Here is a 115343-nt window from a genome sequence, read left to right as displayed (position 1 = left end):
CGCACCATCCGCGCCTCGCGCAGGCTGGCCTGCCCCAGGCTTTCGCCCGCCTGCGGATAGCTGCGCGGGCGGAACCAGTATCCCACCGGCTGCCACGCCGCGCCTTGGCGGTCATGCTCCGCGTGCAGGCGCAGCTTGCGCACCGGCCCGGCATGGCCGCGCACCGCGGCTCCGGCAAACACGCCCAGCGTGGTGGGGGTATAGGGCGGGCGAAACGTGGTCAGCCCGGCCTGCGGAATCGCCACCCCCTGCGCCTGCGCCAATCGGCCCAGCGCGGCCATGTTGCCGGTCTTGCCCTGGTCGGTGCCCATGCCCAGCGTGGTATAACGCTTGAGGTGCTCGACCGAGCGATAGCCCTCGCGCCAGGCCAGATCGATATCGCCGAGCGAAACATCGTTCTGGAAATCGACGAAAGCCTTGCCGCGTATGGTGTCGGGCACCGTCGCCGCTTCGGCCGGCGTGCCCATGCCCAGCGGATCGTCCACCGCAAACATGCGCGCCTCGCCGCCACCGGCCTGCCAGCCTTGCGCCAGGATCGCGGCCAGGTCATGCCCGCCCGCCGCCGCGCCAATGCTCGCCTGCGCCTGCCGCGCCGCGCCGGGCACGAAGGCCTGCGTCGCCGCGTCCCAGGCCAGATCGCCGCCTGCCTGCTTGTGCAGATGCGCCACCGGGGTGAACCCGCCCGACATCGCCAGCAGATCGGCGGCAAAGCGCTGCTCGCCCCCGCCCACTTGCGCAATCACCGCGCAAAGCCGCTTCCCACGCACCCGCGTGTCGATCGGCCGGGCATCGGCCAGCACGGCAAACCGCGCGCGCGCCCGCTCCGCCAACGGGCCAGCGGGTGCAGCGCGGCTGTCCAGCACGGCCACCACCTGCGCCCCGGCGTCGGCCAGGGCAAAGGCGGTGCGATAGCCATCGTCGTTGCTCGTCGCCACCACGGCGCGGTGGCCCGGCACCACGCCATGGCGCCGCACATAGTGGCGCACCGCCTGCGCCAGCATCACGCCGGGCCGGTCGTTGCCGCCAAAGGCCAGCGGTCGCTCGATCGCGCCGGTCGCCAGGATCACCCGGCCCGCGCGCACTTTCCACAGGCGCTGGACCGGCGCATCAGCGCGCGAGGGCGCCTGCCCCGGCTCGGCCAGCCGCTCCACCACGCTGACCAGATTGCCGTCCCAATAGCCGGTCGCCGTGGCGCGCAGCAACACGCGCCCGCCGCCAGCCACGATCCGCGCCACCGCGTCCTGCGCCCACTCCGCCCCGGCGGCGCCGTCGATCCGCACGTCCTCGCGCAGCAGCGCGCCACCGGCCAAGCGGTCCAGCTCCACCAGCATCACCCGCTGCCCCGCCTGCACCGCCGCCAGCGCGGCGGCCAGCCCTGCCGGCCCGGCGCCTACCACCAAAAGGTCGCAAAACGCGGCGCGATGGTCGAAGGCATCGGGATCGGCGTGTTGCGGCGCCGGGCCAAGCCCCGCTGCCTTGCGGATGAAGCGTTCGTAAACCATCCACCGCTTGGGCGGCCCGAAGAACGTCTTGTAGTAAAAGCCCGCCGGGATCAGCCGCGAGACGAGACCGTTCACCGCGCCCACGTCGAACGCCAGGCTGGGCCAGGCATTCTGGCTGCGCGCCACAAGGCCCTGATAGACGAACACGTCGGTGGCGCGGGTGTTCGGCTCGACCCGCCCGCCTTCGCCCACAGTCACCAGCGCCGAAGGTTCCTCCACCCCGGCGGCCATGATCCCGCGCGGGCGGTGATACTTGAAACTGCGCGCCACCACGGCCACGCCGTTAGCCAGCAGCGCGGCGGCCAGCGTCTGCCCGGCGCGCGCGGCGTACGTCTTGCCGTCAAAGGTGAACTGCACCGTTTCCCCATTCATGGCAGCACCTGCACGCCCAGCGGACGCACCGCCACGATGGCATGGCTCATCCGGTCGCGCCGCAGTTCCAGCCAGCCCCGGCAGCCCAAGGTGTGGCGCCAGATCTCGTTTTCCTCCCCGCGCGGATTGGTGCGGGTATAGAGCGCGGCCATGGCCACGTCGGGCGCCTGGTCCAGTTGCACCACGCTGTCGCGCGTGCGTTCATAGGTGAATTCTTCCTGCGCGCGCGGCCCGCAATGGGGGCAGTGGATCAGCATCATGGCCTTGCGCTCCCCCTAGCGGTGCTGCGGCATCGGGCCGACGCCCGCTTCGTCGATGGTGCGCCCCTGGGCAAAGCGCGCCAGGTCGAACGGCGCGGCAATCGGGTGCGGCTGCCCGGTGGCGAGGTGATAGGCATAGAGATGCCCCGAACCCGGCGTCGCCTTGAACCCGCCATAGCACCAGCCGCCGTTGAGATGCAGGTTGCGCAAGGGCAAGTCCCCGATGATCGGCGATCCGTCAAAACTCATGTCGGTCACGCCAGACCAGCAGCGCACCATGCGCAAGCGGCTGAGCGCGGGCACCAGCGCAATCGCCTGGGCAATCGCATGTTCCAGCCGCACCGGCTGGCCGCGCTGGGCATAGCTGGGAAAGCCATCAGGATCGCCCCCCGCCACGATCCCGCCCTTGTCGGATTGCGAGATATAGCAGTGCAGCGATTGCGACATGATCACCGTGTCGATCATCGGCTTGACCGGCTCGGTCACATAGGCCTGAAGCGTATGGCTCTCGATCGGCAGGCGCACCCCGGCCAAGCCCGCCACATGGCCGCTGTTGCCCGCCACGCAGATCGCCACTTTGCCCGCCGCAATGGCCCCGCGCGTGGTTTCGATCCCGGTCACCGCGTCGCCCTGGCGGGTAAAGCCGATGACTTCGCAATTCTCGATAATGTCCACGCCCAGATTGTCTGCGGCGCGGGCATAGCCCCAGGCCACCGCATCGTGCCGCGCCGTGCCGCCGCGATGCTGGATCAGCCCGCCCGCAATCGGCCAGCGCGCCGCGCGCGAGAAATCGAGCAGCGGTACCAGCCGGCGCACCGCGTCCACGCTCATCAATTCGGCGTCGATGCCCATGGCCCGCAAACTGTCGCCGCGCTCCGCCAGCCGCGTCATGTCGGCATCCGAATGCCCCAGGAACAGCGCCCCGCGCGGGGAAAACATCACGTTGTAATTCAATTCGTCAGACAGGCCCTCCCACAGCCGCAGCGAATGCTCCAGCAGCCGCTGCAACGGCGCCTGGCGATAGTTCGATCGCACGATCGTGGTGTTGCGCCCGGTGTTGCCGCCGCCGATCCAGCCCTTTTCCACCACGGCCACGTTGCGGATGCCGTGCCGGCTGGCGAGGTAATAGGCGGTGGCCAGCCCATGCGCCCCGCCGCCGATGATCACCACGTCATAGCTGGGCTTGGGCTCTGCCGCGCGCCAGGCGCGGCCCCAGTGGCGATGCCCGCCCAGCGCGCCGCGCAACAGCGCCAGCGCGGAATAGCGGCTCTTGGCCCGGAAGTGGGATGTGGTTCCTGTCACAACACCATGCGTAAGGGGCACGGTGCCACGGCGTCGCGTCTAAAAATGTCATCCGCGCGGCCGAAAATGTGATTTGCCAAAATCGCGCGCGGACCGGTCTTTGCAGCGCCAGAACGCGCGGCAGCATCGGCCGCGCCGGGGGAAACACGCGCATGACCGGAATTGTCGAACCCGCCAGCGGCGCCACGCCGGGGCACGTGCTGCTGCTGCGCTGCGCCGACCAGCGCGGCATCGTGGCCGCCGTGGCCAGCTTCCTGGCCGGGCAAGGCGCCACGATCACCGAATCCAACCACTTCAACGATGGCACCTCCGGCCTCTTCGCCATGCGCACCGCCTTTGCCGGCGATGGCGTGCCGCTGCCCGATGTGGACCTGCTGCGCCAGCGTTTCGCGCCGATTGCCGAACGCTTTGCCATGGACTGGTCGCTGCACGACATGGCGCGCCGCCCGCGCCTGTTGCTTGCGGTGTCGAAATTCGGGCACTGCCTGTTCGATCTGCTCCACCGCTGGCGCGCAGGGCTGCTGCCGGTGGACATCGTCGGCGTCGTCTCCAACCACGATGACATGCGCAGCTTCGTGGAATGGAGCGGCCTTCCCTATCACCACCTGCCGATGAAGCCCGATGGCAAGGCCGCGCAGGAGGCGCGCATGGCCGCGCTGATCGACGAGACGGACCCCGATCTCGTCGTGCTGGCGCGCTACATGCAGATCCTTTCGCCCATGCTGTGCGAAAAAGTGGCGGGGCGCTGCATCAACATTCACCACAGCTTCCTGCCCAGCTTCAAGGGCGCCAAGCCCTATCACCAGGCGCACGAACGCGGCGTGAAGATCATCGGCGCCACCGCGCACTATGTGACGACGGACCTGGACGAAGGCCCGATCATCGAGCAGGACGTGCGCCGCGTCACCCACGTCCACGCGCCGGAAACGCTGGTCGCCCTGGGCCGCGACGTGGAATGCCAGGTGCTCGCCCGCGCGGTATCCTGGCACATCGAACGCCGCGTGATGGTCAACGGCAACAAGACTATCGTGTTCGGCTGAACAGCTCTATTGTGCAGTGCAGCATTTTCCATGGAAAACCCGGAGAAACCGCAAGGTTTCCCCGGGGAAATCCGATATCCTATTGCCGTGTATGCCTTTTTTCAGGCGTTACGTGGCCGCCGTGCCAGCCAGTTGGCAATGCCGCCACCCACGCCCAGCGCCAGGCCCAGCCCGCTCACCCCGGTCCAACCGGCGCCATGCCAGGCCAGTGCCGCCAGGGCAGACCCCGCCGCGCCCAGCAGGAACATGCCGCCCATGAACAGGGTGTTGAGCCGTGCCCGCGCGCCCTGGTCCAGGGCATAGACGATATGCTGGTGCGAGATCAGCGCGCTCTGCACCGCCAGGTCCAGCACGATGCAGGCCAACGCCAAGCCCACCAATCCCGGAAAGGCCATGGCAATGGCCCATGCCACCACCATCAGCGCCACGCCCGCCACGATCGTGGCATGGGGCCCGCGCCGGTCGGCCACATGGCCAGCCAGTGGCGCAGCCAGGATGCCCACCGCGCCGATCACGCCAAACAGCCCAGCCACGCTCGGCCCTTCGCCCACTTCCGCCAGGCGCAGCGCGAGGATGCTCCAGAACGCGCTGAATGCGGCAAACAGCAGGCCCTGCGTGATCGTGGCCAGGCGCAGCGCGCGGTGCGCACGCCACAAGTGCCACAGCGAAGCAAGCAGCTGCGGATAGCGCGGCCCCTGCCCGGCTGCCGATTTGGGCAGCATCGCGCGCAAGATCGCGGCGGCCAGCAGGGCCAGCGGCACGCCCAGCCAGAACATCGCGCGCCAGCCGGCATGCTGGGCCACGAACCCGGCCAGCGTGCGGCTGAGCAGGATGCCACACAGCAGCCCCGCCATGACCTTGCCGATCACCGCCCCGCTGCGTTCGGGCGGGGCAAGGTGCGCGGCAAACGGCACGATCTGCTGCGCCACGGTGGCCAGCGCGCCCAGGAGGAGCGAGGCGCCCAGCAAGAGCGCGGGCGACGGAGCGATCGCGGCCAGGACCAGCGCCACCGACAGCAGCAGGAATTGCGTGACGATCAGCGCCCGCCGCTCCACCCGGTCGCCCAGCGGCACCAACAGGAACAGCCCCAGTGCATAGCCGAGCTGCGTCACCGTGGGCACCAGCGCGGTCAGCGCGCTTGGCATGCTCACCTCGATCAGGCCGAGCATCGGCTGGTTGTAATAGATATTGGCCACGCCAAGGCCGGTCGTGGCGGCCATCGCCAGAGTCAGGCCCGCGCCAAGCGTGGGACGCGAGGCGGGCGGGAGCGACGGGTGTGCCGGGCGCGGGGGCGCGCCGGCCAGGATCGTTTCCGACATGATCAGGGCTCTTTCCTGTTGGGCAGACCGAGGGGGAAACGGTTGCTGCCACGCTTGGTTGCCAGCGCTATGCCCCAAGCCCGACGCAATGATAATCCACCCATTTTGGCAGTCACCATTGCATATAGCGCAACGCTCACCCCGTCAGCCCGCGCTCCCAGTACGGCGGCGTGCCAAACCGCGCCGCCAGGAAATCCACGAACAGGCGGACTTTGGCCATCCCGCGCCGATCGGGCAGCGTCACGGCATGAATGCCCACGTCGCCCAGCGGCAGCGCGCCGGGCCGCGCGATATCGGCTTGCCAGCCGCCCAGCACCGCGACCAGGCGCCCGGCTGCGATCTCTTCCCCCACCAGCCAGGTGGGCAGCAGCGCCAGCCCCACCCCGGCCAGCGCGCCTTCGCGAATGGTGTCGGCATGGTTGGTGCGCAACGGGCCCGTCACCCGCACCCACTGGTGCTGGCCATCGCGGCTCAACCGCCAGCGCCGCTCGCCATCGGCAAAGGCAAAGGTAAGGCAGGCATGGCTTTCCAGGTCGGCAGGGCTGCCGGGCGTGCCATGGGCGGCAAGATAGGCGGGGCTGGCGCAGACCACGCGGCGCTGCGGCGCCAGCCGCCGCGCGATCAGGCTGGAGGAATCGAGCACGCCCAGTCGCAGCGCCACATCGATGCGCTGCGCCGCCAGGTCGAGCACGCTGTCCGTCACGCTCACGTCCAGCGCGATGTCGGGATGGGCGGCCAGGAAGGCTGGCAGCCAAGGCGTCACGTGCAGCCGCGCAAACGTGACCGGCAGGCTCACCCTGAGCAGCCCGCGCGCCGCGCCTGCCCCCTCGCGCGTGGCGCGGTTCGCCTCGGCCAACTGGTCCAGGATGGCGCGCGCCTGGGGGTAATAGGCTTCCCCCGCGCTGGTCAGCCTCACCTGCCGCGTGGTGCGCTGCAAGAGCCGCGTGCCCAGCGCGGCCTCCAGCGCATCGACATGGCGGGTGAACGAGGATGTCGCCTGCCCCGCCCGGCGCGCGGCCGGGGCAAAGCCGCCCTCGTCCACCACCGCCACAAAGGCACCGAGCGCGGCGAACATGTCCATGGCGCCGCGCCCTTTTTGAGGCCTCAGCCCTGGGGTTCGCTGGCCGCGGCCACTTCGGCCGGATCACCCAGGATCACGCCCACCCGCTCGTGCAGGCTGGTGGGCATCAGGTCGAGAATGCGCGCCGTGCCGTTGCTGGCCGCGCCGCCCGCCTGCTCGATCAGGAACGCCATGGGGTTGGCTTCATAGAGCAGGCGCAGGCGCGCCTTGCCCGGATTGCGCGAATCCGCCGGATAGAGGAACACCCCGCCGCGCTTGATGATGCGGTGCACGTCGGCCACCATCGAGGCGGGCCAGCGCATGTTGTAATCCACGCCCAGCGGCCCTTCGGTGCCACAGATGCGTTCTTCAATATACTGCGCGACGTGCGGCGACCACTGTCGGCGGCGCGCCATGTTGACGGCAAACTCGCGGTTGCCGCGCGGCATCTGCATCGGCCCGTCGGTGAGCCGCCACGAACCGATCTCGCGATCGAGCGTGAATTCATAGACCCCCGTGCCCACGGTCAGCACCAGCAGCGTCTGCGGGCCATAGATGGCATAGCCGGCCGCCACCTGCTCCGCACCAGGCTGGAGGAAATCCGCCTCGGTCACGTCGCGCCCGGCGCAGGCATCGGGCGCGCGCAGCACCGAAAAGATCGTGCCGACCGAAAGGTTCACGTCGATATTGCTCGATCCGTCGATCGGATCGAAGGTCAGCAGGTATTCGCCCTTGGGAAAGCGGCCGGGAATGGGATGCAGCGTCTCCATTTCCTCAGAGGCCATGGCGGCCAGCTGCCCGCCCCATTCGTTGGCATCGAGCAGCAGGTCGTTGGCGATCACGTCCAGCTTCTTCTGCACTTCGCCTTGCACGTTCTCGTTGCCGAGCGAACCCAGCACATCGCCCAGGGCGCCCTTGGAAATGGCAAAGTTGATCGCCTTGCACGCGCGCGCCACGGTTTCCAGCAAGAGGCGCAGGCCCGCCGGGCACGGCGAATCCGGCCGCCGCTGCTGCTCGATCAGAAAGCGGGTGAGCGTGACCGGCTGCCCCGATTGCGGATTGGGCGCCGGGGCCGGAGCCGGTGCGGCGGGGGCGCTGTCAAGCACCGGGGTCTGGATGGTCATCGCGCGAATCTCTCCTGCATGGCCGGCCGGGCCGGGCGCCTCGTGCCTCTCTCTAAGCCCATAATTGTGCATTTGCGAAGGCCTTGCGGGTACTTTTTTGCAAACGTCGCACTGTGGTGTGGGAAGATGTGCTGGAGCGTTAGGCCCGGTAAAGCGGAACATTGTATAGCCCGATGTGGTGGCATCGATGCTACGTTTACCTTTGTGAACCAACAGCGGTCCAACTTGCCCAATAATCCTAACGACGTTGCCTATATGCGAATTTGATCAGCGTGACATGAATCGTCGTGACTGATATAAAATTAGGTCTGAAGGTAGCAATCAGTCATCGATGGGGAGAATGCAAATTATACGGAAAATCTCTCGATCCTTGTGGGACGCCCTTAGTGCTGTCAGCCAATGGCAATGGATCGTGGCGACTTTCGGTGCAAGTGCGTTAGCGGGGGTAACTTGGATTGCATCCCAACCGCTATGGCTAACACTGTTCGTGGGACTGGCAACTCTAGCGCTGCTTCTTATAATTTTCCATCGGTTAGAGATTTGGTCTGTACACCGAAAGCTACGAATTTTCCCTAGCCCCCGGCTACAAGCAAATTTGGAATCATACTACTTAAATGGCGACACTTCATTGAAATTTATAATCGAAAATTTGGGACCTGGTGATGTAACAATTCTAGAATATGAACAAACTTCTGAAACAGATTTCATAGGGAGCGACTATATTGAATCCAATCGGTTTTTACCGGAACGAGGAAAAATATCAATTAATTCTCTGCCGCTGCTCGTTCGGGATAACCCGAAATCTGTAGGAATCAGATTCAACTTTAGATCTATGAATAGCTCTAGGATTTTTACTGCGCAGTACGAATTTTCTATACCAGAACGGCGTGAAATTTCGATCACATCCCCGCATGTTTGGGCTCAACACGACGGCGCAAGCGTTTCGCAAAAAAACATAGATGCTGGATTATATAAATCATTTCTTTCAGAGGAAGGAAGCATAGCCTTCACTCTAATAAAAAACGAAAATCGAGAAATATCCAACATACTGGAATTGAAAGGTTCACATGGAGGATTTTTTTGCGATTTAGATCACGGAGTTTTTATTTTTGAACGGAAAGTTTCTAATTGTGTCAAAACTATAAAATTACAATATCACGTCGAAAAAGATTGGTGTTTTGTGGCATTTGTCTGGAACGACGTCAAAAATGAAATGCGACTTCACATAAACGACACGGTTTCTTCCGATCCCGAAATAACCTATCTCATCTCGTAGTAGCGATCTCATGCAACTGCTCGGCGGCGCGCGCCCTGATGTCGGCGCGGCGTTCCGGCGTCAGCTTGGCCATCATCTCTTCATGCGTACGTGCCATGATCCAACCTCCCTTTCCCAGGAAGCTGGACCCCGGATCAAGTCCGGGGTGACGAAGTGGTTGGGCAATCGGGGCAAGCACCCCTATCCCCGCGCCACCAGCTTGCCGGCCAGCACCACCTTGCGCGTGGGCGCTTGCGGATTGTCCAGGCGGTCGAGCAGCATGGTCGTGGCGGTGCGGCCGATTTCTTCCACCGGCTGCTCGATCACACTGATGCCCCCGCCGTTGCCCACGAAATCCATCCAGTCGTTGTTGTCGAATCCGGCCAGCGCGATGTCTGCCGGGACGGACAGGCCCTGGGCGCGCAAGGCGCGCAGGATGTGGAGGAGCATGACGCCGTTGCTGGCCACCAGGGCATCAGGGCGCTGCGGGCCCGAAAGCAGGGCGGCGAGCGCGCGTTCGGCTTCTCCGGTGTTGTGCGGCACGGCCAGGGCCTGGGCTTCCAGGCCGAGTGCGGCGGCGGCGCGTTCGAAGCCCGCGCGGCGTTCGTGGCCGGTCATGCTCATCGCGCCGAAGAGGCCGGCCACGCGGCGATGGCCCTGGGCGTGCAGATGTTCCACCAGCACGGCGGCCATGCGTTCGTTGTCGAGCAGCACGCAATCAAGATCCGCGCCGGGAATCGCGCGGTCGATCAGCACCACCGGACGCTCGCCTTCCGGGCGGTCGGTTCTGGCCACGCGCTGGCGCGAGGGCGCCAGGATCACCCCGGCTGCGCGCTCCTGGTGCATGAGGTCGAGGTACATCGCCTCCTTCGCCGGATCTTCATCGGTGTTGCACAAGATCACCTGCATCCCGCGCGCCGCTGCCACCGTTTCCACGCTGCGCGACACGGCGGTGAAGAACGGGTTGCGGATATCGGCCACGATCAGGCCGATCACGTTGGAATGCTGCGAACGCAGCCGCCGCGCCGCCAGGTTGGGCCGATAGCCCGTCACTTTGACGGCATCGTGCACGCGCTGCTGCATGGCCGCGTCCACGGCCTTGCCCGCCAGCACCCGCGAAACCGTGGCCGCCGAAACGCCGGCCACCCGCGCCACATCCTTGATCCCCACGGCCATCAGAAAACGTTCTCTCCAACTCCCCGGCCGATTGGCCTGTTCTTCGCACAAACATGGCCGCAATCCCCCCATTTGCGCAAGCCTCTTGACAAAATTCATGAGAAAACGTTTTCTGAAGGCACAGCGGCGGCCCAAGCCCGCCGGCAAGCACCCCTGGAGAGAGGCCCGAAATGCTGCCCAACCCCGCGATTTTGCCAGAAGAGGCGGCTCTCGTGCGCATCGGCGCGCAGGCCGGCAGCAAGGAAGACGCGATTCGCCAGGTGGGCCAGATGCTGGTGGCCGCGGGCTGCGTTGCGCCGGGCTATGAAGATTCGATGGTGCGGCGCGAGGGCGTGGCCAACACGTTTCTGGGCGCGGGCGTGGCGATCCCCCATGGCCTGGGCGAAGACAAGGGTCTGGTGCGCCGCGACGGCATCGCCGTGCTGCAACTGCGCGACGGGGTGGAATGGAACCCCGGCCAGACGGCGCATCTGGTCGTGGGCATTGCCGCCAATTCCGACAGCCACATCGCCATCCTGCGCCGGCTCACCCGCCTGATCCAGGACGAGCCACGCCTTTCCGCGCTGGTGGCAAGCGACGACCCCCACGCCATTGCCGCCGCGCTGGGCGAAGATGGCGCCGCGCCTGCCGCGCAGGCTCCGGTGGCCGATCTGGCCCATGCCGCGCAGTGGACCGTGGACTATCCCGCCGGCCTTCACGCGCGCCCCGCATCGGCATGGATGGAGGCCGCGCGCGCCGCGCCGGCCGCCTTGCGCGTGCGCCACGGGGCCGATTGCGCCGATCCCAAGAGCCTGGTGTCGCTGCTGCAACTGGGCCTCAAGTGCGGCGACACCGTCACCATTTCCGCCGATGGGCCGCAGGGCCGCGCGGCGGTGGACCAGTTCCTTGCCGCCGTGCGCCGTCTGACCGCGCGCGAAAAGGAAGATGCCGCGCGTGCCGCCGCCAAGGTGGCCGCCGCCGCGCAGACCACCGGGCGCGGCTGGCAGCCGGAAACGGCGCTCACCATGCTGGCCGGCGTTGCCGCCAGCCCCGGCCTCGCCATCGGCACGGTCCATGTCGTGGCCGCGGCCGAGCTTTCCGTGCCCGACGAGCCGGTGGACCTGGGCCGGGGTGGCGCCATGCTCGACGACGCGCTGCGCCGCACCCGCGCGCAGATGACCGCGCTGATCGACGATACCACCCGCCGCCTGGGCGCCAGCGATGCCGCGATCTTCAAGGCCCAAGCGGACCTGCTCGACGACACCGACCTCATCACCCTCACGTGCCAGTTGATGGTCGAAGGGCATGGCGTGGCCTGGTCGTGGCACCAGGCCGTCAGCCGCATTGCCGGGCAGCTTTCCGCGCTGGGCAATCCGGTGCTCGCCGCCCGCGCGGCAGACTTGCACGATGTGGGCCGCCGCGTGCTGGCCGCGCTCGATCCCACCCTCGCGACCGGTTCGATCGATACGCTGCCCGAGGGTTCGTGCATCCTGGTGGCGGCAGACCTTTCCCCGTCCGATACGGCAACGCTCGATCCCGAAAAGGTTGCCGGCATTGCCACGGCGCTGGGCGGGCCGACGTCGCACAGCGCGATCCTGGCGCGCACGCTGGGGCTGCCCTCGGTGGTGGCGGTGGGCCAGGACCTGTTGGCGCTGAGCGCACAAACCAAAGTCATCGTCGATGGTGATGCGGGGCGCGTGTGGCTCGATCCCACGCCGGCCGACCTGGCCTGCGCGCAAGCCTGGATCGATCGCATCGCCGCCCGCCGCCAGGCGCAGGAGGCCGAACGCAGCCGCCCGGCGGTGACCACCGATGGGCACCAGGTGGCCATTGCCGCCAACGTCAACCGCCCGGATTCGGTGCCCTTTGCCCTGGCCGAAGGTGCCGAAGGCGTGGGCCTGATGCGCACCGAATTCCTGTTCCTGGAACGCGGCGACACGCCCAGCGAGGACGAGCAGGAAGCGATCTATCGCGCGATGATCGCCGCGCTTGGCGACCGCCCGCTGATCGTGCGCGCGCTCGATATCGGCGGCGACAAGCAAGTGCCGCACTTGGACCTGCCAACGGAAGAAAACCCGTTCCTGGGCGTGCGCGGCGCGCGGCTGCTGCTGCGCCGGCCCGACTTGCTCGATCCGCAATTGCGCGCGCTCTACCGCGCAGCAAAGCACGGCGGCGACTTGTCGATCATGTTCCCGATGATCACCTCTGCCTGGGAATTGGAGCGCCTGCGCGCGCGGTGCGAGGAAATCCGTGCCGAGCTGGATGCACCGGCGGTGCCGATCGGCATCATGATCGAAGTGCCCGCCGCTGCGGTCCAGGCCCATGCCCTTGCCCAGCATGCCGATTTCTTTTCGATCGGCACCAATGACCTCACGCAATATACGCTGGCGATCGACCGCCAGAACCCCGAACTGGCGGCCGAGGCCGACAGCCTGCACCCTGCCGTGCTGCGCCTGATCGCGCTGACCGTGGAAGGCGCGGCGGCGCATGGCCGCTGGGTGGGGGTATGCGGCGGATTGGCCGGCGATCCGTTCGGCGCGGCGCTGCTCACCGGGCTTGGCGTAACCGAACTGTCGATGACCCCGCGCGACATTCCCGCCGTGAAGGCGCGGCTGCGCGCCGCCAACCTGCCCGATCTGCAAGACCTCGCCCGCCGCGCGCTGGCCCAGCCCGGCGCCGCGCAAGTGCGCGCGCTGGATGCCCCTGCCCTGGATGAAAGAGCCGCCTGATGCGCGTCCATACGCTTACGCTCAACCCCGCGATCGATGAGACGATCACGCTTGATACGCTCGTGCCCGGCCAGGTCCACCGCGCCCGTGCCGTGCGCCAGAATGCCGGGGGCAAGGGCATCAACGTGGCCAGTTGCCTGGCCGATTGGGGCGTAGCGGTTTCGGCGCATGGCCTGCTGGGCCGCGACAATGCCGCCCCGTTCGAAGCGCTGTTTGCCGCCAAGCCGATCACCGATGCCATGGTGCGGGTGGACGGCGCCACGCGCGTCAACCTCAAGCTGGTGGATAGCGCCGGCACGACCGACATCAACCTCGATGGCCTGGCCGTGACCGACGAAACCCTTGCCGCCGTGCTCGATGGGCTGGCCGATATGGCCGCCGCCGGGGACATGGCGGTGCTGGCGGGCAGTCTCCCCCCCGGCTGCCCGCCAGCCTGCTATGCCAGCCAAGTGGCGCGGCTGCGCGATGCGGGCGTGCATGTGTTGCTCGATGCCAGCGGCGAACCGCTGGCGCGCGCGCTGGCCGCGCCGGTGCTGCCCCACGTGATCAAGCCCAACCGCGATGAACTGGCGGCCTGGGCCGGCGAACCCCTGCCCGATATCGCCGCCGTGCTGGCCGCAGCCCGCGCGCTCCATGCGCGGGGGGTTGACCAGGTGGTCGTGTCGATGGGCAGCGAAGGCGCCCTGTTCGTCAATGGCGATGGTGCGATGCATGCGCGCCTGGCCCTGCCCCCGATCGGGCCACTGGGCATTCCCAGCACGGTGGGCGCGGGCGATGCCATGGTGGCGGGGCTGGCCGCCGCGCATGTCGCCGGGCTGGGCCTGGCGGAGACCGCGCGGCTGGCCACGGCCTTTGCCGTGGCCAAGCTGGGCATGGCCGGGCCCAACCTGCCGGAAAAGGCCAGCGTGCTGGCCCTGGCGCAAGACGTGATCACCGGCCCGCGCCCATGACGCGCGCCAAAAAGAACCTGGGATAGAGCCTGATGAAACACCAAGTGCTGATCGCCGCGCCCGGGCGCGATGTGGAGGCGGTGCTGGCCGCGCAAGCCCTGGCCAAGGCCGCGCGCGAAGCCGGGCTGGAAATCGACGTGCATCTCGAAAGCGCGGGCGATGCACCCGCCGCACCGGCCCTGCTGGTGGGCGCGCCCGATCATCCCCAAGCCGCGCAGGCGGCGCAGGTGGTGGCGCTCGATGCCGTGCTGGCCGATCCCGCCGCCGCCCTGGCCCTGCTTTCCGCCCAGCCGAATGCTGCGCAGCAAGTGCGCGTGGTGGCGATCACCTCGTGCCCCACGGGCATTGCCCACACGTTCATGGCGGCCGAAGGGCTGCAACAGGGCGCGGCCGAACTGGGCCATGCCATCCGCGTGGAAACGCAAGGCTCGGTGGGCGCCGGCACGCCGCTGACCGCCCAGGAAATTGCCGAGGCCGACGTGGTTATCATCGCCGCCGACCGCGAAGTGGACCGCGCCCGCTTTGCCGGCAAGCGCGTGTTTGCCAGCAATACCAAGCCCGCGATCACCGGCGGCGCCGCGCTGATCACCCGCGCCCTGGCCGAAGCCAGCGTGCAGGCCGGCGGCGAAACCGCTGGCGCCGCGCCGGCCAAGGCCGAACGCACCGGCCCCTACAAGCACCTGATGACCGGCGTTTCGTTCATGCTGCCCTTCGTGGTGGCGGGCGGGCTGCTGATTGCGCTGGCCTTTGCGCTGGGCGGCATTCACGCCAATGACGATGCCGCCGCCGGCACGCTGGCGCACACCCTGTTCGAAATCGGCGCCAAGGGCGGCTTTGCCCTGATCGTGCCGGCATTGGCCGGCTATATCGCCTATTCCATTGCCGATCGGCCGGGCATCGCGCCGGGCATGATCGGCGGCATGATCGCCGCCAGCCAGGGCGCCGGGTTCCTGGGCGGCATCGTCGCGGGCTTCATCGCCGGCTATGGCGTGGAAGCGCTCAATCGCGCGATCCGCCTGCCGCGCAACCTGGCGGGCCTCAAGCCCATGCTGATCCTGCCGCTGCTCGGCACGCTGATCACCGGGCTGCTGATGGTCTATGCCGTGGGCACGCCGGTGGCGGCGGTGCTCTCGTTCCTTACCGAATGGCTGCGCGGGATGCAGGGATCGAGCGCGATTGCGCTGGGCCTGATCCTGGGCGCGATGATGGCGTTCGACATGGGCGGGCCGGTAAACAAGGCCAGCTATGCCTTTTCCGTCGGCCTGATCGCCAGCCAAGTCTACACCCCGATGGCCGCGACGATGGCCGCGGGGATGACCCCGCCGCTCGGCATCGCACTCGCCACCGTGCTGTTCCGCAGCCGCTTTTCGGCAGAGGAACGCGATGGCGCCGGAGCCACCGCCGTGCTCGGCCTGGCCTTCATCACCGAAGGCGCGATTCCGTTCGCGGCGCGCGATCCGCTGCGCATGATCCCGGCATTCGTGGCCGGATCAGCGCTGGCCGGCGCCATTTCGATGGCGATGGGCGTGGAACTGCGCGTGCCCCACGGCGGGGTGTTCGTGCTGCCGATCCCCGGCGCGGTCACGCATCTGGGCGCCTATGCCCTGGCGATTGCCGCCGGCACGCTGACCACCGCGCTTTTGGCCGGGCTGCTGCGCCGCCCGCTTCCGACCACCGCCTGACCTCTTTTTCGCGCGGCCGCCCCTGGCCGCAAGGAGTGCCTCGTCCCATGCCCGCCCTGCCTTCTGGTGCCTGCCGCGCAGGCGCCCTCGCTATCGTGCTGCCCGCTCTCCTCGCCTCGGCCGCCCCGGCGCTGGCCGACGAGGCGCCGCCGCCGCCCACACTGCCCGCCACCGCGAAAAGCCAACCCGCGCCCAACCTGGCGCAGCCGCTGGCCGACCAGGGCATTACCCTGGCCTATAGCTATACCGGCGAAGCGGCTGGCAACGTTTCGGGCGGCCTGGCGCGCAAGAGCGCCTATACCGGCCAGGTCTATCTCGGCGCCGATTTCGACATGGATCGCATCGTCGGTATTCCCGGCGCGACGATCCACTTTGCCGTGACCAACCGCCACGGCAAGAGCCTGTCGAACATCGCGCTGGGCAACAACACCTCGGTCCAGGAAGTGTGGGGCACGCAAAACACCCACCTGGCGATCCTCACATGGGAGCAGAAGCTGCTCAATGACCGCCTGGTGATCGAGGCCGGTCGCAGCCAGGCCAACATCCACTTCCTCAATTCGCCGCTCTATTGCCTGTTCCAAAGCAATTCGACCTGCGGCAACCCCACTTTCGTGTTCAAGAACAGCAACTTCACCTATTTCCCCGCGTCAAGCTGGATGGCCCAGGCCAAGCTCGCGCTCGCGCCGCGCTGGTTCGCTCATGCCGGGGTCTATGAAGTGAACCCCGATCGCAAGCGCTGGAACGACGATGGCTTCAACTTCTCTTCGGCCAACCGCACCGGGGTGATCGTGCCGTGGGAAGTGGGCTATGGCGATGACAAGCGCGAAACCCGCCTGCCCGGCCACTATATCCTGGGCGGCTGGTTCGACCGCGCCGATTACAGCGACCCGCTGCGCGACGACAATGGCGGCATCGCCATTCTCACCGGCCGCCCGGCGCGCACCCTGCACGGCCGCAGCGGCATCTATGTGCGGTTCGACCAGCAATTGACCCGGCCGGATCCCACGAGCAAGCGCGGCCTCTCGATCTTCGGCGTGGCGATGACCAATCTTTCGGGCCAGGTGGAAGAAAGCCGCTATTTCGATTTCGGCGTGGTGCAGACCGGCACGTTCAAGGGCCGCGACAGCGATACGCTGGGCTTCATGATCAACGACCAGCGCTTTTCCGACCTGGCCATGGCGCGCATGCGCGCCGCGCGCCTGGCCGCCGGCGGCGAAGACAACGTGCATCGCCACCAGGTGATGATGGAACTCGCCTATGGCGCCGATGTGGTGCCGGGCCTGCGCGTTTCGCCCAACGTGCAGTATATCCTGCACCCGGACAACACCGGCGCGCCGTTCAATCGCACCAACACCGACAATGCGCTGGTCTTCGGCTTCAAGTTCACACTGGACGGCCCCACCTTTTTCGGGCGGTGACCGTCCAGCCGGCGTGGCGGAAAATCAGTTCCCCGCCACGCCCAGCACCGCGAGCACCAGCGTTTCCACCCCGGCGCGGATCGCCGGTTCGGGCTGGGGGGCAAAGAACGGCGAATGGTTGACCGGCACGGGCTTTCCTTCGGCCTTGAGCCGGGCCAGCATCGCCGGGTCGCTGCCGCCCACGCCGAAGAACACCGACTGGCTGACCCCGGCGTTGACGAATTCGGAATAGTCCTCGCTCGCCGTGCCGCCCGGCATTGCCACCGGCACCAGCGCCACGCGGCTGTCGCCCAGCGCGGTTTTCAGCACGCCGGCAAGCTTGGCCGAAAGCGCCGGATCGTTGATCACCGATGCCGTCCCCTCGGTATGCTCCACATCTGGCGCGCTGGCGCGGGCCATGGTCGCCACGGCGCGCGCGGTGGTGCCCACGCCATCGAGCAGCAATTGCCGCACATCGGCATCATAGGATCGCAGCGTCAGCTTGAGCACGGCAGTGTCGGGGATGATGTTGGGCGCATAGCCGGCGTTGAAGGCGCCCACCGTGATCACCCCGAATTTCTGTGGGTCTTTCTGCCGGCTGATCACGGTCTGCACGTCATCCACGAAATGCGCGCCCATCACGATCGGATCGATCCCCTTGTCGGGCATCGAACCATGCGCGCCCAGGCCGTGGAACGTGACGACCACGGCATCGGCGGCCGAACTCACCGCGCCCTGCTTGATCACCACATGCCCCGCCACATCGGGCGTGACATGGGCGGCAAAGGCATAGTCGGGCTTGGGAAAGCGGGCGAACAGGCCATCGGCCAGCATCGCCTTGGCCCCACCCACCTTTTCCTCGGCCGGCTGGCCGATGAACACCAGCGTGCCGTGCCACTTGTCCTTCATCGCCAGCAGGGTCTGCGCGGTGCCAACCCACCAGGCCATGTGGCTGTCGTGCCCGCAGGCGTGATCGGTCGGCGTCAGCTTGCCGTCGATGGTCTGCTGGTAATGGCTGGCATAAGGCAGGCCGGTCTTTTCCTCCAGCGGCAGGCCGTCCAGCTCGGTCCGCACCAGAACCACCGGGCCATCGCCGTTGCGATAGACCGCGACCACGCCGGTCTGGCCGACGTGCTCGGTCACGGTAAAGCCGATCTGGCGCATCCGCGCGGCCAGCAGCGCGGCGGTGCGGGTTTCCTGGAACCCCACCTCGGGATGCTGGTGGATATCCTTGTAGAGCGCATCGAGCGCGGGATAGATCTTGTCGAGCTGGGCATCGATCGCGCCGCGCGCGGCGGCGGGATCGAGCGGCGCGGCATGGGCGGCATGGGCGGCATGGGGCAGCGCTGCTGCCGCCAGGGCCAGGCCCATGGCCGGCTTGGCAAACCAAGGCATGGTCTTTCCTTTCCTTACAGGCTGAAGCGGGCGTTGAGGCCCCAGGTGCGCGGCTGGATCGAATAAGTCAGGTTGGAATAGCCATAGCCACTGCTCACCGCGATCGCGCCGGTGGTGTCGGTCAGATTGTTGCAGAACACGTAGATGCCCATCTGCGGGTTCTCCACCCCCACGCGCAAGTTGGCCGTGGCATAGTTGCCGTAGGAGGTGTGATAGGGATCGGTCGGGCGGAACGTGCCTTCCTGATGCCCGGTATAGGCACCATCGGCGCGCACCAGCCCGTCGAACCGCGAATTGAGCGCCCAGCTATAGCTGGCCGAAGCCGACGCGGTGAGATCGGGGGTATTGGGGATCGGATCGCCCGCCTTGCCGGTAGACGCGGTGATCAGCACGGCCGAGGAAGACTGGTCCTGCGTCAGGTGCGCATCGACATAGCCCAGCGCACCGTTCAGCGTGAGGCCCCGCAACGGGCGCGTGGTCAGGTCGACCTCCAGCCCGCGAATGCGCGCGTGGCCGGCGTTGGTGAGGAAGGCATAGAGCCCGTCGGCGGTGCGAGCCGAGCTTTGCATGTTGCTCCATTCGACATCGAACACCGCGCCGTTGAGCACCAGCTTGTCGCCCAGCCAGCTCGATTTCAGGCCCACTTCATAGTTCCACAGGCTGTCGGGCTTGTAGGATACCAGGTTGGCGGCAAGGCCGGGGATGTTGTTGGCCCCGCCGGGACGGAATCCCTTCGAAGCGCTGGCATAGACCATCACGCGCGGGGTGATGCGATAGTTGACGTTGAACTTTTCCAGCCAGCCGTTGGCCTTGGTCGTGGCGGCGCTATAGGGCGCGGCAGACGTACCGGTGTAATAGTTGGTGATATAGGACTGGCCGCTGGTGGTCTTGCTGTAATCGTAATAGCGCAGGCCACCGGTGATGGTCAGCCCTGGCAGCGGCTTGATCGAAACTTCGCCGAATCCGGCCACCTGGCGCGAGCGCGTCTCGACATAGCGATAGACCAGCGGGGTGATCGGCAGGGTGATCGATCCATCGGCCGCGCTTTCGCTGATCACGTTGCTGTCGATGTGGTCGTTGCGCTTTTCGTAATAGACGCCAACCGTCCATTCCAGCCAGGCCGGCATCTGCGCCGCGTTGGACGCCAGCCGCGCTTCATAGTTCTGCGAATGGACCCAGGCCGGCTGATAGCCCACCGCCGGCAAGAGCGCGAGGCCCGTGGCGCGATAGGCGGCGAACTGGTCGGTGGTGCAGGCCGTGCCGCCCTGCGCGCGGGCGCACTGCGCGGTGGAATTGGCATAGGCAGCCACCGAGGGGGTGAAATCGACCGTGCGGATATAGTTGTAGTTGTAGTAGCTGGCCGTGCCGGTCAGCGTGGCAAAGCCAAGGTCGCGATCGGCCTTGAGATTGTAGAGCTGCATTTCGGTGTGGAACGGCAGCTGCGCGGTGGAATTGGTCTTGTAGCGGCCCACGCTGGGATACCAGCCCTGCTGATCGCGCGCGTCGCTTTTCTGATAGCTTGCCGTGGCCGTGATCGTGGTCAGTTCATCGGGCTTGAAACCGATGATGCCGCGCGCGCCCCAGTTGCTGGAGCGGTTGATGTTCTGCGTGCCGTAGGTGACATTGTCGATCCAGCCGGGCTTGCGCTCGCCATAGCCGACCACACGCACGGCCAGCTTGTCGGTCACCACCGGCAGGTTGACCATGCCGCGCAGGAAATAGCCGGCCGATCCGCCTTCGGTGGTGGTCACCTGGGTTTCGCCGCCCGCTTCCACCTTGTCGTAATCGGGCTTGTGGAAAATCACGCGCAGCGTGCCGGCCATCGAACTGGCGCCATAGAGCGTGCCCTGCGGCCCGCGCAACACTTCCACCCGCTCCACGTCGAACAAGTTGAGATCGGCGGCAACGGCGCCCGAATCCTGCGTCGTGCCCGATGGGCCGGTGACCGGGGTTTCATCGTAATAGAGGCCCACGGTCGCTTCGCCCGCCGCATTGACGCCACGGATCGAGATGCGGTTCGATCCGGCCACGCCGCTCGTCACGTTGAGGTTGGGGATCTGGCGGAAATAGTCGTTGAGCTGGGTGGCGCCGGTCTTGGCCAGGCCATCGCCGGAAATCGCCACGATGCTGAGCGGCGTGGTCTGCACGGTGGACGTGCGATGCAGCGCGGTGACCACGATGTCATTGCCCGTGGAGGGGGTTTCCTCTGCCGGAACGGCTGGCGCGGGTTGCGCGCCATCTGCGGCAAAGGCGGTGCCTGCCAGCAAGACGTGCGCAGTGATCAGGCCGGAAACGGCCAGAATGGCTTTGCTCATGGTAACTCCCTGTCCTTGGTTCAGGGTTTGCCGCGATGCCGCTTCCCGTGGCGCATCGTTGTCCGGCCCCCTGCTTGGCTAGACGCGGGGACGGCGCGGCCCCTCATCGGACGGGCACATTTTTTTCCTGCCAGTGAAATAAGGTCAGTGAAATTCGCTGCGCAGCGTGAGGCCGATGGTGCGCGGGCGCTGATAGGTGACCAGGTCGGTGCCGCCGATCGTGCCGGCCCAGACACGGCCCCGCCCGTCGGCCAGGTTCTGCACGAACAGGCCCGCCCGCCATGGCCCGCGCAGCAAGGCAAAGTCAGCGTCCAGCGTGGCAAAGCCGCCCAGCGCCAGGCGGTTGAACGCCGTGCTGGCGCGAAACGCACTGTAGGCCTGGCCGGCATAGTGCACGAACAGGCCGGCATCGCCCGCCCAGCCGCCGCCCAGCCAGGCATTGCCCAAGGCCCATTGCCGGCGCAGCTCCACGCTGGCGGCCCAGGGCGCCACATAGGGCAGCCGCTCGCCCGCGCGGCCATCGGTGGTCACCGTGCCCGAAACCTGGTCATAGACCAGCCGCGCATCGGTGAACGTGCCCTGCACTTTGGCCCGCCAGCCACCTGCCAGCGCACCGCCGGCGGCCAGTTCCACCCCGTTGATCCGCGCCGCGCCGATATTGGTGATGAAGGCATAGCTGCCGTCGCTTGAGGCGGCGGCATATTGCATGTTGGACCAGCGCTGGCGAAAGCCGGTCAGGTCAAAATGCCAGGCGCGGTGGGCCGGGGCCAGACGCGTGCCGATCTCCAGGCTCTCCAGGCGATCGTCGTGGTAGGTCGCCAGGTTTTCCGGCAGCCCTGGCACCACGTTGATGCCGCCGGGGCGAAAACCGTTGGACACCTGGCCATAGATCAGCAGCCCCGCCATGGGTCGCGCCTCGATCCGCGCGCGGCCCACCAGCCCGTGCGCGCGATAGGCCATGCTCAGCGCCGACGGGCCGAACGGACCGATGAAGGGATTGGCCAGGCTGACCACGCCTTGGGTATCGCGCACATAGTGGAAATAGCGCAGCCCGCTCGACACCGTCAGCCACGGCAGCACGCGCCAACTGCCATCGCCGAACAGGGCATATTCGGAAAGCGCGCTGGCAAAGCTGCGGTGCGATACCGCCACCGTGCCAGGCAGGACCAGCCCGGTGGCCGCGCTCACCGGCAGGCTGCTGCTTTGCCCATCGTCGGTGCGCCGGCTGGCAAACACCCCGGCCGTCCAGGTCAGCCGCCCTTCCCCCGAAAGGCGCAGTTCGGCACTGGTGATATCCACGGCCAGGGGCTGGGCCACCAGGGACGGGCTGCTGGCCAGCAAATAGCGGTTGAAGCCCGCCATCTGCGTGGTGGTGCAGGCCGCCGCATTCACCCACGCGGCACAGGCAACGCCATCGTTCAGGTGGTTGAGCTGGCTTTGCGTGAAATCCCAGAAGCGGTGGGGCCGCCACCACGATCGCGCCACGGTGGCATCCACGCCCACCCCGCCGATGGCCCCATGCAGGTCGAGCGAACCCATGGCAAAGGTATCGTAGAACGGCACGATCACCTGGCCCTGCGACTGGTTGGGCACGGCGCCGGCGGTGGTGCTGTGGGTATTGCCGATGCGGCTGCGCTGCCACACGCCGGCCAGGTCTGCCCGCCAATCGGGGGCGATCTGCCAGCGCAGCGCCAGGCGCCCGCCCTCGCGCAACTGGTCGTCGGTATTGACCAGGCCCAGGCGCGGGAAATCGACCACCCCGCCCTGGTATTCGCGCCAGCCCACCGCGCGCAGCGCCAGCCGCCCCGGCACCAGCGGCAGGTTCACCGTGCCCGTGACGCTGGCGCCGGGCGCGCCGCCGTGGGTCAACGTCGCGCCACTTTCCAGCGCCAGCGTGCGCTGATCAAGCTGCGCGCCGCGAAACAGCACACGCACCGTGCCCGCCAGCGAGCTGGTGCCATAGAGCGTGCCCTGCGGCCCGCGCAGCACTTCCACCCGTTCCACGTCGGCCAGCACCAGATCGGGCGTCATCATCCCCGGATCGCTGGTCGAACCGCCCGGCCCCGCCACCGGCACGTTGCCGTAATAGAGCGCCACGGTCGCTTCGCCCGCGGCATAGGCGCCGCGCAGGCTCAGCCGGTTGAAGCCGGTGCCCGATGACGTGACCACCAGGCTGGGCGCCAGCCGCGCCAATCCCGCCAGCGACGTGGCCTGGTCATGCCCCAGGTCTTCGCCGCGCAGGGCCACCATGCTGATCGGGGTATCGGCCAGCAACGTGGGCCGGCGCAGCGCGGTGACCATGATGTCCCCCATGGCCAGGGCCGGCAGCGGCGCGGGCGCCCCATCGCTTGGGCCCGATGGCGCGGGCGCGGGCAGCACCAGCAGGCTGCGTGGGCCATTGCGCCGCAGCATGAGCCCGCTGCCCGCCAGCAAACGCCGCACGATCGTGGCCGCGTCACCCGAAAGCGTCACTGCGCCGGCGCGGCGCCCGGCCACGGTCTGCGGAGCAAAGACGATGGTGGTGCCGGTGGCCAGGCCCACGGCGCGCAAGGCATCGGCCAACGGCGCGGGTGGCAGGCGCTGCGGCGGGGGCAGCGCCGGCCGGCCTTGGGCAAGCGCAGGCGTGCCGGCCAGGGCCATCACGGCCACGGCCAGCAACAGGCCGGCCCGCCCCTGTGTGCCACAGGCCGGCCGGCACCGATCAGCGCCCGAATTTTCCCTCATTGCCCGGTAGCTTGCCAAAGAGGGCGCGTGTTGGCTAGCGTTCACACCCATGTCATCCAAACGGATCAGCCCCCCGGCCGGCGACGGACCCGTTTCCGGGTTCGAACGCCATCGCCGCGCCCTGCGCGCCTGGCTGGGGCGGCGGCTGCGCAATCCGGCCGATGTGGACGATGCCGTGCAGGACGTCTGGCTGCGCGCGCACGAACGGCTCGACAGCGGAGAGGTGGCCAATCCGCGGGCCTACTTGTTCACCGCGGCCAGCAGCGTGGTGCACGATCGCGCGCGCCGCGCCGGCGTGCGCCACGAGGATGCGCACCATCGCCTGGAAGAAAATGATCATCCCGTTGAGTGGATCACGCCGGAACGCGTCTTGGAAGGTAAGGAGGCGCTTACCGTCATCATGCACCGGCTTTCGACCATGCCCGAACGCACGCGCGATGTTTTCGTGCTGCACCGTTTCGAAGGCCTGGCTTATGCCGACATCGCCCGCCGCATGGGCATTTCGGTGAGTTCGGTGGAAAAGCATATCATGAAGGCCCTGCGCCTGTTGCTGGAGATCGAGGAATGAGCGCGGACCAGAGCGGCGCGGAGGAAGGCGCAGAGCGCAGCGCACGCGAAGCGGCGATCGCCCATTTCGCCGCGCGGCAAAGTGGCCGGCCGGTGCCCGTGCCAGCCGATGCAAAAACCCAGGCCGCGCTGGCCGAAGTGGAAGCGCTGTGGGCCCGGCTTGAACACGCCGCCGACAGCGAGGAGATCGCCGCGATGCGCGCGGCCGCCCTCGCCCGCAGCGCGCCGGGCACGCACCAGGGGCAAGGGCAGCGTCGGCCCTGGCTGGCCGCCGCAGCCGCGCTGGGCGCCCTGGCCGTGGGCGTGGGCACGGTGCTGGCGGTGCGATCGGGCAGTGCTCCCACCGCCACGCCCGGCGCGCCGCAACTGGCCATGCGCCCCCTGGAAAACGGCACCGCCGGCCCGCGCACCGTGGCCCTGGCCGATGGCAGCCAGATCACGCTCGATGCGCACACCCGCGTGCTGCTGGGCGAGGATGCCACGCGGCGCAGCGCCGTGCTGGCGCAGGGGCGCGCGTTCTTTCGCGTGGCCCACGATGGCGCGCGGCCGTTCCGCGTTACGGCCGGCACCATGGCCGTGACCGATATCGGCACGGTGTTCGACGTGGGCCGCGATGGCGATACGGCCACTGTCACTCTGCTGGAAGGCGCGGTGGACGTGTCTGCACCGGGCCTTGCCCCGCGCCGCCTGGCCCCGGGCCAGCGGCTGACCCTGCGTGGCAACGTGGCCCGGCTGGGCCGGGCCGATCCCGCCGGCACGCCCGCCTGGCAGGACGGCATGATCGCCGCCGATGCCGAGCCGCTGGCCAGCCTGGTGGCGCGGTTCAACCGCTATCTCGCCCGGCCGCTGGTGCTCAAGGATGCGCGCGCCGGCGCGGTGCCGGTCAGCGGCGCCTTCCGTGTCGACGATCCCCAGGCGCTGGTCGATGCCGTGGCCGCCATGGGCCATCCCGGCGCGCTTACCCGCGGAAACGCGCAACCGTAATTTGAAGTCTGTCTTTCAGGGAGCTTAGCCAATGAAGAAGACCTTGCTGGCCGGCGTTGCGCTGGCCGTGACGATGGCCTGTACCCCGATCATGGGCGCCACCGCCCTGGCGCGCGACTATGTGATCCATGCCGGGCACCTGATAGACGGGGTCAACGCCGGGGAACGCAGCAATGTGTCGATCCTGGTGCACGATGACCAGATCACCGCGGTGCAGGATGGCTTCATCACCCCCGCCGGGGCCGAAGTGGTCGATCTTTCGCAAGGCACGGTGATGCCCGGCCTGATCGATGCGCACGTGCACCTCACGCTCGATCTCACCAAGGGCAATGCCCTGCTCCAAAGCGTGACGCACAGCGCCTTTGACGAAACGCTCGACGGGGTGGGCAATGCCCGCCTCACCCTGCTCGCCGGGTTCACCTCGGTGCGCGACGTGGGCGGCGATACCGCCGTGGTCGTGGCGCTCAAGCGGGCGCAGAAGGCCGGCACGATTTCCGGCCCGCGCATGTGGGTTTCGGGCAGCATCCTGAGCCCGACCGGCGGCCATGGCGATCCGGCCAACGGCTTTGATCCGGCGCTGGCCAAGCCGGAATGGCAGGACGGCATCGTCGATGGGCCGGACGAGGCGGTGAAGAAAGTGCGCGAGCATTTCCGCGAAGGCGTCGACCTGATCAAGATCGTGCCCTCGGGCGGGGTGGCCAGCGTGGGTGACGATCCCCAGGCGCAGTTGATGACCGACGCAGAAATCCGCGCCGTGGTGGAAACCGCGCACACCCTGCACCTGCCCGTGGCTGCCCATGCCCATGGCGCCCAGGCGATCGACCACGCCAGCGCGATCGGCGTCGATTCGATCGAGCACGGCAGCTTTGCCACCCCGGCCAGCTATGCGATCATGAAGCAGCACGGCACGTATCTGGTGCCCACGCTGATTGCCGGGGCGACCGTGGTGGAATTCGCGCAGAAGCATCCCGAACTGCTTGGCCCCTCCATGGCGGAAAAGGCGCTGGCAGTGGGCCCGATCATGGCCAAGAACCTGTACGGCGCATGGAAGGCCGGCGTCAGAATCGCGTTCGGCACCGATGCCGGCGTCTATCACCACGGGCAGAACGCGCGCGAATTCGAACTGATGGTCAAGGCCGGGATGCCGGCGGCCGATGCGCTGCGCAGTTCGTTTACCGGCGCTGCCACGCTGATCGGCGAAAGCCGCATCGGCGCGATCCGCCCGGGCGCCTTTGCCGATATCGTCGCCACCGACAAGGACCCGCTGGCCGACATCACCGAATTGCAGCGCGTGCGCTTCGTCATGCAGGGCGGCCGCATCGTCAAGGACCACGGCGAGCCCAGAATCTGAATAGGCCAGGAAGGGGGCGCCGGGCCAGTCGCCCGCACGCCCCCTTTTTTCAGGTCAGCCCGCTCAGAAATTGAGCGTGGCGGTGGCAAAGACCTGGCGCGGGTTGCCCCAATAGGTGGTCAGCACGCCTTCCTTGCCCAGCGTGGGGATGAGATTGCCGGACGGCGTATAGGTCAGCGCGCCGGTCGTCGCGTTGCCCGCCACATACGTATAGCCCGAAGTCTTGTAGCGCTTGTCGGCCAGGTTCTTGCCATAGACGCCAAAGGTCCAGCGGCCGCCCGGCGCGCGATAAAACACGCTGGCATCGAACAGTGCATAGCCGGGTTGGTCGAGATAGGGATTGGGCACTTCGAACTGGTAGGTCTTGCTTTTCCACGAAACCCCGCCGGTCACGTCCACCGCGCCGCCGCCCACGGGAATGGAATAGCCGGCCGAGGCATTGCCCGTCCACGCCGGGGTGTTCTGCACTTTGCGATAGGCGGCCACATCGGTGGGCTGCCCGGCGATCAGGGTGATGTATTTCAGGTACTTGGCATCGATATAGCCCAGTGAGCCATTGAGCGTGAACCCGCCCAGCTTGAGGCGCCCTTCGGCTTCCACCCCCTGCATCCGCGCCTTGCCCGCGTTGGACACCACCCCGCAGAAGCTGGGCAGGCCCTGCACCGTGCAGGCCACCGATCCGGGGATCTGCACGTCGGTGTAATCCATGCGGAACGCCGCGAGGTTGAGCGACAGGCGGCGGTCGAACAGCCGGGTCTTGACCCCGAGTTCATAGCTGTTGACCTTTTCGGGCCGGAAACTGAGGTATTCGGCCTGGGTCGTGCCGGCCGGCGCGTTTACCCCCACCCCGCGCGGATCGAACCCGCCGCCCTTGAAGCCCTGGCTGAAGCTGGCGTAGACGGTGTTGTCCGAATTCGGCTTCCAGTTGAGCGACACGCGCGGCGTGAACTTGTTGTAGTCCGCGCTGCCGAGGAAATTGGTGCCCGGCGCGCCAAAGGCCACCCCTGCCCCGCCGAACACCGGAGAGCCGCCGCCCAGGTAGTTCTGCCGCAGGATCTGGGCATAGCGCTTGTCCCAGGTATAGCGCCCGCCCACTTCGAGGCTGATCTGGTCGGTAAAGTCATAGCTCAGGTTGGCGAACGCCGCCGAGGTATCGGTGCGGATATTGGCGCCGGTAAAGGCGGTCAGCCCCGGCACGGTGGTGAACAGGCGCACATCGAACTGGGTCAGCGCCGTGGCATAGAGATAGTAGTAGCCCAGCAGCGCGTTGAACCGGCCCTTGTTGTAGAGCAGCTGGATTTCCTGGCTCCACTGCTTGTTGCGGTAATAGGCCGGCACGTCGACGTCTTGCGAGGCGGTGGCATCGAAATCGATCGGCGAGGCGCTGTCATCCTTGCGGAACGCGGTGATCGAACGCAGCGTGAGGCTGTCGGTCGGCTTGGCCTCCATGAACAGCGACCAGCCCCAGGCTTTCACGTCCTGCTTGGGGCTGTTGAGCCCGGCCTGCGTGTCGAACACGTTGGCCAGCACCGGCGCCCCGGTCAGCTGCCCGGGAATTTCGCGGTGCCCGCCGCGCGGGTTGGACATGTCGTGGGTATAGTCGCCGGTCAGCCGCGCAAAGAAGCTGGACCCGTGTACTTCCACCGTGCCGCGCCCGGCCCAGATATCCTTGTTGTAGTTCGACAGGCCGGTCGTCAGGTTGCGGCCAAAGCCGCCCCGCGTCAGCCGCGCCACCGTGCCGCTGGCGCGCAGCACGCCGTCCGACGTGAGCGGCGAACTGATCGTGGCCACGCCATCGGCCTGGTCATAGCTGCCATAGGTGCCGCGCAGCCGCACGTGAAACGCATCGTCGATCTTGCGCGTCACATACTTGATCGCGCCGCCGATGGTGTTGCGGCCATAGAGCGTGCCCTGCGGCCCGCGCAGCACTTCCACCCGCTCCACGTCATAAATGTCGAGCACGGCGGCCTGCGGACGGTTGAGATAGACGTCATCCAGGTAGATGCCCACGCCCTGCTCGAACCCGGAAACCGGGTCTTGCTGGCCCACGCCGCGAATGAAGGCGGACAGCGTGGAATTGGTCCCGCGCGAAGGTTCCAGCGTCACGTTGGGCACTTCATCGGCGAGCGAGGTGATGTCGCCCGCGCCCCTGGCAAGCAAGGCATCGCCCGAAAACGCGGTGATGGCGATCGGCACCGAAGTAAGCGATTCGCTGCGGCGGCGGGCCGTGACGATGATGTCGCCCTCGGCCGGCGCTTCGGCGGCGCTTCCGGCGGGCGGGGTTTGCGCCGCAGGGGCGCCACTCGCCTCCTGGGCAAACGATGGCGCGGGCAGCGCGCCCAGGGCCACGCCGGCCAGGAGGATGGCGGGAATCGAGCGAATGCGGGTGCTGGCGGTCACAGCCATGGTCCTCTCCTTGGCGCGACGGTCTTGCGTGCCGTCGCTTGGGAAGACCACGATACTGAAAGGTGAACCGACTTTCAACTTTGAATCGGCAGTTTGCGCAAGCCTTCGTGATTTTCCGTTACGCAGCAATGCAAAGAGCGCGCCGGGCAGGGCCCGTGCGCGCTCTTCGTGCAAGCATTTCCGGCGCGCTCAGGCCGTCAGATGGGGGCCATCACGTCTGCCGCGTCAAAGGGCCGGGTCATCGTCGACCGGCGAATTGAACTCGTGCCACAGCCCGTTGATGATGCCAAAGCCCACCGCCAGGCCCAGCCCGAGCACCCAGGTGAAATACCACATGGCCTGTTCCTTTCAGTAGAAATCGGGGTTGGTGCGCACATCGCGCAGGGTGATCCGGCCGCGCAGCACGCGCATCACCCAGGCGGTGTAGGCCAGCACGATCGGCAGGAGCACGATCGTGCACACCAGCATGATGAACAGCGTGAGATGGCTGGACGAGGCGTTCCACACCGTCAGGCTGGATCGCGGATCGATCGAGGATGGCAGGATGAACGGAAACATCGAGCAGCCCACCGTGGCGATGATGCCCGTGGTGGCAAGGGCACTGCCCGCCAGGTTCACCCCGCCCCGCCGCGTCGCAATGGCCCATAGCGCCAGCAGCGGCCCGGCCAGGCCCAGCAGCGGCGCCGCCAGCATCCAGGGATGCGCGCCATAGTTGGCCAGCCACGCGCCCGGCGCGGCCACGCTGCCCGACAGCAGCGGGTTCGACGGGCCTTGCGTATCGACCGCGCCGGCAATCGCCATGCCCATGTGACCCTTGGCCACGATCAGCCCGCCAATCGCGAACAACGCGATGCTGGCCACCGCCGCCACGCGGGCAATGGCGCGCGCACGGGCCAGCACCGGCCCTTCCTCGATCTTGATCGCCAGCCAGCCCGCGCCATGCAACGCCAGCATGGCCACCGACAGCACGCCGGTCAGCAGCGTGAACGGCGTGAACAGGCCCAGCAGGCTGCCTTCATAGGTCATGCGCAGATCGCCATCGAGGCGGAACGGCGCGCCGGCCAGCACGTTGCCCACGGCCACGCCAAACACCAGCGCGGGCACGAAACCACCGGTGAACAGCGCCCAGTCCCACCGGCTGCGCCAGGCGGCATCGGGTTTCTTGGACCGATACTTGAACGCCACCGGCCGCAGGATCAGCGCCGCCAGCACCAGGAACATGGCCAGGTAAAAGCCTGAGAAGCTGACCGCATAGACAAACGGCCAGGCGGCAAAGATCGCCCCGCCGCCCAGGATCAGCCAAACCTGGTGGCCTTCCCAATGCGGCGCCACGGCGTTGATCACCAGGCGCCGCTCGGCATCGGTGCGGCCCACGAAAGGCAGCAGCGCGGCCACGCCCAGGTCATAGCCGTCGGTCAGGGCAAAGCCGATCAGCAGCACGCCGAGCAGCGCCCACCAGATGACCCGCAGGGTTTCGTAATCAAGCGGAATGTGCATGGCCCTTGCCCCTTATTCGGCCGGCAGCGGGGCAAAGCCCGCGGCCCGGGGTTGCGTTTCGTCGTCGTGCCCTTGATCGTCTTCGTGGTGCTCGATCGGCCCCTTGCGGATCTGCGCCAGCATCAGCCGCACTTCGATCACCGCCAGCGCGCCATAGAGCGCGGTAAAGCCCACGATCGTGGTCCACACCTGCCCCACGGTGAGCGAGGAGGCGCCCAGGAACGTGGGCAGCACGCCGTCCACGGCCCAGGGCTGGCGGCCGATTTCGGCCAGCACCCAGCCTGCCTCGATCGCCACCCATGGCAGCGGGATCATCACCACCGCCAGTTTCAGGAACCAGCGGCGGCGGAACCGGCAGGTGGACGCGCACCAGAACGCCGCACCGAAGAACGCGATGAAGCCAAAGCCAAGGCCGGCCATGCCGCGAAACAGGAAGAACATCGCCGGCACGTTGGGCACCGTGTCCCAAGCCGCTTTCAGGATCAGCTTGTCATCGGCGCGGCGCGGATCGGCGACATAGCGCTTGAGCAGCATGGCAAAGCCGATGTCCTGCTTGTGCGCCTCGAACGCCGCGCGCGCGGCCATGTCGGCGCGATTGGCCTTGAGCCGTTCCACCGCATCATAGGCGATCAGGCCGCTATGGATGCGCGCATCGGCACGCAGCACCAGTTCCTCGATCCCGTCGATCTTGCCGGTCAGGCTGCGCGTGCCGATCAAGCCCATGACATAGGGCACCTTGATCGCGCCATGGGTGGTGCGGGCGGCCACGTCGGGCAGGCCGATCAGCGTGATCGCCGCCGGCGCCGGCTCGGTTTCCCACATCGCCTCGATCGCGGCGAGCTTCATCTTCTGGTTGTCGGTCAGGGTATAGCCGCTTTCATCCCCCAGCACGACGACCGACAGCGCCGAAGCCAGGCCGAACGCGGCCGCCACCATCATCGACCGGCGCGCCACGTTGGTCCACTTGCCCTTGAGCATGTAGAACGCCGAAACGCCCATCACGAACGTCGCCGCGCAGACATAGCCGGCGCTCACCGTGTGCACGAACTTGGCCTGGGCCACCGGGTTGAACAGCACCGCGGAAAAGTCGGTCACCTCCATCCGCATGGTTGCGGGATTGAACGTGGCGCCCACCGGGTTCTGCATCCAGCCGTTGGCAATCAGGATCCACAGCGCCGAAAGGTTGGTGCCCAGCGCAACCATGAACGTGACGGCCAGATGCTGCCGCCGGCTGAGCCTGTCCCAGCCAAAGAACATGACCCCCACCATCGTGGCTTCGAGGAAAAAGGCCATCAGCCCTTCGATCGCTAGCGGCGCGCCGAAGATGTCGCCCACGTAATGGGCGTAATAGGCCCAGTTGGTGCCGAACTCGAATTCCATGGTCAGGCCCGTGGCCACGCCCAGCACGAAATTGATGCCGAACAGCTTGCCCCAGAACCGCGTGATCACCCGCCAGATCGGCCGCTTGGTGATCACATAGATGCTCTCCATGATGACCAGCATGAACGAAAGGCCAAGCGTCAATGGCACGAAGAGAAAGTGATACATGGCCGTCAGCGCGAACTGAAGGCGGGATAACTCGATGACTGCCATGTCCATGGCCGCGGTTCCTCTGCTGTGGCCCCTGCCCGCTTGTTCCATCCGGCATGCAAGATCGCGGATTGGCTGCAAATTGCGCGACAGGTGCGCGGCGCCTCGTTAAACCCTGCTGCGCTGCCGCAATTTGACGGCAATCAATCCTGCATGTGATTTCTTGCGGCAAACGCCGATCGCGAAAAGAAAAATCCAGCGCGAGGCCAGGTCTCTCGACTCGCTCGCCGCTTATGTCATCGTTTCCTGTTATAATAAGATGGACAGATTGTCTCACACGCTTCCCGCATCCCCAGCCGCATCCCCATCCGAACCCCTGGCATCTGCCGCGCGGCCCCCGGTCGATCCGCCCCGCGTGCTGGCCGCCACGGCATGGTGGCTGGTCGAAGGCGCAGGCGCGGTTCCCGTTGCGCTGGGCCTGGCCTGGGCCGTGGCCGCGCGCGCCGATGGCGTGCTGCCGGCCTGGCCGGCCGCCGCGCTGCTGGCGCTGGGCGCGGCATGGCGTGCGCTCGCGCTGGGCCGTGCGCGGGTGGCGGGGCAAGCCGGCGCGGCACGGTTCCAGCAGGCCCTGCGCGCCTGGCTGTGGCCCGCGCTGCTGCCCAGCCGCACCTTGCGCGGGGCGCTGGTGGGCGAAGACGTGCATCTGGCGGTGGACACCGTCGATCGCACCGAAGGCCTGGTGGCGCGGTTCGTGCCCTTGCGCGGCGCGGGCGCGCTGGCGCCGCTGTTGATCGCGGCGGCCGTGGCCCCCGCCAGCTGGGTGTGCGCCGCGATCATGCTGGCCACACTGGTGCCTTTCGTGCTCGGCCTGATCCTGGCAGGCGGCATGGCGGCGCGGCAGGCGCAAGCCCAACACCAGGCCCTGACCCGCGCCGCCGGCCTGTTCGTCGATCGCATCGCGCACCTGCCGCTGATCCTGGCCACCGGCGCGGAAGATCGCATCGGCCGCCAGCTTGCCAGCGCGACGCAAGACGTCGCGCGACGCACCATGGCCGTGCTCGCCGTGGCCTTTGCCTCCAACGCCATTCTCGAATTCTTTGCGGCGCTCTGCGTGGCGCTGGTCGCGGTCTATTGCGGCTTTTCGCTGCTCGGCCTCCTGCCGTTTCCCGCGCCCGAGCGGCTGACTCTCGCGCAGGCGTTCTATACGCTGGCCCTCGCCCCGGAATTCTACCTCGGCATGCGGCGCCTGGCCGCCGCCTATCACGACAAGCAGACCGGCGAAGCGGCGCTGGACGCTATCGGCGCCGTGGCACAAGCCCTGCCTGCGCCCGTGGCGCCAGTCACCGCGCCCGCGCGCCTGCACGGCGCGGGCGTGATCATCGCCTATCCCGGCGGCGCCTCGATCGGCCCGCTCGCATGGGATTGGGCGGAGCCGGGGCTCCACGCCGTGACCGGCGCCACCGGCAGCGGCAAATCCTCGCTGCTGCTGGCCTTGATCGGACAGGTTCCGCTGGCCACCGGCACGCTGCGGGCAGATGATGCCGCATTTTCGCCCGGCGCCATCAACACCGCGATCGGCTGGGCCGGGCAGGCCGTGGCCCTGCTGCCCGGCACCTTGCGCCACAACCTGGCCCTGGGCGGCGCCACCGATGACGCCGCGATGCTGGCCCTGCTGCAACAGCTTGGCCTTGGCACGATGATGGCGCAGCGCGGCGGGCTTGGCATGCTGCTCGACCATCGCGGCTCGGGCCTGTCGGGCGGGGAGCGGCGGCGCCTTGGCCTCGCCCGCGCGATCCTGTCGGGCAGGCCGGTCCTGCTGCTGGACGAGCCCACCGCCGATCTCGATCCCATGAGCGCCGCCGCCGTGCGCGCGGTGCTGCGGCAATACGCGCAGCATCGCCTGGTGGTGGCTGCAACCCATGATGCCGATCTTGCCGCCATGGCGCAAAGCCGTTGTCACATCGCTGGGGAGACTGCGGCATGAGCGCCCTGATCGCGACGCCGCTGCTGCGCCAGCGCGGCCCCTTGCGCGCGGCCATGGCCTGCGCGGTGATGGCCGCCTTGTGCGCGGTGGGGCTGCTGGGCGTGGCCGGCTGGTTCCTGGCCGGCGCGGCGCTGGCCGGCCTCGGCGGGCCGCTGGCAGTCACCGGGTTCAATTATCTGCTGCCCAGCGCCGCGCTGCGCGCTGCGGCGATTGTGCGCACCGCCAGCCGCTATGGCGAGCGGATGCTGGGCCACCGCGCCGCGCTGTTTGCCTTGGCAGAAGTGCGCGCCACGCTGTTTGCCCGCGTCGCACAGGCGGCCCTGGCCGGGCGCGACGCCGGGCGCAGCGGGGCAATGGCCGCGCGCTTTGGCCGCGATGTCGATCTGCTCGAAGACGCCGCGATCCGCCGCGTGGCGCGGGTGGGCGCGTGGAGCGCTGCGGCCGTGGCGCTGGGCTTGGCCCTGCCGCTGGGCTGGGCCGCGGTGCTGGCGCTGGCGCTGGGCATGGCAGCCATGCGCCTGGCTGCACGCACCATGGCGCGGCGCCTGCTGCCCGGCGCGCAGCAAGACCTGGCCGCTGCCCACGCCGCGCTGGCTGCCGATTATGCGGAAATGGCCGGCCCGGCGGCAGACATTGCCGTCTATGGCCTGGCACCAGCACTGGCCCAGGCCCTTGCCGAGCGCGCCGAGGCGCAATCGCGCGCGCAGGCCGCGCTGGCCCGTGCCGAAGCCTGGCTCACCGCCACGCAAACCTTGCTCGCGGGGCTGACGCTCGCCGTCCTGGTCACCCTGGCACAAGCGCCGGCGCCGCTGCTCGCCCTGGGCCTGCTTGCCGCCCTGGCCGCGTTGGAGCCCTGGTCCGGCCTTGCCGCCCATGACGCCCGCGGTCCGGAAATGCGGCTGGCCCTGGCCCGGCTGGACCAGGCGGGGGAAGCGCCGCCGCTTGCCCCCTCGCCTGCGCTTGCCAGCCTATCAGGCCGGCCGGTGCTGACCATCGCCGGCCAGTCCTTTGCGCACGGCGCACGCGTGCTGATCACCGGGCCGTCGGGCGCTGGCAAGACACGGCTTTTGGAAACCCTCGCCGGCTTGCGCCAGGATGCGCCGCAAATGCTGGCCGTCAACGGGCACGATCCGCGCGCGCTGGGCCTTGCCGCCTTGCGCCCGCACCTGGCGCTGATGCCCCAGTCCGCCCCGCTGATCGCGGGCACCGTGGCCGACAATCTCGCGCTTGCCCGCCCCGGCCTGACCCGTGCCGCGATGGAACGGGCGCTGTATGTCGCCTGCGCCGAAGATGTCGTGGCCGCCCTGCCCCAAGGCCTCGACCAATGGCTGGGCGGCGACGGCGCGCGCCTGTCGGGCGGCCAGCGCCGTCGCCTCGTTCTGGCGCGCGCTCTTCTCGCCGGGCGCCCCTGGCTCCTGCTCGACGAGCCGAGCGAGGGGCTGGACCTGGCCACCGAGGCGCGCCTGCGCGAACGCCTGGATGCGTGGCTGGATCAGACCGGCACCGGCCTGCTGCTTGTCAGCCATCGCCCGGCGCTGGCCGCCCTGGCGCAACAGGTTGTGCCGATCGCCTGATCACCAGCCCCAGCCACGCCCATATTGCGGCCGCCGCCAGCCGCCCTGGCGGGCCTCGGCATTGATCCAGCCTTCGATGCGGTCGAACCGGGTGGTCAGCGCGCTGACCGCGCGCCAGTCGCCACCGCCGCATTCATAGCGCTGGCGGCCTTCGAGCTGATCGATGGCATCGTGGATGCGATCGGCGCGGCGAGGATCGATATCGCCCTGGTTCACTTCCTGCGCCAGGCGCGCTTCGAGCGCGTGCGCCCGCTGGCCTGAGCAAACATAATCGGCCTTGCGCTTGGCGCGCCAGTAATCTCCACCGCGATCATAGCCAGATCCATAGCCTTGCCCATAACCGCCATAGCCCTGGCCATATCCGTTCCAGGCCTGCGCCTGGGCCAGGCCGGCCGCGCCACCAATCCCAACCCCAACCATTGCCACCGCCGCCAGCGCGGCCATGCGAACCATCTTCATCGTGTGTCTCCCGTGCTTGGGTGTCCATCCCAAGACACAGGCTATGCCACGCAGCCTGCCCGAAACTTGAACCGGCCGTCGCCGATTGTTCAGCAAGCACACGCCGACCCATCAGGGTCGTGCAACGGACTTCATAAGGATTTCTCGTCCCTATCTCGGTCCGCCGCGAGCCAGTCGAAAGGCCTTGGCGCGATGGCCAAGATGGTCCCTAGCGCCCCATCAGCATGGCCCGCACGCGCTGTTCCAGGTCGCCCACGGCGAAAGGCTTGGTCAGGATCTGCATGCCCGGTTCCAGGTGGCCGTTGCCGATGATCGCGTTTTCGGCATAGCCGGTGATGAACAGCACCGGCGTATCGGGCCGGTGGCCGCGCGCGGCGTCGGCCATCTGGCGCCCGTTCATCCCGCCCGGCAGGCCAACGTCGGTCACCACCAGGTCGATCGCGGCTTCCGATTGGAGGATCTTCAACCCCTGCGCGCCGTCTTCGGCTTCCAGCACGGTGTGCCCCATGTCTTCCAATGCGGTGACGACCAGCATGCGCACCAGCGGCTCGTCGTCCACCACCAGCACGATCCCTTGCCCAGGCGCTGCAGAGGCGCTCGCCGCCCCGGCAAAGGCGGTGATCGTATCGTGGGCCGTTTCATCGCTGCCGTAATGGCGCGGCAGGTAGATGCGCACCGTGGTGCCGCTTCCCACTTCGGAATAGATGCGCGCATGGCCGCCCGATTGGCGCGCAAAACCATAGATCATCGACAGCCCAAGCCCTGTGCCCTGGCCCAGCGGCTTGGTGGTGAAGAACGGATCGAAAGCCTTGGCGATCACATCGGCCGACATGCCCACGCCCGTATCGGTCACCGACAGCGAAAGGTATTGTCCCGGCGGAATCTCGTGGCTGGCGGCGGCACGCTCGTCGAACCAGCGGTTGGCCGTCTCGATCGTGATGCGCCCGCCATCGGGCATGGCGTCGCGCGCGTTGAGGCACAAGTTGAGCAGCGCGTTTTCCAACTGGCTGGCATCGACCAGCGCAGTCCACAGCCCGGCCGCGCCCACTGCTTCCACGGCGATCGCCGGGCCAACGGTGCGCCGCACCAGGTCCGCCATGCCATCGACCAGGTCGTTGACGTTGGTAGGGCGTGGATCGAGCGTCTGGCGCCGCGAAAAGGCCAGCAGGCGATGGGTCAGCGCGGCCGCGCGGCGCGCGGCCGATTGCGCCATCGCCAGGTACTTTTCCACTTCGGCAAAGCGGCCCTGCGCCAGGCGTGAGCCGATCATTTCCAGCGCGCCCGAAATGCCGGCAAGCAGATTGTTGAAATCGTGGGCAAGGCCCCCCGTCAACTGCCCGACCGCTTCCATCTTCTGGGCCTGGCGCAACTGCGCTTCGGCATGCATCAGTTCGGCGGTGCGGTCCGCCACGCGCTGTTCCAGGGTTTCGGTAAGGCGGCGCAGTTCCTCGGTCACGCGGTCGCGCTCGGCTTCCACCGCGCGCCGCGTCTCAAGATCCAGCAACACGCCGGGAAAGCGCACCGCCGCCCCGCGCGCGTCGGCTTCGACCCGCCCGACCGCTTCCACCCAGGCATGGCGCCCATGCCGTCCGCGCACACGGTATTGGTGGCGATAGGGGCCGGGCTGGGCCAGGCAGGCGGCAATCGCACCATCCACCCCGGCGCGGTCATCGGCATGGATGGCGCCAAGCAAGCGCTCGACGCGAAGGGCCGCCAGATCGGCGCCCGGCTCCACGCCAAAGGCATTGGCAAAGCCTTCGTCCACGCTCACCAGCCCGCTCGGCACGTCCCAGATCCAGGTGCCCAGGATAGCGCCGGCCGAAAGCGCCAGTTGCACCCGCTGCACATTGTCGCGGGCCAGCGCCTCGCTTTGCCGCAGTGCCGATTCCGATGCCTTGCGCGCGGAAATGTCGCGGAACAGCACGGATACCTGGCGGTTGCCTTGCGGCCCCACGCGCCGCGCCGAAACCTCGATGAAGCGACCGGCGGTGATGAATTCGCGTTCAAAGCGCACCGGCTCGCCCGTGCGCAGCACGCGGCCATAAAGTTCCAGCCAGCCATCGGCTTCGTTCGGGGCAATGTCGCGCAGCGTTTTGCCAACGATGCCGGCAATCCCGGTGTGGCGCTCATAACCCGAATTGGCTTCGACATGGCGATAGTCGCTCAAGGGCCCATGCGGCCCATCGAAGAACTCAATGATGCAAAAGCCATCGTCGATCGCCTCGAACAAGGCCTGGCGCCGCGCGTCGGCCGTGTCGACGGCGTTATCGGCCGCTGACCCGGCATGGCGCAGCCGCTGCACTTCGCTTTCCAGTTCCGCGCGCGACAGCGTCTCAACCGGGGCCTTTGTCACGATGCGGTCCTGTCCTTTTCTTCTTGCCCAGCCAGTCGCGGCGACAAAGCGCGCCCAGCGCCTCGGCGTCCCCAACGCACGGGCGGGCAAAAAGTGCCGCAAATTACGATCGCGCCACGCTTTTTCAGACTATCGCCGCAAAGTGGCGCGGCGTTGCCACGCCGCCTAGCGCCGCGTGGCAAACCACAGGCAGTGGACATCGTTGCGCGCGCCTTCATAAGCTGGCACGGGCACGGCCTCCACGGCAAAGCCGGCGCGTGCCAGCGCGCGGGTAAAGCGCGCGTCGGGATCGGCCGACCACACCGCCAGGATGCCGCCCGGCCGCAGCGCGGCATAGGCGGCACGCAAGCCGTCCGGGCCATAAAGCCGGTCGTTTTCCTTCTGCACGAACCCGTCGGGGCCATTGTCCACATCCAGCAGGATGGCATCGAATTGCCCCCTGCCCCCAGCGCCGCCCTGCGCGATCACATCGTGCACATCGCCCAGCGTCACGGTCACGCGCGGATCGTCCAGCTTGCCGGCAAAGACATCGACCAGCGGCCCTTTGGCCCAGGCCAGGATTTCGGGCACCAGTTCGGCCACGCGGATGCGTGCGCCCTTGCCCCAGGCCTGAAGCGCCGCACCCAGGGTAAAGCCCATGCCCAGTCCACCGATCAGGATCGATCCGTTGTGCCGGCGCAGGCGCTGGGCGGTCATCGTCGCCAGGGCCTGTTCCGACACATAGTCGGTGTTGCCCATCAATTCCTCTTCGTCCAACTCGATCGAAAAGGAATCGCCGCTTTGCAGCAGGAGCAGCTCGCCGCCCCCGGGCAGGCGCGCCTTGTCGATCAGGCGGATCTTCTCGTCCCGATGCGGGGCAAGCGTGGTCTGGGCCAAAGGGTATCCAATCGCGGCAACGGCACGGCCCCGGCGCAACGGCATGAAACGGCCATGGCGAGAAAGGACCAAGCAAGAGGGGGGAAATGCCCACCCCGCAAGTCACAGGCACGGCACCGACGCAGCAACAGCCCATAGTGACTTGGCCCGGCAATGCAATCGCGCTTGGCCATCCCCCCTGGTATTTCCGCCACGCCACACCCACTTGGTGGGCCTCCACTCCCCCGCGCCACCGCGAAAGGGCCGCATGCCGCGCAATCCCTATTATCAAGGCCCTGTCAGCGACCATTTCGACGGGCTGCGCTTCCGCAATCCCGCCGCAGAGCCCGAAACCGATCGCTCGCTAAAGGATGTGCTGCGCTGGCGCCGCACCGCGCCCGACAACCCCTGGCCGCCCTCGGTGCCGGTCACGCCGGCCCGGCCCGATGCGGCGGTGCGTGGCCTGCGCATCACCATGATCGGCCATGCCACGGTGCTGATCCAGTTGGGGGGCCTCAACATCCTGACCGATCCGGTCTGGGCGCAGCGCGCCAGCCCGGTGCGCTTTGCCGGTCCGCGCCGCGTTACTGCGCCAGGCGTGGCGCTGGCAGACCTGCCGCCGATCCACGCCGTGCTGCTTTCGCACAACCATTACGATCATCTCGACGTGGCCACGCTCAAAGCCCTGACCCAAGCCCATGCGCCGCTGATCATCACCCCGCTGGGCAACGACAGTATCGTGCGCCGCCATGTGCCCGGCGCCCGCCTTGCCGCGCTCGATTGGCACCAGGCCCACCCCCTCGATCCGGCCGGCACCGCGCAGGCCCATCTCGTGCCTGCGCTGCATTGGTCCTCGCGCGGTCCGCGCGATCGCCGCATGGCGCTGTGGGGTGGCTTCATGCTGTGCGCGCAAGGCCGGACGGTCTATTTCGCCGGCGATACCGGCTATGGCACCGGCGCGATCTTTCGTGCCCTGCGCGCGCGCTTCGGCCCGGTCGATTGCGCGCTGCTGCCGATCGGCGCCTATGACCCGCGCTGGTTCATGGCCGCGCAGCATACCAACCCGGCCGAAGCGGTGGCGATCATGCGCGATCTTGATGCCGACCGGGCGCTCGGCATCCACTGGGGCACGTTCAAGCTGACCGACGAGCCGCGCGAAGACCCGCTGCACCAGCTTGACGCCGCGCTTGCCGCGCAGGGAATCGCGCCCGAACGCTTTCGCGCGCTGCATCCCGGCCAGGTTGCCGATATTCCGGCGCGCGGGGCCGGCGCGTGATTCTATGATGCGGGCGGCTTGAGGCCGATCGCCGCGTTGCGGAATTCCTATCGACATCAAGGGTCTGGGCCAGCGAAGCGGCGCGGCGATGGGATGGCGGTCCCGCTGCATGGCAGAATTTATGATTTAAATTCAATGATTTGATTTATTCCGGCAAAAGTATGTATTGCCTCGGCCAAAGGGCCAATGGAATGCATGCTGCGCCGTTTTTGCGCGCTCTTGCGATGGTAAACCACCAAGTTGCCCGATTGAATGAAATTTGCTATGCATACCCATCAACAGCTTCAAACGGGCGGATGATGGCTGATACCAATGCAATCGTGGGGCAAATCGGCGATCTGGCCCAAGCCGGGGAGCGGATGATCGAGCGCTTGCGGCGCAAGGCCTTTCTGCCGGAAAGCCGCAAGGGACTCAACGTGCGTTTTGGCATTGCCGAAGCCGCGCACCTGCTGGGTTGTTCGACCAACCGCATCCGCATGGCCGAGGATGATGGCCGCCTGCCCCCGCCCCCGTCGGGCGACAACGGCCGGCGCATCGGCTATGGCGTCACCGAAATGCTCAACATGCGCGAAGTGCTGGGCGCCATGCCCACGCGGGGGCCGCAAGACGTGCCGGCGATGATCGCGGTGCAGAATTTCAAGGGCGGGGTGGGTAAGTCCACCGTCACCACCCACCTGGCGCACTATTTCGCAGTGCAGGGCTATCGCGTTCTGGTGGTCGATTGCGACAGCCAGGCCACCACGACCACGCTGTTCGGCTTCAACCCGCATTTCAACATCACGCGGGAGGAAACCCTTTACCCCTACTTGTCGATCGACCCGACCCAGGCCGACTTGCTCTACGCGGTCAAGCGCACGCCCTGGCCCAATGTCGATCTGATCCCTTCCAATCTCGAACTGTTCGACGTGGAATACGAACTTGCCGCGGCCGGCGCCGATGGACAGTCGGTGCTGGCGGCGCGCTTCCGCAAGCTCAAGCAGGGGCTGCTCGACCTCGCTCGCGATTACGATGTGGTGATCCTCGATCCGCCGCCGGCGCTGGGCACGATCTCGCTGGCGGTGATGCAGGCGGCCAATGCCCTGCTCGTGCCGCTGGCGGCCACCACCCCCGATTTCTGCTCCACCGTGCAGTTCCTCTCCATGATGGACCAGGTCATCGCGCAGCTGGTTGAAGCCGGGATTGCCGTGGATTATCAATTCGTTCGCCTGATCTGTTCGAAATTTGACGGCAACGATCCCAGCCACGCCATGGTCCGCACCATCATGGAGCAGACCTTTGGCCCCGCCCTGCTGCCCGTGCCCATCCTGGAAAGCGCGGAAATCAGCCACGCCGCCTTGCGCATGATGACGATCTACGAACTGGAAAAGCCGATCGGGACGGCCAAGACGCACAAGCGTTGCCGCGCCAACCTCGACGAGGCACTGGGCCAGATCGAACAGCTGGTGCGCACCGGCTGGGGCCGCATTGCCCCGGCGCGTGAAGAGGATGTGCTCCATGCCTGAAGCCACCCTTCCCCTTCCCTCTGCCCCGTTCTTCGCAAGGTTCTAACGCCATGGCGCGCAAGCAATCCGATTACCTCGCCGCGCTGCTGGCGGAAGACGAAGAAACCGCCAGCCCCTCGCCCAGCGCGGCCCCGGCAGCGCCCATCGCGCCTGCGGTGATCGACAACACGCCCTCTGCGCGCCCTTCGGGCGTGGCGGAGGACGCCACACCGGCCCCGCGCGCAGACCCCGCACCCGCCCCGGCACCGGCGCAGTCCCCACGCGCGGCGTCGCCGGGCCTTGGCCCCTTGCGCGGCACCACGCTGCTCAACCGCGAAAGCGCGCTGGCACGGGTTGCCAGCGGGGAAGTGCGCCAGGTCACGCAACTGCTGCTCGATCCGGCGCGGGTGCGCGTATGGGCCGGCAATGCCCGTTCCTATGCCCACCTGTCTGAAGAATCCTGCCGCGAACTGATCGATTCGATCATCGCCGAAGGCGGCCAGAAAGTGCCGGCGGTTGTGCGCCGCCTGGAAGGCGATCCGGCCTATGACTATGAAGTGATCGCGGGAACGCGGCGCCATTGGTCGATTGCCTGGCTGCGCGCCAATTCCTATCCGCAGTTCCAGTTCCTCGCCCAGGTTGCCCAGCTCGACGATGAAGCCGCGTTCCGCCTGGCCGATCTGGAAAACCGCGCCCGCAAGGACGTTTCGGATCTCGAACGCGCCCGCAATTACGCGCTGGCCTTGAAAGACCACTATGGCAACCACCTTACCCGCATGGCGGAAAGGCTAAAGTTGTCAAAGGGTTGGCTTTCCAAAATGCTGCGCGTGGCAACGATCCCCGATGCCGTGATCGCCGCATTTGCTTCGCCTGCCGATGTGCAGCTCAAGCCCGGTTACGCCCTCGCCCAAGCCCTTGATGACAAGAACGCGCAGGCCCTGATCCTCAAGGAAGCGCGCCAGATCGCGCGCGAGCAGGATGCCGCCCGCAGCGGTGGACGGCCCATGCTGGCCTCGGCCGAAGTGCTCCAGCGCCTGCTCGCGGCGCCCAGCGCTGGCCAGGCGCCGCGCGGACCGCTGTTCGTGTGGGATGCGCCGGCCACCGGGCGCTGTGCCGTCTCGGTGCTCTCGGCCGGTCGCCAGGGGGTGACGCTCAAGCTGCACAACGGCACCGGCGCGACGACCGAAGACCTCGTCGAAGGCGTGCGCGCCGCGCTTGAAGCTCTCGAATCCCAAGGCAAGGGCATGCAGCGGTGAGGCCAGCGTTTCCCCGTTTCCCCGGGGAAACATCTGGGCCTTGGGCCTTGCCCAGTTCAAGAACGCGAACCGAGGGAGGCCCGCCCCCCCTCACCCCATGGACCTGGGCCGGCGCTGCTCCGGCGCGCCCGTCACGGGCAACCTCCCATGTCTTGAAGCAAGCCAGAGCGGGCCCGTGGCGCCGCATGGGCGCAACTTTTGGGGCAAAGCGGGCCATGCCACCCTCCTGCTCGTTCTTCCCCCCTCCCCACAGCTTTCCCATCCCCCCAACCTTGCCCCGGTCCGGCCCTTGCCGGTACCGGGTATTGGCGCATCTGCTTCCCCTTCCCCATCCAGCAATACCGGCATCTCCATGACCCGCAGCAAACCTTCCGCCAGCAGCGAACGCTTCGACGTCTTCCTGCCTTACGTGGCCGACATGCCCTTGCGCGACCAGCGCGAGATGATGGAACGCCCGTTCTTTTCGCTGGCCAAGACCAAGCGCACCAAGCCGATCGACTATACCAGCCCCGACGGCAAGCTGTGGGTGCACGTCTCGGGCAACCCGGACTATGGCATGGCCACGATCTGGGACGCGGACATCCTGATCTATTGCGCCAGCGTGCTGGCCGACATGGTGCGGCGTGGCGCCAACGATGTGCCGCGCAAGCTCAACATCATGCCTTATGACCTGCTGCGCGCGATCGGCCGCCCCACCACCGGGCGCGCCTATGAACTGCTGGGCCAGGCGCTCGATCGACTGGTTGCCACCACGATCAAGACCAACATCCGCGCCGAAAACCGCCGTGAAGCCACCTTCTCGTGGCTCGATGGCTGGACCCAGCTGGTCGACGAACGCACCGAGCGTTCCAAGGGCATGACGCTGGAGCTATCCAACTGGTTCTGGGAAGGCGTGATGATGCAAGGCGGCGTCCTGGCGATCGACCGCGCCTATTTCAACATCACCGGTGGCCGCGAGCGCTGGCTGTACAAAGTGGCGCGCAAGCACGCTGGCGGTGCCGGCGAGGACGGCTTTGCCATTGCCATGCCGACTCTGTTCGAAAAATCGGGCGCGGAAGGCGAATATCGCCGCTTCAAGTTCGAAATCCTCAAGCTGGCGGAAAAGGATGCCCTGCCCGGCTATGCCCTGAGCGTCGAACAGGGCAAGGCCGGCGAACCGCTCTTGCGCATGCGCCGGGTGGACGGCAAGGACGGCGCAGAAGTCGTTTCCCCGGGGAAACGACACTCCCCGCTGCCGGCCCCACTGCCCGCCCCACAGGCCCTGCCCGCACCCGAAGCCCGACCGGAGCCGACCCCCGCGCGCACGGCTTCGCCCGCGATTGCGGCCACGCCTGCCCCTGCTGCGAAGCCTGCCACGGTCGATGCACGCAGCCTGATCCGCTCGACCATTGCCGGATTGAGCCACGCCGCCACGCGCGGCTTCATGACCGATGAAACCCTGGCGCACTTGCGCGAGACATGCCCAGGCTGGGACTTCCACGCCTTGCATGCCGAGTTCGAACGCTGGGTGTCAGCCGATGCCGCACGCACCCCGGCCGACTGGCAACGCGCTTTCATCGGCTGGACCAAGCGCCATCACGAAAAGCACCGCCACACCCTGCGCTGAGCCAACCGCGCGCGCAGGCAATCACGCCCGCGCGCTTCCCCTACAGGCCAATGACGGTCAGCAGGGGAACGCGCCGAGGGCCCACGCGGCTCTCTGGCCGGATCCATCCTTCGCCATCATGCCAGCCGCCAAACACCGAGCGCGCCACATGCGATCCAAGCGCGGGGCGGGGGAGGGGAGGGGAGGGTGGCAATATCCACCATGCCACGCGCAGACACACTTGCCCGCTCCAATGCGCCTTGCCGGCAGGACACGACGACGGCGGCGACGGGATCGGGAACCGGCGAGAGTGGACGAACGCGAGCAATGCCCGAACGCGACGATCATCCCTATTTGGCAGACAACCAAGCAAACCGCGATGCGCTGCATCCCACGATTGCTCGATCCGTTCGCGATGTGTCGTGCCTGTTGGTGGCCGCGAGCGGGGCTGCGAAATCCTCTGTCGCAATTGAACCTTCCACGTGGCCTGTTCCAAAAAAGAAATTCAAACCGTCGCGTCAATTGGGCTGTTCGTGGCAAAGTTCGACCTATCGGGAACGCCATAACGCGGGTTTCGACCCTTCGGGAACGGCCCGTCGATCCATCAGGAACGCGGACACGACCTTTCAGGAACGGTGCATCGATCCATCAGGAACACAATCTCGATCTATCGGGAACAGGGGCATTTGCACGAATCGCGAGGTCACGGCGATTCGCCCGCATCGATCGCAGCCTTAACTTGTCTAACCCCTTTAAAGAGGATCTAACCCGCGGGAAGACTCTTTGGTCTGATTGATAAGGGGGAAGGGGCATGGCTGCGGCGGCCGTGCATGGGCGCCCAGCAGAGGAAGGGGCAAATACCGTGCAGGTGGCCTCGAAATACCCATTTCGCGTTATTTAGGATTAAAAACCAAATAGATAGCGCGAAACTTCGGCGGTTGGCAGCTACAACGAATTTCGGCCGGTTTTGCCGCAAATCAGGGCAAAACCGGCCGAAAACGAAAATATGTGCAATTTCAGTCTCTTGACCGACCTTCCTGCACGGCTTTCTATTTGACGGTGAAACTGTAGCTGCCCTCGGCACTTTCGCCGCCCTTGTCCGCCGCATGCCAGGTGAGGCGATAGGTGCCGGCCGGAAGTGCGCGCGGCAGGGTGGCGACGAGGGTCCGCCCGTCATCGCCAAGCCGGGTGGCGAAGCCGGTGACGGTCATCGGATTGTGATGTGCCATGCCGGGCATGCCGGTCATGACCAGGGCGAGGGGAGCGGTGGGCAGGGACACCGGCTCGGCAAAGGTGAGCGTGATCTGCCGTGGGGCGGAAACGGCAGCCTCTGCCGCCGGACTGGCACTGGCCAGCGATGGCTTGGCCAGGGCAGGGAAGGGGGCGGCCAGCATGGCGCCGGCCAAGGCAAGCGCGGAAAGCGAGCGAGAGTGCATGTACGAGCCTTTCGAGGATATCCTGAAAGCCGATACGCATGCCATGCCGCGATCCCTTGCCGCCGCGCCAAAAAATGTTTGATGGCGGTGAGGGGGCGGGGCGCGGCCTGCGTATGATGCGGTAAAGGCGCCAAGGGTGCGAACAGGAGATGCCGATGCCGATGACCAGCGTGGACGAAAGACTGGCCCAGTTGCGTGCACGGGCCGATGTTGCGCCGGATGGAGCAGCACTCGATTGGGCGGGCGCCGAACAGGCGGTGATGGCGGGATTTGCCCTGCGCCGCCAACAGACCCAGGCGCGGCGCCAGCTCGCCTGGACCGGAGCGCTGGCTTTGGCCGTGGGCCTGGCGGGCGGGCTGGCACAGCAGCAACCGCCGCTGCGCGCGCCGCAGCCCGGAGAGGACGCACGAAGCCTGGCTGCAGGGCCGCTGGCGCTGCCGCCACAGGCGCCTTCGGTGGTCTTGCTGGGGGCAGGGTGATGGGCGCGCGCCAAACGGCCCTGGCGGTCTTGCTGGCCTTTGTGGCGGCCTTGGCGGGGGTGGGGGTGGGGCGCGTGCTGTTTCGGCCCGCACAGCCCTTGGAAACCACGTTTCACACCTTGATTCATCGCGATCTGGCGCTCGATGCGGGCCAGGAGCAGGCGATAGCGCGGCTGGAGCGCGATTATGCCGCGGCACAGGCGCGCTATGGCGCCCAGATGGCGCAGGACAACCGCGACCTGGCACAGGCGATCGTGGCGGAAAAGGGCTATGGCCCGCGCGTGGCGGCGGCGGTGGACCGTTCGCATCAGGCCATGGGCATGCTGCAAAAGGAAACGCTGCAACACCTGTTTGCCATGCGCGGCGTGCTGCGGCCCGAGCAACAGGTGCGCTTCGACCAAGCCATGGTCACGGCCCTGACCCGGACAACGCCCGATGCGGCGTCGCAGCCCGTGCAACGCCGCTGACGGGCCGGCGGCAGCGTGCGCCACGGGCTGGATCAGGCAGACGATGCCGCGCTGGTGCGCGCGGCCCTGGCGGGGGACGAGCAGGCCTATCGCCACCTGATGGTGCGCCATCGCCAGGCGGTATATCGCGTGGCCTGGGCGCAGACCGGGCAGGCCGATGCCGCGCTGGATGTCACGCAGGAAACTTTCATCGCCGCGTTTGCCGCCTTGGCGCGCTATGACCCGAAGCGGCCCATGCGCTGGTGGCTGGGACGGATTGCACTGAACAAGGGGCGTGATTGGCGGCGACGGCAAGCGGTGCGGCGGTTCTGGTTGGGCTGGCGTGCAACGGGCGACGACCGCGGCGGCGAGGAGTTGGCAGCGCAGGTGCCCGATCCAGCCCCCGGGCCGGAGCAGGAAGCAGGCGCGCGGGCCGAGCTGGTGCGCACGGCCGATGCCATTGCGGGCCTGCCGGCGCCCTTGCGCGAGGCGATCGTGCTGCACGGCGTTGAGGGCATGGCGCAGCGCGATATCGCCGCTTTGCTCGGGTTGAGCGAGAAAGCTGTGGAAACAAGAGTTTACCGCGCAAGAAAGCGCCTTGCCCAGGTGCTTGGCGAAGAGGACTGAAACCGTGGATCGACGCACGATGATAGCCGCATTGGGCGGCGCAGGAATGGGCGCGATCTTGCCCGACTGGGCGCGCGCCATGGGCGATGGCGCGGGCATGCGGCATAGCGCGATGGGCGCGGCGCCGGCCACGCTTTCGGGCGAGTTGATCGAATTGACGGTAGGCCATGCGCCGGTCGTGCTGGGCGGGCGGCGTGGCCATGCCGTCACGGTCAACGGGACGACGCCCGGGCCCATGATCCGCCTGCGCGAAGGGCAGCAGGTTTGTCTGCGCGTGCACAACCACCTGGACGAAGACACCTCGATCCATTGGCACGGCCTGCTTGTGCCGTTCCAGTTCGATGGCGTGCCCGGCATCAGCTATCCCGGCATTGCGCCAGGGCAGAGCTTTGACCATGTGTTTACCGTGCGCCAGGCCGGAACATACTGGTATCACGGCCATAGTGGGATGCAGGAAGCGATGGGCCTGTTCGGCCCGATCGTGATCGACCCTGCCGCGGGCGAGGCGGAAGCGGCCGCGCGCGAGCACGTGGTGATGCTGCACGACTGGACCGACGTGCACCCGCACATGCTGTTCAAGCGCTTGAAACAGCAGGGCGGGTTCTACAACCGCCAGCAGCAGACCCTGGCCGGCTTGCTGGCCGGGCGCGACCAGTCCCTGGCCGACCGGCTAGACTGGGGCAGGATGCGCATGGACCCGACCGACATTTCCGATGTGACGGGGTCTACCTACACCTATTGCATCAATGGCCACGACAGCGCGGGCAACTGGACCGGGCTGTTTACCCCCGGCGAGCGGGTGCGGCTGCGCGTGATCAATGCCGCGGCGATGACCAATTTCAACGTGCGCCTGCCCGGCTTGCCAATCCAGGTGGTGGCGGCCGACGGTGGCGACGTGGCGCCGGTGGAAACCGATGAACTGCAGATCGGCATTGCCGAAACCTATGACCTGATCGTGCAGCCTAATTCGATGCAACCCGTTGCGATCATTGCCGAAGCCATCGACAGATCGGGCCAGTGCCGCGCAACCCTTGCGCCGGTGCCGGGGATGGCGGCACCGATCCCGCCGCGCCGCAAGCGGCCGCTGCTGACCATGCGCGACATGGGCATGGGTGGCATGGACATGACCGGGATGGACATGGCGGCCGGCACGCTGGACCTTTCGGCGCCAGAGCCGGCGCCGGCCCATCATCATGGCCATGGCGGCATGAAAATGCGCGACAAGAGCCTGGCGCCGCCGACGATGCGCATGGGGCCGGGCGTGGCGACGCTGGCCGCCGCGCCGGTCGACCGCCTGGCTGACCGTCCGACCGGGCTGGAGGACGTGGACCATCGCGTGTTGACGTATGCCGATCTCAAGGCGCGGGTGCCGCGCGCCCAGGCGCCGCCGACGCGCAGCCTCGACATACACCTGACCGCCAACATGGAACGCTACATGTGGTCGTTCGACGGGGTGAAGTTGAGCGAGAACCCTGCGCCACTGGCATTTCGTGCCGGCGAGCGGGTAAGGGTGACGCTGATCAACGATACGATGATGCCCCATCCCATTCATTTGCATGGCCATTTCTTTGACCTGGTGAACGGCGCGGAGGAAGCCGCGCCGCGCAAGCACACCATCAACGTGCTGCCCGGCGGCAAGGCGAGCTTCGACCTGACGGCCGACGCGGTGGGGGATTGGGCGTTTCACTGCCACATGCTGCTGCACATGCATGCGGGCATGTTTCGCGTGGTCACCGTGCGGGAGCAGGCGGCATGAAGCGCGGCCTGGGATGGGCCGCCGCCTTGGCGCTGGGCAGCGGCGTGGCGCACGGGCAGGAGGCTCCCCCGGCGCCACCGGCCGATCACGCTGCCGATGCGCTGTTCGATCCGCAGGCCATGGCGCGGGCACGAACCGCGCTGGTTCGCGAAAGCGGTGGCATGGCGGTAAGCCAGGTGATGGTGGACCAGTTGGAACTGCGCGGCGGGGACGACTATGCCTGGGAAGCCAAGGGCTGGTGGGGCGGCGACAGCGACCGGCTGGCCGTCGAAACACGCGGCGAGGGTGCCTTTGGCGGGCGGCTGGACCGCGCCGAAGCACAGGCAGGCTGGCTCCATGCCCTGGATCCCTGGTTCAACTTGCGCGCGGGCCTGCGCCAGGACCTGGGGGCAGGGCAGGGGCGCACCCATGCCGCGCTGACCATCGAGGGCCTGGCACCCTATTGGTTCGATGTGGAAACCTCGGTCTTCCTGTCCACCCGCGGCGAAGTGAGCGGGCGGGCCGAAGCAAGCTATGACCAGCGCGTGACCCAGCGCCTGGTGGCGCAGCCGCGCGTGGAACTGGATTGGGCGGCGCAGGCCATGCCGGACCTGCACGGCGACCGAAGCCGGGACCGCGGCGCCGGAATCGACCGGGTCGAGGCGGGCCTGCGCCTGCGCTATGAACTGCGCCGCACGTTTGCGCCCTATCTTGGCCTTTCGTGGGAACGGCAGCTGGGCGGCACTGCACGGGCGGCGCGCGCCGGCGGCGAAAAAGCCGCGGCGCTGCGCGCGCTGGCCGGGGTGAGGGTTTGGTGGTGATGGCCATCATGAACGGGGGACTACGCATCTCTACGTGATGGGTGGTGGAGGCCTGTTGGGGCCTGATCGTCCATATCGTGCAAGTGGATATGGATCAGGCACGATTGGCGTTGACGATGATGGCGGTTTCTTTGCCGGCCCGAGACGAAGTGGCCAGGGCCGCGGGGCAGGGCAAGCGTTTTGGCCGGGACGCCGGGCCGGGGGCGGGGCCCAGGGTGGGCGTGGTGGCAGAGCCCCGGCGGGATGGCTTGCGGACCCACGCCGCGCGCATTGCCGCCCTTGGTTCACCTTTCGTGGCGCGGTTGGTGGAAGCGGCCTGGCGGCAACTTGACCAGGCCCCCGAACTGGCGCTGATGTTCGACAACTGGCCGGGCGAATTCGGCGCCGATGCCGTGGCGTTCAGGCTGGCTTCGGCGCTGCATGCCCTTGCGCTGGCGGGCGATCCGCCCCGCCTTGCCGCACTGTTTGCGAGCCAGAATGGTGATTTCGAAGCGGCCGTGGGCGAAGCGCTGGCGCTGCACCAGGGGTTTGTCATCGGCTGGATGGCCCACCCCACCCAGACCAACGAAGTGGCGCGATCGGCCGCCTTTGCCGCTGCGCTGCTGACGCTGGACAGGCAAGGGCCGCTGCCGGTGGAATTGCTGGAAGTGGGCGCCAGTGCAGGTCTCAATCTCAATCTGGGGCACTATCGCCATGTCCTTGGGCGCAGGACCTGCGGGCCGGCGGATTCGCCCTTGTCCATCGTGCCAGATTGGCGCGGGGCATCTCCACCGCCGGCTGCGCTGCGCATTGCCAGCGCGCGCGGGGTGGACCTGGCGCCGATCGATCCGCGCGAACCGGCAAGCGCCACGCGCATGCAGGCCTATGTCTGGCCCGACAAGCCCGATCGCCTGGCGCGGCTGCAGGCCGCGCTCGCGATTGCGCGCCGCCATCCGCCGCTGGTGGACCGCGAAAGCGCCGCGCCCTGGCTGGAGCGCCGCCTGGCCGCGCCGCAGGCCCAGGGCACCCGCAGGGTGATCGTGCATTCGATGGTCATGCAGTATCTGTCTGCCGGGGAGCGCGGCGAGATTACCGCGACGATCATCCGCGCCGGCGCTGCGGCCACGCCCGAACAGCCGCTGGCCTGGATCGGGCTGGAATGGGCGGCGGATCGCAGCGCGGTAATGTTGCAGGCCACGCATTGGGGCGCGGGGGCGCGGAGCGGCGGGCAGACCCAGACCCTGGCGCGCGTCCATCCCTATGGCGAATGGATCGAGTGGCTTGCCTGAAAGGATCGAGGCGCAGTTAGTAAATATACGTGGCGTTTGTTCGGCGGAATAACTGGTTACATTAACCCTCCGCAAATCTGCCTATATCCCAGCAACGGTTAATTCCGCCTGTTCTCCTAATGCCAGATCCGAGACGCCCTTGCTTTGGGAGAATATCGGAAATGACGTTGCGTTATGCCCTGCTGGCTTCGGCCACTATGATGGTTTCTGCTGGCGCCCATGCGGCCGACGCGGGCTGGAGCGCCGATCATGATGTGGCGGAGCATGGATCGGGCGCCGGCCCGGCGGCGCCTGCGCCGGCCAGCAAGACGTTCAGCACTGGCGTTGCCAAGGGCCGCGACTTGCTGGATTCGGCGATTTCGGCAACCAGCCTGGACGAAGACGAGGTGCAGCGTCTGGGCGTGACGTCCACGGCCGCGATCATCGGTAGCCTGCCCGGCATTCGTGTCGAAACCACCGGGACCGATGGCTATTCCTCGATGACCGTGCGCGGCTTGCCGATTTCGGGTGATGGTTCCAAGTATCTTCAGATCCAGGAAGACGGGTTGCCCGTGCTGGAACTGGGCGACATCCATTTTGCCGGGGTCGATACCTTTGTCCGTGCGGACTTGAGCCTTTCGCAAGTGCAGGCCATTCGCGGCGGTTCGGCCTCGACGTTTGCGTCCAATTCGCCGGGCGGGGTGATCAACCTGATTTCCAAGACCGGCGAGGTCGAGGGCGGATCGGTGCGGCTGTCGGCCGGCCTGGGTTACGATCTCAAGCGGATGGACTTTTCCTATGGCGCGCCACTGGGCCACGGCTGGCGTTTCCATGTGGGTGGCTTTTATCGCGTGGGCGAGGGGCCGCGCCATATCGGTTACAACGCCTATTCCGGCGGCCAGGTGAAGTTGAACGTCACCAAGGAATTCGAAGGCGGCTACATCCGGTTCTATGGCAAATACCTGGACGACCGCGAGCCCGACTATTCGGAATATCCGATCGCCATTACGGGAAGCAACGACAAACCGGTGTTGAGCAGCGTGGCGGGCACCAACGTGATGCGCGACACGGTGCATACCAAGTATACCACCTCCGGCATGGGGATGGACGAAAACAACAACCCCACGATCATCGATGCGCGCGAGGGCATTCGCGCGATCTCGCGCAGTGCCGGGCTGGAAACCCAGTTCGAGCTGGGCGACTGGACGATTTCCGATCGCTTTCGCTATGCCTCCAACGGCGGCGCATTCAACCAGGCCATGCCGGGAATTGTCGCCCCGGCGGCGGTCATCGGCGGGATCGTGGCCCATGGGCCGGCCTCGTTCGCCTATGCCACGGGGCCCCAGGCCGGGCAGGTGATCGCAGACCCTGCCACGTTGAATGGCAACGGGCTGCTGGCGATGCAAATCGAAATACATGCCAAGCTGCGCAAGCTCGACCATGTCGCCAACGACATGCGCGCCACGCGCGTGTGGACCTTGGGCGAGGGCAAGCTGACCACGACGGCCGGCCTCTATGCGGCCCGGCAGTCTGTCGACACGATGTACATTTTTGGCAATTCCATCCTGGCGATCGCCGGCCGCAGCAACGCCGCCCTGGTCGATGTGTTTGCCGCCGATGGTACGGCATTGACGCAAGGGGGCTATGCCTCGTTCGGAATGGGCGTAATTGCCCCGCCATCGACGGTGCATCGTCGCTATGACCTGCAGTACAATGTATTGGCGCCTTACGCTTCGGCCAATTATCAACTGGGCCGGCTGGCCATTGGCGGCAGCGTGCGTGTCGATCGCGGCCGGGTCAACGGCACGCTATACGGGGCCGAACTGGGCGGCGGGCGCAACGGCGTGGCACAAGTGGACGTCAACCACGATGGCGTGATCAGCGTGCCGGAGCGGGCGGTGGCGATCCTCCCCCTCTCGCAGCCGGGCATCATCGACTACACCTATCGCTATGTGTCCTATTCTGCCGGGGTGAACTATCGCCTGGCGCCGGAAGCATCGGTTTTTGCCCGCTATAGCCGGGGTGGACGGGCAACGGGCGAGCGGGCGATGTTCACCTCGATGATCGATCTGGCGACAGGCGGGCTTGCCGATCCTTCAAGCAGCCATGCCCCGATCAAGCAGGCCGAAGCCGGCCTGAAGCTGCGCAAGCAGGACGTCTCGATCTATGTCACCGGGTTCTGGGCATCGGCCTATGAAAATGACTTCCAGGTTGGCGCCGATACCAACGGCAACACGGTGACATGGAACGTCCACCGCGATTACAGCGCCAAGGGCGTTGAACTAGAGGCGGAAGCCCATCGCGGGCCTTATCATCTCAAGCTGGGTGCCACTTATGTGAAGGCGCGGATCGACAGCGACCGCGACGACGCCAGCAACGTGGGCCACAAGCCACGCCACCAACCCTCGCTGCTGTTCCAGGCGCGCCCGGAGTATGCCACGACGCTGTTCAACGTGGGCGCGCAGGTCAGCGGCCAGACCAGCAGCTTTGCCCAGGATTCAAACCTGCTCAAGCAACCGGGTTATGTCATCGTCAGTCCCTATCTGTTCGTGCGGCCGGTGGCGCGGCTGGAACTGGGGCTGAATGCGTTCAACGTGTTCGACAAGCTGGCGATCGTGCAACTGGGCGCCGGTGCGGTGCCAGCCAGCGGCATCGCCACGGCCCAGGTCATCAACGGGCGGACCGTCACCGGTTCGCTGCGGTTCAACTTCTGATCGCGCCTCCGTTTCCCACCACCACTGCCCAAGGCCGAAAGATCGCATATGGAACGCAACCTGCCCATTCCCCGCAAGCTGGTCTTTGCCCTGATGGCTGTGGCGCTGACGGCCGCGCTGATGAGCGTGATCTTTGGTCTTAATATCGCGCAGATCAGCGCATCGGCCGAACGCAGTGACTACAGCCGCGGCGTTCATGCCGCATCCTTGACCCTGGAAACCGCGCTGCTGCGCCAGAACAGCCAGCTGCGCGGCTACCTGGTCACGGCTGATCCTTCGTATCTCAAGTCCTATTACGAAGGGCGCGACGATTATGACAAGGTGAGCCGCGAACTGGAAACCACGCTGACCGATCCGATCGAGCGTGATCTGGTGCTGCAATCGCGCGCGGCCACGCTGGCCTGGCGGAAGAACTGGGGCGACAAGTACGTCGAGGTGGTGAAGTCTGGCGACCAGATGGGCGCCCAGGCGGCGGTGCGCGCGGCGGGCAAGGCGGTGCTGGTGACCGATGCGGTCCTGCCGCTGCGCAAGCTGCGCGACATCCAGAGCGAGGCGATCGACGCCAACACCGCCAGCCAGGGCCGCGCCATCACGCTGGCCTGGGCGACGCTGGCCCTGGGCGGCATCCTGCTGATCGGGCTGCCGTTCTTCCTTTCGCGCATGCTGAGCCGGGCGATTGCCGCGCCGATCACCCTGCTGACCCAGACGATGAAGCAACTGGCGCAGGGCAACAACGAGATCGACATTCCCGATGCCGATCGCAGCGACGAGCTGGGCGAAATGGCCCGCGCGGTGGAAGTGTTCCGCGATGCCGCGCGCATGCGCGTGGCCGCGGTGCAGGATCGCGAGCGCGCCATGGCGTGCCTGGCCGAAGGGCTGCACGCGCTGGCCGACGCCGACCTGACCGTGCGGCTGGAAGGGTTGCCCGCCGATTTCCAGGAACTGGCCGACCACTTCAACCAGGCGCTGGGCCGGCTGGGCGCGGCAATGCGCACGGTCAAGGGCTCCATCGCCAGCATCAACAGCACCACCGGCGAGATCAAGCAGGCAACGATCGACCTTTCGAACCGCAGCGAGCGCCAGGCCGCCAATGTCCAGGCTTCGGCCACGGCCATGGCCGATATCACCCGCAAGGTGATGGAATATGCCGACCTGACGAGCAATGCCAACCAGGCCATGGCCGAGGCGCGCAGCGAAGCGGCGCGCGGGGGCGACGTGGTGGGCCGCGCCATTGCCGCGATGAGCGACGTGGACCAGGCAAGCCGCGAGATTGCCGAGATCATTACCCTGATCGACGGGATCGCGTTCCAGACCAACCTGCTGGCGCTGAACGCCGGGGTAGAAGCCGCGCGCGCCGGCGAGGCGGGCAAGGGCTTTGCCGTGGTGGCCAGCGAAGTGCGCGCCCTGGCGCAGCGCAGCGCCGAAGCCGCGCAGGAAATCAAGGCCCGCGTGGGCGCGGTGACCGAGCATGTGCGTTCGGGCTCTGAACTGGTGCACGATACGGGCGAATCGCTGCAGCGGATCATTGCCAAGGTCAGCGGCGTGGGCGGGGTGATTTCCGCCATTTCGGAAACCGCGACGCAGCAGTCTTCGGGCCTGAGCCAGATCAACACGGCAATCGGTTCGATGGACGGGATGACCCAGCAGAACGCGGCCATGGTGGAGGAAACCACTGCCGCGACCGAAAGCCTGGCGCGCGAAGTCAACATGCTGGCGCAATCGTTCGCCAGCTTCCGCATCGACGATGGCGCTGCGGGCGCACGCAGCGGGGGAAGCCACCTGCGCGCGGCGTGAGCGCGCGGCAACGCCGTGTTGCGCAATTGGCTACATGAGCCGGGGTTGGCGGGGCATAGCGTGATGCCACGATGCATGCGATCCCCGCCCGCCATCAGCGCCTGACCGGGCACCAGCGCCTGACCGGCCTGTCGCGCGTGGCATTTGGTGGCAACGGGATCAGCGATATCTACCAGAAGGCGCCTTGCCGCCTGCTGTTTCCCGATGCCGCGGCGGGCGAATTTCCCCTGGCCGTGAGCCTGACCACCAGTGGCGGCCTGACCGGCGGAGACCGCGTGGCAGTGCAGGTGGTGGTGGAGCCGGGGGCCTGCGGCACGGTGACCACGCAAGCGGCCGAAAAGCTTTATCGCGTGCTGCCCGAAGATCCCGATATCGCCGTGGAAACGCACCTGAGCGTGGGTGCGGGCGGGCGCTGCGAATGGCTGGGCCAGGAAGCCATCCTGTTTCAGGGCACGCGCCTGCGTCGCCGGCTGCAAGCCGATGTGGACGGCGATGGTGCCTTGCTGGCGGTCGAAACGCTCGTGCTGGGGCGCGGCGCCATGGGCGAGGCATTTACCCAAGGGCTGGTCCACGATGCCTGGCGTATCCGCCGCGATGGACGCCTGATCTGGGCCGATGCGCTGCACATGCACGGCGATGGCGCGGGGCAGGGCACGCTTTCCCGAGAACTGCCCCATGGGCTGGGCCAGGCCCGCGCGCTGGCCACGATGCTTTATGTGGGGCGCGATGCGGCCAGGCATCTCGATCTGGCGCGAAGCCTGGCGCCAGCGCCCCATGGCGGGGCCACCAGTTTCGATGGCATGCTGCTGCTGCGCTGGGCCGCGCCCGATGCCCAAGTGCTGCGCACGCAAGTCATGGCGGCGGCCTGCGCCATGCGCGCGGCGGTGTTCGGGCTGGCGCCGCGCCTGCCGGCGCTTTGGACCTGCTGAAAGGACAACGATGCAACTGACCCCGCGCGAGAAGGACAAGCTGCTGGTGGCGATGGCCGCGATGGTGGCGCGCGGGCGGTTGCAGCGCGGGGTGAAGCTCAACCATCCCGAAGCCATCGCGCTGATCACCGAACACGTGGTGGAAGGCGCGCGCGATGGGCGCAGCGTGGCCGACCTGATGGCCAGCGGTGGCCACGTGCTGACGCGCGAGCAGGTCATGCCCGGCATTGCCGAGATGATCCACGACATCCAGGTGGAAGCGACCTTTCCCGACGGCACCAAGCTGGTGACCGTGCATAAGCCCATCCGGTGAAGGAACCCATCATGATCCCCGGTGAAATCCTGTGCGCCGATGGCGAGATCGAGATCAACGCCGGGCGCCCGGTGCTGGTGCTGACTGTGGCGAACACCGGCGACCGGCCGATCCAGGTGGGCAGCCATTACCACTTTGCCGAAACCAACCCGGCGCTGGACTTCGATCGTGCGGCGGCGCGCGGGCACCGGCTGGATATCGCCAGCGGCACGGCGGTGCGGTTCGAGCCGGGCCAATCGCGCGACGTGGCGCTGATCCCTTACGAGGGCGCGCGCGTGGTCATCGGGTTTCGCGGCGCCGTGATGGGAGCGCTTTGACCATGGCCCTGCGCATGACCCGCGCCGCCTATGCCGGCATGTTCGGCCCGACCACGGGTGACCGCATCCGCCTGGGCGATTCCGCCCTGCTGATCCGGGTGGAGCAGGATTTCACCGTCTATGGCGAGGAAGTGAAGTTCGGCGGCGGCAAGGTGATCCGCGATGGCATGGGGCAAAGCCAGATCACGCGGGCGCAGGGCGCGCCCGATACGGTGATCACCAATGCGGTGATCCTGGACCACTGGGGCGTGGTCAAGGCCGACGTGGCGCTGCGCGACGGGCGCATCCACGCGATCGGCAAGGCGGGCAATCCCGATACGCAGCCGGGCGTGACCATTCCGATCGGCCCGGGCACCGAGATCATCGCCGGGGAAGGGCGCATCCTCACCGCCGGCGGGGTTGACGCGCATATCCATTTCATCTGCCCGCAGCAGGTGGAAGAAGCGCTCAACGCCGGGATCACCACGATGCTGGGCGGCGGCACCGGCCCGGCGCACGGCACCCTGGCCACCACCTGCACCCCAGGCCCCTGGCATATCGGGCGGATGCTGCAGGCGCTGGAATCGCTGCCGATGAACTTCGGCCTGTTCGGCAAGGGCAATGCCAGCCAGCCCCAGGCGCTGGTGGAAATGGTCGAGGCGGGGGCCTGTGGCCTGAAACTGCACGAGGATTGGGGCACCACGCCCGCTGCCATCGACTGCTGCCTGACCGTGGCGGACGAGCTGGATATCCAGGTTACGCTGCACACCGATACGCTCAACGAAAGCGGGTTTGTCGAAAGCACGATTGCCGCCTTTGCCGGGCGCACGATCCACGCGTTCCACACCGAAGGGGCAGGGGGCGGCCACGCGCCCGACATCATCCGCGTGGCGGGCCTGCCGAACGTCTTGCCCAGTTCGACCAATCCCACGCGGCCCTATACCGTCAACACGCTGGACGAGCATCTCGACATGCTGATGGTGTGCCACCACCTGGACCCGCGCATTGCCGAGGACGTGGCCTTTGCCGAAAGCCGCATTCGCCGCGAAACCATTGCCGCCGAAGACATCCTGCACGACCTGGGCGCGTTTTCGATGATGTCTTCGGATAGCCAGGCGATGGGCCGGGTGGGCGAAACCGTGATCCGCTGCTGGCAGACCGCGCACAAGATGAAAGTGCAGCGGGGCGCGGTGCCCGGCGATGGCGACGACGACAACCTGCGCGCGCGCCGCTATATCGCCAAGTACACGATCAACCCGGCGATTGCCCATGGCATTTCGCATGTCGTCGGCTCGGTCGAAGTGGGCAAGCTGGCCGATCTGGTGCTGTGGTCGCCCGCGTTCTTTGCCGCCAAGCCCGACATGGTGATCAAGGGCGGTTCCATCGCCACTGCGCCGATGGGCGATCCCAATGCATCGATCCCCACGCCGCAGCCGGTGCATTACCGCCCGATGTTCGGCGCGCTGGGCCGGGCGGGGGTGCAATCCTCGCTGCATTTCGTTTCGGCCGCCGGCATTGCCGGGGGCATGGCGCAGCGGCTGGGGCTGGAGCGGCCACTGGAAGCGGTGCGCAACACGCGCGGCGGCATTTCCAAGGCCAGCATGATCCACAACGATGCCATGCCGCATATCGAGGTGGACCCGGAAACCTATGAAGTGCGCGCCGACGGCGAATTGCTGACGTGCGAGCCGGCCGCCGAACTGCCCTTTGCCCAACGCTATTTCCTGTTCTGAAAGCGACCATGACCGAGCCCCTCATCGCCCGTGACGTGCTTCCTGCCGGAAGCTGGGATGCCGCCAGCGCGGCCGATGTCATCGTGCTGGATTACGACGCGCGGCATCGCCGCCGCTTCCGCTATGTCGCGGCGGGCGGCACCGATTTCGTGCTCGACCTGGCGCGGGCCACAGTGCTGGCCCATGGTGATGGGCTGGCCCTGTCTGACGGGCGTGTGGTGCGCGTGGAAGCCGTGCCCGAGGCGCTGATGGAAGTGCGCGCGGCGAGCCCGATCGCGCTGCTGCGGCTGGCCTGGCACATTGGCAACCGCCATCTGCCCGCGCAAATCCATGCCGGGTGCATCCTGCTGCGCCGCGATGGGGTGATCCTGGACATGCTGCGTGGGCTTGGCGCGCAAGTGGACCTGATCGAGGCGCCGTTCACGCCCGAAGGCGGCGCCTATACGGGGGAGCATGGTCATGACCATGGCCACGCGCCATACGATCATGATCACGCGCATGGCCACGACCATGATCACCGCCATCATCACAGTCATGGCCATGGGCACCACCACGATCATGCTCACTGAACCGGCACTGCACCTGCTGCTGGCGTGGACATCGCCCTCGCTGCCGATCGGCGGCTATACCTATAGCCACGGGCTGGAAACGGCGGTGGACGATGGCCGGGTGCGGTCCTGGGGCGATCTGGTCGGCTATGTCGATGCGGTGATCGCGCGCGGGGGCGGCTGGGTGGATGCGGTGCTGCTGGCGCAGGCGATGCGCGTGGCGCATGACGATGCCGCGTTCGATGCCCTGGCCGACCTGGCCGCCGCGTTTCGTGCCAGCAGCGAAACCGCGCTGGAAAGCCGCCAGCAGGGCGCGGCGTTCCTGGCCGTGGTGCGCAAGGCCTGGCCCCATCCCGCGCTGGAAGCCTATGCCGCGCGGCGCGGGGATTGGCCGCACGCCCACGCCACCGTCTTTGCGCTCGCCGCCGCTGCGCACGGGGTGGACGAAGGCGCCGCCGTGCACGGATTCCTGCACGCGACAGCCGCCAACCTGGTTTCGGCTGGAGTCCGCCTCGTGCCGCTGGGCCAGACCGACGGGCAATTGGCCATGGCCGAGCTTGCCCGCCGCATCGGCCCGATCGCGGCGGCGGCGCGCGCCTGCCCGCTCGACGATCTCGGCACCGCGACCCCGGCCCTCGAACTCTGCTCGTTCCATCACGAAACGCTCTACACAAGGCTGTTCCGCTCATGATTTCCCACAACGGACCTTTACGCGTCGGCATCGGTGGCCCGGTCGGCTCGGGCAAGACGGCGCTGACCGATCGGCTGTGCAAGGCGATGCGCGACCACTGGAACATCGCGGCGATCACCAACGACATCTACACCCGCGAGGATGCCGAATTCCTCACCCGTTCGGGCGCGCTGGTGCCCGAGCGGATCATGGGCGTGGAAACCGGCGGGTGCCCGCACACCGCCATTCGCGAGGATGCCAGCATCAACCTGGCCGCGGTCGATGAAATGGCGCGCCGCTTTCCCGGCCTGGAACTGATCTTCATCGAAAGCGGGGGCGACAACCTGGCCGCCACGTTCAGTCCGGAACTGGCCGATATCACGATCTACGTGATCGACGTTTCGGCCGGCGACAAGATCCCGCGCAAGGGCGGCCCCGGCATCACGCGATCCGATCTGCTGGTGATCAACAAGATCGACCTGGCGCCGCTGGTGGGGGCCGACCTGGGCGTGATGGACCGCGACGCCAAGCTGATGCGCCGCGAGCGGCCGTTCCTGTTCACCAATCTCAAGGAATGCCTGGGCCTGCCCGAGATCATCCAGTTCATCGTCAAGACCGGCGGCCTGCCCGAAAGGATCCCCGCATGAAACGCTTGCCCGCAAATGCCGCCCTTGTTGCCCTTGGTGCGCTGCTCACCCTGACAGCATTGCCCGGCACGGCGCTGGCCCATCCCGGCCATGGTGCCGGCGGCGGGTTGGTGGCGGGGCTGCTGCACCCGTTGACCGGGGCCGATCACCTGGCGGCGATGCTGCTGGCCGGGGCCTGGGCCGGGATCATCGGCGGGCGCGCGGCGCGGGTGCTGCCGGTTACGCTGCTGGCCGCGATGCTGGGCGGCTTTGTCACCGCCGCGCTCGTGCCGGCGGGGCTGGCCGAAGTGATGATCGGGTCAAGCGTTGTCGGGCTGGCGCTGGCCGCGCTGTTGCGCCTGCGCCCCCCGTTGTTGCTGGCAGCGGCCGGTGTGGCGCTGGCCGGGCTGGGCCATGGCTTTGCCCATGGGCTGGAGGCGCCGGGCGGCGTGGCACGGATCGGCTTCGTGTTTGGCTTCCTGGCCACGGCGGCAGCGTTGCAGATAGCAGGGCTGGGCGTGGTGGCGCTGGCGCGCCGGGCCTTGCCGCTGCGCCGCGCGGTGTGGCACAAGGCGCGTTGATGATGCACCGTTTTTCTTGCGCTTCCGCTCTGGCTTTCGCGCTCTGCGCCACCGCTTGCCCGCCTGCCCTGGCCAAGGCCGATCCAAGCGCCGCGCGCGCGGCGATCGACGTGCAGTTCGCCAAGGACTGGCCCGATCTCCAGGCGCTCTATCAGGACTTGCACAGCCACCCCGAAACCGCCTTTCGCGAAACGCGGACGGCCGATGTCTTGGCCAAGCAGCTCAAGGCCATGGGCGTGGATGTTACCACGGGTGTGGGCAAGACCGGCATCGTCGGCGTGATCCGCAACGGCGCGGGGCCGGTGGTGTTGCTGCGCACCGAGCTGGACGCGCTGCCGATGGAGGAAAAGACCGGCCTGCCCTTTGCCAGCCGCGCGCAGCAGACCGATGCCGATGGCAAGACCACGTTTGTCGATCATGCCTGTGGCCACGATATCCACATGGCCTGGTGGATCGGCACGGCGCGTGCGCTCTTGGCCATGAAGGCGCGCTGGCATGGCACCGTGATCATGGTGGGGCAGCCGGCCGAGGAAGTGGTGTCCGGGGCCAAGGCGATGCTGGCCGATGGGCTCTATACCCGCTTTCCCCAGCCCGATTTCGCGTTTGGCGCCCATGTCGGCCCTTCGCCGGCGGGGGAAGTGACGATCAAGCAGGGCTTCACCACCTCGGCCAGCGATGCCGTGCACGTCACGTTCCATGGGGTGGGCGCGCATGGCTCGATGCCCGACAAGAGCATCGATCCCGTGGTAATGGGCGCGCGTTTTGTGGAAGACGTGCAGACCGTGATCAGCCGCCAGAAAGACCCGATGAAATTCGGCGTGGTGACGGTGGGATCGTTCCATGCCGGCACGGCGGCCAATATCATTCCCGATACGGCTGACCTTGGCCTGACGCTGCGGTCCTATGATCCGGCCGTGCGCGATGGGCTGCTCAAGGGCGTCAAGACCACGGCCGAGGCAGTGGCGATGATGTCGGGCGCGCCCGCGCCCAATGTGGTGCACATGCACGGCACCGGATCGGTAATCAACGAGCCGGCGCTGGGTGCACAGGCCGCTGCCACGCTGACCGCCGCGCTGGGCAAGGATCGCGTGGTGCTGATCCCGGCGAGCGAGCCGGGCTGGACCGCGAGCGAGGACTTTTCCGAATTCGCCCAAGGTGGCAAAGTGCGCTCGGTCTATTTCAGCATCGGTGGCACCAGCGCTGCGATGGCGGCGCAATACAAGGCGCAAGGCAAGCCGGTGCCGGTGAACCATTCCCCGTTCTTTGCGCCCGATCCGGCGATCAGCATCAAGACCGGGGTGGAAACCCTGACTCTCGCCACGCTGATGGTGGCGGGGAAATAACGCGCGTTATGGCTGCCCGCAGTGGCAGCCGGCGGCGTAGAACGCATGCGTGGCCGCCTGCGTCTGCGCGATCCGTGCCGTGTCGGGCGGGGTGGCAGCGCGCGCGGCGCGGGCCTGGGCGACGAGGCGGGCGGCCAATGCGGCTTCGTCCAGCCCGGTAACCTGGCCATCGCGCACCACGGCGCGGCCGCCGACCAGCAGGTGGGCGACATCGGCGCGCGTTGCCCGCGCCAGGAGCCAGGCGGGATCGGCGGGCCAGCCATCCCCGATCCAGTCTTGCGCCACGCGCCGCCGGTCGATCAGCAGCATATCGGCCGGGGCGCCGGGGGCGAGGCGCCCGCCGCCATCGTCTGGCCCCAGGATCGCGGCGCGCCCGCCCGACCAGGCCGCGTGCAGCACAGCCTGCGTGCCGGGCAGGGCCACCGGGCCGCTGGCGTCCCGATCGGGCTGGCCCAGCAGCAAATGCGCGAGGCGGATTTCGCGCAGCATGTCGGCATCGTCGTCAAGCCCCATGCCATCGAGGCCGAGGGCCAGGCCCACGCCGGCCTGGGCGATCTGGGCCAGCGGCGGCAAGCCTGAACGCAAGCGCAAGTTGGACGAGACGTTGACCGAAACGGTTACCCCGCGCGCAGCAAGCAGGGCCAGTTCGTCTGCCCGCAGCCACACCCCGTGCGCCACGGTCAGGCGCGGGGAAAGCAGGCCGATGGCGTCCAGCCAGGGCACGAAGCCTTGCGGGAAATGGGCATCGGCCCATTCGCGTTGCAGCCGCGTTTCGAGCAGGTGGGTGTGCACGCGGCGCGCGCTGGCGGCCGATGCGGCGGCAATCGCCACCAGCGTGGCCGGCTGCGCCCATTGCGGCGCCACGGGGTGATAGTGCAGGGCAAAGGTATCGTGTTCCAGTGCCTGCGCGCGGTCGAACAGGGCCATGTTGGTGGCGCAGGAGCGCAAGCCCTGGTCCATCGTGGCAATCGCCGCGCGGCGTTCGGGCGGGAAAAACCGCGCCAGTTCGGCATGATCGCCATAGACCAGCGGATTGGCATCGAAGAACGGCCAGCCGAATGCGACGCGAACGCCGGTGTCGCGCGCGGCGCGGGAAACCGCCTCGGCCTCGTCGAGCAGGGCGGCGCCGTTTTGTGTGTTGTGGCAATGATAGACGGCGGCGACGCCCGATCCGGCGAGGCGGGCAAGGGCCAGGGCGGCTGTGTCATAGGCATCGACGCGCGGCTGGCGCGCCAGGTCGATCATCCAGTGTTCGAGCGGCGCATCGGCCACCCCGCAGGCGAGCGTGGCGAGGCCACGGCCATGATCGTGGGCATTGGCCAGCGCGGGCATGGCCACCAGCGCTGCTTCGGCAGTGGTCAGGCCTGACGGGTCGCACGGCGCCAGCGCGGCGATGCGGCCATCGCTGCCGATGGTGATGGCATGGGCGCCCAGCGGCGGCGCATCGGCAGCGGGCAGCACCGCGCCCACATGCCAGGTCGATCCGTGCATCGCGTTTCCTTCCTGTTGCCGCCCGCCTGCTCTACGCGGTGCGACCCACACTTGCCAGCGATGCGAAGTGCTGGTTGGGCCATGGGGTGTTTCGCGCTTGCGAACACCAGCGCCGATGGCACGCTGTTGCACAAGAATAGCAACACTCCGGTTCGATTCTTGCAATGGCGGCCGGGCGGTTTGTGAATCACCTTGTTGGTGAGCCAAGGCCTGCTTGGGGAGAACACCAAGGCACGATCGGGGAGCCGCAGGGCGCAATGGCGCCACGGCTGCCCTGCCGCCAAATGGCGGCCGGCCGCAATCCTTGCCCAGGCAAGGCGCGGAACGGACGAGGGCTGTGGGAGGCAAGAAGCATAACAAGAGGGATAAGCATTATGTCGCACAGTCTTTCGTTGCCCGCCCGCCGTGGCCGGTTGCGCCGCAGCGCCCTGATCCTGATCGCGAGCGTGGCGCCGTTCGCGCTGGATGCCGGCATCGCCCACGCCGCCGATGCGGTGCCGGCCCCCGCAGATGCTGCCAGCGATGCGACCGGGGAAATCGTGGTTTCGGCACAGCGCCGCGACGAAACGCTGAGCAAGGTGCCGCTGTCGATCGCCGCCTATTCGCAAAAGGACATGGACGTCCAGGGCGTGCGCAGCATCGATGACATTGCGCGCATCACCCCGGCCCTGCAGTTTTCCACCACGTCTGGCGTGGCTGGCAACAACGGCACCAACATCGCCATTCGCGGCCTTAAGTCAGACGTGGGGTCTTCGACCACCGCGATCTATATCGACGATACGCCGATCCAGATCCGCAACATCGGCTATTACGGCGGCAACCCCTATCCGCGCATTTTCGATCTGGAGCGCGTGGAAGTGCTGCGTGGGCCGCAGGGCACGCTGTTTGGCGCGAGTTCCGAAGGCGGCGCGGTGCGTTTCATCACCCCTTCGCCCAGCTTCGACAAGACCAGCATCTATGGCCGCAGCCAGGTTTCGTTCACCGACCACGGATCGCCCAGCTATGAAGGCGGGCTGGCCGTGGGCGCGCCGCTGACCGATACGCTCGCGTTCCGCGCCAGCGGCTGGTACCAGCGCCAGGGCGGCTATATCGACCAGGTGACCCAGGGCACGGACAACGTCAAAGCCAAGGATATCAACTGGCAGAGCAACATGGTGGGCCGCGTGGCCCTGGCGTGGAAGCCCACCGACACGCTGACCATCACGCCCAAGGTGTTCTACCAATACTTGCGCCAGAACGCGCGCGACGATTTCTGGGAAGGCTATGGCAACGCCAAGGACGGCGATTACCACAGCGGCGTCTACCAGACCGAGCCGACCCGCGACCGCCTGCTGATGCCCTCGCTGACGGCGGAACTGAAGCTGGGCACCGTCACGATCGCGTCCAACACCTCGTACCTCAAGCGCGAGCAGTACCAGACGCTCGACTATTCGACGTATTTCTCCACCCTGCGTTCGGGTTCGCCCTTCGGGACATATGCGAACAAGGACATCACCAACATGGAGGATTACCTCACGCTCAAGCAGCGGAATTTCTCGCAGGAACTGCGGGCCTATTCGGCCAACAATCCGCTGATCGACTGGAGCGCCGGGGTATTCTACACCCACAGCCAGCAGGACTTTTCCAACTTCACCTCGTCGGGCCGCATTCCCGGCGTCCTGGTCAGCGGTTTCCAGCAGTATGACAACCGCTATAGCCTGGTGGATATCATCACCTCCAAGGACGACCAGTACGCCGCCTTTGCCAGCGTGGACGTGAAGCCCACCGACAAGCTGACGCTGACGGCCGCGCTGCGCTATACCAAGGTCGATTTCACGTTCGACGAGACCAAGGACGGCCCGACCAATGGCGGTTCGCGCACCCAGGTGATCACCAAGACGAGCGAAGGCGCCTGGACGCCCAAGTTTGCTGCCAAGTACCAGGTCGATGACAACGCGATGCTCTATGCCTCGGCCAGCAAGGGCTTCCGCCCCGCCGGCGCGCAGCCCAGCACGCTGCCCGAACGCTGTGCCAGCGACCTGACCGCGCTGGGCCTGACCACCAGCACCGTGCCGACCAGCTTTGAATCGGACTCGCTGTGGTCCTATGAAGCGGGCACCAAGGGGCGCCTGCTCGGCGGCAAGGTGGCGTTCGATGTCAGCGGCTATATCGTCAACTGGAAGAACATCCAGCAGGCGGTGCGCCTCAACTGTGGCTTCTCGTATGTGTCCAACCTGGGCGATGCCAATGGCAAGGGCCTGGAACTCTCGCTCGACGTGCGCCCGGTCACCGGGCTCTCGGTGGGTGGCAACATCGGCTATACCAACGTGCACTATGCCGATGACGTGACGATCAAGAACGGCACGGTGCTGCTGCGCGCCGCGGGCGAACGCATCAGCGGGCCGCTGTGGTCGGGCCATGCCTATGGCAACTATGAAGCGCCGATCACGGGGGAAATCTCGGGCTATGCGCGGGTGGACTATACCTTCACCAGCGACGACACGATCCCTTCGGCGGTGGGCACGTTCGGCTATGACTCCTCGCTCTATGCCCTGCCGGGCCGCGACTATGTCCAGCTGCGCATGGGCCTGCGCAAGGGCGGGGTCGATCTCTCGCTGTTCGTCGACAACCTGACCAACTCGCGCGACCTGCTCTCGCGCGGGCACGACAGTTCCACCGGCACGCTGTTCTACGAACAGTCCTATCGTCCGCGCACGATCGGGCTGACCTTGCAATACCGCCAGTGATCGCAAATGCTGCGGAAAATGGGGGCCGGCGCGTGCCGGCCTCCTCTTTCCGCCCCCATTGAAAAAAGAGAAACGCCTTGTCGCACACCATCGCCCGGCAGCCGCCCGAACATCCCATCGATGGGCTGCTGCCGGGGTGGCAGGGCACCAGTCGCCAGGTGTTCACCCTGGTGCTGGTCTATGCCATCGGCCTGGGGTCGATGGCGATGGTTGGCATGCTTTCACCGCTGACCGCCCTGGTCGCGCGCGATTTTTCGAGTGGTCCGGCCGCGATCGGCTGGACCATTTCGCTGTTTTCGCTGCCCGCCGCCATCACCTCCACCCTGGGGGGCGGGCTGGTCGATCGGCTGGGGCCGCGCCGCGTGCTGATCCTGGCACCGCTGCTGCTGGCCGTGGCGGACCTGGGCCTGGTGCAGGCGCGGGCATTGTGGCTGTTCGACCTGTCGATGGTCCTGGCCGGCATTGCCTATGTCGGCGTGCTCAATGGCGGGGCGGCCATGCTGATGACCACGCTGGGCGGCAGCCTGCGCGCGCGCGGCATGGCGCTGTGGGCGACATATGCCCCGGCGGGTTTTTCCGCCGGATTGCTGCTGGCGGCGCTGGTGGCGCAATGGGCGAGCTGGCGCCTGGCCTTTGCCGCCCACGGCGCGGTGATGCTGGCCTGCGTGGCTGGCGCCATGCTCCTGCCGCGCGTCGCCTCGGCCCCGCGTGATCTGGCCCGCTCACCACTGGCGCAATTGCGCGCAGGGGTGACCAATCCCGTGCTGTTGCTGCTGGCCCTGGCGGCCGCGCTGCCCAACATGGTTTCCTATGGCACCAGCCTGGTGGCGGCCGGCTGGCTGGCCAAGACGCATGGCGTTTCGCTGGCGGCGTCGGCGGGCATCGTGGCCGGGGCCAAGATCCTGGCGGTGCTGGCGGGCAGCACGGTGACCGGCGCCTTGCTGGCGCGGGCGATGCGTCCCTTGCGCCTGTTTGCCGCGATGGCCACCGTGGGCGTGCTGGCGCAGGCGCTGCTGTTCGTGCCCGCCAGCCCGCTGGCAGCGGCGGTGGCCGGGCTGATGGGCTGGGTCTTTGCCTTTGGCGCGCTTTCGGGCGTGTGCATGGCGCTGTTGCCGCGCGTGGCGGAGCGGGCCGGCGGGGCGGGCCTGGGGGCGGGCATCGTCAACCAGTTCGTCTCGCTCGCCTCTTTCCTGACGCCCGCGATCTATTTCGGGCTGGGGAGCTGGCATGCGTGGATCGCGGTGGCTGCCGGCGCCCTGCTGCTGAGCCTGGCCGCGCTGCGCCACGCCGGGCGCCTGTCGGAAGGCGAACTCTCCGCCTGATTTTTCAGACGGCGGTATCGCCACCGTCGAGCGGGATCGTCGCGCCGGTGACATAGCTGGCGGCGTCTGACAGCAGCCAGGCCATCGCGGCGGCGACTTCTTCGGCGCTGCCATGGCGGCGCAGCGGAATGCGCGCGTCGATCGCGGCGCGCGCGCCCTGGGGATCGGGCTGTGCGCGCCAGAAGGCCTGGGTCTGCGGGGTTTCCACCCAGCCGGGCAGCACCAGGTTGACGCGCACGCCCTGTGGCCCCAGCTCTGCCGCCAGGCTGCGCAGCAGGCCGGCGAGGCCCGCCTTGGTCGCCTGATAGGCATGGCTTTGCGCCTGCCCGCGTAAAGTGGCAGTGGACGATACCAGGATGAGACTGCCGCGGCTTTGCGTCAGCAGCCCTTGCGCCGCCTGCGCCGCCAGGAACGGCAGGCGCAAGTTGATCGCGGCAGCGCGGTCCCAATCGCTTGCCTGCCAATCGGCGAGCGGCGCCCCGCCCATGGCCGAAGCGGCCACGACCACGCCATCGAGCCGCCCTTGGCGCCGCGTGATCGTCTTGACCAGCGCGCGCGGCGCGGCCGGATCGGCCAGGTCCATCGGGTGAAACGCTACGTTGGCCATGGCTGGCGCGGCGGATGCAGCCGTTGGCGTGTCGGCCAGCCACACGGCGCTGTTGCTATCGGGGGCGCCAGCGGGCGTATTTTCGGGGCCGCCAGCGGCCAGGAGCCGCGCCAGCGCGCCGCCCAGGCCCGCCGCACCGCCGATGATCGCATAAGTCTTCGTGGGCCTCGTCATGGGATGGCTGCTCCGCGCGCCAGAGGGGGAAGTGTTTCCTTTTCCGTCATCGCGCCCCGGCAAAACAGCGCAGGACCGGCAACGCCCCTGACCGAAAAAAGCAACCCCTGCATCGCGCTGCGCTTGGTAAGGAAACGCCATGAACGACGCCGCCTCTCTTGCCCCGCTGGACCACAGCGACCCCCGTGCCATGCGCCGGGCCATTCGCGATGGGCGGTTCACCGGCTTTACCAACCTGGTGGCGCGGGGGCATGTGCAGGGCAACCTGATCGCCGTGCCTGCTGCTTATGCCGATGATTTCGAAGCCTATGCCCGCGCCAATCCCCAGGCGCTGCCGCTGCTGGGCCGGGGCGAGCCGGGACGCCGCGACATGCCCGGCATTGCCGACGACCTGGATATCGCGCGCGATACCGGCGGCTACATGGTGTTTCGCGATGGCGAACTGGTCGACACGCCGCGCGATGCCAGCACGCATTGGCGCGACGATCTCGTGCCGTTCGTGATCGGCTGTTCGTTTTCGTTCGAGGCGCTGTTGCAGCGTGCCGGCGTGCGCCTGCGCCATCTGGAAGAGGGCGACGTTTCGGCGATGTACGAAACCACGCGCGAGACGGTGCCGGTTGGCCCGTTCGGCGGCAAGCTGATCGTGTCGATGCGCGCGCTGACCCCGGCCGACGCGATCCGCGCCACGCTGGTTTCCGCGCGCCATCCCGGTTTTCACGGGGCGCCGGTATCGCTCGGCCTGCCCGAAGACCTGGGCATTGCCAGCCTGGAAGACAGCTATGGCGGGCACGGCATGAAACGTGTTCTGCCCGGCGAACTGCCAGTGTTCTGGGCCTGCGGCGCCACGGGCCAGAATGCGCTGCGCGCCGCGCGCCTGCCGCTCGCCATTACCCATTACAAGGCCCACATGGTCATCACCGACCTGCCTTTGCCAGAGGACATGCCATCATGAACCTTGAAGACGCCGTCGCGCATTATGACGAGCACGGCTATGTCGTGCTGCCGGGCCTGCTGGAAGGGCCGGTGCTGGACCAGTTGCGCGCGCTGACCGATACGGTGGAAGCGGCGGCGGCCGAAGTGGCCGACGACAACGCGTGGTACGATTTCTCCACCGATCTTGACGGCAACCGCACGGTGCAGCGCATCAAGAAGCCCAACCGCATCGATCCCTTCTATGCCGCGCTGGCCGGCAACGAGGCGATCATGGCGCTGGCCGAGCGGCTGATCGGCCCGATGATCCGGTTGAACCACACCAAGATCAACATGAAGTCCGCCAAGGGTGGCGACGCGCTGGAATGGCACCAGGACTGGGCCTTTGCCCCGCACACCCACATGGGCACCACGGTCGCCTCGATCCTGATCGATGGCGCCAGCGCCGCCAATGGCGCTATGCAGGTCATCCCCGGCAGCCACAAGGGGCCGCTGATCGACCATCACGACGATGAAGGCTATTTCGTGGGCGCGGTGCTGGCCGATGCGATCGATCCGGCCAAGGCGGTGCTGCTCGAAGGCCCTCCGGGCACGGTCAGCTTTCACCATCCCATGACGCTGCATGGGTCGAGCGTGAACCTGTCGGGCGATCCGCGCCGCATCCTGTTCTATGAATATGCCGCCAGCGACGCGTTTCCGCTGTTCTACAAGGTGGATTGGGACGAATACGATTCACGCATCGTGCGTGGCCCATCGACCAGCGACGTGCGGTTCGAGCAGAACTATGTGAAGCTGCCGTTCCCCAGCCGCGCGGGCAGCTCGATCTACAAGATCCAGGCCGGTTCCAACCGCCGCTACTTCGCCGAAGCGCAATGAGTATCGCAACCGGGAGCATCGCTTTTGTTACCGGCGCCAGTGCCGGCACGGGGCGCGAAATCGCGCTGGCGCTGGCCGGCGAGGGGCACGACGTGGCCGTGCTGGGCCGGCGCACCGCCGCGCTCGATGACCTGGTGGGCGAGATCGAGGGACTGGGCCGCCGCGCCCTGGCGCTGACCGCCGATGTGCGCGATGCCGGCCAGTTGGCGGCCGCGCTCGATGGGCTGCTGGCGTGGAGCGGCGGGCGGGTGGACGTGGTGGTCAATGCCGCCGGCACCACCGGACCGCTCTCGCCACCGATCGGGCAGTATAGCCTCGAAGACTTCGACAGCACCGTCGCGACAAACCTGCGTGCGCCGTTCATCGTGCTCAGCCGGCTCTTGCCGGTGATGCGCGCGGCGGGCCAGGGCCGGATCATCATGATCGGTGGCAACCATGGCATGCGCGGCCGCGCCGGGCGCTCGAGCTATAGCGCCTCGAAATGGGGCCTGCGCGGATTGACCCGCAGCGCCGCGCTGGAAGCCGGGCCCGACGGGGTGACGGTGAACTATATCGCGCCCGGCCCGATCGCCATTCCACGCATGAAAGCGGCGTGGAAAGCCCAGGCGGAAGCGGGCGGGGTGAGTGAGGAGGAAGCCCTGCGCGCCTATGTGGCGAACATGGGCATTCCGCTGGGCAAACCCAGCGAAGCGCAGGATATTGTCGCCATGGTGCTCTATCTGGCCGGGCCGGGCGGGCGCAATATCACCGGGCAGGAACTGGTGATCGACGGCGGCGCCACGGTGCTTTGAGCGACAGGCCAGGAGCGGATTATTGTTTAGAATGATTGTTAAAATGCGGTAAGCTCATACGTCTCATGCGGGAGGGCGCATATGGCGTGGGTAGTGCCTGAATTTAGACCGGAAGAGGTTAATGCGGCAGGCAAAGCGCTTCAGAGAATGGAATTTCCTGTCATTACCACGGAAGGCTTCAATGCGCTTGCAATCCTCAACAACTGGAGATCTGCGCACTCCTATCCGCTAAACACGTTCCAGATCACTCTTCGCAACAAAGCTCGGAAAATCGAGCGTTCGGTGATTGTCGCGCAGCGGTCGAAGCGATTAGAATCAATTCATAAAAAGTTGGTCGATAAGCCGACTATGCGTATGACGCAGATGCAAGATATTGCTGGCTGTCGGGCTATATTTCTTCGATTGAGCAGCGTTTATCGACTTGTTCAGAAATATAAAGCTAGCAGATTTGACCATAAATTTCGGAGCGAGAAGGACTACATCAACCAGCCGAAGGCAGACGGCTACCGTTGCTATCATTTAGTGTATGAGTACTGTGGGACACACGACACGTCTGCCTATACGGGGCTCCGGGTCGAGGTGCAGATCAGGACCCAAGCGCAGCATGCGTGGGCTACCGCCGTCGAGGCGGTAGGCATCTTCACAAAGCAAGCTTTGAAGTCGAACCAAGGGGACGAGGACTGGCTCCGGTTCTTCGCGCTAATGGGTTCCGCCATTGCGGCAATTGAGAAGACGACGCCAGTTCCCGGCACGCCTACGGCGAAGAAGGCGTTGATTGCGGAGATTGGCGAGCTTGTACACAAGCTACACGTAAAGGAAATGCTGCAAGTTTATAATGCCACCATCACGACGCTTGGTTCTGCGAAAGATGAAAAATACTTTATTGTCGAGGTTGATCCCGAGGCACTAAAAATCACCGTTAGGCGGTATAAGGCAAAACAATCGGAGGAAGCCAACAAGCTTTATACAGAGCTGGAAAGCCAGCTGCCCGATAAATCGCCGAACCAGATTGTTCTTGTGTCGGTAGACAACATCAATGCGCTAAAACGTGCATATCCCAACTACTTTTTGGACACAAATTTATTTAGTCGCCTAGTGGATCGGGTTATGAAGGGAGAGATTCCGGATCCGATAGCTCAAACTAGTCTCGCCTTTGGCGACCCACCCCTTTCATAATCGATTACGCGCATTGACGGCAAAACTATCGACTCCGCTGATACAATGTTCGGTTGAGAAAAAGCCCCCCGGATGGCGATCATCCGGGGGGCTTTCCATGCGACCCGTCAGGCGCGGGTTTTCAGAACAGATCGAAGTATTCGCGGTGTTCCCAATCGGTGACCGTGGCATTGTAGCGGGCCACTTCGGCATGCTTGATGCGGGCAAAGTGATCGACGAAGCCGCTGCCAAGCCCTTCGCGCAGCGTGGCGCTTTGTTCCAGCGCGGGCAGGGCGCTTTCCAGGCTGGTGGGCAGCAGCGGGGCGGGCGCCTGGTAGGGGCTGTCCACCGCCGGGGGCGGCAGCGCGCCGGCTTCTATGCCGGCCAGGCCCGAAACCATCTGCGAGGCGAGGTAGAGATAGGGATTGGCCGCTGGCTCCCCCACGCGGTTTTCGATGCGGGTGGCGCCGGGGCTGCCCTTGGCCAGCACGCGCAGCATGGCGCCGCGATTGTCCTGCCCCCAGGCGATGCGATCGGGCGCAAGCGAGTTGGCGCGATAGCGCTTGTAGCCGTTGATCGTGGGCGTGGTGAGCGGCATGGCGGCGGCGGCGTGATCGAGCAGCCCGGCCAGATAGTGCTGCCCCAGGGCTGAAAGGCCGGGCTGGCCATCGCCTTGGGCAAAGGCGTTTCGCCCGCTGGCGCTATCAACCAGCGACTGGTGCAAGTGCCACCCGCTGGACATCGCCTGAGCCAGGGCGGGGCGGCACATGAAGCTGGCGTGATGGCCATGGCGGCGCGCCACCTGCTTGGCCGCGGTGCGGAACAGGATCATCGCATCGGCCGAGGCGATGCCTTCCTGCACGCCGAACACAAATTCCACCTGCGACGGTCCGAATTCCAGCTCCATCGAGGTGAGCGGCAGATCCAGCGCGGCGCAAGTCTGGCGCAGCACATCGAGGATCGGCTCGATCGTGTCGTAGCGCTGCTCGGTGAGATAGGCATAGCCCTGGTGCGTTAGCGCAACATCGGGCGGCGTGCCGGGCTGGCCGGCGTCATCGGGCGCAAGGCGCGGATCGACCAGGCGGGTGAGGTGGAATTCCACTTCCAGCCCGCTCATGAACGCCAGGCCGCGCTGGCCAAGGCGCGCAACCGCATCGCGGGCGATGCGGCGCGGGCACCAGGGGTAAGGCGTGCCATCGACAAAGAACAAATCGCCCAGCATCCAGGCCGTGCCCGGCGCCCAGGGCAGGAGCTTGAGACTGAGCGGATCGGGTACCATGACCAGATCGCCCGCGCCCTGGAGATCGGCCCGGCCAATGCCTGCGCCCGCTGCAAAGACCGGCACCACGGTGCGGTGCGACGTGTCTTTCAGCAGCAGGCTGGAGGTGATCGACAGGCCCTGTTCCAGCGCGCCGGGCAGGGCGGCGGCCATCACTGTCTTGCCGCGCACAATCCCGTGCAGATCGGGAAAGCCCAGGCGCACCGAATGGACCCCGGCATCGGCCAGGCGGCGCGGCAGGTCGGCCGCGGCGGCCGCCTGCTCTTCGCTCCACAGCCCTTGGGCCAAGACGAACCCGCTCATAGCGCGAGCGCGGGCACGGTCCAGGTCGCCTCGGCGCGCAGCCGTTCGACCGCGTCGCGCCAATAGGCCTCGGGCGCCGTGCCGCCGGGCGCCACGCCGTCGATCGTGGCCGGGCCGGCGCCGGCATTGCTTTCGCCCAGCGGCGGCAGGGCCAGCGGCGTTTCGCCCTTCTGCACTTTCTTGATCTGGTTGATCAGCATGACGCGATAAGCGACGATCGCCTTGTCCGACGTGCCCAGATGCTCGCGCGTGCGGTCCTGGATGCGGCCCTGGCTTTCCACCGCCCACTGATCGTGCACGTTGATGTCTTCGCCCATGCCGGTGAAGGTGCGCGTCTTCTGCTCGGCCACGTCGAAGCCCCAGTTGTTGTGGCGGCCCACGCGCGGCATGTAATCGGGCAGGGTGTAGAGCTGCAGGCGCTGTTCGCGCATCAGCGGCTTGTCCACCGGCTCGGCAAAACTGGTGAACATGGCATACCAATAGCAGCTCTCGTCATCGATCGGCACGTGCCACTGCGTGATCGTCATGGTGGACGAAAGCGGGATGACGAAAGCCTGCGGGAACAGCACGTTGGTGACGCGCACATGGGTGTCGCCGCCATCGAGGTGACGCAGCGTCGTGATGCGCAGGCCGCAATCGCTGGGGGTGACGGCGATATCGGGGCAATCGTACTCGCGCAGCACCTTGGTCATCGGCAGGTCGCTGTCGGTCGAATGGGCGCGGAACTGCTTGCCATAGTTGGCGTCGGCCTCGGCATCCTCGAAATAGCGGTGGAGGAAGCTGGCGTGGGCCGGGTCCATGCCCACTTCCAGCGCCTGGAGCCAGTTGCAGTCGAGATAGCCCTTGAACGAGAAGACATGGCTATCGGGGGCGGCCAGGCAATCGAGCGCGGGCAGGGCCGGGGCCTGCCCATCGGCGTCGAGCGGGCCGAACCAGCCGAAGATGGTGCCACCCACTTCGCGCACCGGATAGGCGCGCTGCTTGATGCGCTTGCAGAAGCTGCTGCCCTTGGGCTCTGCCGGGGTTTCCAGGCACGCGCCGTTCACATCGAACAGCCAGCCGTGGAACGGGCAGCGCACGCCGCCGTCTTCCAGCCGGCCGAACGCCAGGTCTGCGCCGCGATGCGGGCAATCGCGGTCGATCAGGCCAAGGCGCCCGTCTTCGTCGCGAAACAGCACCAGGTCCTGGCCCAGCACCTTGATCGCCTTGAGCGGGCGCTCGCCTTGCAGCTCTTCGCTGATCGCCACGGGCTGCCAGTATTGGCGCAGCAGATCGCCCAGCGGCGTGGCGGGGCCGGAAAGCGTGATGAACTTGTTCTGTTCGGGCGTCATGGGGAGGCCTCTTGTTGGAATGCCCCACATTTGCCCCGGATGGCGCGGCGCGGGTGTTGCCCCTTTGGCAGCGCCGCGTTGCGCGATGTGCCACGTTTGGGCAACGCTTGCCGGATTGCACAGCGGCGCCCGCATCGGCTAGCACCGGCACCACCATTTCAGCCCCAGCCCGAAGGCCTTGCCCCATGCCCCGCACCTTGTCTGCCATCGCCATTTTCTGCGGATCGAACGTGGGGGAGGGGGACGCCTATAAAGAGGCCGCTGCCGCATTGGGCAGCGCGCTGGCACGGCGGGGCATTGGCGTGGTCTATGGGGGCACGCACAAGGGCCTGATGGGCATTCTGGCCGATGCGGCGCTGGCCGGCGGCGGGCGGGTGCATGGCGTGATCACCCAGCGCCTGCACGACAAGGGGCACCTTCACCCGGCCTTGAGCGAAAGCGAGATCGTCGATGGCATGCGCGCGCGCAAGGAGCGGATGCTCGATCTGGCCGATGCCTGCATCGCCCTGCCCGGCGGCATCGGCACCGCCGAGGAATTCATGGAAGCCTGGACGCTCAACCAGTTGGGCGACGTGGACAAGCCGGTCGGCCTGCTCAACGTCGATGGCTATTACGACAGCTTTATGGGCTTTATCGACACGATGATCGCGCGCAAGTTCCTGCCCGCCGCGCACCGCGAAGGCATCGCGCTCGATCCCGCGCCCGAGGCGCTGATCGACAAGCTGGCAGTGTTCGAAAAGCCCACCGTGCAGAAGTGGATGTGAAAAAACGCGGGGCGAATGGCTGATAAGCCGTCCGCCCCGCACCTTCAGACTCGTCTCCCCCGCGTCAATCGTCAATCCGTGGCGATCCAGAGGGACTTGGTTTCCAGGTGTTCCTCCAGGTGGTTCTTGCCATATTCGCGGCCCATGCCGCTGGCCTTCATCCCGCCCGATGGCACCGCCGGGTCGATCGCGTTGTAGCAGTTCACCCAGACCGACCCGGCGCGCAGGCGGCGGCTAAGGCGATGGGCGCGGCCCACGTTGCCGGTCCACACGCCCGCGCCCAGGCCGAACGGCGTGGCATTGGCGCGGGTCACCACTTCCTCTTCGCTGTCGAACGGCAGCACCGCCAGGATCGGGCCGAAGATTTCCTCGCGCACCGCGCGCATCGTATCGGTCGCGCCCGAAAGCACCGTGGGCGGGAAGAAGAACCCTTGGGCAAAGGCCCCTTCGTTCAGCCGCACGCCGCCGCAGACCGCGCCCGCGCCTTCGGCCAGGGCATCGTCCATATGGCCGGTCACGCGCGCCAACTGGCGGGCGGAGACCAGTGGGCCCAGGTCCGTTGCCGGATCGATCCCGTTGCCCAGGCGCAGCGCGCCGGCATGATGGGCCACGGCAGCGGCGAAATCATCGGCCACGCCGCGTTCCACGAAGAGGCGCGTGCCGGCGCTGCATACCTGGCCTGAATTGGCAAAGGCGGCGACCACCGCCATGCGCGCGGCCTTGTCGAGATCGGCATCGGCAAAGACGATGTTGGGCGATTTGCCGCCCAGTTCCAGGCTGATTCGCTTGAGGCTGCCGGCGGCCGAGGCCATGATCGCCCGGCCGGTGGCGTCCGATCCGGTAAAGGCGATCTTGTCCACGCCGGGATGCGCGGCCAGCGCCGCGCCCGCTTCGCCGCCAAGGCCCGTCACCACGTTGAACACGCCCGGTGGCACGCCCGCTTCCAGCGCCAGCTTGCCCAGCAGCAGCGGGGAAAGCGAGGCGTCCTCCGCCGGCTTGAGCACCAGGGTGCAGCCGGTGGCGAGCACGGGGCCGAGCTTGAGAATGCTGGCCCACAGCGGCCCGTTCCACGGAATGATCGCCGCGCAGACCCCGACCGGTTCCTTCACCGTGCAGGCGAACATGGCGGGATTGGAAGGGGTTGCGGTCACGCCCTCGATCCCGCGCGCCATGCCGGCGTAATAGCGCAACAGGTCGGTCAGCATCGCCACGCTGCCGCGCGTGTGGCGGATCGGCGAACCCATGTCGAGCGTGTCGAGCAGGGCGAAGTCTTCCGCCTGGGCGGCGACCAGATCGGCCAGGCGCAGCAGCAGCGCCTGGCGCTCGGCCGGGGAGAAGCGCGGCCAGGGGCCGGATTCGAATGCCGCGCGCGCCGCCGCCACGGCGCGGTCCACGTCGGCGGCCTGGCCGCGCGCAAAATCGGCGAGGTGTTCGCCCGTGGCCGGGTTGTGCGAAGGCAGGGTCTGGCCATCGGCGGCCGGCACGAAGGCCCCGTCGATCAACAGGCCCAGCGGGGTGCCGGTGAGGAAGGGATGCGGGGCCATGGCTGGGGTCAGTCCTTGAGGGTAAAGGAGATCGACTGGGCGCCTTCCCACAGCGTCTGCTTGCCGAGCTTGACGAGGTTTTCGTTGCCTTCGATGATTGTCATGAAGTGGATGCCGGCGAGCGGCCCCAGCTTGCTGGCAAAGGCCACGCCGCCATAGGCGAGCAGGATTTCGGTTTCGCTGTAGCCGCCGGGATAGAAGATGAATTCGCCGGGCGCGGGATAGCGCGTGGGGTTTTCCCAGGGCAGGTCATAGACCGTGTTGCCCATCGGGATCCACACGCCTTCGCCGCTCCAGCGCACGTGGATGACCTTTTCATCATAGGGCATCATCGCCTTGAAGCGGGCGCAGGTGACGGGCGCCAGTTCCTCTTCCAGGCGGGCGGTGAAGGCATAGGGGCCAGCCTTGACGGCAACCAGGGTCATGAAAAACTCCGCGAAAACAGGGGAATATCAGGCAGCCGCGTGCATGCGGGCAAAGCCGCGTTCAAGATCGGCGATAAGGTCGTCCACGTCTTCCAGCCCGACATGCAGGCGCAGGCTGGGGCCGGGCGCTTCCCACGTCACTTCCGAACGCAGGTCTGACGGATAAGTGGGCACCACCAGGCTTTCATAGCCGCCCCAGCTGTAGCCCAGCTTGAACAGGTCCATGTGATCGAGCATCGCGGCAAACTGCGTATCGGTGCAGGCGTTGAGCACCACGCCGAACAGGCCCGAGGCGCCATCGTAATCGCGCTTCCAGATCGCATGGCCGGGATCATCGGGCAGGGCGGGATACATCACTTGCGCCACTTCGGGCCGGGCCTGCAGCCACTGCGCCACGGCCAGCGCCGAGGCATGGTGCTGCTTCATCCGCAGCGGCAGGGTGCGCAGGCCGCGCAGGGCCATGTAGATATCGTCGGGCCCGCCGCAATAGCCACTGCCCGAGGCCGTCTTCTTGACCGGGATGAACGCTTCCTCGGTGCAGACCGCCACGCCCAGCATCAGGTCGGAATGGCCCGAGATGTATTTGGTGGCGGCGTTGATCGACACGTCGACGCCGTGTTCGAGCGGGCGGAAATTGACCGGGCTGCTCCAGGTGTTGTCGAACACGGTCTTGATCCCGCGCGCGCGCGCCACTTTGGTGATGGCCGGAACGTCGGTCATCTCGAACGTCAGCGAGCCGGGGCTTTCCATGTAGATCACGCGGGTGTTGGGCTTGATCAGGGCTTCTATCCCCGCGCCGATCGAGGGGCGGTAATAGGTCACGTCCACGCCGAATTTCTTGAGGAATTCCTCGCAGAACGCGCGGGCCGGGCCATAGAGGCTGTCCACGATCAGGAGGTGATCGCCGGCCGAAAGAAATGCGGTGAGCGCGGCGCAGATCGCACCCAACCCGCAACTGGTGGTGACGGCGCGATAGCCGCCTTCGAGCAGGGTGATGGCATCCTCGAACGCGCGGGTCGTGGCGGTGCCTTCGCGCCCATAGGTAAAGCCGACATAGGCGCCCGAGGCGCGGTCGCGGCGCGTTTCCAGCAACTGTTCCACGCTGTCGAACAGCACGGTGGAGCAGTGATAGACCGGCGGATTGACCACGCCGAAGTTGGCCGCCGGATCGCGCCCGGCGTGCAGGGTCTGCGTGCCGCGGCCAAAGCGCGAAAGATCGATGGTCATCTTGGTTCAGGCTCCTTCAGAGTATCGTTCCGGCGTCGACGACGATGTCCTGCCCGGTCATCATGCGCCCGCCGGGGCCAAGCAGGTGCAGCACGGCGCGGGCAACGTCGTCCTCGCCCACCAGGCGGCCCAGCGCGGTGGACTGGACAAAGCGGTTGTAGGGTGCGTCGGGCGCTTCGCCATTGCGCTCCGCCGATTGGCGGAACAGGCGGCGCAGGCGTTCGCCGTCGATGCCGCCCGGCGATACCATGTTGACGCGCACGCCGTGCGGCGCGCCATCGAGCGCGGCCGAGCGCACCAGCCCGCGCACGGCCCATTTCGAGGCGGCATAGATACCCTGGCCGGCCACGCCCTTGTGTCCATAGGTGCCGCCGATCACCACGACCTGGCCGCCGGCGCGCGCCACCATGGCCGGCATGGCCGCGCCCAGTGCGTTGATCACGCCCAGCACGTTGATATCGAAGCAGTGGCGATAGGCGGCCTCGCCATTTTCCCAGATCGGGGCCTTGCCGCTGCTGACGCCCGCGGCGCAGACCAGCGCATCGACCGGCCCCAAGTCTTGCGCGATGGCGGCAAAGGTGGCGGCGAGCGCGGCGGCGTCGGTGACGTCTGCGGCATAGGCGCGGGCGGCGGTGCCCACGCTGGCCTGCGCGGCGGCACCGGTGGCGGCATCACGCCCGATCAGCGCCACGCGCGCGCCTTGGGCCACCAGGGCATGGGCCAGCGCCAGGCCGAGCCCGCGCGTGCCGCCGGTGAGGGCGATGATCTGCCCTGCCAGGGTTCCGGCCAAAGGCTCGGCTTGCCCGTTGTTGCCTGTCATGCTGCGCCCGTGCTTGTGGTGATGGTGTGCAGTTTATGGACTAGCCGGTGGGGGGTGGTGCGCCAAGGTGATGTTTCGGCAGCGGGGGAGTACCAAAAAAACAACGCTCAGGGGCCAAGTGTTGCCTTAGTCATACCATATGCCCGGCCGGCATGGTGGCGCCGCCTGCGCGCCCTGCCCTTGGCCTTCGCGATGGAGCCTGTTCGATGAGCCGTTCCGCCGATGACGTATCCGCCGCCCAAGCGATCACGCTGGACGAGGTGCCTCTCATTGATTTTGCGCCGTTCCTGAGCGGCGATGCCGCCGCGCGCCAAGAGGTGGCCGAGGCCATCGCCCGCGCCTGCGAAGAGATCGGCTTTTTCTATCTGGCCGGGCACGGCGTGCCCCAGGCCGCGCGCGAGGATGTCTTTGCCGCAGCGGCGGCGTTCTTTGCCCGGCCCCGCGCCGAGCGGGCGCAGAGCGCGGCAACGCCCGAATGGTATCGCGGCTGGATCGGCGCGCCCGAGGCCGATGGCTTTTCGCGCAACACCCGCCTGTTCGAGCAATATCGATTGCAGCATGAATGGCCGGCCGATCCGGCCGACATGGACCATGCCGCGATCTTTGATCACCCCAACCGCTTCCCCGCCGACATGCCGGAATTCCGCGCCGCGAGCGAGGCCTACCTTGATGCGATGCTCAACCTGTCGCGCGAATTGCTGCGCGCTTTTGCGCTGGGCCTGGGCTTGCCCGAACACCGCTTTGACGGGTGGTTCCGCCATCCCGCCTCGCAACTGTCGATGAACTTCTATCCGCGCCTGCCCGCCATGGCCGATGACGAAGTGTCGAACATGGTGCCGCACACCGACGAAGGGCCCTTCACCATTCTCGCCCAGGGCGAAGTCGGCGGGCTGGAAGTGAAGCGCCGCGACGGGGTGTGGATCAAGGCGCCGCCGATTGCCGGGGCCTATACCATCAACGTGGGCGACATGATGATGTGGTGGTCCAACGGCCGCTTCCTGTCGAACTTCCACCGCGTGCGCAACCGCGCCGGGGAAGAACGCTTTTCCGTGCCCTATTTCGCCAATCCCGATCGCGCCGTGGTCGTCGCGCCGCTGCCCGAACTGGTGGGGGCGGATACCCCGCGCTACCCGGCGGTGAAGGTGGCCGATCACCTTGCCCGCTTCTATGCCACTCTCGCGAAAAATCCCCAGGACATCTATGGCTGAACAACTCTCGCGGCCCCGCGCGCGCATCGGTGCCGATATCGGCGGTACCTTTACCGACGTGGTGCTGGAAACCGCCACCGCGCGCCATTCGACCAAGATCCTCACCACCTATGACGCGCCTGAGCGGGCCCTGCTCGAAGGGGTGGCGCTGCTGCTCGACGAAGCGGGGCTGACCCCGGCCGACGTGGACCTGGTGGTCCACGGCACGACTTTGGCGACCAACGCCCTGATCGAGCGGCGCGGGGTGCCGACGGCCCTGCTGACCACCGAAGGCTTTCGCGATGTGCTGGCGCTGGGCAGCGAAAGCCGCTTCGACCAGTATGACATCGCCATGGAAAAGCCCGCGCCGCTCGTGCCGCGCAAGCTGCGCCTGGGCGTGGGCGAGCGCATGGCTGCGACCGGCGAAGTGCTCCTGCCGCTGGACGAAGCGGGCGTGCGCGAAGCGGCGGCTACATTCCGCGCCGAGGGCATTCGCGCGGTGGCGGTGGCGTTCCTCCATGCTTATGCCAACCCGGCGCACGAGCAGCAGGCCGCGCGCATCCTGGCCGAGGAAATGCCGGGTGTGAGCCTGTCGCTGTCGAGCGAAGTCTCGCCCGAAATGCGCGAGTACGAACGCTTTTCCACCACGGTGGCCAATGCCTATGTCCAGCCGATCGTCGATGCTTACTTGCGCCGGCTGGAAACGCGGCTGGCGGACATGGGCTTTGCCTGCCCGCTGTACCTGATGCTCTCTTCGGGCGGGCTGACCACGGTGGATATCGCCGCGCGGTTTCCGGTGCGGCTGGTGGAAAGCGGGCCGGCGGGCGGGGCGATCTTTGCCGCCTCGGTGGCGGCGGAATGCGGCGCCGGGGAAGTGCTGGCGCTCGACGTGGGCGGCACCACTGCCAAGATCTGCCTGATCAACCAATTCAGGCCGCAGACCAGCCAGGTGTTTGAGGTTGGCCGCGCGCATCGGTTCCGCAAGGGATCGGGCCTGCCCTTGCGCATTCCCGTGGTGGAAATGGTGGAAATCGGCGCGGGTGGCGGTTCGATCGCCTCGGTCGATCGCGCCGGGCGCCTGGCCGTGGGGCCGCATTCGGCCGGATCGGAACCGGGGCCGGCGGCCTATGGCCGGGGCGGCACGCGCCCCACCGTGACCGATGCCGATATCGTGCTGGGCCGGATCGATCCGGCGCGCTTTGCCGGGGGCAAGGTCTCGCTCGATCCCGCCGCTTCGGCGACCGCCCTGGCGGACTTGCGCATCTGGGACGGCGCGGCACCCACGCTGGCCGTGGGGGTGAGCGAGATCGTGGACGAGACCATGGCCAGCGCCGCGCGCGTTCACGCGGTGGAGCAGGGCATGACGCTGGAAGACCGCAGCCTGATCGCCTTTGGCGGCGCGGCGCCGCTCCATGCCGTGCGCTTTGCCGAAAAGCTGGGCATTGGCCGGGTGATCGTGCCGGCCGGCGCGGGCGTGGGATCGGCCGTTGGCTTTCTGCGCGCGCCGGTATCCTATGAAGTGGCGCGCAGCCACCATGTGCTGCTGACCGAGGGCGCCGATCTGGCGACGCTCGATGCGCTGCTGGGCGCCATGGCCGCACAGGCGCAAGACCTGGTGGCCAAGGGCGCGCCGGGCGCTGCGCAAAGCGAACGCCGCGTGGCGCTGGGCCGCTATGCCGGGCAGGGCTTTGAAATCCCGTTCGATCTGCCCGAAGGGCCGCTGCCTGGCGTGGCGGAACTGCGCGGCCTGTTTGAGGCCGCCTATCGCACGCAATATGGCAACCAGGCGCTCGACCTGCCGGTGGAACTGCTGACCTTCCGCGTCGCTGTGGCGGCCCAAGTGTGGCAAGGGCAGGGCGCGGCCGCGCCGCTGGCCGATCGCTGGATCGAACCCACCGCCTGGCGCGAAGTGATCGATCCGCAGGACGGCGCGCCCCTGCGCTTTGCCGTGGTGGCGCGCGAAGACATGGCGCCGGGCGATGCCGTGCGTGGCCCGGTCCTGGTGACCGAGCGCGAAACCACCACGGTCGTCTCGCCGCGTTTCGACGCGCGCATGGATGCCAACCGCACGCTTGTCTGTACCCGCCGGCCCGAGGAGCCCCGCGCATGAGCAATGCCCTGTCGCAACTGCGCCACCAGGTGATCTGGACCCGCCTGATCGCCATTGTCGAAGAACAGGCGCAGACCCTGATGCGCACGGCGTTTTCCACCACGGTGCGCGATGCGGGCGATCTGTCCGCCGCGCTGTTCGACCTGGAAGGCCGCCTGATTGCCGAGGCGGTGACCGGCACGCCCGGCCACGTCAATTCGATGGCGGCGGGCGTGCGCCATTTCATCGACCGCTTCCCGCTCGCTACGATGGAGCCGGGCGATCACTTCATCACCAACGATCCCTGGCTTACCGCCGGGCACCTGCACGACGTGACCGTGGTTTCGCCCGCGTTCCACCAGGGGCGCATCGTCGGCCTGTTCGGGGTGTGCTGCCACCAGGTGGATATCGGCGGGCTGGGCCAGGGACCCGATGGCCGCTCCATCTATGAAGAAGGCATCCAGATCCCGCTGATGAAGCTGGCCAGCCGGGGCGAATTGAACGAGCAATTGCTGGAAATCGTCTGCCAGAACGTGCGCACGCCCTTGCAGGTGCGCGGCGATATCCTGAGCTATGTGACCAGCAACAACGCCGCGATCCGGCGCCTGGCGGCGATGCTGGGCGAATTCGGCATGGACGATCTCCAGGACGTGGCCGATACCATCGTCACCCAGTCGCTCGACGCCACGCGCGCGGAAATCGCACGCCTGCCGCAAGGTTCGTGGAGCAGCAGCCTGGTGATCGACGGCTATGACGCCCCGGTCACCCTGCGCGCCACGCTGACCATCGACGGGGAGCGCGTGAAGGTGGACTACGCCGGATCGGACGCCTGCCTGCCGCGCGGGATCAACGTGGTGCTCAATTATGCCCGCGCCTATACCGTGTTTGCGCTGCGCTGCGTGATCAGCCCGGAAGTGCCCAACAACCACGGCGCGCTGCTGCCTTACGAAGTGGATGCGCCCGAAGGCTCGATCCTCAACGTGCAGCGGCCCTGGCCGGTGGCGGCGCGGCACATCGTGGGGCAGATGCTGCCCGATCTGGTGTTCGGCTGCCTGTCGCAGGCGATCCCCGATCGCGTGCCGGTGGAAGGGTCTTCGTGCCTGTGGAGCGTGCAGTTGCGCGGGCGCCATCCCGAAATCGAGCAAGGCACGCCGGGCGATCTGTTCGACACGATCTTCTTCAATTCGGGCGGATCGGGCGCGCGGCCGGGGCAGGACGGCCTGGATGGCACGGCCTTTCCCAGCGGCGTGCGCGCCATGCCGGTGGAAGTGACCGAGCACGGCGCCCCGATCGTGATCTGGCGCAAGGAATTGCTGGCCGACAGCGGCGGCGCCGGGGCGCTGCGCGGCGGGCTGGGCCAGCGCGTGGAAGTGGCAATGCGCGATGGCAGCGGCTTTGAAGTGCTCGCCATGTTCGAGCGCGTGGGCCATGCCGCACGCGGGCGTGAGGGCGGCGCCGATGGTTCGCTGGGCCAGGTGCGGCTGACGGACGGCACCGTGCTGCGCGGCAAGGGCCGGCAGGAAATTCCCGCCGGGCAGCGTCTGGTGCTCGATGTGCCGGGCGGGGCGGGCCTGGGCGATCCCCATGCGCGCCGGCCCGAGGCCCTGGCGGCAGACCTGGCCGAAGGCTTTGTGTCACCGCAGGCGGCGCGGACGATCTACCAGGCGTCCTGACCGGCCCCCTCACCCCGGATATGCTCCGGGGTGAGGGGGCCGGCTCATAGCTGGTCGGGGCTTTCTTCCTGCATGTCGAGCGCGAGGTGTTCATCCTCGTCGTCTTCGAACGCTGGCATTTCGGCCATGGGCAGGGTGCGGCAGGCGTGCATGTCGCGCGCGAGTTGTTCGGCAAACTTGGCGGCGGCCAGTGGCAGCGGGCGGCCTTTCAGCTGTCCCAGCACCAACGGGCCATAAGTGCGGTCCACATCGTTGATGCGGCGCACGGCAAAGCGCGGATCACGGCGCCACAGTTCGGCGCCGATGTCGATCTGGAACGTGATCAGATCGCTGGACGCGACGATTTCGCCGAGCATGTCGAAATTGTTGGATTCCACCACGATGCGCGGCTTGACCGAGCTGTTGGCCAGGCGCGTTTCGATGATCTCGCGGCCGCCGAACGCGGTGTCGGGCATGGCGAGGTCGTAATGCGCGCATTCGCGCAGGCGCAGCACGGCCTTGTCGGCCAAGGGATGGTCCGCCGCCATGATCGCGACCAGGCCCTGGCCGATCGACAGGATCGGGTGCAGTTCGGGATGGCGCAGCGGGCGAAAGATCAGCGCCAGGTCGATCTCGTATTCGGTCAACTGGCGCACCGCGCTGATATGGTCGGTCACCACGATGCGGAACTTCACGTTGGGATGGCGCGCGCGGAAATCCACCACTTGCTGCAGCAGGAAGCTGCGCGCTACCGCCTGGCTGCAGGCGATGCGGATATCGCCGCGCTGCAGGCCGCCCAGTTCCTCGATCTGCGAATAGACGCGTTGCAATTCGGCCGATTGCGTGCGGATCCAGCGGATGAACAGTTCGCCCGCCGCAGTCAGCCGCACGCCCAGCGAATGGCGTTCGAACAGCGGGGCGCCCAGATCGTGTTCCACGTCCTGGATGCGCCGCAGCAGGGCCGAAGGCGTCATGTTCAGGCGCTCTGCCGCCTGGCGTACCGAGCCGGCACGCGCGACTTCATCGATGTAGGCCCAGATTCGTTGGTTACGCAGCGCCACGATGGTTCCGTTCGTATTTTTGCACCGGCATGCCATCCTTTTAGCACACCAAGGGCAACAGGGGATAGCCTATGCAGTGACAGGCACTTCACATGCTGCAGCAAAAATCAACAAGTATTTTTCAAATATGTGAAGACGCCGGAAAAAATTCATGGGGTTACGTATGGAAATTGGCCTTGTAGATAAAGTTGTGGTCATCACTGGTGCCGGAAAGGGCATGGGCCCGGCGATCACAAATGCGTTTTGCAAGGAAGGTTCTTTCGTAGCTGTTCTTGGAAGAGACTTGTCTGCTCTTGAAAAGCTTCGTGAAGATAACCCCGAATACGCTGAAAGAATTTCAACTTTTTCCTGTGATGTTACCGATGCGGCGCAGTGCGACGCCGCCGTTGCCGCTGTGGTTGCTGCCCATGGCCAGGTCGATGTGCTGGTCAACGTGGCGGGCGGAACCGGCCCGGTCGGCCTGCCGGCATGGGAAACCACGCCCGAAGCGTTCGACGAGATCGTGCGGCTCAACATGGCGGGCTGCTTTCACATGATGCGCGCGGTGTTGCCGACGATGATCGCGCGCCGCTATGGCAAGATCGTCAATGTCGGTGGCACGTTCGGCATGCATGGCCGCGCCGGGCGCATGGCCTATTCGGCATCGAAGTGGGGCCTGCGCGGGATTACCAAGTCCACCGCGATCGAGGCCGGGCCGCACAATATCAACGTCAACATCGTGGCGCCCGGTATGGTCGATGGCCCGCGTTTCCGCACCAAGGTGATGCCCGGCATGGCCGCTGCGCGCGGCCTGAGCGAAGACGAAGTGATTGCCGAGCATGCCGCCGAATATGCCCTGCGCCGCATCAGCCAGGCCGAGGATGTGGCCAATGCCTGCCTGTTCCTGGCGTCCGACGCATCGCGCCAGATCACCGGTGTCGACCTGCCGGTCGATGGCGGCTGGGCCTCGCTCTGACCTCTCCCGTTTCCAGACAGAAAGATTTTCCGATGCTTGCCGATCTCGTCATCCACGGCGCCACGCTGGTGACCGACAGCACCACCTTTGCCGCATCGGTGGCCATCAAGGATGGTGCCATCCTGGCCATCGGCGCGGCCGATGCCATGCCCGAGGCGGCCGAGGTGCTCGATGCCACCGGCAAGTACCTGCTGCCCGGCGCGATCGACGCGCACGTGCACTTCCGCGATCCCGGCTATACCCACAAGGAAACCTGGGAAACCGGCACGGCCAGCGCGGCAATGGGCGGGGTGACCACGGTGTTCGAAATGCCCAACACCAACCCGCCGACCGGCACGGTGGAGGCGCTCAATCTCAAGCTCAAGCAGGCCGAAACCGCCTATGTCGATTTCGGTATCTATGGCCTGCTGGGCGAATCCAACATCGATGAACTCGAAGCCCTGATCGAAGGCGGCGTGGCCGCGTTCAAGTGCTTCATGGGCAACACTTTCGGCAATCTGCCCTCGCCGCCTTCGGGCGCGATCCTCGAAGGGTTCGAGATCGTCGCCAAGCACGGCTATCGCGTGGCGCTGCATGCCGAAAACGCCTCGATCATGGCGCGCCGCCAGAAGAAGCTGATGGCCGCCGGGCGCTGCGACCCGCTGGCCCACCTCGACGCGCGGCCCCCGGTCGTGGCGGTGGAAGCGGTGGCCCGCGCCGCGATCCTGGCTGAATGGACCGGCGCGCGCATCCACATCCTGCACGTTTCCTCGGGCGACGAACTGCGCCCCTTGCGCGAAGCCAAGCTGCGCGGGGTGGACATCACCGCCGAAACCTGCCCGCATTACCTGCTGCTCGACGAGCACGCTTATACCGACAAGAAGTCGCTGATCCGCGTCAACCCGCCGGTGCGCGAAAAGGTGCACCAGGACCAGTTGTGGCAGGGCGTGGCCGACGGCACGATCGACATGATCGCCACCGACCATGCGCCGCACAGCCACGATGAAAAGCACCGCGACGATATCTGGACCGCCGATTGCGGCTTTACCGGGGTGCAGACCCAGATGCCGCTGATGCTCAGCCAGGTGGTTTCGGGCCGCATGACCATCACGCAATATGTGAAGATGACCTCGCTTGCCCCGGCCAAGGCCTTTGGCCTCTATCCGCGCAAGGGCGCGCTGCTGCCCGGATCGGACGCGGATATCGTAATCGTGGACCTTGACCGTGAAACCGTGGTGGATTCGGCCGATCTGCAGTCCAAGGGCAATTCCACCCCGTTCCAGGGCTGGGTGGCGCGGGGTGCGCCGATCCACACCCTGGTGCGCGGCCGTTTCGTGATGCGCGACGGGCAGCTTTGCACCGATGCCAAGGGCCATGGCCGCAACATCCGCCGCGTGCAGCAGATGCCCGCGCCCACGCCGCAAAACACCCACACCACAACGGCCGCGATCCTGGCCAAGGCGCCGCAGCGCTAAGCCGCCAGGACGCCACGGGACTCCATTGCCATGACCATGACAACCAGGGCCGGGCTGGCCGTGGCGGCGCCGCTTGCCGCCTTCGTCGAAGACCAGGCGCTGCCCGGCAGCGGGATTGCGCCCGAGGCGTTCTGGGCCGGTTTTGCCGCGCTGCTGGAACGCTTTGCGCCGCAAAACCGCGTCTTGCTGGCCGAGCGGGCGCGCTTGCAGCAGGCGCTCGACGCCTGGCACGAGGCGCGGGTTGGCCAGGCGTTCGACGCCGCCGCGCACGAAGCCTTCCTGCGCGAGATCGGCTATCTCGTGCCCGAGGTGCTGCCGTTCCAGGTGGACCCATGGGGCGTGGACGCGGAACTGGCGGAGCTGGCCGGGCCGCAGCTGGTGGTGCCCATCCTCAACGCGCGCTTCCTGCTCAATGCTGCCAACGCGCGCTGGGGCAGCCTTTACGATGCGCTTTATGGCACCGATGCCATTCCGGGCACGGCGGCGGGCGCGGACTATGACCCGGCGCGCGGCGCGCAAGTGATCGCCTGGGGCCGCGCGTTCCTGGACCAGGCCGTGCCGCTGGCGCAGGGTTCGTGGGCCGATTGGGCGGGCGGCGATCCGCTGCTGGCCGATCCGGTGCAATGGGCGGGGCGCGCCGGCGCCAACATCCTGCTGCGCAACAAGGGTTTGCATATCGAGCTGGTGATCGATCCGGCCCACCCCATCGGCAGGGCCGACCGTGCGCACCTTGCCGATATCGTGGTGGAAGCGGCGCTGACCACGATCTGCGACCTGGAAGATTCGATCGCCGCCGTCGATGCGGAAGACAAAGTGGCGGCCTATGCCAACTGGCTGGGCCTGCTGCGCGGCGATCTGCAGGCCAGCTTTGCCAAGGGCGGTGCCACGCAGACGCGGCGCCTGGCGCCCGATCGCAGCTATGTTGCCCCCGATGGCCGGCCGTTCACCCTGCCGGGGCGCTCGGTGCTGCTGGTGCGCAATGTCGGCCACCTGATGACCACGCCCGCCGTGCGCCTGGCCGATGGGCAGGACGCGCCCGAGGGGCTGGTCGACGCGGTGATTACCAGCCTGATCGGCCTGGTCGATGTGCAGGGGCGTGGGCGTTATCGCAACAGCCGCAGCGGCTCGATCTATATCGTCAAGCCCAAGATGCACGGGCCGGCGGAATGCGCGTTTGCCAACGACGTGCTCGATGCGGTGGAAGACCTGCTGGGCCTGGCGCGGCACACCATCAAGATCGGCGTGATGGACGAGGAGCGCCGCACCAGCGTGAACCTGGCCGCCTGCATCCACGCGGTGCGCCACCGGGTGATGTTCATCAACACCGGCTTTCTCGATCGCACGGGTGACGAGATCCACACCGCGATGCGTGCCGGGCCGATGCTGCGCAAGGCGCAGATGAAAGCCACGCCGTGGATTGCCGCCTATGAAGACCGCAACGTGCAGATCGGGCTGGCCTGTGGCCTGGCCGGCAAGGCGCAGATCGGCAAGGGCATGTGGGCCATGCCCGATCGCATGGCCGATATGCTGGCGCAAAAGACCGTGCACCCGCAGGCCGGCGCCAACACCGCCTGGGTGCCTTCGCCCACCGCCGCCGTGCTGCACGCCACGCATTACCACCGCATCGACGTGGCCGCCCGCCAGGCAGCGCGCCTGGCCGAGCCGCTGGCCCCGCTGGCCGACCTGCTGACCGTGCCGATTGCACCCGATCGGCCATGGAGCGCGGCAGAGATCCAGGCCGAGGTGGACAACAACGCGCAAGGCCTGCTCGGCTATGTGGTGCGCTGGATCGACCAGGGCGTGGGCTGTTCCAAGGTGCCCGACCTGGATGACGTGGGCCTGATGGAAGACCGCGCCACCTTGCGCATTTCCAGCCAGCACCTGGCCAATTGGTTGCGCCACGGCGTGATCACGGCGGATCAGGTGGATGCGGCGCTGCTGGCCATGGCGGCGCGCGTGGATGCGCAGAACGCGGGCGATCCGGCCTATCGCCCGATGGCCGCCGATCCGCAGGGCAGCCTGGCCTTCCAGGCGGCGCGCGCGCTGGTCTTTGCCGGGGAAGCGCAGCCCAGCGGCTATACCGAGCCACTGCTCCACGCCTTTCGCGCGCGGGCCAAGGCGGGGTAATGATGCGGCGTGGGCCGGTGTCAGGCGACGCCGGCCCAGTTCTCGCGCCGCCAATCGGCCACGGCCAGGGGCGTGCCATTGCTCAGGCCCGCGCAGGCGACGGCGCCAAAGCGCATCTGGCCCGGTGGCAGCGGGGCCAGGGCATGGCCCCGGCGGGCGAGGGCAGCGGCCTGGGGATGGCCTTCCTCGATCAGCAGGTGCGCGCCTTCGCTGCGCCAGCGCGGGGCGGCGATGGCGCCGGCCAGGTCGTGCCCCCGGCGCAAGGTGCGGTCGATCACTTGCAACAGGGTCTGCACCTGGCCATCGGCGCCCGGCGTGGCCAAGGCCAGGCAACCTTGCGGGCCGCGCACCAGCGCCGGGGCCAGGGTGTGCACCGGGCGCTTGCCGGCGGCCGGGGCATTGGCGCCACGGGTGAAGCCGCCGGCGCGGTTGTTGAGCGTGATGCCCAGTTCGGGCACGAAGACGCCGCTGCCGAAATCGTCGAACACCGAAACCAGCGATGACACCACCAATCCATCGGCATCGGCCGTCGCCACCCCGGCGGTGTGGAGATAGGCGCGCGGACCGCCGCGCCGCGCGGCGCGCTGCGGGTCGATCGGCAGCGGCTGGTCGAGCAGGGCGGCGCCCAGATGCGCGGCGTCGTCGCGCCAGGCAAAGGCGGCTTCGGTCAATTCCACGGCGGTGTGATCGGACCCGGCATCGTCGGCCGGGGCGCAGGCGGCCATGCCCTTGAGCGCCATGCCCAGAAGCACGCCCTGGGTGGGCGGGGGCTGCACCGCCACGGTGCACCCGGCATAAGCCACGATGAGCGCCGGGCCGACATGGGTGACATGGCGCGCCAAGTCACGCCGGTCCATCGCGCCGCCCTGCTGCGCCAGGGCACTGGCAATGGCGGCAGCAGGCGCGCCGGTGTAAAATGCGTCGAAGCCATCGTGGGCGAGGCTGCGCAGCAAGGCGGCGAGTTCGGGCTGCACCAGGCGATCGCCCGCAGCCAGGCTGAGCAGCGACCACGCTGCCGCGCCATGGGCGAGCAGCCGTGCGCGCTGCGCCGTGACCGCCGCCGCCAGCGTGGGCGAAACGCGATGGCCATCCTGCGCCAGGCGAATGGCCGGCGCCAGCACGGTGGCGGCGGGCAGGCGGCCCCAGCGGCGATGCAGCTTGGCCCAGCCGCCGGCCAGGCCCGGCACGGTCACGCTGTGCGGCCCGTCGTCGGCAAAGGTGGTGGCGGCCTGCGGCGTGGCGCCGGCGCCGTTGATCGCCAGGGTCTGCGCCCGATCGGCGACCAGGGCAAACATGTCACCGCCCAGTCCGCAGGCATCGGGGCACAGCACACAGAGCACGGCCTGCGCCGCAATGGCCGCATCAGCCGCCGAACCGCCGGCGAACAGCGCGGCCTGCCCGGCGGCGACGGCCAGGGGATGCGCGGCCGAAACCGCGCCCAGGCTGCCGAGCAGCGCCGGGCGCACGGCGGAGGAAAAGCTGTCTGCCAGGCGCCAGCCATGGGAGTGGGCCATGGCCTCAGACCGCCGTATAGCCGCCGTCGATCACGATCGACGTGCCGGCGATATAGCGCCCTTGCGGGGAGCACATGAACAGCACCATGCTGGCCACGTCCAGCGGTTCTCCCTGGCGGCGCAGGGGAATCTGCGCCTCGATCGCGCGGCGTCTTTCGGCCGGATCGGGCTGGTACTGCCAGAACGGATCGTTGAACGGCGTTTCGATCCAGCCGGGCAGGATGCAGTTGATGCGGATGCCATCGGGGCCGAGTTCGGCAGTCAGGCTGCGGGCGAGGCCAGGCAGGGCGGCCTTGGTGGCCTGGTAGGCCGACATGCCGGCATGGCCGCGCAGCGCGCCGGTGGAGGAAATCAGCACGATCGATGGATTTTCCGAACGGCGCAGGTGCGGCGCGGCGGCCTGGGCCAGGAAGAACGGCATGGCCAGGTTGAGGTTGACCGATTGCGCCCACATCTGCGGCGTCCATTCCGCCAGCGCCGCCGATTGCATGACGGCGGCCGTCACCAGCACGCTGTCGAGCCCGCCGAAGGTTTCCACCGCCAATGCCACGGCGCGGGCCGGCACTTCGGGATCGGCCAGGTCTGCGGCCATGAACAGGCAGCGGCCGGGCAGATCCTCGGCCGCGACCTGCGCCGCTTCCTCGCGATGGTCGATCAGCAGGACATCATCGCCCCGCGCGCGAAAGCCCAGGGCGCTGGCACGGCCGATTCCGGTGGCGCCGCCAGCAACGATCACGGTGGCCATGGTGTTGTCTTCTCCTTCAGGCCGCAAGGGCCAGGGGCAGGCTGGACAGCCCGCGCAGCCCCGGCACCAGCCGCAACTGCGATGGGCCAGTGCAGGTAAGGGTGCCGACCTTTTCGGCCAGCGCGCGAAAAAACACTTCGCCTTCCAGGCGCGCCATCATCTGGGCCACGCAGCCGTGGATGCCGGTGCCATAGCCGACCTGGTGGGTCAGGCGGCGGCGGATGTCGAAACGATCGGGTTCGTCCCACACTGCCGGATCGCGCCCGGCCGAACCGATCAGGACCAGCACCTTTTCGTGGCGGTCCAGCGTCTGCCCGGCAAATTCGAAGGATTGCGTGGTGGTGCGAAACAGGCTTTGCGACGAGCTGTCATAGCGCGTCGCCTCTTCGAAGGCATTGCGCGCGAGCGCGGGATCGGCGCGCAGCAGCGCCCATTGTTCGGGATGCTCGGCCAGCGCGCGCAAAGCCAGGCCGATGGAATCGATCGTGGTATCGACCCCGGCCGACAGGAACGAGCGCACCAGCAGGCGCGCTTCGTCTTGGGTGATCTCGCCCGCGTCGGCGGCGGCATAGATTCCGGCGCCCAGGCCATCATCGGTTAGCGCGGCGCGCGCGCAGTGCGCGTCGATCCAGGTCGAGACTTCCTCGGCGCGTTCCATCAACCGATCGTACCACGCCGTGCGCGGGCCGAACGCGCCGAACACCATGCCGCCATAGACCAGCATGATTTCGCGATCGAGCGGGGGCATGCCCACCGCATCGGGAAAGACCGTGAGGGGGAAGGGCTGGACGAGTTGCGAAACCGCCTCGATCTCGCCCTGGGCCAGGGCGGCATCGACCAGGCGGCGCGCCACGGTTTCGAATCCACCGCGCAGGGACTTGATCGCATTGGCATTGATCACCCGCATCATGACCTTGCGGGTGCGCTCGTGTTCGGGCGGGTCCACTTCCAGGATGATGCTGGGCTGGCGCCAGTTGGGCTCCTTGAAATAGTTGGTCAACCCGCCGCCACCGGCATTGCTGAAACGGCGCCAGTCGGTGAGCACGTCCTTGACCTGGGCGTGGTGCTGCACCACCCAGATGCCGTATTGCTCCAGCCACACGATCGGCCCGGTGGCGCGAAGCTGGGCATAGGCGGCAAAGGGATCGGCGCGGAATTCGGCCGAGAACGGATCGAGCGCGGAAACCGGGCGCGGGTTGGTGTGGACCGCGCTCATGCCCGCGTCTCCCGGCCGGTCTGGCGCGGGGTGGCGGCACGGGGCGCCATGCGGCTGCGCAGCGCGGTGGTGGCTTCTTCATCCAGCGTGCCATCGGCGGTGATCACCACGCCATAGGCATCCCGGGCGTGGCTGCGGCTGACCCGGCCATCGAGCACGTCCTCGCGCACGCGGTCGGGCGCGCGCTCCAGCGCAGAGCCGAAGCCGCCACCGCCGGCCATGACGTGGCGATAGACTTCGCCGGTCTGGAGCAGGAACGGCGTGGTCGGCATCGCGGGCAGGATGCGCAAGCCCCCGCTGCGTTCCAGCAGATTGCTGGCCGGTGTGCCGGCGCGGCCACCCTGGAGGCCGTGGGGCGGGTGGATCACCTTGTCCGACCGCACCCCGAAAAAGATATCGTCGGCCAGCATGCGGTATTCGCGCAGGACGGCCAGGCCGCCCCGGTTGCGCCCCGGCCCGCCGCTATCGGCCACCAGGCCATAGCGTTCGATTCGGATGGGGTAATCGGCCTCGATCGTTTCGATCGGCACGTTGGCCTGGTTCGATGCCATGTGCGGCACGCCTTCCTGGCCATCATGTTCGCTGGTTGCGCCCCACACCCCCATCACGCATTCCGAGAACACGAACGTGCGCCCGTCGATCCGGCCGCTGAAGCTGGGCAGGGTGGAGCCGCCCGCGCCATCGGCGGCGACTTTGTCAGGCACGGCCTGGGCAAGCGCGCCGAACACGCAATCGACAATGCGATAGCCGGTGATGCCACGCGCGCCGCAGGGGGCGGGATAGGTGCAGTTGAGCACGCTGGCTTCGGGCGCGATCACGTGGATTGGCCGGGTATAGCCATGGCAATTGGGCACGTCGGCCCCCATGACAGAGCGCAGCGCGGCATAGACATTGGACTTGCAGAACGAGATCGGCGCGTTGATGCCGCCGCGCACTTGCGGCGCCGTGCCGGTCCAGTCGGCGGTGACTTCCTCGCCCGCCACGGTCAGCGCCAGGCGAAACAGCACCGGCTGCGGATTGTCGCCCAGCCCGTCGATATGGTCTTCGAAGCGATAGGTGCCATCGGGAATGGCGCGGATGGCGGCGCGCGCCAGGCGTTCGGCATAATCGTGCAGCGCGGCGCCATAGGCGGCGATGGTCTGCGCGCCATGGCGATCGATCATCGCGACAAGGCCGCGTGCGCCGGCATGGGCGGCGGCCACTTGCGCCTCGATATCGCCGAGCACCTGATCGGGCGTGCGCACGTTGGCGGCGATCAGGCGGGTGACGACCGGATCGGGCCGGCCCGCGCGATAAAGCTTCACGAACGGCAGGCGCAGGCCTTCCTGGTGGATTTCGACCGCGCTCAACGAATTGCTGCCGGGCACCAGCCCACCCACATCGACATGGTGGGCGATCGTGGCCGCCCAGCCGTGAATCGTTCCGGCGTGGAAGATCGGCTGGATCACATAGATATCGGGCAAGTGCTGGCCCGAAGCCAGATAGGGATCGTTGCCGATGAACACGTCGCCATCGGCGATATCGGCGCCATATTCGCCGATCAGGTGGCGCATGGCATCGTGAAAGCTGCCCAGGTGCATCGGCGTGGTCAGCCCCTGGGCCAGGTTCTGCCCGGCCGCGTCGCACAAGGCGGTGGAGAAATCCATCGCATCGCGCACGATCGGGGAATGGGCCGTGCGCATCAGGATCAGGGCCATCTCGTCGGCCACGGCCTCGAACCCGTTCTTGAACACTTCGAGCAGGATGGGATCGACATCACGCGACATGGGTGGCTCCTGCGCCAAGGTTGATCACGATATTGCCCGCCGTGTCGCGCCGCGCCGTGGCATCGGGCGGCACCACGGTGGTGCCTTCGTATTCCTCCACGATCAACGGCCCGGCGCGCGGTTCATCGCGCAGCGCGGCGCGATTGATCACCGGGGTTGCGATGCGTCCATGCTCTGGCCCGAACCAGCAGGCGCGGGTGGTTTCCGGTGCAGCGGCTGGCGTTAGGACAGCCGCGGGGGCGATGGCCGTGGGGCCTTGCGGCGGGATCGTGCCGATCGCGCGCAGGGTGACCAAGTCGATGCGGTGGGGGCCAAGGTCGTGGCCATAGGAGCGGCGATGCTCGGCCTCGAATGCGGTGCGCAGCGCCTCGATCCAGGCGGGGGTGATCGCGCCGGGCGGCACGTCCACGCCCAGTTCGAAGCCTTGGCCGTGATAGCGCAAGTCTGCCCGGCAGCGCAGCGCCAGCGCCGGATGCGCGCCCAGTTCGGCCCGCACATCGGCGTCCAGCCGGGCCAGCGCCCGGGTGATCGCGGCCAGGGTTTCGGCATCGTCGGCCAGGGGGCGGCCGAGTGCTGCCGAGCGGCTCACTTCGTGATCGGTGAACAACAGGCCCACCGCGCTGAACACCCCGGCGCCTGGCGGCACGATCACCTGGGCCATGCCCAGTTCGCGGGCCAGCGCGGCGGCGTGGATGCCACCATTGCCGCCGAACGCAAACAGGGCGAAATCGCGCGGATCGCGGCCGCGATAAGTGGAAACCGCCTTGACCGCGCGCATCATCGCGGCGTTGGCCAGCCGGTGGATGCCCCATGCGGCCTCTTCCAGCGTGCAGCCCAGGTGCTGGCACACGGCGGCATCAATCGCCGAGTGCGACAGGTTGGCGTCGATCGGCACGGTGCCGCCGGCCAGCGCCACGGGATTGAGATAGCCCAGCACGACGTTGGCATCGGTGACGGTGGCCTGGGTGCCGCCGGCAGCATAGCAGGCCGGGCCAGGCACCGCGCCCGCGCTTTCCGGCCCCACTTTCAGCGCGCCGCCGGCATCCACCCGCACCACGCTGCCCCCGCCCGCGCCCACTTCGGACACGTCGATCACCGGCAGTTTCAGGGCATAGCCGCCACCCTTGGCCAGCGCGCTCGACATCGAAATGCCGCCGCCCACTTCGTATTCGTCGGTGGTGGCCAGGCGGCCATGCTCGATCAGCGAGGCCTTGGCCGTGGTGCCGCCCATGTCGAACGTGATGACATGATCGTGCCCGGCCCCGCCGCCCAGGCGCGCGGCGCCGACCACGCCCGCGGCCGGGCCGCTTTCCACGACCGTGGCAGGCCGTGCGATCACTTGGGCCACATCGAGCAGCCCACCGCTCGATTGCATCATCAGCAGCCGGCCATCGAGCCCGGCGGCAATCAGCCGTTCCTGCAAGGCGCCGAGATAGGCGCTGACCACCGGGCCGATATAGGCGTTGACCACGGTGGTGCTGGTCCGCTCGTATTCGCGGATTTCGGGCAGCACTTCGTGGCTGGCGCAGAGGAAGGTTTCGGGCGGCAGAACTTCCTTGAGGATTTGCAAGGCCTTGGCCTCGTGCTCCGGGTTGGCGTAGCTGTGCAGGAAGCACACCGCTACGGCGTCCACCCCGGCCTGGCCCAGGGCTTGCGCCACCTGGACCAGCGCGCCGGTGTCGAGCGGCCGGATCACTTCGCCGCGCGGCCCCATGCGTTCGGGCACTTCCAGCCGCAGGCGGCGCGGGCTGAGCGGGGCGGGCTTCTGATAAAGCGGCTCGTAGAGGCGCGGCACGCGGATGCGCCGCATTTCCAGTACGTCGCGAAAGCCTTCGGTCGTTACCAGCGCGGTGCGCGCGCCCTTGCCTTCGAGGATCGCGTTGGTGGCGATGGTGGAGGCGTGGAGGATCTCGGCAAAATCGGCCGGTTGCAGGCCCAGCCGCGTGGCCACGTCGGCAATGCCGGCCAGGATGGCGCGGGCATAGTCGCCGGGCGTGGTCGGCACTTTGGCGGTGGTCAGCGTGCCATCGGGCGAAAGGCAGGCGATGTCGGTGAAGGTGCCGCCGATATCGGCCGCGATGCGATAGCCGGCCATGATCAGTGGCACCGATAGTGGGCGAGCTTGTCCTCGTCCACGACAATGCCCAGGCCCGGCGCATCGAGCGGCAGGATCGCGCCATCGGCCACGGCCATGGGCGCTGCCAGCACATCGTCTTCGTAATAGCGGCCGGCGATGCGGCAGGGGTGGGTGCCCGCCGGCGCGCTGATGGCGATCACCGCACCCAGCGTGACGGCGCCATGGGCCAGGGCGAAATGAACGTTGGCCGCCGTGCCGATGGCGGATTCGATCGACCCGTTGACATCGCAGGCCATCTTGCGCGCGGCGGCCACCCGCGCCACCCCGCCCGCGCCGACGAAACCGCCGGCCTTGGCCAGGTAGATCGACAGGCAATCGGCCGCGCCGCGTTCGGCCACGTCGAGCGCGTCGTGAATGTCCCAGCAGCTTTCATCGGCAATGATCGGCAGCGGCGATGCCGCCGTGACGGCGGCCATGAACGGCAGGCCGGTGGTGGGCTGCTCCACCAGGCTGGCGCCCGCCTCGGCCAGGCGCAGCACGGCTTGCGTGGCGGCCTTGCCGTGGCCGTAACCCTGGTTGGCATCGAGCCGCAGCGTGATGTCTTGTCCCAGTTCGCGGCGCAGTGCCGCCACCAGCCGCAAGTCGCGCGCCAGATCGACCCCGCCCTTGATCTGCAACGCGTGCACGCCATCGGCCACCGCGCCCAGCCCTTCGTCGAGCGCCTCTGCCTCGTGCATCAGGCCGATCATGTGCGCCACGGGCACGCTGTCGCGCACGGCGCCGCCCAGCAGCTTGTAGACCGGCTGGCCCACGATCTTGCCCCAGGCATCGTGCAGGGCAATGTCGATCGCGCACTTGGCATAGCTGTTGCCGATCAGCACGCGGTCCATCGCGGCACGCGCGGCGGTGACCGCCGTGGCATCCAGGCCGACCAGCGCGGGGGCCAGCACCTGCTCGATCATCTGCACCACGCTGGCTTGCGTCTCGCCACAGCGGCGCCCCCAGTCACCGCCCCAATCGGGCAGCGGGGTTGCCTCGCCAAAGCCGGTCACGCCGCCTTCGGTTTCCACCCGCACCGCCACGAAGCCGCCCAGATCGGCAATAAGGCCCGCCCATTTGAAATCGCGCCGAACCGGCAGGCGAAAGGGGAACGCGGTGACGGCAGTGATCTTCAAGGCATGGCCTCCCAAGGCGGGTGCGGATGCAAATGTGCTAACAGAAATTTTCCTACAGGAAAACTAATTTTCCAACTTTTGAAAATCAGGAAAACGTGCCAGCCTTGTTCCCATGTGCTCCCTTGCCGCTTCTTCCGCTGTAGCCGATCCTGCCACATCGCGTGGCTGGTCCGTGCTCGCCCTGGCTTATGCGCTGACGCTGGCAAGCATGGCGCAAGTGGGTGTGGTCGCGGCGCTGACGCTCGACCTGGCCGGGGCGCTGGGGCTGACAGCGGCGCAGATCGGGCAAGGCCTGGCGCTGTTTTCGCTGCCATCGGCGCTGCTCGCCGTGCCCTGCGGCGCGCTGGTCGATCGCGTCGGTGCGCGCCGGGTGCTGGTCTGGTCCGGGTTGGCGGGGGGCCTGGCCGATGCGCTGGCCGTGGCCGGCGGTAGCCCGGCTGCACTTTATGCCGCGCTGCTGCTCTCGGGCCTGGCCTTTACCGGGATCAGCGTGGCGGCGCCAGCGCTGCTGGCCGCGGCCTATGCTGGCGCGCGCCAGGTGCGGGCCATGGCGCTGTGGTCCACTTATGCGCCCGCCGGGTTTGCCCTGGGCCTGGTGCTGGGCGCGCCGTTTGCCCAGACCGGGCATTGGGTGTTGCCGCTGGCGCTGCATGGTGCCTTGCTCGGCATCCTGGGGCTGTGGGCGCTGGCGCTTCCCCATATCGTCCCGGCCCATCTGGTTCAGGCAGGTCCAGTACAGGCGGGGGGCTTGCCTGATCGGCGTGCCGCCTGGCGCGAACTGGGCCTGGTGCTGCGCCAGCCGGGGGTGCTGCGGCTGGCGTTGGCGGTGGCTGTGCCATCGGCGATTTCCTACGGCACCAGCCTGGTCGCGCCGGCCTGGCTGGCGCGGGTGCATGGCGCGTCGATGGCCGAATCCGCCACGGTCGTGGCCGCGGCCAAGGGCGTGGCGATGATGCTGGGCGGGCTGGCGGCAGGCGCCGTGCTGGCGCGGGCCGGGCAGCGGCGCATGCTGTTCGCCGGCCTGGCCGTGGCCGGCGCCCTGGCGCAGGCGCTGCTGTTCTGGCCGGGTGGCAGCCTAGCGCTTGCCACCGCCGCGCTGTTCGCCTGGCTGCTGGCATTCAGCGGCTTGGGCGCGGTGGCGATGGCGCAGTTGCCCGCGCTGGCGCAAGCGGGCGCTGCTGCAGGGACCAATCGCCGCGGCACGGTTTCGGGGGTGGTCGGGCAGGCAATCTCGCTGCTCTCGTTTCTGGCCCCGGCGATCTATTTCGGCATGGCGGGGTGGATCGGCTATGTGCTGCTGGCCAGCGGCGGCCTTGCCCTGGCAGCACTGGCGCTGCCCAACGTAGCGCCCAGGGAGCAAGAGCAATCGTGATGACGCCCACCACTGCCGTGCGCCGGCTGTTCGTGCTGCTTTGCGGCTTTGAAATCCTGCCCAAGACGATTTCGACGCGCAACCTGGGCGGGCGCTTCATCCTGAGCGAGCCGGTCTGCGCCTATCTGCTCGATACCGATCACGGCTGGGTCCTGCTCGATGGCGGGATGAACCCAGACAACATCACCGATCCGGTGCGGCGCCACGCGTGCTTTGGCCAATATGGCATGACCCCGCCGGTGGTGCGGCCGATGCACGATATGGCGCAGCAACTGGCGCAGATCGGCATCGGCCTGGGCGATATCGGCCACGTCATCCTCTCGCACCTGCATTACGACCATTGCGGCTATCTGGGACAACTGACCCATGCGCGCATTTCGGTGCAGCGGCGCGAATACGAACAGGCCTTTGCCGCCGATCCGGGCCTTGCCTATATCCGTTCCGACTATGACCTGCCGGGCCTTGACTGGGATCTGCGCGACGGGGATTGGCAGGCCATGCCCGGCCTGGCGCTGATCGATACGCGCGGCCACACCCAGGGCCATCAATCGGCCGTGATCACCCTGCCGCAGACCGGCGCGGTGATCCTGCCGTTCGACGCGGGCGACCTGGCCGAGAATTTCGTCGATGAAGTGCTGCCGGGCGAATGCTGCGACGACATGGCCGCGCTCGCCGCGATCCGCCGGCTCAAGGCGCTGCAACGCGAACACGATGCCACGATGCTGCTGTTCCACGATCCGGTGGCGATCCAGCAGATGCGCCTGGCGCCCGAATTCTACGCCTAGATCACGCCGGCACTTGCCGGGTGGAGGGATGCATATAAGTGGAAACCGGCCGCCTCTCGGCCGAGGCGGGATCGTGCGAGATCGACAGCACACGTGCATCGGCGTCACCCACCGCGAGATAGAGGTGCTTCATGCTGCTGTCGAAATAGGCGCTTTCCCCGGCCGCCAGGCGGAACGGGGCATAGTGTTCGGTGTGAATCTCGATCGCGCCGTCCAGCACATAGACGAATTCCTCGCCCTCGTGCTGGCTCCAGTGGTCGAAATCCTCCACCTTGCGGGCGCGGATGACCATTTCGAAGGGGATCATCGCCTTCTTGGAAATCTCGCTGGCGTGGATGCGATAGTCGTATTGATCGGAGCGGAACTGTTCGCCTTCGCCCCGCCGCGTCACCGTCTTGCGCCCGGAAAGCTGGCTCTTGGCCGTGGCCGAGACGATATCTTCGATCCCCACGCCCAGTGCGTCGCAGGCCCGCTTGAGAATATCATAACTGGCGGAAATCTGCGCGTTTTCGATCTTAGACAGGGCCGAGATCGAGACGCCGGCGCGCGCGCTGACATCGGCCAGGGTGGCATTTTGCGCGCGGCGGATCGCGCGCAACCGCTTGCCGATCGCAAGTGCTTCTTCGCCCTGGTTGCCGCGCGCCATGTCAAATCCGTCTATTTGGAAAATTTCTTTCCTAAAAGCGCATGGCACGTCGCGCGGCATGCGGGAAGCCGTATTCTGCAACAGGAGGCAAGAATGCGTGGGGACTTGGACCCCGCGCACATTAGCTGTCGTGGTCTTGCCCGGCCGAAAGATATTGCGCGTCGCTCACGTGCTCCATCCAGGTGACGAAGCTGCCGTCGTGCGCTTCCTGGATGGCGATGTGGGTCATCGCGGTGGTGGCCGTCGCGCCGTGCCAATGGCGATGGCCGGGCGGGCACCAGATCACGTCACCCGCGCGGATTTCGACAATGGGTTCGCCTTCGCACTGGGTCCAGCCGGTGCCGGCGGTGACCACCAGTGTCTGGCCCAGCGGGTGGCTGTGCCAGGCGGTGCGGGCGCCGGGTTCGAATGTCACGCTGGCGCAGCCGTGGCGGGACGGCGCGGGCGCGGTGTTGAGCGGATCGATGCGCACGCGGCCGGTGAACCATTCGGCCGGGCCGGGCTGCGAGGGGCGGGTACCATTGCGATAGAGGATCATGCATTGTTCCTTTCGGGAAGCGGGGAAGCGTGGCGCGCGTCGGCCAGGCCCAGCAGCGCCGAGCCGACCAGAAGCAAGGCACCGGCCAGGAATGCGGCGGCAAAGCCAAAGGCATCGAACAGCAATCCGCCACCTGCCGCGCCCAGCGTGATCGCCAGCTGTATTACCGCGACCATGAGGCCGCCGGCGGCTTCGGCGTCATCGGGCAGGGTGCGCGCCATCCACGTCCACCATGCCACGGGCGCGGGCGTGCCGGTCAGGCCCCACAGGGCCAGCAGCACGGCGACGAGGGGGGCATGGGTGCCCACCGCGATGAGCAGGGCGGCGATCAGCGCGAGCGCAAGCGGCGGCACGATCAGCGCCTGGGCAAGGCTGTGGGCGACCAGCCGGCCGATCAAGCCATTGCCGAGCACGCCGGCGATGCCCATGCCCAACAGGATCAGCGAGAGCAGCGAGACCCCGACATGGACGTGCTGTTCCAGGAACGGGCGCAAATAGGTGAACACCGCGAATTGCCCGGCGAACAGCAAGGCGACGGCGGCCATGCCCCGGCGCACCTCGGCGCGGGCAAGCAGGGCCAGGGTAAGGGCCGGCTTGGCCTGGCGATCCGATGGCATCGCCGGTAGCGCCAGCCATTTCCACGCAAAGGTCAGCGCGGCAAGCGGCACGACCATGAAGAAAGTCCAGCGCCAGCCGATGAATTGGCCCAGGAAACTGCCGAGCGGGGCGGCGATCGTGGTGGCCAGGGCATTCCCGCCATTGAGCAGGGCCAGCGCGCGCGGCACGTCTGGCGGCGGGACCAGGCGCATGATCGTGGCCGTGGACATCGACCAGAAGCCGCCGATGACCACGCCAACCAGCGCCCGGCCGGCCATGAACACGCCGAAGGTCGGCGCGAAGGCAACCATGGCGCCCGAAACGAGCATCACGAGCGTCAATCCCAGCAGCAGATGGCGACGGTCGATCCCGGCGCTGGCGCGCGCGATGCCAAGGCTGGTGAGCACCGCGAACAATCCGGAAACCGCGATTGCCTGCCCGGCCGTGCCCTCGCTAAGGCGCAGATCGGCCGCGATCGGCGTCAGCAGGCTGACCGGCATGAATTCCGAGGCGATCAGCGTGGAGACGCAAAGCGTCAATGCCAGGACGGCGCCCCAGTGCGCGGTGGTTTTGTCGGTCGATGCCATGGGCGCGACATAGCGCCCCCGCTGGTCGGGTTGGAGCTGGCGCAGCCTTGATGCAGCGATGAATGCTGTTCACCGCTGCCCCGGCGCTATAGGCCCAAGGGCCGCATTTCGTGCACCAGGTCGATCAACAGGCGCAAGCCGGTGGGCAGCTGGTGCCGGCTGGGATAATAGATGTGGAAGCCTTCGCCATGCGACGACCATTCGCGTAGCACCACCTGCATTTCGCCGCGCGCCACGCTTGCCGCAACGCAGGGTTCGGGCAGGTACATCAGGGCCGCGCCCTCGCGCACCAGAGCAAGCGCGAACGCGGTCTGGTCCACGGTGATCGCGCCGGGCACGTCGATGGCGATCACCGCGCCCTCGCGCTCGAATTCCCAGTGATAGATGCTGTCATCGCCCAGCCGGATGCGCAGGCACCGGTGGTTTGCGAGGTCTTGGGGATGTTGCGGCACGCCGGACCGTTGGAGATAGGCCGGCGCGCCCACCACCACCCAGCGCAGATCGGCCGAAAGGCGCCGGGCGATCATGTCTTCCGGCACGGTTCCGCCATAGCGGATGCCGGCGTCGAAGCCTTCGCCCACCACGTCCTGCATGGCATTGGCCACCGCGATATCGATCCGCACGCCGGGATAGCGCTCGGTAAAGGTTGGCAGCACTTTGGCGAGCAGCAGGGTGGCGGCGTGTTCCAGCACGTTGAGCCGGATGTGGCCGGTCGGTTCGTCGCGCAAGCGATTGAGCCGCTCGACGGCTTCGCCGATCATCGAGAACGGTTCCTGCAACGCCGCCTGCAGTTCCTCGCCCGCCGCGGTCAGCGTCACGCTGCGGCTGGTCCGGTTGAGTAGGCGCACGCCAAGGCGCGCTTCCATGCCCTTGAGCGCATGGCTGATGGCCGAGGCACTGACCCCGATCTCGAGCCCGGCGCGCCGGAAATTGCGGTGGCGCGCCAGGACCAGGAACGTGTTGAAGTCGGCAAGGTCGGTGCGATGCAAGGTCATGATCGGTGGGGTGCGCCGGGCTGCCGGTTTTGGCAAGGCTTGCCGTGGGCTACATCCCCACGCCGCTTAGGGTGTGCCGGCGAAGAACACTTCCAGTGCGGCCAGGGCGGCTGGTTCGTCCAGCATCGGGGCATGGCCGATGCCGGGGACCAGCGCGAGCGTTGCCTGCGGCTTGTCCGCGACCATTGCCTCGGCCACCTCTGGCGCGAGGAGATCGGTTGCCGTGCCGCGCACCAACAGCACCGGGCGATCTTGGGCAAAGGCGTGCCATTTGCCCCAGGGATCGGGATCCGCCACGATCCGGGTGAAGCCCTGGGCGATGGCGGGATCGTAATCGGCCACGATCCGGCCCTGTTCTTCGCGGAACAGGCGGTGGGCCATGGCCAGCCATTGCGCCGGGCCATAGTGGGGAAAGACATCGGCATTGAGGCGCGCGCAGGCCTGGGCCGCGGCCTGCCGATCGGGCAGCGGCTCGCCCTTGCCGACATAGCCGGCAATGCGCGCCAGGCCGTGGGGCGCCAGTTGCGGGCCAATGTCGTTGATCACCGCGCCGGCCACCAGCGCGGGGTGGCGCGTGGCCAGCTCCACCGTGATCAGCCCGCCCATCGACGTGCCGACGAACAGCGCCCGCGCGATGCCCAGTGCATCGAGCAGCGCCACCACGTCATCGGCATAAATGCCAAGGTCATAGCGCGCCTGGGGATCGCGCGCCGATTGGCCGCGCCCACGCATGTCGAGCGCGAGCACGCGGCGCTGGCGCGCAGCAAGCCAGGGGGCGAGCGCGGCAAAATCGCGCGAATTGCGCGTGAGGCCATGGAGGCACACCACCGGCAGGCGCGCCGGGCCGGGCAGGGCGGGGTAATCGCGCGCGAACAGGGCAAGGCCATCGGCCGTGGTCCAGTGGCGGGCGGCAAAGCCGCTCATGCCGCGCCGTCCCGGTCCATATCGCCCTCGCCAGGTCCGCCATTGTCGCCTGCTGCGGGCGTCAGGCCATGGGCAAGCAGCCGCCCGGTCTCCTGCACCACCGCTTCGGGTGTCTCGTTGCCCCACACGCCAAAGCGCAGGCCCAGGAACACGTTCATGCCCATGATCGCCCAGGCGCGCACTTCGCTGTCGCCCGCGCGGATTTCCCCGCGCTGCGCCGCCGCTTCGAGCCGGGCGGCGATGCGCGCGGCCGAATTGGTGTAGTGTTCGCGATAGGCGGCCGGATCGACGAATTCGGATTCGTCGATGATGCGGTAGATCTCTTTGTGTTGGCGCACGAATTTCAGGTAGGCGAGCTGGCCGGCTTGCTCGGCGGCAAGCTGGTTGGGCGCCGCGGCGATGCTGGGGCCGACAAAGTCCTTCACCTGGCCCGAAAGATCGCGCACCAGCGCCTGGAAGATCGCTTCCTTGCTGTCGAAATAGACGTAGAAGCTGCCGGTGGCGACACCGGCGCGCGCGGTGATCTGGCTGATCGCCGCATCGTGGAAGCCCTTTTCGCCGAATTCCTCGGCCGCGGCATTGAGCAGCGCGCGCAAGGTGCGCCGCCCGCGCTCCGTCTTGGGCACTTTGGAGGCCCGTGCCGGGGCAGCCGCCGGCGCAGACGAGGCGGCCGTGGCGGCGGAGGCCGCGGGAGAAATCGTTGTTTCAGCCATGGACAGCTGCTTTCTCAAAGGACGAGCGCTTTCTAATTTGAAGCGTGATTCATTTTTCACTATTAAGCCGGAACCGACCGGCAGTGCAAGCTACAGCCAAGCCGCTGCCAGGCTCAATGGGAGAGAACGATGCCCGCTGCCCCAAGACTGGACGATGCCTTGGCCAACGACACCGCGGGGCGCGCGGCCTTTGTCCGCTCGCCTGCCTTTGTGCTCGCGATGCTGCTGGTGGTCTATACGTTCAATTTCATCGACCGGCAGATCCTGGGCATCCTTGCCGGGCCGATCAAGGCGGACCTGGGCCTGAGCGACACGCAACTGGGCGCGCTGGGCGGCTTTGCCTTTGCCTTGCTCTATTCCACCATGGGCTTGCCGCTGGCCTGGTTGGCCGACCGGCGCGGCCGCACGCGGGTGATCGCCGCATCGCTCGCGGTGTGGAGCGCCTTTACCGCGCTGTGCGGCCTGGCGGGTGGCTTTTGGGCGATGTTTGCCTGCCGCCTGGGGGTGGGCGTGGGCGAGGCGGGCGGCGTCGCGCCGTCCTATGCATTGATTTCCGATACTTTTCCGCCCCATCGCCGCGCACGGGCGCTGGCGATCTATTCGCTGGGCATTCCGCTCGGCTCGGCCGCGGGCATCCTGCTGGGTGGTTATGTCGCGGCAGCGGTGAACTGGCGCGCGGCGTTCCTGGCGGTGGGGCTGGCGGGCCTGATGTTCACGCCGCTGTTCGCCTGGGGCGTGCGCGACCCACGCCGGCCCACGCCGGGCGCGGCGCCGGCGATGCGCGCGGTGCTGGCGATCCTGGCGGGCAAGCGCAGTTTCTGGCTGCTCTCGTTCGGCGCGGCGTCGTGCTCGATGATGGGCTATGGCCTGGCGTTCTGGCTGCCCTCGTTGATGCGCCGCTCGTTCGGGCTCGATCTGGTGCAAACCTCGCAGTTCTTCGGCCTGCTCCTGCTGGTCGGCGGCACGGCCGGGGTGCTGGCGGGCGGCGTATTGGCCGATTGGCTGGGCACGCGCAGCCGCGCGGCCTATGCCCGCGTTCCGGCCCTTGCGTTCCTCGCCGGGGTGCCGCTGTTCGTGGCCGGGCTGCATGCGGGCGGGGCGGGCCTGGCGTTCTGGCTGTTCCTGCTGCCCCAGGCACTGGTCTATATCTGGCTCGGCCCGATCCTGACGGCGGTGCAACACCTGGTGCCGGCGCCGATGCGGGCGACCGCTTCGGCCGCGTTCCTGCTGATCAACAACCTCATAGGGGTGGGGCTGGGCTCCTTGACGATCGGCAAGCTGTCCGACCTGCTCACCCCGCATTTCGGCAACGATGCGCTGCGCCAGGCGATCCAGATCGGGTTGGGGTTCTATCTGCTGGCAGCGGTGCTGATGCTGCTTGGCGCGCGGCACCTGCAGCGCGAGTGGGTGGATTGATTTTGCGCGCCGGCCAGCGCAACAAGGCGCCATGTTGCGCACGCTCTATCCCCCGATCGAACCCTATGAAACCGGCACGCTCGATACCGGTGAGGGCCATCACATCTATTACGAGCGCTGTGGCACGCCCGGCGCCACCCCCGCCGTTTTCCTGCACGGCGGGCCCGGTGGCGGCATTTCGCCCACCCACCGCCGCCTGTTCGACCCGGCCCGCTATGACGTGCTGCTGTTCGACCAGCGTGGCTGCGGCCGATCGACCCCGCATGCGGGGCTGGATGCCAACACGACCTGGCACCTGGTTGCCGACATCGAGCGGCTGCGCGCGCTGGTAGGCGCGGAGCAATGGCTGGTGTTCGGCGGATCGTGGGGCTCCACGCTCGCGCTGGCCTATGCCCAGGCGCACACCGCGCGCGTGAGTGCGATGGTGCTGCGCGGCATCTATCTCTGCTCCAGGGAAGAACTGGACTGGTTCTACCAGTTCGGGGTGTCGCAGATGTTTCCCGACAAGTATGCCCGCTTTGCCGCCCCGATCCCGCCCGAGGAGCGCGGCGACATGCTGGGAGCCTATCATCGCCGGTTGACCACCGGGCCGATGGAGGATCGCATCGCGGCGGCGCGGGCGTGGAGCCTGTATGAAGGCGAGACGATCACCCTGCTGCCCGATGCCGGCAACAGCGCGCAGCATGATGACGGCCATTTCGCCCTGGCCTTTGCGCGGATCGAAACGCATTTCTTCGTCCACGGCTGCTGGCTGGAGCCGGGGCAACTGCTGCGCGGGGCGCAGGCGTTGCGGCACATTCCCGCCACGATCGTGCACGGGCGATACGACATGCCCTGTCCGGCGCATTATGCCTGGGCGCTGCACGAGGTCTGGCCCGAGGCGGAGTTTCACCTGGTCGAAGGGGCCGGCCATGCCTTTTCCGAGCCGGGAATCCTTGACCAGTTGATCCGCGCGACCGATCGCTACGCCCGATAGGCGAGGGCGGCCGGCACGCGCAGTTCCACCACCGCGCCGCCGGCTGCGCCGTTGCGGATATCGATCCGCGCGTTGAGGCGGTGGGCGCGTTCGCGCATGCCGACCAGCCCGAAATGCCCCGGAGCCGCCTGCGGCGCAGACCCGTTGGCGCCGGCAAAGCCCACGCCATCGTCGGCAATGCGCACGATCAGCGCGCGCGGTCCGAAATGGAGCAGCACGGCAATGCCTTGGGCGCGGGCATGGCGGCGGGCGTTGGCCAGCGCTTCCTGCACCACGGCAAGGATATCCTCGGCCACGGCCGCATCGATCACGCGCGGCCTTCCGGTGATGCGCAGGCTGGCCGCGGGAACCAGGCCATCGGCGCAGATCGGCGCCATCGCCTGCGCCAGGTCCACCGCCGAGGCCGTCTGGCTGCGCAAGTCGATCACCCGTTCGCGCGCGGCGGTAACGACATCGTCGCCGCGTTCCAGCACGGCATCGAGTTCGGCGCGCGTCGCGCGATCGAGTGCGCCGCGTGCGGCCACGGCTTCGAACCGCAGCATCAACCCCTGGACGCCTTGCAGCAGGGTGTCGTGCAATTCGCGCGCGATGCGCTCGCGCTCGGCCATCTGGCCTTCGCGCTTGGCGCGCGCGCGGGCCAGCAAGACACGGGTGCGCTGAACGTAGAGCGCCCGTGCCAGGAGCAGGACCAGGGCGGCGAGCCCCAGGCGAAACCACACGGTCTGCCAGAACGCGGCGCGGATGGTGAAGGCCAGGCTGGCGCCTTGCGCCTGCCATTCGCCCTGCCGGTCGGTGGTCTGCACGTCAAACCGATAGGTGCCGGGTACCAGGTTGGCATAGGAGATTTCAGGCGCCGTGCCATTGGCGGTCCACGCATCGTCCAGTCCTGCGGGTCCGGACAGGCGCACGCGAAAGCGCCGCTGGCTGGCCGTGGCCAGATCGAGCACGCCATAGCGGATCGTGACCTGGCTGGTGCCCTGGGGCAAGGCGATGTTTGGCCCGGCTGGCCAATTCCGGCCGTTGGCGCCCAGTGCACGCACGAACAGGCGGAACGGCGCCTCGGGCAGCGGGCTGGACCAACTGCGGGCTTCGAGTACGCCCGAGCGGGTCAGCACGAAAACGCGGTCGGTGCCGTCGCCCACGATGTGTCGCGCCGCGCTGCGCTGGGGCAGCGCGATGCGGCGATCGTCTTCATCGAACGTCGTGTGGGCAATCGGGCGGGTGGGCGCGGCAAAGGCCCGGTCAAGTGCGGCCGTGGCAACGCGGACGAGCCCGTGATAGCCGAGCAGCCAGGTTTCGCCTGCGGGCGTGCTGATCGCGCCGCGCGTATCGAACAGCCAGGGGTGATCGCGCACGTCCAGGATCTGCACTCTGCCTTCCGACAGCCGGAGCAGCCCCGTGCCCCCGCCCACCAACACATCGTCATCGCGCACGGCCAGCGAAGTCGGCCGTTCAAAGCCGATGCGCGCCCCGTCCCACACGGTCAGCGCGCCATGGTCGAGCCGGGCGATGGCCCGCCGGCCCAGGATCATCACCAGGCGGCCCTGCCGGTCGAACGCCAGGTTCTGCGGCACGCCCAGCCGGGTATCGACCGGCACGTTTTCCCAGCGGCCGCCGACATACCGGGAGAGGCCAAGCCCGTTGGCCGTGAACCACAGCACGCCGTCCGGGGCCACGGCGCAATCGAACAGTTCGGTCACATGGCCGGGCAGGCGGCGGGACTGCCCGCGATGGGGCCCGGCAATCGCCACCGCGCTTTCCGACAGCATCGCCCAGACATCGCCGCCGCTTCCCGCGCACAGGCCGGCCACGCCATCGCCAAGGCGCGTGAGCAGGCGTGGGCTTTGGCCAGCGTCTGCCACGAACACGGCCGGCCCATTGGCGAAATAGACCCGGCCATCCTGCGCTGCGGCGGAAATGCCCATCGCCGCGCGCGGGCCCAGCATCGCCAGGCTGCGTAGCGGGGTGGGGGAAAAGCGATCGAGCCCGCGTTCGGTACCGACCCAGATATTGCCGTCGCGGTCGGCCAGGATGGGCGAGGCGCGGTTCGAGGTGAGGCCCTGGCGCTCGTCGATATGTTCAAGCGCGCCGGTACGCGGCCAGATCGCCACCACGCCTGACAGGAACGTGGTGGCCCAGATCCGGCCGAACGGATCGGCCACCGCGCGATAGAAATCGGCCGGAGGCAGCTCGGACGCTGCCAACAGCGGGCGCGGCGGCGCCGCCGTGCTGCCCATGTCATAGGGGGGCAGGGCACGCAGGCCGGCGTTATCGATGGCGTAGAGCGCGCCATCGGTGGTCTGCGCCAATGCCCCGCCGCCCGGCCCGGCAAACGGCGTGACATGGGGTTGCACCGGTCCTGACCCGCCGCGCCAGTAGGACAGCGGCCCGCCCCAGGTGCCGAACCACAGCGTGCCCGTGCGCGAGAGCAGTTGCGGTTCGGTATCGTGCTGGTCGAAGCTTGCGGATTCTACCGCCTGCCAGCCGGCCGGGGTGTGGCGATAGACCGCATGATCGGCGTCTCCCGCCGCGATCCAGGGCTGCCCGTCGGCACCGATCACGATCCGCGTGATTTCGCCGGCGTTGCCCGGCCGCCCGGCATCGTGCAGCCGGCCCTGGCGATAGACGGCAACGCCGCCGCCCCCGGCATAGCCCAGCCAGATCGTGCCATCGGGCGCGGCGGCAAGGGCGCTGACGGCCGTGGCGGCGCGGGGGTGGCCCGGCGGGGGCGGGACCGGCTCGAACGTGGTGCCGTCGAACCGGAACAGCCCCTCGACGCTGCCGACCCACAGGAATCCGTCGCGGTCCTGTGCCAGCGACTGGACAAAGCGCGGGGCGTGATCGCGCGCGGTCCAGGCGTGGTGCATCCAGGCCGGCGGCGGTGTTGGCGCTGCCTGTCCGGCGGGCGTGGGCGCGGCCGGCACCGCCACGCCGCACCATGCCGCGAGCGCCAGGGCACCGGCGCGCGCGGGCCATCGAATTGGGGGTTTGCCTTGCATCTGCACCGTGCCCTCGCCAACCCCCATCGGCAATCGCGCGCGCTTGTGCAAGTGCCCCTTCGCGCCGGGGACGGGCGCAGGCCGTCACCCGGCGCGGGCCGACCCGGTCAGACGTGGGTGATGATGGTTTCGAGCGGCAAGCGCGACTTGGGCAGGCGCCCGTTGTAATCGGCGTCCTTGTCGGCATAGCCCAGGGCGACCACGAACAGGCTGTTGAAGCCTTTTTCGCGCAAGGCAAATTCCGCGTCGAGAATGCGCGTGTCCACCCCTTCCATCGGCGTGGCATCGATGCCCAGTGTCGCCGCGCCGAGCAGGAACTGCCCGAGGTTGAGGTAGACCTGCTTGTCCAGCCAGTGCTGCTGGTCGCGCAGTTCATACTTGTGCAGCCCCGAAAAGGTCAGGCGGCCGGCATGGACGCGCGCCTTCATCGCTTCGGGATCGGGGGCAAAGCGGCCGTCGGCTTCTTCCTGCGCGGTGATGCGGGCGATGTGCTGCGCGCTGGCATCGATCAGGCTGGCAAAGACGACGACGTGCGAGGCATCGCGGATCGCCTTGGCATTGAAGGCAAAGCGTTCCTGTGCCGCCTTGGCCACGCGCTCCTTGCCTTGAGCGGTTCCGGCGATGATGAAATGCCAGGGTTGCAGATTGGTGCTCGACGGGCTGAAGCGCAGCAGGTTTTCCAACGTGGCGATATCGGCGTCGCTGATGCGGCGGGCCGGGTCATAGGCCTTGGCCGTGTGGCGCGTGCGGGCAGTGGCAAGAATATCGGACAAGCGGCACTCCATGGGCAACGGGTGTTGAACGTTCCCGTCTATGGGTATTGACCCGGCCGGTATCCAGGGGGCACGATCGCCGAGATCGTCAGACGCTGGCAAAACCGCGCACGGGAATGGCCGTGGTGTGCTTCAATTCCGAAAGCGTGACGGTGGACACGATATCGATCACCCCGGGCAGCTTGAGCACCACCTTGAAGATGAATTTCTGATACCATTCCAGCGATTGCGCGATCACCTTGATCATGATGTCGCGCTCGCCGAAAATGGTGTGGCACTCCAGGATCTCGGGCGTGATTTCGATCTTGCGCAGGAAATCCTCGCGCTGCTTGTCGGAAAGCGCGGCCATCTTGAGCGTGGCAAAGACAATGATCGCATCGCCCAGCTGCTTGCGATCGAGCAGGGCGACCTGACCCTTGATATAGCCTTCCTCGCGCAGCCGTTGCAGGCGCCGCCAGCACGGCGATTGCGACAGGCCCACCTTTTCGGCCAGTTCGGTGGTGGAAAGGCTGGCATCCTTCTGGATCTGGTCCAGGATCTTGAGATCGATCGGGCTGAGCGGTTCGGCCATGCGGAAATTCCTGTAATTTGCGCAACAGCTATCCGGGCTGCAGCACAACACAAGATAATATCGACGAAATGCATGGTTTACCTGCATGAACGACGCGGACCGTCGCTGCCCGGCATGGTTATGCGCAAACCCGCTGCGAAACGGCATGAATTGGCAGCGGTCGGCGGCTATGCAAGGCAACATGGCATACAAGCAGGGCACAGAGGCGATGGCGGGCGCGGGGCTGACGCGGCGCCAGGCGATTCAGGGGCTGGGCGCGGGCGTGGCCGCCGGCATGGCAGCTGGCCCGCAGGCCGCGCGCGCCGCGGCGGCAGCCGCGCCAATCGCGACCGCGCTGCCGGCCCGCGCCGCCTTTGCGCCGACCAGCCTTGCCTACCTCGACAATGGATCGCAGCACCCGCTGAGCCTGGGTGGCCAGGCCGCTATCGAGACTTATCTGGCCAAGCGGCGGCTGGACCCGGCGGCGCAAGGCTATGACCTGGACGAGGAAGGCCTGCTGGCCAAGTTCGCCCGGCTGATCAACGCCGATCCTGATGAAGTGACGTATGTGCAAAGCACCACGGCCGCCGAGCAGATGGTGCTGCGCGCGTTGGACCTGCCGGGCAACGGCGGCGCCCGCGTGGTGACCGACACGCTGCATTTCTTCGGCTCCATCCCGCTGTATGAAGAAATGGCGCGGCAGGGGGTGAACGTCACCTGGGTGCGGGCGGTGGATGGGCGCATCCGCATGGAAGACATGGCCAAGGCTCTGGCGGCCGGGGCGCGGCTGGTGGCGCTCTCGCACGTGTCCACGATCAACGGGTTCGAGCATGACCTCAAAGCCGTGTGCGACCTGGCCCATGCCCATGGCGCGCTGGTCTATGCCGACATGATCCATGCCGCGGGCTGCGTGCCGGTGGACGTGAAAGCCAGCGGCGTCGATTTCGCTGCCTGCGCTTCGTACAAATGGCTGATGGGCGATTTCGGGCTGGGGTTCCTCTATGTGCGGCGCGATGTGTGGCCACGCCTCAAGCGTTGCGCCTATGGCTATTACGGCATCGATACTTTCCAGCCGCATATCTATCCGCTCGATCCGCCGGGGGCGGCGGTGGCCGACTATGCCTTTGCCGACAATGCCACCGGCCGCTTTGCCTTGGGCACCCATAGCCATGCGGTGATCGCGCAATTGCACCATTCGCTCGACTGGATCATGGCCACGGGGGTGGCGCGCATCCAGGCCCATGCGCAAGGGCTGGTGGCGCGGCTCAAGGCCGAACTGCCCGCGCGTGGCTATACGGTGATGACCCCGCGCGAATGCCGCGCCCCGATCGTGACCGCGATCTGCGCCGATGCCCGCGCCAGGATCGGCCCGGCGATGGCTGCGGCGGGGGTGAAGCTGACGCTTTCGGCCAACCGCTTTCGCCTGACGCCTTCGGTGCAGAACGACGATGCCGACATAGACCGGTTCCTGGCGGCGCTGCCGCGCGCATGAAAGAGGCCAAGATGGCGCAAGACCTGGTGTTCATCGATGGCGAGAGCGTGCATCGCCTGCTCGATTATCCTGCCTGCATCGCGGCCATGGAGGCGGCCATGCGCGCGCTTTCGGGCGGCG

At 67.4% G+C, this 115343-nt stretch carries 93 protein-coding genes (2 of these 93 running past the window's edge); 51 read left to right on the top strand and 42 right to left on the bottom strand.

All coding sequences use genetic code 11. The annotated features are described in order from the left end of the window. The 3 genes in view from FHW94_RS19605 to FHW94_RS19595 are tightly spaced (at most 15 nt apart) and all read right to left on the bottom strand, a layout consistent with a single transcriptional unit that may run on beyond the window. On the bottom strand, positions 1-1874 hold the 5' portion of the coding sequence (locus FHW94_RS19605; protein WP_168557519.1) for a 2Fe-2S iron-sulfur cluster-binding protein. 1006 nt of this gene lie to the left of the window's left edge; 1874 of the gene's 2880 nt are visible here — the first part of the coding sequence; it begins with the start codon at positions 1872-1874; its stop codon lies beyond the left edge, outside the window. Continuing rightward, on the bottom strand, positions 1871-2134 hold the full coding sequence (locus FHW94_RS19600) for a sarcosine oxidase subunit delta (protein ID WP_168557518.1): 264 nt from the start codon (positions 2132-2134) through the stop codon (positions 1871-1873). The genes FHW94_RS19605 and FHW94_RS19600 overlap by 4 nt, the downstream gene beginning before the upstream one ends. 15 nt (positions 2135-2149) lie before the next feature. After that, positions 2150-3436: a sarcosine oxidase subunit beta family protein gene (locus tag FHW94_RS19595; protein ID WP_168557517.1), complete on the bottom strand. Its 1287-nt coding sequence runs from the start codon at positions 3434-3436 to the stop codon at positions 2150-2152. Positions 3437-3588: 152 nt separating this feature from the next. Here FHW94_RS19595 and purU point away from each other — a divergent pair, with 152 nt between their 5' ends. After that, positions 3589-4476: a formyltetrahydrofolate deformylase gene (gene purU, locus FHW94_RS19590; RefSeq protein WP_168557516.1), complete on the top strand. Its 888-nt coding sequence runs from the start codon at positions 3589-3591 to the stop codon at positions 4474-4476. A gap of 101 nt (positions 4477-4577) precedes the next feature. On the opposite strand, the gene FHW94_RS19585 is transcribed toward purU, so the two are convergent. The 3 genes from FHW94_RS19585 to FHW94_RS19575 all read right to left on the bottom strand — a co-directional run bounded on the left by FHW94_RS19585 (position 4578) and on the right by FHW94_RS19575 (position 7979). Beyond that, positions 4578-5795, bottom strand: coding sequence for an MFS transporter (locus FHW94_RS19585; protein WP_349237564.1), 1218 nt, complete (start codon positions 5793-5795; stop codon positions 4578-4580). Positions 5796-5931: 136 nt separating this feature from the next. Next, on the bottom strand, positions 5932-6876 hold the full coding sequence (locus tag FHW94_RS19580) for a LysR family transcriptional regulator (RefSeq protein ID WP_168557515.1): 945 nt from the start codon (positions 6874-6876) through the stop codon (positions 5932-5934). Positions 6877-6899: 23 nt separating this feature from the next. After that, complete coding sequence (locus tag FHW94_RS19575; RefSeq protein WP_168557514.1) at positions 6900-7979, bottom strand: class 1 fructose-bisphosphatase; 1080 nt, start codon at positions 7977-7979, stop codon at positions 6900-6902. Between the two features lie 412 nt (positions 7980-8391). On the opposite strand from FHW94_RS19575, the gene FHW94_RS19570 reads away from it, so the two are divergent. Further along, complete coding sequence (locus FHW94_RS19570) at positions 8392-9255, top strand: hypothetical protein (RefSeq protein WP_168557513.1); 864 nt, start codon at positions 8392-8394, stop codon at positions 9253-9255. Positions 9256-9435: 180 nt separating this feature from the next. Here FHW94_RS19570 and FHW94_RS19565 read toward each other — a convergent pair whose 3' ends face one another. Then, on the bottom strand, positions 9436-10410 hold the full coding sequence (locus FHW94_RS19565; RefSeq protein WP_168557512.1) for a LacI family DNA-binding transcriptional regulator: 975 nt from the start codon (positions 10408-10410) through the stop codon (positions 9436-9438). A 170-nt stretch (positions 10411-10580) separates the two neighbouring features. Between FHW94_RS19565 and ptsP the strand changes: the two genes are divergently transcribed. Genes ptsP through FHW94_RS19545 form a run of 4 tightly spaced genes read left to right on the top strand, consistent with a single transcriptional unit; the run spans position 10581 to position 17168 of the window. After that, complete coding sequence (ptsP, locus tag FHW94_RS19560) at positions 10581-13118, top strand: phosphoenolpyruvate--protein phosphotransferase (protein ID WP_168557511.1); 2538 nt, start codon at positions 10581-10583, stop codon at positions 13116-13118. Next, positions 13118-14068, top strand: a complete 951-nt coding sequence (pfkB, locus tag FHW94_RS19555; RefSeq protein ID WP_168557510.1) for a 1-phosphofructokinase — start codon at positions 13118-13120, stop codon at positions 14066-14068. Before ptsP ends, pfkB begins: the two co-directional genes overlap by 1 nt. 32 nt (positions 14069-14100) lie before the next feature. Next, the gene (locus tag FHW94_RS19550) at positions 14101-15750 is read left to right on the top strand and encodes a fructose-specific PTS transporter subunit EIIC (protein WP_168557509.1); all 1650 of its coding nucleotides are present in this window, start codon (positions 14101-14103) and stop codon (positions 15748-15750) included. A 47-nt stretch (positions 15751-15797) separates the two neighbouring features. After that, on the top strand, positions 15798-17168 hold the full coding sequence (locus FHW94_RS19545; protein ID WP_168557508.1) for a carbohydrate porin: 1371 nt from the start codon (positions 15798-15800) through the stop codon (positions 17166-17168). Between the two features lie 24 nt (positions 17169-17192). On the opposite strand, the gene FHW94_RS19540 is transcribed toward FHW94_RS19545, so the two are convergent. The 3 genes from FHW94_RS19540 to FHW94_RS19530 form a co-directional block, all read right to left on the bottom strand. After that, positions 17193-18542: an amidohydrolase gene (locus tag FHW94_RS19540; RefSeq protein WP_246866280.1), complete on the bottom strand. Its 1350-nt coding sequence runs from the start codon at positions 18540-18542 to the stop codon at positions 17193-17195. Positions 18543-18556: 14 nt separating this feature from the next. After that, the gene (locus FHW94_RS19535; RefSeq protein ID WP_168557507.1) at positions 18557-20857 is read right to left on the bottom strand and encodes a TonB-dependent receptor; all 2301 of its coding nucleotides are present in this window, start codon (positions 20855-20857) and stop codon (positions 18557-18559) included. Positions 20858-21001: 144 nt separating this feature from the next. Further along, positions 21002-23506: a TonB-dependent receptor gene (locus tag FHW94_RS19530; RefSeq protein ID WP_349237569.1), complete on the bottom strand. Its 2505-nt coding sequence runs from the start codon at positions 23504-23506 to the stop codon at positions 21002-21004. Positions 23507-23630: 124 nt separating this feature from the next. Here FHW94_RS19530 and FHW94_RS19525 point away from each other — a divergent pair, with 124 nt between their 5' ends. The 3 genes from FHW94_RS19525 to FHW94_RS19515 are packed head-to-tail and all read left to right on the top strand — an operon-like array spanning position 23631 to position 26483. Beyond that, the gene (locus tag FHW94_RS19525; protein ID WP_168557505.1) at positions 23631-24149 is read left to right on the top strand and encodes an RNA polymerase sigma factor; all 519 of its coding nucleotides are present in this window, start codon (positions 23631-23633) and stop codon (positions 24147-24149) included. Beyond that, the gene (locus FHW94_RS19520; protein WP_168557504.1) at positions 24146-25132 is read left to right on the top strand and encodes a FecR domain-containing protein; all 987 of its coding nucleotides are present in this window, start codon (positions 24146-24148) and stop codon (positions 25130-25132) included. The genes FHW94_RS19525 and FHW94_RS19520 overlap by 4 nt, the downstream gene beginning before the upstream one ends. 31 nt (positions 25133-25163) lie before the next feature. Beyond that, complete coding sequence (locus FHW94_RS19515; protein ID WP_210425763.1) at positions 25164-26483, top strand: amidohydrolase family protein; 1320 nt, start codon at positions 25164-25166, stop codon at positions 26481-26483. A gap of 63 nt (positions 26484-26546) precedes the next feature. Here FHW94_RS19515 and FHW94_RS19510 read toward each other — a convergent pair whose 3' ends face one another. The 4 genes from FHW94_RS19510 to FHW94_RS19495 all read right to left on the bottom strand — a co-directional run bounded on the left by FHW94_RS19510 (position 26547) and on the right by FHW94_RS19495 (position 31985). Beyond that, positions 26547-28889: a TonB-dependent receptor gene (locus FHW94_RS19510; RefSeq protein WP_168557503.1), complete on the bottom strand. Its 2343-nt coding sequence runs from the start codon at positions 28887-28889 to the stop codon at positions 26547-26549. A 225-nt stretch (positions 28890-29114) separates the two neighbouring features. After that, complete coding sequence (cydX, locus tag FHW94_RS19505) at positions 29115-29225, bottom strand: cytochrome bd-I oxidase subunit CydX (RefSeq protein ID WP_168557502.1); 111 nt, start codon at positions 29223-29225, stop codon at positions 29115-29117. 12 nt (positions 29226-29237) lie between these two features. Beyond that, positions 29238-30386: a cytochrome d ubiquinol oxidase subunit II gene (gene cydB, locus FHW94_RS19500; RefSeq protein WP_168557501.1), complete on the bottom strand. Its 1149-nt coding sequence runs from the start codon at positions 30384-30386 to the stop codon at positions 29238-29240. A gap of 12 nt (positions 30387-30398) precedes the next feature. Next, positions 30399-31985, bottom strand: a complete 1587-nt coding sequence (locus FHW94_RS19495) for a cytochrome ubiquinol oxidase subunit I (RefSeq protein WP_168557500.1) — start codon at positions 31983-31985, stop codon at positions 30399-30401. 259 nt (positions 31986-32244) lie between these two features. Here FHW94_RS19495 and FHW94_RS19490 point away from each other — a divergent pair, with 259 nt between their 5' ends. Both FHW94_RS19490 and FHW94_RS23625 read left to right on the top strand, forming a co-directional pair. Beyond that, entirely contained in the window at positions 32245-33900 is a 1656-nt protein-coding gene (locus tag FHW94_RS19490; RefSeq protein WP_246866279.1) for an ATP-binding cassette domain-containing protein, read from the top strand. Beyond that, positions 33897-35474, top strand: a complete 1578-nt coding sequence (locus FHW94_RS23625) for an ATP-binding cassette domain-containing protein (protein ID WP_168557498.1) — start codon at positions 33897-33899, stop codon at positions 35472-35474. The genes FHW94_RS19490 and FHW94_RS23625 overlap by 4 nt, the downstream gene beginning before the upstream one ends. Here the strand turns inward: FHW94_RS23625 and FHW94_RS19480 are convergent, their stop codons facing one another. From FHW94_RS19480 to FHW94_RS19470, 3 genes are all read right to left on the bottom strand, one after another. Further along, positions 35475-35933 (bottom strand): histidine kinase, encoded by a 459-nt coding sequence (locus FHW94_RS19480; RefSeq protein WP_168557325.1) that lies wholly within the window; start codon positions 35931-35933, stop codon positions 35475-35477. It abuts the gene before it with no gap. Positions 35934-36141: 208 nt separating this feature from the next. After that, positions 36142-38286, bottom strand: coding sequence for a response regulator (locus tag FHW94_RS19475; RefSeq protein ID WP_168557497.1), 2145 nt, complete (start codon positions 38284-38286; stop codon positions 36142-36144). 165 nt (positions 38287-38451) lie between these two features. Then, entirely contained in the window at positions 38452-39162 is a 711-nt protein-coding gene (locus tag FHW94_RS19470; RefSeq protein WP_246866278.1) for an MnmC family methyltransferase, read from the bottom strand. Between the two features lie 247 nt (positions 39163-39409). On the opposite strand from FHW94_RS19470, the gene FHW94_RS19465 reads away from it, so the two are divergent. From FHW94_RS19465 to FHW94_RS19450, 4 genes are all read left to right on the top strand, one after another. Further along, positions 39410-40417: an MBL fold metallo-hydrolase gene (locus FHW94_RS19465; protein WP_168557495.1), complete on the top strand. Its 1008-nt coding sequence runs from the start codon at positions 39410-39412 to the stop codon at positions 40415-40417. Between the two features lie 299 nt (positions 40418-40716). Beyond that, entirely contained in the window at positions 40717-41919 is a 1203-nt protein-coding gene (locus FHW94_RS19460) for an AAA family ATPase (protein WP_168557494.1), read from the top strand. A gap of 50 nt (positions 41920-41969) precedes the next feature. Continuing rightward, complete coding sequence (locus tag FHW94_RS19455) at positions 41970-43154, top strand: ParB/RepB/Spo0J family partition protein (RefSeq protein ID WP_168557493.1); 1185 nt, start codon at positions 41970-41972, stop codon at positions 43152-43154. A 352-nt stretch (positions 43155-43506) separates the two neighbouring features. Next, positions 43507-44760, top strand: coding sequence for a replication initiator protein A (locus FHW94_RS19450; RefSeq protein ID WP_168557492.1), 1254 nt, complete (start codon positions 43507-43509; stop codon positions 44758-44760). 1028 nt (positions 44761-45788) lie between these two features. On the opposite strand, the gene FHW94_RS19445 is transcribed toward FHW94_RS19450, so the two are convergent. Continuing rightward, a complete protein-coding gene (locus FHW94_RS19445; RefSeq protein WP_168557491.1) occupies positions 45789-46175 on the bottom strand; it encodes a copper resistance protein CopC in 387 nt (128 codons plus the stop codon). A gap of 155 nt (positions 46176-46330) precedes the next feature. On the opposite strand from FHW94_RS19445, the gene FHW94_RS19440 reads away from it, so the two are divergent. From FHW94_RS19440 to FHW94_RS19360, 17 genes are all read left to right on the top strand, one after another. Further along, positions 46331-46654: a hypothetical protein gene (locus FHW94_RS19440; RefSeq protein WP_168557490.1), complete on the top strand. Its 324-nt coding sequence runs from the start codon at positions 46331-46333 to the stop codon at positions 46652-46654. Then, on the top strand, positions 46654-47121 hold the full coding sequence (locus FHW94_RS19435; RefSeq protein WP_168557489.1) for a periplasmic heavy metal sensor: 468 nt from the start codon (positions 46654-46656) through the stop codon (positions 47119-47121). Before FHW94_RS19440 ends, FHW94_RS19435 begins: the two co-directional genes overlap by 1 nt. A gap of 15 nt (positions 47122-47136) precedes the next feature. Further along, positions 47137-47727 carry an RNA polymerase sigma factor gene (locus FHW94_RS19430; protein WP_349237563.1) on the top strand — a complete coding sequence of 197 codons (591 nt, stop codon included), beginning with the start codon at positions 47137-47139 and terminating at the stop codon, positions 47725-47727. Positions 47728-47731: 4 nt separating this feature from the next. Further along, positions 47732-49483 carry a copper resistance system multicopper oxidase gene (locus FHW94_RS19425; RefSeq protein ID WP_349237562.1) on the top strand — a complete coding sequence of 584 codons (1752 nt, stop codon included), beginning with the start codon at positions 47732-47734 and terminating at the stop codon, positions 49481-49483. Next, positions 49480-50283, top strand: coding sequence for a copper resistance protein B (locus FHW94_RS19420; RefSeq protein ID WP_168557487.1), 804 nt, complete (start codon positions 49480-49482; stop codon positions 50281-50283). The genes FHW94_RS19425 and FHW94_RS19420 overlap by 4 nt, the downstream gene beginning before the upstream one ends. A 224-nt stretch (positions 50284-50507) precedes the next feature. After that, positions 50508-51551, top strand: coding sequence for a DUF2332 family protein (locus tag FHW94_RS19415; protein WP_168557486.1), 1044 nt, complete (start codon positions 50508-50510; stop codon positions 51549-51551). A 161-nt stretch (positions 51552-51712) separates the two neighbouring features. After that, entirely contained in the window at positions 51713-54244 is a 2532-nt protein-coding gene (locus FHW94_RS19410) for a TonB-dependent receptor (RefSeq protein ID WP_246866277.1), read from the top strand. 48 nt (positions 54245-54292) lie between these two features. Beyond that, positions 54293-56038: a methyl-accepting chemotaxis protein gene (locus tag FHW94_RS19405; protein WP_168557485.1), complete on the top strand. Its 1746-nt coding sequence runs from the start codon at positions 54293-54295 to the stop codon at positions 56036-56038. A 71-nt stretch (positions 56039-56109) separates the two neighbouring features. Continuing rightward, positions 56110-56967: an urease accessory protein UreD gene (locus tag FHW94_RS19400; RefSeq protein WP_168557484.1), complete on the top strand. Its 858-nt coding sequence runs from the start codon at positions 56110-56112 to the stop codon at positions 56965-56967. 10 nt (positions 56968-56977) lie between these two features. Further along, positions 56978-57280 (top strand): urease subunit gamma, encoded by a 303-nt coding sequence (locus FHW94_RS19395; protein WP_168557483.1) that lies wholly within the window; start codon positions 56978-56980, stop codon positions 57278-57280. Between the two features lie 11 nt (positions 57281-57291). Beyond that, positions 57292-57597, top strand: a complete 306-nt coding sequence (locus FHW94_RS19390) for an urease subunit beta (protein ID WP_168557482.1) — start codon at positions 57292-57294, stop codon at positions 57595-57597. A gap of 2 nt (positions 57598-57599) precedes the next feature. After that, positions 57600-59309, top strand: a complete 1710-nt coding sequence (gene ureC, locus FHW94_RS19385; protein ID WP_168557481.1) for an urease subunit alpha — start codon at positions 57600-57602, stop codon at positions 59307-59309. Between the two features lie 8 nt (positions 59310-59317). Beyond that, positions 59318-59878, top strand: coding sequence for an urease accessory protein UreE (locus FHW94_RS19380; protein ID WP_168557480.1), 561 nt, complete (start codon positions 59318-59320; stop codon positions 59876-59878). Next, the gene (locus FHW94_RS19375) at positions 59769-60548 is read left to right on the top strand and encodes an urease accessory UreF family protein (RefSeq protein ID WP_246866276.1); all 780 of its coding nucleotides are present in this window, start codon (positions 59769-59771) and stop codon (positions 60546-60548) included. The genes FHW94_RS19380 and FHW94_RS19375 overlap by 110 nt, the downstream gene beginning before the upstream one ends. Then, entirely contained in the window at positions 60545-61174 is a 630-nt protein-coding gene (gene ureG, locus FHW94_RS19370) for an urease accessory protein UreG (RefSeq protein ID WP_168557479.1), read from the top strand. The genes FHW94_RS19375 and ureG overlap by 4 nt, the downstream gene beginning before the upstream one ends. Further along, on the top strand, positions 61171-61734 hold the full coding sequence (locus FHW94_RS19365; RefSeq protein ID WP_168557478.1) for a HupE/UreJ family protein: 564 nt from the start codon (positions 61171-61173) through the stop codon (positions 61732-61734). Before ureG ends, FHW94_RS19365 begins: the two co-directional genes overlap by 4 nt. Further along, complete coding sequence (locus FHW94_RS19360) at positions 61734-63077, top strand: amidohydrolase (protein ID WP_168557477.1); 1344 nt, start codon at positions 61734-61736, stop codon at positions 63075-63077. Before FHW94_RS19365 ends, FHW94_RS19360 begins: the two co-directional genes overlap by 1 nt. A 6-nt stretch (positions 63078-63083) precedes the next feature. On the opposite strand, the gene FHW94_RS19355 is transcribed toward FHW94_RS19360, so the two are convergent. Further along, on the bottom strand, positions 63084-64568 hold the full coding sequence (locus tag FHW94_RS19355) for an amidohydrolase family protein (RefSeq protein ID WP_168557476.1): 1485 nt from the start codon (positions 64566-64568) through the stop codon (positions 63084-63086). Between the two features lie 374 nt (positions 64569-64942). On the opposite strand from FHW94_RS19355, the gene FHW94_RS19350 reads away from it, so the two are divergent. Next, positions 64943-67294, top strand: coding sequence for a TonB-dependent receptor (locus tag FHW94_RS19350; protein ID WP_168557475.1), 2352 nt, complete (start codon positions 64943-64945; stop codon positions 67292-67294). A 77-nt stretch (positions 67295-67371) separates the two neighbouring features. Beyond that, positions 67372-68616, top strand: a complete 1245-nt coding sequence (locus FHW94_RS19345) for an MFS transporter (protein ID WP_168557474.1) — start codon at positions 67372-67374, stop codon at positions 68614-68616. A gap of 4 nt (positions 68617-68620) precedes the next feature. Here FHW94_RS19345 and FHW94_RS19340 read toward each other — a convergent pair whose 3' ends face one another. Next, on the bottom strand, positions 68621-69397 hold the full coding sequence (locus tag FHW94_RS19340; protein WP_168557473.1) for an SDR family oxidoreductase: 777 nt from the start codon (positions 69395-69397) through the stop codon (positions 68621-68623). A gap of 139 nt (positions 69398-69536) precedes the next feature. Here FHW94_RS19340 and FHW94_RS19335 point away from each other — a divergent pair, with 139 nt between their 5' ends. The 4 genes from FHW94_RS19335 to FHW94_RS19320 all read left to right on the top strand — a co-directional run bounded on the left by FHW94_RS19335 (position 69537) and on the right by FHW94_RS19320 (position 73170). Beyond that, positions 69537-70349: a DUF1445 domain-containing protein gene (locus FHW94_RS19335; RefSeq protein WP_168557472.1), complete on the top strand. Its 813-nt coding sequence runs from the start codon at positions 69537-69539 to the stop codon at positions 70347-70349. Beyond that, complete coding sequence (locus tag FHW94_RS19330; protein WP_168557471.1) at positions 70346-71203, top strand: phytanoyl-CoA dioxygenase family protein; 858 nt, start codon at positions 70346-70348, stop codon at positions 71201-71203. Before FHW94_RS19335 ends, FHW94_RS19330 begins: the two co-directional genes overlap by 4 nt. Then, on the top strand, positions 71200-71994 hold the full coding sequence (locus FHW94_RS19325; protein ID WP_168557470.1) for an SDR family NAD(P)-dependent oxidoreductase: 795 nt from the start codon (positions 71200-71202) through the stop codon (positions 71992-71994). The genes FHW94_RS19330 and FHW94_RS19325 overlap by 4 nt, the downstream gene beginning before the upstream one ends. Before the next feature lie 81 nt (positions 71995-72075). Next, positions 72076-73170: a RelA/SpoT domain-containing protein gene (locus FHW94_RS19320; RefSeq protein ID WP_168557469.1), complete on the top strand. Its 1095-nt coding sequence runs from the start codon at positions 72076-72078 to the stop codon at positions 73168-73170. A 121-nt stretch (positions 73171-73291) separates the two neighbouring features. Here FHW94_RS19320 and FHW94_RS19315 read toward each other — a convergent pair whose 3' ends face one another. Further along, positions 73292-74731 carry a glutamine synthetase family protein gene (locus FHW94_RS19315; protein ID WP_168557468.1) on the bottom strand — a complete coding sequence of 480 codons (1440 nt, stop codon included), beginning with the start codon at positions 74729-74731 and terminating at the stop codon, positions 73292-73294. After that, entirely contained in the window at positions 74728-76062 is a 1335-nt protein-coding gene (locus tag FHW94_RS19310; RefSeq protein ID WP_168557467.1) for an aromatic ring-hydroxylating dioxygenase subunit alpha, read from the bottom strand. Before FHW94_RS19310 ends, FHW94_RS19315 begins: the two co-directional genes overlap by 4 nt. 185 nt (positions 76063-76247) lie before the next feature. On the opposite strand from FHW94_RS19310, the gene FHW94_RS19305 reads away from it, so the two are divergent. Then, positions 76248-76826: a TIGR00730 family Rossman fold protein gene (locus FHW94_RS19305; RefSeq protein ID WP_168557466.1), complete on the top strand. Its 579-nt coding sequence runs from the start codon at positions 76248-76250 to the stop codon at positions 76824-76826. A 71-nt stretch (positions 76827-76897) separates the two neighbouring features. Here FHW94_RS19305 and FHW94_RS19300 read toward each other — a convergent pair whose 3' ends face one another. Genes FHW94_RS19300 through FHW94_RS19285 form a run of 4 tightly spaced genes read right to left on the bottom strand, consistent with a single transcriptional unit; the run spans position 76898 to position 80842 of the window. Continuing rightward, a complete protein-coding gene (locus tag FHW94_RS19300; RefSeq protein ID WP_168557465.1) occupies positions 76898-78370 on the bottom strand; it encodes an aldehyde dehydrogenase family protein in 1473 nt (490 codons plus the stop codon). Positions 78371-78378: 8 nt separating this feature from the next. After that, positions 78379-78795 carry a DUF3830 family protein gene (locus FHW94_RS19295; RefSeq protein ID WP_168557464.1) on the bottom strand — a complete coding sequence of 139 codons (417 nt, stop codon included), beginning with the start codon at positions 78793-78795 and terminating at the stop codon, positions 78379-78381. Positions 78796-78822: 27 nt separating this feature from the next. Further along, positions 78823-80022, bottom strand: coding sequence for a cystathionine beta-lyase (metC, locus tag FHW94_RS19290; RefSeq protein ID WP_168557463.1), 1200 nt, complete (start codon positions 80020-80022; stop codon positions 78823-78825). A gap of 16 nt (positions 80023-80038) precedes the next feature. Further along, on the bottom strand, positions 80039-80842 hold the full coding sequence (locus FHW94_RS19285; RefSeq protein WP_168557462.1) for an SDR family oxidoreductase: 804 nt from the start codon (positions 80840-80842) through the stop codon (positions 80039-80041). Between the two features lie 206 nt (positions 80843-81048). Between FHW94_RS19285 and FHW94_RS19280 the strand changes: the two genes are divergently transcribed. Genes FHW94_RS19280 through FHW94_RS19270 form a run of 3 tightly spaced genes read left to right on the top strand, consistent with a single transcriptional unit; the run spans position 81049 to position 85791 of the window. Continuing rightward, positions 81049-82050 carry an isopenicillin N synthase family oxygenase gene (locus tag FHW94_RS19280; RefSeq protein WP_168557461.1) on the top strand — a complete coding sequence of 334 codons (1002 nt, stop codon included), beginning with the start codon at positions 81049-81051 and terminating at the stop codon, positions 82048-82050. Next, a complete protein-coding gene (locus FHW94_RS19275; RefSeq protein WP_168557460.1) occupies positions 82043-84139 on the top strand; it encodes a hydantoinase/oxoprolinase family protein in 2097 nt (698 codons plus the stop codon). Before FHW94_RS19280 ends, FHW94_RS19275 begins: the two co-directional genes overlap by 8 nt. After that, entirely contained in the window at positions 84136-85791 is a 1656-nt protein-coding gene (locus tag FHW94_RS19270; RefSeq protein WP_168557459.1) for a hydantoinase B/oxoprolinase family protein, read from the top strand. Before FHW94_RS19275 ends, FHW94_RS19270 begins: the two co-directional genes overlap by 4 nt. 44 nt (positions 85792-85835) lie before the next feature. Here the strand turns inward: FHW94_RS19270 and FHW94_RS19265 are convergent, their stop codons facing one another. Further along, the gene (locus tag FHW94_RS19265) at positions 85836-86831 is read right to left on the bottom strand and encodes a LysR family transcriptional regulator (protein ID WP_168557458.1); all 996 of its coding nucleotides are present in this window, start codon (positions 86829-86831) and stop codon (positions 85836-85838) included. 151 nt (positions 86832-86982) lie between these two features. Here FHW94_RS19265 and FHW94_RS19260 point away from each other — a divergent pair, with 151 nt between their 5' ends. The 3 genes from FHW94_RS19260 to FHW94_RS19250 are packed head-to-tail and all read left to right on the top strand — an operon-like array spanning position 86983 to position 91367. Beyond that, on the top strand, positions 86983-87786 hold the full coding sequence (locus FHW94_RS19260; RefSeq protein WP_349237561.1) for an SDR family NAD(P)-dependent oxidoreductase: 804 nt from the start codon (positions 86983-86985) through the stop codon (positions 87784-87786). A 32-nt stretch (positions 87787-87818) separates the two neighbouring features. After that, positions 87819-89240, top strand: coding sequence for an allantoinase AllB (gene allB / locus FHW94_RS19255; RefSeq protein ID WP_168557456.1), 1422 nt, complete (start codon positions 87819-87821; stop codon positions 89238-89240). A 30-nt stretch (positions 89241-89270) separates the two neighbouring features. Continuing rightward, on the top strand, positions 89271-91367 hold the full coding sequence (locus FHW94_RS19250) for a malate synthase G (RefSeq protein WP_210425760.1): 2097 nt from the start codon (positions 89271-89273) through the stop codon (positions 91365-91367). Between the two features lie 20 nt (positions 91368-91387). Here the strand turns inward: FHW94_RS19250 and FHW94_RS19245 are convergent, their stop codons facing one another. From FHW94_RS19245 to FHW94_RS19220, 6 genes are read right to left on the bottom strand one after another with little or no spacing between them, the layout of a single operon-like run. Continuing rightward, complete coding sequence (locus FHW94_RS19245) at positions 91388-92881, bottom strand: gamma-glutamyltransferase (RefSeq protein ID WP_168557455.1); 1494 nt, start codon at positions 92879-92881, stop codon at positions 91388-91390. Positions 92882-92885: 4 nt separating this feature from the next. After that, complete coding sequence (locus FHW94_RS19240) at positions 92886-93626, bottom strand: SDR family NAD(P)-dependent oxidoreductase (RefSeq protein WP_168557454.1); 741 nt, start codon at positions 93624-93626, stop codon at positions 92886-92888. 16 nt (positions 93627-93642) lie between these two features. Further along, complete coding sequence (locus FHW94_RS19235; protein ID WP_168557453.1) at positions 93643-94842, bottom strand: cytochrome P450; 1200 nt, start codon at positions 94840-94842, stop codon at positions 93643-93645. Beyond that, positions 94839-96608, bottom strand: a complete 1770-nt coding sequence (locus FHW94_RS19230; protein WP_168557452.1) for a hydantoinase B/oxoprolinase family protein — start codon at positions 96606-96608, stop codon at positions 94839-94841. The genes FHW94_RS19235 and FHW94_RS19230 overlap by 4 nt, the downstream gene beginning before the upstream one ends. Continuing rightward, the gene (locus FHW94_RS19225) at positions 96598-98703 is read right to left on the bottom strand and encodes a hydantoinase/oxoprolinase family protein (RefSeq protein WP_168557576.1); all 2106 of its coding nucleotides are present in this window, start codon (positions 98701-98703) and stop codon (positions 96598-96600) included. Before FHW94_RS19225 ends, FHW94_RS19230 begins: the two co-directional genes overlap by 11 nt. A gap of 2 nt (positions 98704-98705) precedes the next feature. Beyond that, positions 98706-99860 (bottom strand): enolase C-terminal domain-like protein, encoded by a 1155-nt coding sequence (locus FHW94_RS19220; protein WP_168557451.1) that lies wholly within the window; start codon positions 99858-99860, stop codon positions 98706-98708. Between the two features lie 172 nt (positions 99861-100032). On the opposite strand from FHW94_RS19220, the gene FHW94_RS19215 reads away from it, so the two are divergent. Then, positions 100033-101232 carry an MFS transporter gene (locus FHW94_RS19215; RefSeq protein ID WP_168557450.1) on the top strand — a complete coding sequence of 400 codons (1200 nt, stop codon included), beginning with the start codon at positions 100033-100035 and terminating at the stop codon, positions 101230-101232. Next, positions 101232-102017 (top strand): N-acyl homoserine lactonase family protein, encoded by a 786-nt coding sequence (locus FHW94_RS19210; RefSeq protein ID WP_168557449.1) that lies wholly within the window; start codon positions 101232-101234, stop codon positions 102015-102017. The genes FHW94_RS19215 and FHW94_RS19210 overlap by 1 nt, the downstream gene beginning before the upstream one ends. A 1-nt stretch (position 102018) precedes the next feature. On the opposite strand, the gene FHW94_RS19205 is transcribed toward FHW94_RS19210, so the two are convergent. From FHW94_RS19205 to FHW94_RS19180, 6 genes are all read right to left on the bottom strand, one after another. After that, positions 102019-102663, bottom strand: a complete 645-nt coding sequence (locus FHW94_RS19205) for an XRE family transcriptional regulator (protein ID WP_168557448.1) — start codon at positions 102661-102663, stop codon at positions 102019-102021. 121 nt (positions 102664-102784) lie between these two features. Beyond that, positions 102785-103201 carry a cupin domain-containing protein gene (locus FHW94_RS19200; protein WP_168557447.1) on the bottom strand — a complete coding sequence of 139 codons (417 nt, stop codon included), beginning with the start codon at positions 103199-103201 and terminating at the stop codon, positions 102785-102787. After that, positions 103198-104385 carry an MFS transporter gene (locus tag FHW94_RS19195; protein WP_168557446.1) on the bottom strand — a complete coding sequence of 396 codons (1188 nt, stop codon included), beginning with the start codon at positions 104383-104385 and terminating at the stop codon, positions 103198-103200. The genes FHW94_RS19200 and FHW94_RS19195 overlap by 4 nt, the downstream gene beginning before the upstream one ends. Before the next feature lie 86 nt (positions 104386-104471). After that, on the bottom strand, positions 104472-105380 hold the full coding sequence (locus FHW94_RS19190; RefSeq protein WP_168557445.1) for a LysR family transcriptional regulator: 909 nt from the start codon (positions 105378-105380) through the stop codon (positions 104472-104474). Between the two features lie 66 nt (positions 105381-105446). After that, positions 105447-106304, bottom strand: a complete 858-nt coding sequence (locus tag FHW94_RS19185) for an alpha/beta hydrolase (RefSeq protein ID WP_168557444.1) — start codon at positions 106302-106304, stop codon at positions 105447-105449. Beyond that, entirely contained in the window at positions 106301-107017 is a 717-nt protein-coding gene (locus tag FHW94_RS19180; RefSeq protein ID WP_168557443.1) for a TetR/AcrR family transcriptional regulator, read from the bottom strand. Before FHW94_RS19180 ends, FHW94_RS19185 begins: the two co-directional genes overlap by 4 nt. A gap of 219 nt (positions 107018-107236) precedes the next feature. On the opposite strand from FHW94_RS19180, the gene FHW94_RS19175 reads away from it, so the two are divergent. Both FHW94_RS19175 and pip read left to right on the top strand, forming a co-directional pair. Continuing rightward, the gene (locus FHW94_RS19175) at positions 107237-108433 is read left to right on the top strand and encodes an MFS transporter (protein ID WP_246866289.1); all 1197 of its coding nucleotides are present in this window, start codon (positions 107237-107239) and stop codon (positions 108431-108433) included. Between the two features lie 31 nt (positions 108434-108464). Continuing rightward, positions 108465-109409, top strand: coding sequence for a prolyl aminopeptidase (gene pip, locus FHW94_RS19170; protein ID WP_168557441.1), 945 nt, complete (start codon positions 108465-108467; stop codon positions 109407-109409). On the opposite strand, the gene FHW94_RS19165 is transcribed toward pip, so the two are convergent. The 3 genes from FHW94_RS19165 to FHW94_RS19155 form a co-directional block, all read right to left on the bottom strand. Continuing rightward, a complete protein-coding gene (locus FHW94_RS19165; RefSeq protein ID WP_168557440.1) occupies positions 109397-112408 on the bottom strand; it encodes a sensor histidine kinase in 3012 nt (1003 codons plus the stop codon). The genes pip and FHW94_RS19165 overlap by 13 nt on opposite strands. Before the next feature lie 107 nt (positions 112409-112515). Continuing rightward, positions 112516-113181: an oxygen-insensitive NAD(P)H nitroreductase gene (nfsB, locus tag FHW94_RS19160; RefSeq protein WP_210425759.1), complete on the bottom strand. Its 666-nt coding sequence runs from the start codon at positions 113179-113181 to the stop codon at positions 112516-112518. Between the two features lie 88 nt (positions 113182-113269). Beyond that, the gene (locus tag FHW94_RS19155) at positions 113270-113752 is read right to left on the bottom strand and encodes an Lrp/AsnC family transcriptional regulator (RefSeq protein WP_168557438.1); all 483 of its coding nucleotides are present in this window, start codon (positions 113750-113752) and stop codon (positions 113270-113272) included. 181 nt (positions 113753-113933) lie between these two features. On the opposite strand from FHW94_RS19155, the gene FHW94_RS19150 reads away from it, so the two are divergent. Continuing rightward, positions 113934-115223 carry an aminotransferase class V-fold PLP-dependent enzyme gene (locus tag FHW94_RS19150; protein WP_246866274.1) on the top strand — a complete coding sequence of 430 codons (1290 nt, stop codon included), beginning with the start codon at positions 113934-113936 and terminating at the stop codon, positions 115221-115223. Further along, positions 115220-115343, top strand: partial view of an ornithine cyclodeaminase family protein gene (locus FHW94_RS19145; RefSeq protein ID WP_168557437.1) — the 5' portion only. 848 nt of this gene lie beyond the right edge of the window; the window shows 124 of its 972 coding nt (coding positions 1-124); the start codon lies at positions 115220-115222; its stop codon lies beyond the right edge, outside the window. Before FHW94_RS19150 ends, FHW94_RS19145 begins: the two co-directional genes overlap by 4 nt.

It is taken from the genome of Novosphingobium sp. SG720 (assembly GCF_012275365.1).
Classification (GTDB): domain Bacteria; phylum Pseudomonadota; class Alphaproteobacteria; order Sphingomonadales; family Sphingomonadaceae; genus Novosphingobium; species Novosphingobium rhizosphaerae.
Note: the sequence above shows the minus strand (reverse complement) of the source record. Positions and strands in the feature narration are given on the sequence as shown.

Coding starts and splice junctions, on each gene's coding strand:
- FHW94_RS19520 (WP_168557504.1), top strand. CDS start 24,146: ATGAGCGCGGACCAGAGCGGCGCGGAGGAAGGCGCAGAGCGCAGCGCA.
- FHW94_RS19565 (WP_168557512.1), bottom strand. CDS start 10,410: ATGGCCGTGGGGATCAAGGATGTGGCGCGGGTGGCCGGCGTTTCGGCG.
- FHW94_RS19495 (WP_168557500.1), bottom strand. CDS start 31,985: ATGGACATGGCAGTCATCGAGTTATCCCGCCTTCAGTTCGCGCTGACG.
- FHW94_RS19575 (WP_168557514.1), bottom strand. CDS start 7,979: ATGACCATCCAGACCCCGGTGCTTGACAGCGCCCCCGCCGCACCGGCT.
- FHW94_RS19455 (WP_168557493.1), top strand. CDS start 41,970: ATGGCGCGCAAGCAATCCGATTACCTCGCCGCGCTGCTGGCGGAAGAC.
- ptsP (WP_168557511.1), top strand. CDS start 10,581: ATGCTGCCCAACCCCGCGATTTTGCCAGAAGAGGCGGCTCTCGTGCGC.
- FHW94_RS19400 (WP_168557484.1), top strand. CDS start 56,110: ATGCATGCGATCCCCGCCCGCCATCAGCGCCTGACCGGGCACCAGCGC.
- cydB (WP_168557501.1), bottom strand. CDS start 30,386: ATGCACATTCCGCTTGATTACGAAACCCTGCGGGTCATCTGGTGGGCG.
- FHW94_RS19315 (WP_168557468.1), bottom strand. CDS start 74,731: ATGAGCGGGTTCGTCTTGGCCCAAGGGCTGTGGAGCGAAGAGCAGGCG.
- ureG (WP_168557479.1), top strand. CDS start 60,545: ATGATTTCCCACAACGGACCTTTACGCGTCGGCATCGGTGGCCCGGTC.
- FHW94_RS19525 (WP_168557505.1), top strand. CDS start 23,631: ATGTCATCCAAACGGATCAGCCCCCCGGCCGGCGACGGACCCGTTTCC.
- FHW94_RS19465 (WP_168557495.1), top strand. CDS start 39,410: ATGCCGCGCAATCCCTATTATCAAGGCCCTGTCAGCGACCATTTCGAC.
- FHW94_RS19250 (WP_210425760.1), top strand. CDS start 89,271: ATGACCATGACAACCAGGGCCGGGCTGGCCGTGGCGGCGCCGCTTGCC.
- FHW94_RS19205 (WP_168557448.1), bottom strand. CDS start 102,663: ATGGCGCGCGGCAACCAGGGCGAAGAAGCACTTGCGATCGGCAAGCGG.
- FHW94_RS19580 (WP_168557515.1), bottom strand. CDS start 6,876: ATGGACATGTTCGCCGCGCTCGGTGCCTTTGTGGCGGTGGTGGACGAG.
- FHW94_RS19395 (WP_168557483.1), top strand. CDS start 56,978: ATGCAACTGACCCCGCGCGAGAAGGACAAGCTGCTGGTGGCGATGGCC.
- FHW94_RS19545 (WP_168557508.1), top strand. CDS start 15,798: ATGCCCGCCCTGCCTTCTGGTGCCTGCCGCGCAGGCGCCCTCGCTATC.
- FHW94_RS19435 (WP_168557489.1), top strand. CDS start 46,654: ATGGGCGCGCGCCAAACGGCCCTGGCGGTCTTGCTGGCCTTTGTGGCG.
- FHW94_RS19230 (WP_168557452.1), bottom strand. CDS start 96,608: ATGTCGCGTGATGTCGATCCCATCCTGCTCGAAGTGTTCAAGAACGGG.
- FHW94_RS19320 (WP_168557469.1), top strand. CDS start 72,076: ATGGCGTGGGTAGTGCCTGAATTTAGACCGGAAGAGGTTAATGCGGCA.
- FHW94_RS19460 (WP_168557494.1), top strand. CDS start 40,717: ATGGCTGATACCAATGCAATCGTGGGGCAAATCGGCGATCTGGCCCAA.
- FHW94_RS19375 (WP_246866276.1), top strand. CDS start 59,769: ATGACCATGGCCACGCGCCATACGATCATGATCACGCGCATGGCCACG.
- FHW94_RS19360 (WP_168557477.1), top strand. CDS start 61,734: ATGATGCACCGTTTTTCTTGCGCTTCCGCTCTGGCTTTCGCGCTCTGC.
- FHW94_RS19235 (WP_168557453.1), bottom strand. CDS start 94,842: ATGAGCGCGGTCCACACCAACCCGCGCCCGGTTTCCGCGCTCGATCCG.
- pfkB (WP_168557510.1), top strand. CDS start 13,118: ATGCGCGTCCATACGCTTACGCTCAACCCCGCGATCGATGAGACGATC.
- FHW94_RS19155 (WP_168557438.1), bottom strand. CDS start 113,752: ATGGCCGAACCGCTCAGCCCGATCGATCTCAAGATCCTGGACCAGATC.
- FHW94_RS19390 (WP_168557482.1), top strand. CDS start 57,292: ATGATCCCCGGTGAAATCCTGTGCGCCGATGGCGAGATCGAGATCAAC.
- FHW94_RS19535 (WP_168557507.1), bottom strand. CDS start 20,857: ATGAGCAAAGCCATTCTGGCCGTTTCCGGCCTGATCACTGCGCACGTC.
- FHW94_RS19165 (WP_168557440.1), bottom strand. CDS start 112,408: ATGCAAGGCAAACCCCCAATTCGATGGCCCGCGCGCGCCGGTGCCCTG.
- FHW94_RS19270 (WP_168557459.1), top strand. CDS start 84,136: ATGAGCAATGCCCTGTCGCAACTGCGCCACCAGGTGATCTGGACCCGC.
- FHW94_RS19410 (WP_246866277.1), top strand. CDS start 51,713: ATGACGTTGCGTTATGCCCTGCTGGCTTCGGCCACTATGATGGTTTCT.
- FHW94_RS19585 (WP_349237564.1), bottom strand. CDS start 5,795: ATGTCGGAAACGATCCTGGCCGGCGCGCCCCCGCGCCCGGCACACCCG.
- FHW94_RS19600 (WP_168557518.1), bottom strand. CDS start 2,134: ATGATGCTGATCCACTGCCCCCATTGCGGGCCGCGCGCGCAGGAAGAA.
- FHW94_RS19280 (WP_168557461.1), top strand. CDS start 81,049: ATGAGCCGTTCCGCCGATGACGTATCCGCCGCCCAAGCGATCACGCTG.
- FHW94_RS19540 (WP_246866280.1), bottom strand. CDS start 18,542: ATGCCTTGGTTTGCCAAGCCGGCCATGGGCCTGGCCCTGGCGGCAGCA.
- FHW94_RS19335 (WP_168557472.1), top strand. CDS start 69,537: ATGAACGACGCCGCCTCTCTTGCCCCGCTGGACCACAGCGACCCCCGT.
- FHW94_RS19180 (WP_168557443.1), bottom strand. CDS start 107,017: ATGGCTGAAACAACGATTTCTCCCGCGGCCTCCGCCGCCACGGCCGCC.
- FHW94_RS19325 (WP_168557470.1), top strand. CDS start 71,200: ATGAGTATCGCAACCGGGAGCATCGCTTTTGTTACCGGCGCCAGTGCC.
- FHW94_RS19210 (WP_168557449.1), top strand. CDS start 101,232: ATGACGCCCACCACTGCCGTGCGCCGGCTGTTCGTGCTGCTTTGCGGC.
- FHW94_RS19355 (WP_168557476.1), bottom strand. CDS start 64,568: ATGCACGGATCGACCTGGCATGTGGGCGCGGTGCTGCCCGCTGCCGAT.
- FHW94_RS19245 (WP_168557455.1), bottom strand. CDS start 92,881: ATGGCCCACTCCCATGGCTGGCGCCTGGCAGACAGCTTTTCCTCCGCC.
- FHW94_RS19200 (WP_168557447.1), bottom strand. CDS start 103,201: ATGATCCTCTATCGCAATGGTACCCGCCCCTCGCAGCCCGGCCCGGCC.
- FHW94_RS19445 (WP_168557491.1), bottom strand. CDS start 46,175: ATGCACTCTCGCTCGCTTTCCGCGCTTGCCTTGGCCGGCGCCATGCTG.
- cydX (WP_168557502.1), bottom strand. CDS start 29,225: ATGTGGTATTTCACCTGGGTGCTCGGGCTGGGCCTGGCGGTGGGCTTT.
- FHW94_RS19175 (WP_246866289.1), top strand. CDS start 107,237: ATGCTGCTGGTGGTCTATACGTTCAATTTCATCGACCGGCAGATCCTG.
- FHW94_RS19440 (WP_168557490.1), top strand. CDS start 46,331: ATGCCGATGACCAGCGTGGACGAAAGACTGGCCCAGTTGCGTGCACGG.
- FHW94_RS19380 (WP_168557480.1), top strand. CDS start 59,318: ATGACCGAGCCCCTCATCGCCCGTGACGTGCTTCCTGCCGGAAGCTGG.
- FHW94_RS19225 (WP_168557576.1), bottom strand. CDS start 98,703: ATGGCCGGCTATCGCATCGCGGCCGATATCGGCGGCACCTTCACCGAC.
- FHW94_RS19550 (WP_168557509.1), top strand. CDS start 14,101: ATGAAACACCAAGTGCTGATCGCCGCGCCCGGGCGCGATGTGGAGGCG.
- FHW94_RS19350 (WP_168557475.1), top strand. CDS start 64,943: ATGTCGCACAGTCTTTCGTTGCCCGCCCGCCGTGGCCGGTTGCGCCGC.
- FHW94_RS19480 (WP_168557325.1), bottom strand. CDS start 35,933: ATGAAGATGGTTCGCATGGCCGCGCTGGCGGCGGTGGCAATGGTTGGG.
- FHW94_RS19365 (WP_168557478.1), top strand. CDS start 61,171: ATGAAACGCTTGCCCGCAAATGCCGCCCTTGTTGCCCTTGGTGCGCTG.
- FHW94_RS19240 (WP_168557454.1), bottom strand. CDS start 93,626: ATGGCCACCGTGATCGTTGCTGGCGGCGCCACCGGAATCGGCCGTGCC.
- FHW94_RS19450 (WP_168557492.1), top strand. CDS start 43,507: ATGACCCGCAGCAAACCTTCCGCCAGCAGCGAACGCTTCGACGTCTTC.
- FHW94_RS19195 (WP_168557446.1), bottom strand. CDS start 104,385: ATGGCATCGACCGACAAAACCACCGCGCACTGGGGCGCCGTCCTGGCA.
- pip (WP_168557441.1), top strand. CDS start 108,465: ATGTTGCGCACGCTCTATCCCCCGATCGAACCCTATGAAACCGGCACG.
- FHW94_RS19285 (WP_168557462.1), bottom strand. CDS start 80,842: ATGACAGGCAACAACGGGCAAGCCGAGCCTTTGGCCGGAACCCTGGCA.
- FHW94_RS19515 (WP_210425763.1), top strand. CDS start 25,164: ATGAAGAAGACCTTGCTGGCCGGCGTTGCGCTGGCCGTGACGATGGCC.
- purU (WP_168557516.1), top strand. CDS start 3,589: ATGACCGGAATTGTCGAACCCGCCAGCGGCGCCACGCCGGGGCACGTG.
- FHW94_RS19185 (WP_168557444.1), bottom strand. CDS start 106,304: ATGAGCGGCTTTGCCGCCCGCCACTGGACCACGGCCGATGGCCTTGCC.
- metC (WP_168557463.1), bottom strand. CDS start 80,022: ATGACCATCGATCTTTCGCGCTTTGGCCGCGGCACGCAGACCCTGCAC.
- FHW94_RS19275 (WP_168557460.1), top strand. CDS start 82,043: ATGGCTGAACAACTCTCGCGGCCCCGCGCGCGCATCGGTGCCGATATC.
- FHW94_RS19305 (WP_168557466.1), top strand. CDS start 76,248: ATGCCCCGCACCTTGTCTGCCATCGCCATTTTCTGCGGATCGAACGTG.
- FHW94_RS19300 (WP_168557465.1), bottom strand. CDS start 78,370: ATGGCCCCGCATCCCTTCCTCACCGGCACCCCGCTGGGCCTGTTGATC.
- allB (WP_168557456.1), top strand. CDS start 87,819: ATGCTTGCCGATCTCGTCATCCACGGCGCCACGCTGGTGACCGACAGC.
- FHW94_RS19510 (WP_168557503.1), bottom strand. CDS start 28,889: ATGGCTGTGACCGCCAGCACCCGCATTCGCTCGATTCCCGCCATCCTC.
- FHW94_RS19340 (WP_168557473.1), bottom strand. CDS start 69,397: ATGACGAGGCCCACGAAGACTTATGCGATCATCGGCGGTGCGGCGGGC.
- FHW94_RS19260 (WP_349237561.1), top strand. CDS start 86,983: ATGGGGTTACGTATGGAAATTGGCCTTGTAGATAAAGTTGTGGTCATC.
- FHW94_RS19405 (WP_168557485.1), top strand. CDS start 54,293: ATGGAACGCAACCTGCCCATTCCCCGCAAGCTGGTCTTTGCCCTGATG.
- FHW94_RS19150 (WP_246866274.1), top strand. CDS start 113,934: ATGGCATACAAGCAGGGCACAGAGGCGATGGCGGGCGCGGGGCTGACG.
- ureC (WP_168557481.1), top strand. CDS start 57,600: ATGGCCCTGCGCATGACCCGCGCCGCCTATGCCGGCATGTTCGGCCCG.
- FHW94_RS19420 (WP_168557487.1), top strand. CDS start 49,480: ATGAAGCGCGGCCTGGGATGGGCCGCCGCCTTGGCGCTGGGCAGCGGC.
- FHW94_RS19330 (WP_168557471.1), top strand. CDS start 70,346: ATGAACCTTGAAGACGCCGTCGCGCATTATGACGAGCACGGCTATGTC.
- FHW94_RS23625 (WP_168557498.1), top strand. CDS start 33,897: ATGAGCGCCCTGATCGCGACGCCGCTGCTGCGCCAGCGCGGCCCCTTG.
- FHW94_RS19295 (WP_168557464.1), bottom strand. CDS start 78,795: ATGACCCTGGTTGCCGTCAAGGCTGGCCCCTATGCCTTCACCGCCCGC.
- FHW94_RS19190 (WP_168557445.1), bottom strand. CDS start 105,380: ATGACCTTGCATCGCACCGACCTTGCCGACTTCAACACGTTCCTGGTC.
- FHW94_RS19310 (WP_168557467.1), bottom strand. CDS start 76,062: ATGACGCCCGAACAGAACAAGTTCATCACGCTTTCCGGCCCCGCCACG.